Origin of the sequence: Microbacterium sp. SLBN-111 (genome assembly GCF_049739645.1) — a bacterium.
In the GTDB taxonomy this organism is placed as follows: Bacteria; Actinomycetota; Actinomycetes; order Actinomycetales; family Microbacteriaceae; genus Microbacterium.
In genome coordinates this window covers 2901138-3014789 of sequence record NZ_JBMGQH010000001.1, presented here as the reverse complement: position 1 = coordinate 3014789, position 113652 = coordinate 2901138, and the positions used below count along the sequence as shown (strand labels likewise).

The 113652-nt window shown below is 70.9% G+C and carries 106 protein-coding genes, 3 tRNA genes, 1 other RNA gene and 3 pseudogenes (1 of these 113 cut by a window edge); 49 read left to right on the top strand and 64 right to left on the bottom strand.

The annotated features are described in order from the left end of the window. Nucleotides 1-357: the start of an MFS transporter gene (locus RKD05_RS14000; protein ID WP_424710881.1), read on the bottom strand. 1200 nt of this gene lie to the left of the window's left edge; only the first 357 of its 1557 coding nucleotides appear in the window; the start codon lies at nt 355-357; the stop codon falls past the left edge of the window. Between the two features lie 80 nt (nt 358-437). Between RKD05_RS14000 and RKD05_RS13995 the strand changes: the two genes are divergently transcribed. Further along, entirely contained in the window at nt 438-980 is a 543-nt protein-coding gene (locus RKD05_RS13995) for a TetR/AcrR family transcriptional regulator (protein ID WP_424710879.1), read from the top strand. A 2-nt stretch (nt 981-982) separates the two neighbouring features. Here RKD05_RS13995 and RKD05_RS13990 read toward each other — a convergent pair whose 3' ends face one another. The 10 genes and pseudogenes from RKD05_RS13990 to otsA form a co-directional block, all read right to left on the bottom strand. Then, nucleotides 983-1174 carry a hypothetical protein gene (locus RKD05_RS13990; RefSeq protein ID WP_424710878.1) on the bottom strand — a complete coding sequence of 64 codons (192 nt, stop codon included), beginning with the start codon at nt 1172-1174 and terminating at the stop codon, nt 983-985. A 146-nt stretch (nt 1175-1320) separates the two neighbouring features. Beyond that, nucleotides 1321-2925, bottom strand: coding sequence for a phosphoglycerate dehydrogenase (gene serA, locus RKD05_RS13985; protein WP_063257732.1), 1605 nt, complete (start codon nt 2923-2925; stop codon nt 1321-1323). Between the two features lie 159 nt (nt 2926-3084). After that, nucleotides 3085-3423, bottom strand: a complete 339-nt coding sequence (locus tag RKD05_RS13980; RefSeq protein WP_022878380.1) for a hypothetical protein — start codon at nt 3421-3423, stop codon at nt 3085-3087. Next, the gene (locus RKD05_RS13975; protein WP_424710876.1) at nt 3420-3962 is read right to left on the bottom strand and encodes a DNA polymerase III subunit gamma/tau; all 543 of its coding nucleotides are present in this window, start codon (nt 3960-3962) and stop codon (nt 3420-3422) included. Before RKD05_RS13975 ends, RKD05_RS13980 begins: the two co-directional genes overlap by 4 nt. Before the next feature lie 99 nt (nt 3963-4061). Then, the gene (gene ilvC, locus RKD05_RS13970; protein ID WP_022878382.1) at nt 4062-5087 is read right to left on the bottom strand and encodes a ketol-acid reductoisomerase; all 1026 of its coding nucleotides are present in this window, start codon (nt 5085-5087) and stop codon (nt 4062-4064) included. 68 nt (nt 5088-5155) lie between these two features. Next, nucleotides 5156-5667: pseudogene (gene ilvN, locus RKD05_RS13965) on the bottom strand (acetolactate synthase small subunit). Nucleotide 5668: 1 nt separating this feature from the next. Beyond that, the gene (locus RKD05_RS13960; protein WP_424710875.1) at nt 5669-7474 is read right to left on the bottom strand and encodes an acetolactate synthase large subunit; all 1806 of its coding nucleotides are present in this window, start codon (nt 7472-7474) and stop codon (nt 5669-5671) included. A 43-nt stretch (nt 7475-7517) separates the two neighbouring features. Next, on the bottom strand, nt 7518-9236 hold the full coding sequence (ilvD, locus tag RKD05_RS13955) for a dihydroxy-acid dehydratase (RefSeq protein ID WP_424710873.1): 1719 nt from the start codon (nt 9234-9236) through the stop codon (nt 7518-7520). Between the two features lie 9 nt (nt 9237-9245). Next, nucleotides 9246-10025: a trehalose-phosphatase gene (gene otsB, locus RKD05_RS13950; protein ID WP_424710871.1), complete on the bottom strand. Its 780-nt coding sequence runs from the start codon at nt 10023-10025 to the stop codon at nt 9246-9248. After that, nucleotides 10022-11513: pseudogene (otsA, locus tag RKD05_RS13945) on the bottom strand (alpha,alpha-trehalose-phosphate synthase (UDP-forming)). Before otsA ends, otsB begins: the two are co-directional and overlap by 4 nt. Nucleotides 11514-11753: 240 nt before the next feature. Here otsA and RKD05_RS13940 point away from each other — a divergent pair. Beyond that, entirely contained in the window at nt 11754-12008 is a 255-nt protein-coding gene (locus RKD05_RS13940) for a hypothetical protein (RefSeq protein ID WP_424710869.1), read from the top strand. A 56-nt stretch (nt 12009-12064) separates the two neighbouring features. Here the strand turns inward: RKD05_RS13940 and RKD05_RS13935 are convergent, their stop codons facing one another. From RKD05_RS13935 to RKD05_RS13925, 3 genes are read right to left on the bottom strand one after another with little or no spacing between them, the layout of a single operon-like run. Continuing rightward, entirely contained in the window at nt 12065-13252 is a 1188-nt protein-coding gene (locus tag RKD05_RS13935; RefSeq protein WP_424710867.1) for an acetyl-CoA C-acetyltransferase, read from the bottom strand. Beyond that, nucleotides 13249-13902, bottom strand: a complete 654-nt coding sequence (locus RKD05_RS13930) for a 3-oxoacid CoA-transferase subunit B (RefSeq protein WP_022878391.1) — start codon at nt 13900-13902, stop codon at nt 13249-13251. Before RKD05_RS13930 ends, RKD05_RS13935 begins: the two co-directional genes overlap by 4 nt. A gap of 1 nt (nt 13903) precedes the next feature. Then, nucleotides 13904-14677 (bottom strand): CoA transferase subunit A, encoded by a 774-nt coding sequence (locus RKD05_RS13925; RefSeq protein ID WP_424710866.1) that lies wholly within the window; start codon nt 14675-14677, stop codon nt 13904-13906. Nucleotides 14678-14783: 106 nt separating this feature from the next. Between RKD05_RS13925 and RKD05_RS13920 the strand changes: the two genes are divergently transcribed. The 3 genes from RKD05_RS13920 to RKD05_RS13910 are packed head-to-tail and all read left to right on the top strand — an operon-like array spanning nt 14784 to nt 17272. After that, nucleotides 14784-15581, top strand: coding sequence for an IclR family transcriptional regulator (locus tag RKD05_RS13920; protein WP_424710865.1), 798 nt, complete (start codon nt 14784-14786; stop codon nt 15579-15581). A gap of 39 nt (nt 15582-15620) precedes the next feature. Continuing rightward, nucleotides 15621-16055: a MarR family winged helix-turn-helix transcriptional regulator gene (locus RKD05_RS13915; RefSeq protein WP_424710863.1), complete on the top strand. Its 435-nt coding sequence runs from the start codon at nt 15621-15623 to the stop codon at nt 16053-16055. Beyond that, a complete protein-coding gene (locus RKD05_RS13910; protein WP_424710862.1) occupies nt 16052-17272 on the top strand; it encodes an MFS transporter in 1221 nt (406 codons plus the stop codon). Before RKD05_RS13915 ends, RKD05_RS13910 begins: the two co-directional genes overlap by 4 nt. A 76-nt stretch (nt 17273-17348) precedes the next feature. On the opposite strand, the gene RKD05_RS13905 is transcribed toward RKD05_RS13910, so the two are convergent. The 9 genes from RKD05_RS13905 to RKD05_RS13865 all read right to left on the bottom strand — a co-directional run bounded on the left by RKD05_RS13905 (nt 17349) and on the right by RKD05_RS13865 (nt 25560). After that, nucleotides 17349-17927, bottom strand: coding sequence for a TIGR00725 family protein (locus RKD05_RS13905; protein WP_424710860.1), 579 nt, complete (start codon nt 17925-17927; stop codon nt 17349-17351). Then, entirely contained in the window at nt 17924-18892 is a 969-nt protein-coding gene (locus tag RKD05_RS13900) for a carbohydrate kinase family protein (RefSeq protein ID WP_424710858.1), read from the bottom strand. Before RKD05_RS13900 ends, RKD05_RS13905 begins: the two co-directional genes overlap by 4 nt. Then, nucleotides 18889-19860 (bottom strand): nucleoside hydrolase, encoded by a 972-nt coding sequence (locus RKD05_RS13895; RefSeq protein ID WP_424710856.1) that lies wholly within the window; start codon nt 19858-19860, stop codon nt 18889-18891. Before RKD05_RS13895 ends, RKD05_RS13900 begins: the two co-directional genes overlap by 4 nt. An 85-nt stretch (nt 19861-19945) precedes the next feature. Further along, nucleotides 19946-21130: a hypothetical protein gene (locus tag RKD05_RS13890; RefSeq protein WP_424710854.1), complete on the bottom strand. Its 1185-nt coding sequence runs from the start codon at nt 21128-21130 to the stop codon at nt 19946-19948. A 183-nt stretch (nt 21131-21313) separates the two neighbouring features. After that, complete coding sequence (locus RKD05_RS13885; RefSeq protein WP_424710852.1) at nt 21314-22066, bottom strand: GntR family transcriptional regulator; 753 nt, start codon at nt 22064-22066, stop codon at nt 21314-21316. A 181-nt stretch (nt 22067-22247) separates the two neighbouring features. Then, nucleotides 22248-23888, bottom strand: a complete 1641-nt coding sequence (locus RKD05_RS13880; protein WP_424710851.1) for an SGNH/GDSL hydrolase family protein — start codon at nt 23886-23888, stop codon at nt 22248-22250. 62 nt (nt 23889-23950) lie between these two features. Continuing rightward, nucleotides 23951-24877 (bottom strand): alpha/beta hydrolase, encoded by a 927-nt coding sequence (locus tag RKD05_RS13875; protein WP_424710849.1) that lies wholly within the window; start codon nt 24875-24877, stop codon nt 23951-23953. After that, nucleotides 24874-25395 (bottom strand): NUDIX hydrolase, encoded by a 522-nt coding sequence (locus tag RKD05_RS13870; RefSeq protein WP_424710847.1) that lies wholly within the window; start codon nt 25393-25395, stop codon nt 24874-24876. Before RKD05_RS13870 ends, RKD05_RS13875 begins: the two co-directional genes overlap by 4 nt. Before the next feature lie 89 nt (nt 25396-25484). Continuing rightward, nucleotides 25485-25560 (bottom strand) — tRNA-Lys (locus RKD05_RS13865). Between the two features lie 112 nt (nt 25561-25672). Between RKD05_RS13865 and RKD05_RS13860 the strand changes: the two genes are divergently transcribed. After that, entirely contained in the window at nt 25673-26497 is an 825-nt protein-coding gene (locus tag RKD05_RS13860) for an inositol monophosphatase family protein (RefSeq protein ID WP_424711862.1), read from the top strand. A gap of 292 nt (nt 26498-26789) precedes the next feature. Beyond that, complete coding sequence (locus RKD05_RS13855) at nt 26790-27074, top strand: hypothetical protein (RefSeq protein WP_424710845.1); 285 nt, start codon at nt 26790-26792, stop codon at nt 27072-27074. Here RKD05_RS13855 and RKD05_RS13850 read toward each other — a convergent pair. Then, nucleotides 27065-27319 (bottom strand): hypothetical protein, encoded by a 255-nt coding sequence (locus tag RKD05_RS13850; protein WP_424710843.1) that lies wholly within the window; start codon nt 27317-27319, stop codon nt 27065-27067. The genes RKD05_RS13855 and RKD05_RS13850 overlap by 10 nt on opposite strands. A 60-nt stretch (nt 27320-27379) precedes the next feature. On the opposite strand from RKD05_RS13850, the gene RKD05_RS13845 reads away from it, so the two are divergent. Continuing rightward, on the top strand, nt 27380-27919 hold the full coding sequence (locus tag RKD05_RS13845; protein ID WP_424710842.1) for a YaeQ family protein: 540 nt from the start codon (nt 27380-27382) through the stop codon (nt 27917-27919). A 51-nt stretch (nt 27920-27970) separates the two neighbouring features. Here the strand turns inward: RKD05_RS13845 and ssrA are convergent. Then, nucleotides 27971-28340, bottom strand: a transfer-messenger RNA (tmRNA) gene (ssrA, locus tag RKD05_RS13840). Between the two features lie 133 nt (nt 28341-28473). Here ssrA and RKD05_RS13835 point away from each other — a divergent pair. Beyond that, nucleotides 28474-29121, top strand: coding sequence for an SIMPL domain-containing protein (locus tag RKD05_RS13835; protein ID WP_424710839.1), 648 nt, complete (start codon nt 28474-28476; stop codon nt 29119-29121). A gap of 3 nt (nt 29122-29124) precedes the next feature. Here the strand turns inward: RKD05_RS13835 and smpB are convergent, their stop codons facing one another. From smpB to prfB, 4 genes are all read right to left on the bottom strand, one after another. Then, complete coding sequence (gene smpB, locus RKD05_RS13830) at nt 29125-29601, bottom strand: SsrA-binding protein SmpB (RefSeq protein ID WP_063257366.1); 477 nt, start codon at nt 29599-29601, stop codon at nt 29125-29127. A 51-nt stretch (nt 29602-29652) separates the two neighbouring features. Further along, nucleotides 29653-30570 carry a permease-like cell division protein FtsX gene (ftsX, locus tag RKD05_RS13825; RefSeq protein ID WP_063257365.1) on the bottom strand — a complete coding sequence of 306 codons (918 nt, stop codon included), beginning with the start codon at nt 30568-30570 and terminating at the stop codon, nt 29653-29655. After that, nucleotides 30567-31559, bottom strand: a complete 993-nt coding sequence (gene ftsE, locus RKD05_RS13820; RefSeq protein ID WP_424710837.1) for a cell division ATP-binding protein FtsE — start codon at nt 31557-31559, stop codon at nt 30567-30569. Before ftsE ends, ftsX begins: the two co-directional genes overlap by 4 nt. Nucleotides 31560-31661: 102 nt before the next feature. Then, nucleotides 31662-32774, bottom strand: a complete 1113-nt coding sequence (gene prfB, locus RKD05_RS13815) for a peptide chain release factor 2 (RefSeq protein WP_022878413.1) — start codon at nt 32772-32774, stop codon at nt 31662-31664. On the opposite strand from prfB, the gene RKD05_RS13810 reads away from it, so the two are divergent. Together RKD05_RS13810 and RKD05_RS13805 are read left to right on the top strand one after the other, a co-directional pair. Beyond that, on the top strand, nt 32773-34089 hold the full coding sequence (locus RKD05_RS13810) for an MFS transporter (protein ID WP_424710835.1): 1317 nt from the start codon (nt 32773-32775) through the stop codon (nt 34087-34089). The two genes, prfB and RKD05_RS13810, sit on opposite strands and share 2 nt — an antisense overlap. 63 nt (nt 34090-34152) lie before the next feature. Next, nucleotides 34153-34797 carry a YoaK family protein gene (locus RKD05_RS13805; RefSeq protein ID WP_424710833.1) on the top strand — a complete coding sequence of 215 codons (645 nt, stop codon included), beginning with the start codon at nt 34153-34155 and terminating at the stop codon, nt 34795-34797. Between the two features lie 4 nt (nt 34798-34801). Here the strand turns inward: RKD05_RS13805 and RKD05_RS13800 are convergent, their stop codons facing one another. Next, nucleotides 34802-35821: an NADPH:quinone reductase gene (locus tag RKD05_RS13800; protein WP_424710831.1), complete on the bottom strand. Its 1020-nt coding sequence runs from the start codon at nt 35819-35821 to the stop codon at nt 34802-34804. 126 nt (nt 35822-35947) lie between these two features. On the opposite strand from RKD05_RS13800, the gene RKD05_RS13795 reads away from it, so the two are divergent. Together RKD05_RS13795 and RKD05_RS13790 are read left to right on the top strand one after the other, a co-directional pair. Further along, nucleotides 35948-36029, top strand: a tRNA-Leu gene (locus tag RKD05_RS13795). A gap of 56 nt (nt 36030-36085) precedes the next feature. Further along, nucleotides 36086-36835: a DedA family protein gene (locus tag RKD05_RS13790; RefSeq protein ID WP_424710829.1), complete on the top strand. Its 750-nt coding sequence runs from the start codon at nt 36086-36088 to the stop codon at nt 36833-36835. A 9-nt stretch (nt 36836-36844) separates the two neighbouring features. Here the strand turns inward: RKD05_RS13790 and RKD05_RS13785 are convergent, their stop codons facing one another. Continuing rightward, nucleotides 36845-37708 carry a Ku protein gene (locus tag RKD05_RS13785; protein ID WP_424710828.1) on the bottom strand — a complete coding sequence of 288 codons (864 nt, stop codon included), beginning with the start codon at nt 37706-37708 and terminating at the stop codon, nt 36845-36847. Nucleotides 37709-37883: 175 nt separating this feature from the next. Here RKD05_RS13785 and RKD05_RS13780 point away from each other — a divergent pair, with 175 nt between their 5' ends. Continuing rightward, a complete protein-coding gene (locus RKD05_RS13780) occupies nt 37884-40277 on the top strand; it encodes an ATP-dependent DNA ligase (protein ID WP_424710826.1) in 2394 nt (797 codons plus the stop codon). Between the two features lie 3 nt (nt 40278-40280). Here the strand turns inward: RKD05_RS13780 and RKD05_RS13775 are convergent, their stop codons facing one another. From RKD05_RS13775 to murI, 5 genes are all read right to left on the bottom strand, one after another. After that, nucleotides 40281-41198 carry a cation diffusion facilitator family transporter gene (locus RKD05_RS13775; RefSeq protein ID WP_424710824.1) on the bottom strand — a complete coding sequence of 306 codons (918 nt, stop codon included), beginning with the start codon at nt 41196-41198 and terminating at the stop codon, nt 40281-40283. 259 nt (nt 41199-41457) lie between these two features. Further along, complete coding sequence (locus RKD05_RS13770; protein WP_424710823.1) at nt 41458-42381, bottom strand: TIR domain-containing protein; 924 nt, start codon at nt 42379-42381, stop codon at nt 41458-41460. Between the two features lie 226 nt (nt 42382-42607). Next, the gene (gene rdgB / locus RKD05_RS13765) at nt 42608-43204 is read right to left on the bottom strand and encodes an RdgB/HAM1 family non-canonical purine NTP pyrophosphatase (protein WP_424710821.1); all 597 of its coding nucleotides are present in this window, start codon (nt 43202-43204) and stop codon (nt 42608-42610) included. Between the two features lies 1 nt (nt 43205). Further along, the gene (rph, locus tag RKD05_RS13760; RefSeq protein WP_022879262.1) at nt 43206-43931 is read right to left on the bottom strand and encodes a ribonuclease PH; all 726 of its coding nucleotides are present in this window, start codon (nt 43929-43931) and stop codon (nt 43206-43208) included. Between the two features lie 35 nt (nt 43932-43966). Further along, nucleotides 43967-44785, bottom strand: coding sequence for a glutamate racemase (gene murI, locus RKD05_RS13755; protein ID WP_424710820.1), 819 nt, complete (start codon nt 44783-44785; stop codon nt 43967-43969). Between the two features lie 206 nt (nt 44786-44991). On the opposite strand from murI, the gene RKD05_RS13750 reads away from it, so the two are divergent. Beyond that, on the top strand, nt 44992-46314 hold the full coding sequence (locus RKD05_RS13750; RefSeq protein ID WP_424710818.1) for a nicotinate phosphoribosyltransferase: 1323 nt from the start codon (nt 44992-44994) through the stop codon (nt 46312-46314). Between the two features lie 964 nt (nt 46315-47278). Then, entirely contained in the window at nt 47279-47521 is a 243-nt protein-coding gene (locus RKD05_RS13745; protein ID WP_424710817.1) for a hypothetical protein, read from the top strand. A 4-nt stretch (nt 47522-47525) separates the two neighbouring features. Here the strand turns inward: RKD05_RS13745 and RKD05_RS13740 are convergent, their stop codons facing one another. The 3 genes from RKD05_RS13740 to RKD05_RS13730 form a co-directional block, all read right to left on the bottom strand. Beyond that, nucleotides 47526-47792 carry a DUF3039 domain-containing protein gene (locus RKD05_RS13740; protein ID WP_026095843.1) on the bottom strand — a complete coding sequence of 89 codons (267 nt, stop codon included), beginning with the start codon at nt 47790-47792 and terminating at the stop codon, nt 47526-47528. Nucleotides 47793-47858: 66 nt separating this feature from the next. Then, nucleotides 47859-49421 (bottom strand): hypothetical protein, encoded by a 1563-nt coding sequence (locus RKD05_RS13735; RefSeq protein WP_424710815.1) that lies wholly within the window; start codon nt 49419-49421, stop codon nt 47859-47861. After that, entirely contained in the window at nt 49397-51307 is a 1911-nt protein-coding gene (locus RKD05_RS13730; RefSeq protein WP_424710813.1) for an ATP-binding cassette domain-containing protein, read from the bottom strand. The genes RKD05_RS13735 and RKD05_RS13730 overlap by 25 nt, the downstream gene beginning before the upstream one ends. Nucleotides 51308-51421: 114 nt before the next feature. Here RKD05_RS13730 and RKD05_RS13725 point away from each other — a divergent pair, with 114 nt between their 5' ends. Further along, on the top strand, nt 51422-52351 hold the full coding sequence (locus RKD05_RS13725; protein ID WP_424710812.1) for a hypothetical protein: 930 nt from the start codon (nt 51422-51424) through the stop codon (nt 52349-52351). Nucleotides 52352-52433: 82 nt separating this feature from the next. Further along, complete coding sequence (locus tag RKD05_RS13720; RefSeq protein WP_424710810.1) at nt 52434-53768, top strand: maltokinase N-terminal cap-like domain-containing protein; 1335 nt, start codon at nt 52434-52436, stop codon at nt 53766-53768. 64 nt (nt 53769-53832) lie between these two features. Here the strand turns inward: RKD05_RS13720 and RKD05_RS13715 are convergent, their stop codons facing one another. After that, nucleotides 53833-55521 carry a S1C family serine protease gene (locus RKD05_RS13715; RefSeq protein WP_424710808.1) on the bottom strand — a complete coding sequence of 563 codons (1689 nt, stop codon included), beginning with the start codon at nt 55519-55521 and terminating at the stop codon, nt 53833-53835. A gap of 197 nt (nt 55522-55718) precedes the next feature. Between RKD05_RS13715 and RKD05_RS13710 the strand changes: the two genes are divergently transcribed. Next, nucleotides 55719-56924: an aminotransferase class I/II-fold pyridoxal phosphate-dependent enzyme gene (locus tag RKD05_RS13710; protein WP_424710806.1), complete on the top strand. Its 1206-nt coding sequence runs from the start codon at nt 55719-55721 to the stop codon at nt 56922-56924. Nucleotides 56925-56932: 8 nt separating this feature from the next. Here RKD05_RS13710 and RKD05_RS13705 read toward each other — a convergent pair whose 3' ends face one another. Continuing rightward, entirely contained in the window at nt 56933-57739 is an 807-nt protein-coding gene (locus tag RKD05_RS13705) for a carbon-nitrogen hydrolase family protein (protein WP_424710805.1), read from the bottom strand. Then, on the bottom strand, nt 57736-58263 hold the full coding sequence (locus RKD05_RS13700; RefSeq protein ID WP_424710803.1) for a DUF6328 family protein: 528 nt from the start codon (nt 58261-58263) through the stop codon (nt 57736-57738). Before RKD05_RS13700 ends, RKD05_RS13705 begins: the two co-directional genes overlap by 4 nt. 84 nt (nt 58264-58347) lie before the next feature. Here RKD05_RS13700 and RKD05_RS13695 point away from each other — a divergent pair. The 6 genes from RKD05_RS13695 to RKD05_RS13670 all read left to right on the top strand — a co-directional run bounded on the left by RKD05_RS13695 (nt 58348) and on the right by RKD05_RS13670 (nt 61765). Next, nucleotides 58348-58421 (top strand) — tRNA-Met (locus tag RKD05_RS13695). Nucleotides 58422-58583: 162 nt separating this feature from the next. After that, nucleotides 58584-59114, top strand: a complete 531-nt coding sequence (locus RKD05_RS13690) for a hypothetical protein (RefSeq protein WP_424710802.1) — start codon at nt 58584-58586, stop codon at nt 59112-59114. After that, nucleotides 59111-59668 carry a CbrC family protein gene (locus tag RKD05_RS13685; protein ID WP_424710800.1) on the top strand — a complete coding sequence of 186 codons (558 nt, stop codon included), beginning with the start codon at nt 59111-59113 and terminating at the stop codon, nt 59666-59668. The genes RKD05_RS13690 and RKD05_RS13685 overlap by 4 nt, the downstream gene beginning before the upstream one ends. A 157-nt stretch (nt 59669-59825) precedes the next feature. After that, the gene (locus tag RKD05_RS13680) at nt 59826-60089 is read left to right on the top strand and encodes a hypothetical protein (RefSeq protein WP_424710798.1); all 264 of its coding nucleotides are present in this window, start codon (nt 59826-59828) and stop codon (nt 60087-60089) included. A gap of 99 nt (nt 60090-60188) precedes the next feature. After that, nucleotides 60189-61112 carry an SMP-30/gluconolactonase/LRE family protein gene (locus RKD05_RS13675; RefSeq protein WP_424710796.1) on the top strand — a complete coding sequence of 308 codons (924 nt, stop codon included), beginning with the start codon at nt 60189-60191 and terminating at the stop codon, nt 61110-61112. Next, a complete protein-coding gene (locus RKD05_RS13670; protein ID WP_424710795.1) occupies nt 61109-61765 on the top strand; it encodes a formylglycine-generating enzyme family protein in 657 nt (218 codons plus the stop codon). Before RKD05_RS13675 ends, RKD05_RS13670 begins: the two co-directional genes overlap by 4 nt. Here the strand turns inward: RKD05_RS13670 and RKD05_RS13665 are convergent. After that, on the bottom strand, nt 61749-62219 hold the full coding sequence (locus RKD05_RS13665) for a MarR family winged helix-turn-helix transcriptional regulator (protein ID WP_424710794.1): 471 nt from the start codon (nt 62217-62219) through the stop codon (nt 61749-61751). The two genes, RKD05_RS13670 and RKD05_RS13665, sit on opposite strands and share 17 nt — an antisense overlap. Before the next feature lie 72 nt (nt 62220-62291). Here RKD05_RS13665 and idi point away from each other — a divergent pair, with 72 nt between their 5' ends. The 8 genes from idi to RKD05_RS13625 all read left to right on the top strand — a co-directional run bounded on the left by idi (nt 62292) and on the right by RKD05_RS13625 (nt 69369). After that, the gene (gene idi / locus RKD05_RS13660; RefSeq protein WP_424710793.1) at nt 62292-62843 is read left to right on the top strand and encodes an isopentenyl-diphosphate Delta-isomerase; all 552 of its coding nucleotides are present in this window, start codon (nt 62292-62294) and stop codon (nt 62841-62843) included. Further along, nucleotides 62840-63907, top strand: coding sequence for a polyprenyl synthetase family protein (locus tag RKD05_RS13655; protein ID WP_424710791.1), 1068 nt, complete (start codon nt 62840-62842; stop codon nt 63905-63907). Before idi ends, RKD05_RS13655 begins: the two co-directional genes overlap by 4 nt. Continuing rightward, complete coding sequence (locus tag RKD05_RS13650; protein WP_424710790.1) at nt 63904-64761, top strand: phytoene/squalene synthase family protein; 858 nt, start codon at nt 63904-63906, stop codon at nt 64759-64761. The genes RKD05_RS13655 and RKD05_RS13650 overlap by 4 nt, the downstream gene beginning before the upstream one ends. Then, the gene (gene crtI / locus RKD05_RS13645) at nt 64758-66314 is read left to right on the top strand and encodes a phytoene desaturase family protein (RefSeq protein ID WP_424710788.1); all 1557 of its coding nucleotides are present in this window, start codon (nt 64758-64760) and stop codon (nt 66312-66314) included. Before RKD05_RS13650 ends, crtI begins: the two co-directional genes overlap by 4 nt. Nucleotide 66315: 1 nt before the next feature. Then, nucleotides 66316-66675 carry a lycopene cyclase domain-containing protein gene (locus RKD05_RS13640; protein WP_424710786.1) on the top strand — a complete coding sequence of 120 codons (360 nt, stop codon included), beginning with the start codon at nt 66316-66318 and terminating at the stop codon, nt 66673-66675. Further along, nucleotides 66672-66980 carry a lycopene cyclase domain-containing protein gene (locus RKD05_RS13635; RefSeq protein WP_424710785.1) on the top strand — a complete coding sequence of 103 codons (309 nt, stop codon included), beginning with the start codon at nt 66672-66674 and terminating at the stop codon, nt 66978-66980. The genes RKD05_RS13640 and RKD05_RS13635 overlap by 4 nt, the downstream gene beginning before the upstream one ends. Further along, complete coding sequence (locus tag RKD05_RS13630) at nt 66977-67867, top strand: prenyltransferase (RefSeq protein WP_424710783.1); 891 nt, start codon at nt 66977-66979, stop codon at nt 67865-67867. Before RKD05_RS13635 ends, RKD05_RS13630 begins: the two co-directional genes overlap by 4 nt. Before the next feature lie 272 nt (nt 67868-68139). After that, nucleotides 68140-69369: an IS30 family transposase gene (locus RKD05_RS13625; protein ID WP_424711803.1), complete on the top strand. Its 1230-nt coding sequence runs from the start codon at nt 68140-68142 to the stop codon at nt 69367-69369. A gap of 126 nt (nt 69370-69495) precedes the next feature. Here RKD05_RS13625 and RKD05_RS13620 read toward each other — a convergent pair whose 3' ends face one another. Both RKD05_RS13620 and RKD05_RS13615 read right to left on the bottom strand, forming a co-directional pair. Next, nucleotides 69496-72432, bottom strand: coding sequence for a UPF0182 family protein (locus tag RKD05_RS13620; RefSeq protein WP_424710781.1), 2937 nt, complete (start codon nt 72430-72432; stop codon nt 69496-69498). Between the two features lie 54 nt (nt 72433-72486). Continuing rightward, nucleotides 72487-73626, bottom strand: a complete 1140-nt coding sequence (locus tag RKD05_RS13615; protein ID WP_424710779.1) for a YlbL family protein — start codon at nt 73624-73626, stop codon at nt 72487-72489. A gap of 125 nt (nt 73627-73751) precedes the next feature. Between RKD05_RS13615 and RKD05_RS13610 the strand changes: the two genes are divergently transcribed. Continuing rightward, entirely contained in the window at nt 73752-75176 is a 1425-nt protein-coding gene (locus RKD05_RS13610; protein WP_424710778.1) for a zinc-dependent metalloprotease, read from the top strand. Between the two features lie 740 nt (nt 75177-75916). On the opposite strand, the gene RKD05_RS13605 is transcribed toward RKD05_RS13610, so the two are convergent. Together RKD05_RS13605 and nudC are read right to left on the bottom strand one after the other, a co-directional pair. Continuing rightward, complete coding sequence (locus RKD05_RS13605) at nt 75917-77671, bottom strand: ATP-dependent helicase (protein WP_424710777.1); 1755 nt, start codon at nt 77669-77671, stop codon at nt 75917-75919. Beyond that, the gene (gene nudC / locus RKD05_RS13600) at nt 77668-78579 is read right to left on the bottom strand and encodes an NAD(+) diphosphatase (RefSeq protein WP_424710775.1); all 912 of its coding nucleotides are present in this window, start codon (nt 78577-78579) and stop codon (nt 77668-77670) included. The genes RKD05_RS13605 and nudC overlap by 4 nt, the downstream gene beginning before the upstream one ends. 64 nt (nt 78580-78643) lie before the next feature. Here nudC and RKD05_RS13595 point away from each other — a divergent pair, with 64 nt between their 5' ends. Further along, entirely contained in the window at nt 78644-80038 is a 1395-nt protein-coding gene (locus RKD05_RS13595) for a phosphotransferase (protein WP_424710774.1), read from the top strand. A 181-nt stretch (nt 80039-80219) separates the two neighbouring features. Here the strand turns inward: RKD05_RS13595 and RKD05_RS13590 are convergent, their stop codons facing one another. Both RKD05_RS13590 and RKD05_RS13585 read right to left on the bottom strand, forming a co-directional pair. Beyond that, complete coding sequence (locus RKD05_RS13590) at nt 80220-83498, bottom strand: UvrD-helicase domain-containing protein (RefSeq protein ID WP_424711860.1); 3279 nt, start codon at nt 83496-83498, stop codon at nt 80220-80222. Nucleotides 83499-83503: 5 nt separating this feature from the next. Continuing rightward, on the bottom strand, nt 83504-86695 hold the full coding sequence (locus tag RKD05_RS13585) for an ATP-dependent helicase (RefSeq protein ID WP_424710772.1): 3192 nt from the start codon (nt 86693-86695) through the stop codon (nt 83504-83506). A gap of 160 nt (nt 86696-86855) precedes the next feature. Between RKD05_RS13585 and RKD05_RS13580 the strand changes: the two genes are divergently transcribed. Then, nucleotides 86856-87080 carry a DUF3107 domain-containing protein gene (locus RKD05_RS13580; protein ID WP_424710770.1) on the top strand — a complete coding sequence of 75 codons (225 nt, stop codon included), beginning with the start codon at nt 86856-86858 and terminating at the stop codon, nt 87078-87080. Between the two features lie 10 nt (nt 87081-87090). After that, the gene (locus RKD05_RS13575) at nt 87091-87378 is read left to right on the top strand and encodes a hypothetical protein (protein WP_424710768.1); all 288 of its coding nucleotides are present in this window, start codon (nt 87091-87093) and stop codon (nt 87376-87378) included. A gap of 75 nt (nt 87379-87453) precedes the next feature. Here RKD05_RS13575 and RKD05_RS13570 read toward each other — a convergent pair whose 3' ends face one another. After that, nucleotides 87454-88167 (bottom strand): ferritin-like fold-containing protein, encoded by a 714-nt coding sequence (locus RKD05_RS13570; RefSeq protein WP_424710766.1) that lies wholly within the window; start codon nt 88165-88167, stop codon nt 87454-87456. Nucleotides 88168-88327: 160 nt separating this feature from the next. Between RKD05_RS13570 and RKD05_RS13565 the strand changes: the two genes are divergently transcribed. After that, nucleotides 88328-89785: a DEAD/DEAH box helicase gene (locus RKD05_RS13565; RefSeq protein WP_424710765.1), complete on the top strand. Its 1458-nt coding sequence runs from the start codon at nt 88328-88330 to the stop codon at nt 89783-89785. Between the two features lie 161 nt (nt 89786-89946). On the opposite strand, the gene RKD05_RS13560 is transcribed toward RKD05_RS13565, so the two are convergent. Next, nucleotides 89947-90807 (bottom strand): PHP domain-containing protein, encoded by an 861-nt coding sequence (locus tag RKD05_RS13560; RefSeq protein WP_424710763.1) that lies wholly within the window; start codon nt 90805-90807, stop codon nt 89947-89949. A 103-nt stretch (nt 90808-90910) separates the two neighbouring features. Between RKD05_RS13560 and RKD05_RS13555 the strand changes: the two genes are divergently transcribed. The 5 genes from RKD05_RS13555 to RKD05_RS13535 are packed head-to-tail and all read left to right on the top strand — an operon-like array spanning nt 90911 to nt 97303. Continuing rightward, complete coding sequence (locus RKD05_RS13555) at nt 90911-91933, top strand: endonuclease/exonuclease/phosphatase family protein (protein ID WP_424710762.1); 1023 nt, start codon at nt 90911-90913, stop codon at nt 91931-91933. A gap of 37 nt (nt 91934-91970) precedes the next feature. Continuing rightward, nucleotides 91971-93389, top strand: a complete 1419-nt coding sequence (locus RKD05_RS13550) for an aminopeptidase P family protein (RefSeq protein WP_424710760.1) — start codon at nt 91971-91973, stop codon at nt 93387-93389. Beyond that, a complete protein-coding gene (locus tag RKD05_RS13545) occupies nt 93386-95167 on the top strand; it encodes a gamma-glutamyltransferase family protein (protein WP_424710759.1) in 1782 nt (593 codons plus the stop codon). Before RKD05_RS13550 ends, RKD05_RS13545 begins: the two co-directional genes overlap by 4 nt. Before the next feature lie 55 nt (nt 95168-95222). Beyond that, the gene (locus RKD05_RS13540) at nt 95223-95582 is read left to right on the top strand and encodes a DUF6507 family protein (protein ID WP_424710757.1); all 360 of its coding nucleotides are present in this window, start codon (nt 95223-95225) and stop codon (nt 95580-95582) included. Continuing rightward, entirely contained in the window at nt 95579-97303 is a 1725-nt protein-coding gene (locus RKD05_RS13535) for a hypothetical protein (RefSeq protein WP_424710755.1), read from the top strand. The genes RKD05_RS13540 and RKD05_RS13535 overlap by 4 nt, the downstream gene beginning before the upstream one ends. 505 nt (nt 97304-97808) lie before the next feature. Here the strand turns inward: RKD05_RS13535 and RKD05_RS13530 are convergent. Further along, entirely contained in the window at nt 97809-98477 is a 669-nt protein-coding gene (locus RKD05_RS13530) for an alpha/beta family hydrolase (RefSeq protein WP_424710753.1), read from the bottom strand. Continuing rightward, the gene (locus RKD05_RS13525) at nt 98474-99238 is read right to left on the bottom strand and encodes a general stress protein (protein ID WP_424710752.1); all 765 of its coding nucleotides are present in this window, start codon (nt 99236-99238) and stop codon (nt 98474-98476) included. The genes RKD05_RS13530 and RKD05_RS13525 overlap by 4 nt, the downstream gene beginning before the upstream one ends. 71 nt (nt 99239-99309) lie before the next feature. Here RKD05_RS13525 and RKD05_RS13520 point away from each other — a divergent pair, with 71 nt between their 5' ends. Genes RKD05_RS13520 through RKD05_RS13510 form a run of 3 tightly spaced genes read left to right on the top strand, consistent with a single transcriptional unit; the run spans nt 99310 to nt 102322 of the window. Further along, the gene (locus RKD05_RS13520) at nt 99310-100641 is read left to right on the top strand and encodes a magnesium transporter (RefSeq protein WP_424710750.1); all 1332 of its coding nucleotides are present in this window, start codon (nt 99310-99312) and stop codon (nt 100639-100641) included. Further along, nucleotides 100641-101174 (top strand): DUF1003 domain-containing protein, encoded by a 534-nt coding sequence (locus RKD05_RS13515; protein ID WP_424710748.1) that lies wholly within the window; start codon nt 100641-100643, stop codon nt 101172-101174. Before RKD05_RS13520 ends, RKD05_RS13515 begins: the two co-directional genes overlap by 1 nt. Then, nucleotides 101171-102322 (top strand): Mrp/NBP35 family ATP-binding protein, encoded by a 1152-nt coding sequence (locus tag RKD05_RS13510; protein ID WP_424710747.1) that lies wholly within the window; start codon nt 101171-101173, stop codon nt 102320-102322. The genes RKD05_RS13515 and RKD05_RS13510 overlap by 4 nt, the downstream gene beginning before the upstream one ends. A gap of 2 nt (nt 102323-102324) precedes the next feature. Here RKD05_RS13510 and RKD05_RS13505 read toward each other — a convergent pair whose 3' ends face one another. Then, nucleotides 102325-102696 (bottom strand): Sec-independent protein translocase TatB, encoded by a 372-nt coding sequence (locus RKD05_RS13505; protein WP_424710746.1) that lies wholly within the window; start codon nt 102694-102696, stop codon nt 102325-102327. Nucleotides 102697-102767: 71 nt separating this feature from the next. On the opposite strand from RKD05_RS13505, the gene RKD05_RS13500 reads away from it, so the two are divergent. Further along, entirely contained in the window at nt 102768-103406 is a 639-nt protein-coding gene (locus RKD05_RS13500) for an O-methyltransferase (RefSeq protein ID WP_063257313.1), read from the top strand. Between the two features lie 74 nt (nt 103407-103480). Here the strand turns inward: RKD05_RS13500 and RKD05_RS13495 are convergent, their stop codons facing one another. The 3 genes from RKD05_RS13495 to dapE form a co-directional block, all read right to left on the bottom strand. Beyond that, nucleotides 103481-103654 (bottom strand): DUF3117 domain-containing protein, encoded by a 174-nt coding sequence (locus RKD05_RS13495; RefSeq protein ID WP_076490128.1) that lies wholly within the window; start codon nt 103652-103654, stop codon nt 103481-103483. Nucleotides 103655-103749: 95 nt separating this feature from the next. Next, on the bottom strand, nt 103750-104973 hold the full coding sequence (locus RKD05_RS13490) for a hypothetical protein (RefSeq protein WP_424710744.1): 1224 nt from the start codon (nt 104971-104973) through the stop codon (nt 103750-103752). Further along, nucleotides 104970-106046 carry a succinyl-diaminopimelate desuccinylase gene (gene dapE, locus RKD05_RS13485; protein WP_424710743.1) on the bottom strand — a complete coding sequence of 359 codons (1077 nt, stop codon included), beginning with the start codon at nt 106044-106046 and terminating at the stop codon, nt 104970-104972. Before dapE ends, RKD05_RS13490 begins: the two co-directional genes overlap by 4 nt. Nucleotides 106047-106086: 40 nt before the next feature. On the opposite strand from dapE, the gene dapD reads away from it, so the two are divergent. After that, entirely contained in the window at nt 106087-107001 is a 915-nt protein-coding gene (gene dapD / locus RKD05_RS13480; protein ID WP_424710741.1) for a 2,3,4,5-tetrahydropyridine-2,6-dicarboxylate N-succinyltransferase, read from the top strand. 12 nt (nt 107002-107013) lie between these two features. Here dapD and ddaH read toward each other — a convergent pair whose 3' ends face one another. The 7 genes and pseudogenes from ddaH to RKD05_RS13445 form a co-directional block, all read right to left on the bottom strand. After that, complete coding sequence (ddaH, locus tag RKD05_RS13475) at nt 107014-107775, bottom strand: dimethylargininase (RefSeq protein WP_424710739.1); 762 nt, start codon at nt 107773-107775, stop codon at nt 107014-107016. Between the two features lie 314 nt (nt 107776-108089). Continuing rightward, nucleotides 108090-109385: a citrate synthase gene (locus tag RKD05_RS13470; RefSeq protein WP_082822856.1), complete on the bottom strand. Its 1296-nt coding sequence runs from the start codon at nt 109383-109385 to the stop codon at nt 108090-108092. Nucleotides 109386-109587: 202 nt separating this feature from the next. Continuing rightward, entirely contained in the window at nt 109588-110691 is a 1104-nt protein-coding gene (gene dapC, locus RKD05_RS13465) for a succinyldiaminopimelate transaminase (RefSeq protein WP_424710737.1), read from the bottom strand. A 3-nt stretch (nt 110692-110694) separates the two neighbouring features. Next, a pseudogene (gene fdxA, locus RKD05_RS13460) lies at nt 110695-111016 on the bottom strand (ferredoxin). Nucleotides 111017-111067: 51 nt separating this feature from the next. Continuing rightward, nucleotides 111068-111463, bottom strand: coding sequence for a histidinol dehydrogenase (locus RKD05_RS13455; protein WP_424710735.1), 396 nt, complete (start codon nt 111461-111463; stop codon nt 111068-111070). Between the two features lie 21 nt (nt 111464-111484). After that, nucleotides 111485-111799, bottom strand: coding sequence for an AzlD domain-containing protein (locus tag RKD05_RS13450; RefSeq protein WP_424710734.1), 315 nt, complete (start codon nt 111797-111799; stop codon nt 111485-111487). Further along, nucleotides 111796-112512: an AzlC family ABC transporter permease gene (locus RKD05_RS13445; RefSeq protein ID WP_424710733.1), complete on the bottom strand. Its 717-nt coding sequence runs from the start codon at nt 112510-112512 to the stop codon at nt 111796-111798. The genes RKD05_RS13450 and RKD05_RS13445 overlap by 4 nt, the downstream gene beginning before the upstream one ends. 65 nt (nt 112513-112577) lie before the next feature. Between RKD05_RS13445 and RKD05_RS13440 the strand changes: the two genes are divergently transcribed. After that, nucleotides 112578-113132, top strand: a complete 555-nt coding sequence (locus tag RKD05_RS13440) for a helix-turn-helix domain-containing protein (RefSeq protein ID WP_424710732.1) — start codon at nt 112578-112580, stop codon at nt 113130-113132. Nucleotides 113133-113652: the final 520 nt, after the last annotated feature.

Here is a 113652-nt window from a genome sequence, read left to right as displayed (position 1 = left end):
CAGGGCGCGACCGGCGATGAGCAGCGCGGCGGTGGGGGCGAACGCCGAGAGCGCGGAGACCGCGGCGAATCCGGTGGCGCCGATCAGCAGCAGGCGCCGACGCCCGAACCGGTCGCCGAGTGTGCCCATCGTCACGAGGAGACCGGCGAGGACCAGCGGGTAGACGTCGATGATCCACAGCTGCTCGATGCTCGAGGGCTGCAGCGACAGGGCGATCTCGGGCAGCGCGAAGCTCAGCACCGTGTTGTCGACCGAGACGAGCAGCACCGGCAGCATGAGCACGGCCAGCGCGAACCACCCGCGCCAACCGGCGCGAGGGGCGTTGATCTCTTGAGTGGGCAACGACGAGGTGAGCATTCTTCCGATTCCGTTTCTTGACCGTCCAGCCGGTATAGTAACAGAATCGACACGCCACCCGCCAGTACGATCGAGAGGCCATGAGCAGACCACCCCTCGCCCGCGAAGCCGTCCTCGACGCCTTCACGCGCATCCTCGTGGACGACGGCGAGCGTGCCGCCACCATGGATGCCACGGCTCGCGCCGCGGGTGTGAGCAAGGGCGGTCTGCTCTACCACTTCAACTCGAAGAGCGCTCTCGAAGAGGCCCTCGTCGCTCGGCTCGAGACACTCGCGCAACGGGATGTCGACGAGATCGAGAACTCGAGCGAAGGCGTCGTGGCCGCGCATCTGCGGTCCTCGCAGAACACCGGCTCCCCGCTCGATGTCACGATCCTCGCCGTGTCGAGGCTGGCCCAGAACGGGAACGACGCGGCATCCGCGAGTCTGCGTCGCGTGCGCGAACTCTGGGAAGACAGCCTCCGCCCGCACACGCGCGACGAGACGGCCCTGCAGATGGTGCTGCTCGTGAGCGACGGCCTGTACTTCAACGCGGTGCTGGACCTGAACGCGCTGCCCGGGCCCACCCTCGAGGGATCAGAGCTCGACGCACTCATCGCGGCGGTCGTCGCCGCGACGACCTGAGGTCAGCGCGCGGAGCGACGGCCGATCCGGACGATTCCGGATGCCTCCGCGGCGACGCCCACCAGGAGCACGCCCGCACCCATCACCTCGGGGAGCGCCCACCCCTGACCGCGCGCGGCATCGGCGATGCCGACGATGAGCAGGGAGGATCCCGACGCGACCAGCGCCAAGCGCGCGACGAGCGATGAGGTCATGCGTCGATGATGGAAAGCCACCCCCCTCCATCGGGGCGTATCGCGCCCGATTCCACCATTCGCCGCACGTTCTTCACCCGAGCGCGCGGACCAACGGAAGGAGGGGGCCGCTTTCGCGACCCCCTCCCCGCACGCAGCCGGACTTGTCAGCTCTCGACGATCTCGATCTGGCGGAACAGGTCGGCGTTCACGGCCTGACGCATGGCATCCAGGATTCCATCGGGCACGGGCGAATCGACCGTGAGGACCGAGAGCGCGCGGCCCGTGGCATCCGGCCGGGCGACCTGGAGACCGGCGATGTTGATCCCCGCGTCGCCGAGCTTCTGACCGTAGATCGCGACGATACCGGGGCGGTCGGCGTAGCGCATGACGATGTGGTGGCTCTCGATCGGGACCTCGATCTCGTAGCCGTTGATCCCGACGACCTTGGGCACCATGCGGGTGCCGGCGAGGGTTCCGGCGACCTCGAGCGTCGAACCGTCCGCGAGGGTACCGCGCAGGATCGTGATGTTCCGGTACAGCGGGCTGTCGGACTCGACGATGAGGCGCGTCTCGACGCCGCGCTGCTCGGCGAACAGCGGCGCGTTGACGTACGACACCGTCTCGCTGACGATGCGGCTGAAAATGCCCTTGAGCGCGGCGAGGCGGTAGACGCTCACGTCGTACTCGGCGAGCTCGCCGCGGACCTCGATGTCGAGGCTCGACAGCGCGCTGTCGGCGAGACCGCTGAAGAACTGGCCGAGCATCTCGACGAGCGCGATGCCGGGGCGGACGAACGGGTCGATCGCGCCGCCGGCGACGTTCACGGCATCCGGGACGAGGTCGCCCTCGAGCGCGAGCTTGACCGAGCGGGCGACCGAGACGCCGGCCTTCTCCTGCGCCTCGTCGGTGCTCGCACCGAGGTGCGGCGTGACGACGACGTTCGGGAGGTCGAGGAGCTTGCGGGCCGGGCCGTCCTCGGCGGGCGGCTCGGTCGAGAAGACGTCGAGGCCCGCGCCGGCGATCTCGCCCGACGTGAGCGCCTCGTACAGTGCGTCCTCGTTGATCAGGCCGCCGCGCGCGACGTTGATCACGAACGCGGACTTCTTCATGCGGCGGAGCTGCTCCGTGCCGATCATGCCGGTGGTCTCGGGCGTCTTCGGCATGTGGATCGTGACGAAGTCGCTCTGCTCGAGCAGTTCGTCCAGCGACACCAGCTGCACGCCGAGCTGCTGCGCACGCGTGGCCGTGACATAGGGGTCGTAGGCGATGACGCGCATGTCGAACGCCTGCAGGCGGGCGGCGATCAGCGCGCCGATGCGGCCGAGGCCGATGATGCCGATGGTCTTCTCGAAGAGCTCGGTGCCCGTGAACGAGCTGCGCTTCCACAGGCCCTGCGCGAGCGACGCGTGCGCCGCGGGGATGTGGCGCGCGAGGCTCAGAACGTGCCCGACCGTGAGTTCGGCCGCCGAGATGATGTTCGACGTCGGCGCGTTGACGACCATGACGCCGGCCGCGGTCGCCGACTTGATGTCGACGTTGTCGAGGCCGACACCCGCACGCGCCACGACCTTCAGGACCGGCGCCGCCGAGATGGCCTCGGCGTCGATCTTGGTGGCCGATCGCACGAGGACCGCGTGCGCGTCGGCCAGAGCCGAGAGCAGCGCGGGGCGGTCGGTTCCGTCGACGTGGCGCACGTCGAAGTCGGGACCGAGCGCGTCGATGGTGGCGGGTGAGAGTTCTTCGGCGATGAGCACGACGGGCTTCGTCACGGATGCGTCCTTCGAAACGGTGCTGGGGAGCAGCACGCACCGCCGCGCATCGCCGGCGCGAACCGGGCGCGCGACCCGTGCGGGCCGTCTGCCAGCCTAGCGCTGCACGTCGCGCGCGCCGGACCGTGTGACGGTGCGGCAGCGGCTCGCGCGGAGCGCTCAGCCGCCGTAGAGCCCGTACGACGTCGCGCCGTAACCGACGATCGCGAGCCAGAACGCCGCCGAGAGCGTGAGTCCGGCCAACAGCGCGAGGGCGAACTCCCCCGCGCGACGGCGGGCGCCGATCGCGAACGCGATCCCGAACGCCACGAGCGGGAACACGATCGGCAGGATGTACACGAACCAGCCGAGGCCGTTGAGCCCGAGGGCCCCGTTCGCCTGCTGGATCAGCAGCGCGACCGAGCTCCACACGACGAAGGCGTAGAACAGGCCGAAGATTCCGGCGATCGTGACGACCAGCCACGTCGGCAGGGCACGGGTGCGCGCGACGGTGCTCATGCGGAGACCCCCAGCGACAGGAACGGCCACGGGACGAGCAACAGGATGCCGAGGACCAGCAGCAGGAACCTCTGCCACGTACGCCAGCCGCGGGTCAGGGCGAGCACGGCGACGAACCAGACCAGGGGCGCCAGCGCCGCACCGATCGTGAGCGCGAGCACCGTGACATCGGGGATGGGAAGGCCGAGCCCGCGCAGGCGGAATCCGGCGATCAACCAGCCGACCGCGAAGAGCACGAACGTCGCCGCCACCATGCCGATGCCCACGAGACCGACGTTGCCGAGCGGCGCCGAGTGGATGGCATCCTCGTCCTTATCCGAAGCGACCGGGCGCGCCTCGACCTTCGGCGCGGGCGTTCGCGACGTACCCGCCTCGCGGGTCGGAGCGTCGGCCTTCGGCGCGGGTGCACGAACCGAACCGGCCTCGCGGGGAGGCATCTCCGAAGGCTCGCGCTCGACAGAGCGCTTGTCACCGACGTCGAGCGTCGGATCGTCGTCACCGCCCCAGGAGAGGGCGTCGTCGTCGCGCGGTGTGCTCACGCGTCCACGGTAGCGCCGGCCGCCGACACCGCGGCGACGCCCCGCCGGAACGGCGAACGCCCCGGGACCGAGACGGTTCCGGGGCGTTCGTGACGGGGATCAGCGCGCGGCGGAACCCTCGACGTAATCGGCATCCTGCTGCTTCCAGGCGAACAGGCCGCGGAGCTCCTTGCCGGTGGCCTCGATCGGGTGACCCTGCTCCTTCTCGCGGAGCGCGAGGAACTCGGGGGCGCCGTTGTCCTGGTCGGCGATGAAGCGCTGCGCGAATGCGCCCGACTGGATGTCGGCGAGAACGGCCTTCATGTTCTCCTTGACCTCGGGCGAGATCACGCGGGGGCCGGAGACGTAGTCGCCGTACTCGGCGGTGTCGGAGATCGACCAGCGCTGCTTGGCGATGCCGCCCTCCCACATGAGGTCGACGATGAGCTTGAGCTCGTGCAGCACCTCGAAGTACGCGATCTCGGGCTGGTAGCCGGCCTCGGTCAGCGTCTCGAAGCCGTACTGGACGAGGTGGCTCATGCCACCGCACAGCACGGACTGCTCGCCGAAGAGGTCGGTCTCGGTCTCTTCGGTGAAGGTCGTCTTGATGACGCCGGCGCGGGTGCCGCCGATGGCCTTGGCGTACGACAGGGCGGTGTCCCAGGCCGAGCCCGAGGCGTCGCGCTCGACGGCGATGATGTCCGGGATGCCACGGCCGGCGACGTACTCGCGACGGACGGTGTGGCCCGGCGCCTTGGGGGCGACGAGGATCACGTCGACACCCTCGGGGGCGTCGATGTAGCCGAAGCGGATGTTGAAGCCGTGCGCGAACGCGAGCGTCTTGCCCTCGGTGAGCTTGTCCTTGATGGAGTCGGCGTAGATCGAGCGCTGGTGCTGGTCGGGCGCCAGGATCATGATCAGGTCGGCCCACTCGGTCGCGTCGGCGACGTTCTTGACCTCGAAGCCGTCTTCCTGCGCCTTGGCCGTGGACTTGGAGCCGTCCTTGAGGGCGATGACGACCTCGACGCCCGAGTCGCGGAGGTTCTGCGCGTGCGCGTGACCCTGCGAGCCGTAGCCGACGATCGCGACCTTCTTGCCCTGGATGATCGAGAGGTCGGCGTCGTCGTCGTAGAAGATCTCTGCCATGGGGATGCTTTCTCCTTGAATACAGGTCCCGCGACGGGACCGGGGGTGTGTGGAAGAGGTGGGAAGTTTCAGCCGCGCAGGACGCGCTCGGTGATGCTCTTGCCGCCGCGGCCGACGGCGAGGAGCCCCGACTGCGCGAGCTCCTTCACCCCGAACGGCTCGATGGCCTTGAGGAAGGCGCCGACCTTGCCCGAGTCACCGGTGATCTCGATGACGAGGGCGTCGGGCGCGTAGTCGACCACCGACGCGCGCGGAAGAGGTTCACGACCTCGAGCACGTGCGAACGGCTGGCGTTGTCGGCGCGGACCTTCACGAGCACGTGCTCGCGCTGCACCGAGCTGGCCGGGTCGAGCTCGACGATCTTGATGACGTTGATGAGCTTGTTCAGTTGCTTCGTCACCTGCTCGAGGGGCAGACCCTCGACGTCGACGACCACCGTGATGCGGGACAGGCCCGGCACCTCGGTGACGCCCACGGCGAGCGATTCGATGTTGAACCCGCGACGGGCGAACAGGCCCGCAACGCGGGTGAGCAGACCGGGCTTGTCCTCGACGAGGAGACTCAGAACGTGACGAGACATCTCAGTCCTCCTGTTCGGCGAAGGCGGGCGAGTGGTCGCGGGCGTACTGGACGTAGCTGTTGCTGACGCCCTGCGGGACCATCGGCCACACCATGGCATCCGCGCTCACGACGAAGTCGATCACCACGGGACGGTCGTTGGTGTCGAGCGCGAGCTGGATCGCCGCGTCGATCTCGTCCTCCTTCTCGACCCGAATCGCGAGGCATCCGTACGCCTCGGCGAGCTTGACGAAGTCCGGGATGCGACGCGTCCCGTGCCCCGTGTTCAGGTCGGTGTTGGAGTGGCGACCGTCGAAGAACAGCGTCTGCCACTGGCGCACCATGCCCAGCGACGAGTTGTTGATGATCGCGACCTTGATCGGGATGTCGTTGATGACGCAAGTGGCGAGCTCTTGGTTGGTCATCTGGAAGCAGCCGTCACCGTCGATCGCCCACACCACGCGGTCTGGTTCGGCGACCTTGGCCCCCATCGCGGCGGGAACCGAGTAGCCCATGGTGCCGGCACCGCCGGAGTTCAGCCACGCGTTGGGGCGCTCGTACTTGATGAACTGCGCCGCCCACATCTGGTGCTGGCCGACGCCCGCGGCGTAGATCGCCTCGGGTCCGGTCATCTCGCCGATGCGCTGGATCACGTGCTGCGGCGACAGCAGGCCGTCGGTGGTGGGCGTGTACCCCAGGGGGAACTCCTCGCGGAGGCCGTTGAGGAACGTCCACCACTCCGAGTAGTCGACCTCGGTCTCGGATGCCGCCTGGCGGAATGCGGTATCCAGGTCGACGAGCACCTCTTTGAGGTCGCCCACGATCGGAACGTCGGCGGTCCGGATCTTGGAGATCTCGGCCGGGTCGATGTCGACGTGCACGACCTGCGCGTTCGGGGCGAAGAGCGACGCCTTGCCCGTCACGCGGTCGTCGAAGCGCGCGCCCAGCGACACGATGAGGTCGCTGTCCTGGAGCGCCAGGACAGCCGGCACCGTGCCGTGCATGCCGGGCATGCCGAGGTGCTGGTCGTGCGAGTCGGGGAACGCCCCACGCGCCATGAGCGTCGTCACCAGCGGAGCGCCGGTCGCCTCGGCGAACGTCTTGAGCTCGGCCGACGCCTGCGCGCGGATGACACCGCCGCCGACGTACAGCACCGGCTTCTTCGCGTGGGCGATGAGCTGCGCCGCGGCCTGGATCTGCTTGCCGTGGGCCTTCGTCACGGGACGGTAGCCGGGCAGGTCGATCTTCGGCGGCCAGACGAACGGCGCCGAGTTCTGCTGCGCGTCCTTGGTGATGTCCACGAGCACGGGGCCGGGACGACCGGTGGACGCGATCTCGAACGCCGCGGCGATCGCGCCGGGGATCTCCTCCGCGGTCTTCACCAGGAAGGAGTGCTTCGTGATCGGCATCGTGATGCCGACGATGTCGGCCTCCTGGAAGGCATCCGTTCCCATGAGGGTCGAGAAGACCTGACCGGTGATGCACACGAGCGGCACCGAGTCCATGTAGGCGTCGGCGATCGCGGTGACGAGGTTCGTGGCGCCGGGGCCGGAGGTCGCGATCGCGACGCCGACACGACCCGACGCCGCGGCGTAGCCCTCGGCGGCGTGGCCGGCGCCCTGCTCGTGGCGCACGAGGATGTGGCGGACGTTCTCGTCGTCCATGAGCGGGTCGTAGACGGGCATGATCGCGCCGCCCGGCAGACCGAACACGTCGGTGACGCCGAGCAGGTCGAGCGAACGGACGACCGCCTGGGCGCCCGTGAGCACGGGCGCCGGAGCGGTGCGAGCGGGGGGCCGGGGAACGGCCGTGGCGGATTCGGCGGACATGGTGGTACCTCGGAACCAGGTGGGGGTGAAAGGGGGACGGCCGTCAGCCCGTAACCGCGCCCTCCGCAGCGGAGTGCACGAGCTTCGAGTACTTGGCCAGAACGCCACGGGTATAGCGCGGGGGAAGCGGTTCCCAGCCTTCGCGGCGGGAACTCAGCTCGGCGTCATCGACGATCAAGTCGAGAGTGCGAGCGGCGATATCGACCCGTATCAGATCACCATCGCGCACGAAGGCGATAGGACCAGCGTCCACCGCTTCGGGAGCTATGTGGCCGATGCAGAGGCCGGTTGTGCCGCCGGAGAATCGACCGTCCGTCAAGAGTAGTACATCTTTTCCGAGCCCCGCGCCCTTGATGGCGGCGGTGATCGCCAGCATCTCGCGCATGCCGGGGCCGCCCTTGGGGCCCTCGTAGCGGATGACGATCACGTCGCCGGCGTTGATGTCGCCGGCCTCGAGGGCGTCCATGGCCGCGCGCTCGCGCTCGAACACGCGGGCCGGGCCCTCGAACACGTCGGCGTCGAAGCCGGCCGACTTCACGACCGCACCCTCGGGGGCGAGCGAGCCGTGCAGGATCGTGATGCCGCCGGTGGCGTGGATCGGGTCGTCGAAACGGTGGATGACGTTGCCGTCCACCGGGTCGGGGTTCAGGTCGGCGAGGTTCTCGGCCAGCGTCTTGCCCGTGACGGTGAGCGCGTCGCCGTGCAGGAGGCCCTCGTCGAGCATCGCCTTCATGATGACCGGGATGCCGCCGTGACGGTCGACGTCGTTCATGACGTACTTGCCGAAGGGCTTCATGTCGGCGACGTGAGGAACCTTGTCGCCGATCCGGTTGAAGTCGTGCAGCGACAGCTCGACCTCGGCCTCGTTCGCGATCGCGAGAAGGTGCAGGACGACATTCGTCGAGCCGCCCAGCGCCATGGCCAGGGCGATGGCGTTCTCGAAGGCCTCCTTGGTGAGGATGTCGCGCGTCGTGATGCCCTGACGCAGCAGGTTCACCACGGCCTCGCCCGAGCGGTGGGCGAAGTAGTCACGGCGGCGGTCGGCCGACGGCGGGGCGGCGGAGCCGGGGAGGCTGAGGCCCAGGGCCTCGGCGACCGAGGCCATCGTGTTGGCGGTGTACATGCCACCGCACGCGCCCTCGCCCGGGGCGATCGCGCACTCGATGCGCTTGAGGTCGGCCTCGCTCATCTTGCCCGCGAGGCACGCGCCCACGGCCTCGAACGAGTCGATGATCGTGACGTCCTTCTCGGTGCCGTCGCTGAGCTTGACCCAGCCCGGCGCGATCGAGCCGGCGTAGAGGAAGACGCTCGAGAGGTCGAGACGAGCGGATGCCATGAGCATGCCGGGGATCGACTTGTCGCAGCCGGCGAGGAGCACGGATCCGTCGAGGCGCTCGGCCATCATGACGGTCTCGACCGAGTCGGCGATGACCTCGCGCGAGACGAGCGAGAAGTGCATGCCCTCGTGGCCCATCGAGATGCCGTCCGAGACGGAGATGGTGCCGAACTGCAGCGGGTAGCCGCCGCCGGCGTGCACGCCCTCCTTCGCGCCCTGCGCGAGGCGGTCCAGGCTCAGGTTGCAGGGCGTGATCTCGTTCCAGCTCGACGCGATGCCGATCTGGGGCTTGTCCCAGTCCTCATCGCCCATGCCGACGGCACGGAGCATTCCTCGGGACGTGGTGGCTTCGATGCCATCCGTGACGACGCGGCTGCGGGGCTTGATATCGAACTCACCGGTGTTCGGATTCTGCGGTGCGGGCATTCTCGCAGTCTATTGCGCGTGGGCGACACGCTGACGCGCCACGGCCTCCAGCACGTCGACCAACCCGTCGATATCGGCGACCTTGAGGACCGCGGCCGTGTCGCCGGTCCCGACATGGATGCCGAGATCCCCCGGCCCCAGGGTGCGGAGAGCGTCCTCGTCGGTGACGTCGTCGCCCGCGAAGATCACGGCCGTGGCTCCCGTGCGTTCCCGCAGGTGCTGCACGGCGGAGTCCTTGCCCTCGTGCCGGTAGGCGAACTCGAGGATGTCGTGGCCCGTGCGACGCCGCCATTCCGGCGCGTGTTCGGCGACCAGACGATCGGCGAACTCCCGCGCCTCGCGGGCGGTGTCGGCATCCGCTCTCCGGGTGTGCACCCCGACGCCGAACTCCTTCGGCTCGATCCAGACGCCGTCGAGGTGGGCGAGACCGTCCGTGATCTCGTCGTGCAGGCGGTCGCGGAGCGCGAGGTCGTCGGCGTCGTCGGGAGCGGCCTCCTCCCCCGCGCCCGGCATCCAGAACTGCGCGCCGTGCGAGGCGGCGAGCCACACAGGCGACGCGTCGTCGTGCTCGGCGATCTCGCGCAGGTGACCGAGCGACCGGCCGGAGACGAGGGCCACAACCGTGTCCGGCAGCACGGCGAGCGCATCGACGATCTCGCGGGCCCGCGGGGTCATACGGGCCGTCATCGGGTCGTCGACGAGCGGGGACAGCGTGCCGTCGAAATCGAGCGCGACGAGGAGGACCGGGCTCGTCGAGACGGCTTCGACGGCGGCGTCGGCGGCGGTCACGCGGCATCCCCCGGCTCGTCCACGGCCGCGTCCACCTCGGCGGCAGCCGCAGCGCTGGTGGCGCGGTCGTGGAACGCCGACAGCGCGTCGAGGAACTCGCGCGACCAGTCCTCGACATCGTGGTCGCGCACGCGCTTGCGGAGCGCACGCATGCGGCGACCCTGCTCCGCCGCGGGCATGTCGAGCGCCCGGACGATCGTGTCCTTGAGGCCGTCGATGTCGTGCGGGTTGATGAGCAGCGCGCTGCCCATCTCGTCGGCCGCGCCGGCGAACTCGCTGAGCACCAGCACGCCGCGGTTGTCGATGCGGCTTGCGACGTACTCCTTCGCGACGAGGTTCATGCCGTCGCGGAGGGCCGTGACGAGCATCACGTCGGCGGCGAGGAACAGCGCCACCATCTCCTCACGCGGGTACGACTGGTGCAGGTAGCGGATCGCCGTATGGGTCGTGGTGTCGTGGTCGCCGTTGATGCGCCCGACCGTCATCTCGATCTCGTCGCGCAGCTGCACGTACGCGTCGACGCGCTCGCGACTCGGACTCGCGACCTGGACCAGGGTGGCATCCTCCACCGTCGCCCGACCGTCCTCGAGGAGCTCGCCCCACGCCTTCAGCCGGTGACGGATGCCCTTGGTGTAGTCGAGGCGGTCGACGCCGAGCAGGATCTTGCGCGGGTTGCCCAGCCCCTCGCGGATCTCCCGCGCGCGCTGCTGGATCTCGGGGCGCTGCGCGAGCTCGATGTACGAGTCGGCGTCGATCGAGATCGGGAACGCCTTCGCGAGGGCCACGCGCGTCCCGCCCTGGCCGTCGGGCACCGAGATGCCGCTCGCCTTCGTCTCGTAGCGCAGCTGGCGACGGACGGCCCGCGCGAAGTTGCCGGCATCCGCCACTCTCTGGAACCCGATGACGTCGGCGCCGAGGAGCCCCTCGAGTACCTGCTTGCGCCACGGGAGCTGCGAGTAGAGGCCGTACGCGGGGAACGGGATGTGGTGGAAGTACCCGATCGTGAGGTCGGGGCGCACCTCCCGCAGCATCTTCGGCACGAGCTGCAGCTGATAGTCCTGTACCCACACGATGGCCTTGTCCGCGGCGACCTCGGCGGCCGCCTCCGCGAACCGGCGGTTCACGCGGACGTACGCGTCCCACCACGCGCGCTTGTACGTGGGCTCCGCGATCACGTCGTGGTACAGCGGCCAGATCGTGTCGTTCGAGAACCCCTCGTAGTAGTGCTGGACGTCGGCCGCCGACAGCTCCACCGGCACGAGGTGCGTGCCCTCGAAGTCGAACGGGTCGACACGCACGTCGGGCTGCCCGGCCCCAGCCCACCCACGCGCCCTCCGCGCGACGCATCACGGGTTCGAGGGCGGTGACGAGACCGCCGGGCGAACGACGCCACCCCTCCCCGTCGGGGGTGCGATCCACCGGTAGACGATTGGCGACGACGACGAAATCGGCCTGGGACACAGGTCCTCCTCGGTAGCTTCCTCCCAGGCTAACAGCGGGGTGAAGGCGTTCCGCGGGGCGGCCGGAATGCGCTATCCACGCCGGTGCCGCCCCACGGGCCCCGCGATAAACGGCATCCACGGGTGGAAACGGCGCGGCGGCGCGTTTCTTGCCGTGGATGCCGTTTATCGCGATGGAGGGGCGCGGGCGGGACGCGGCGGGGGCGGCGGTTGCCGCGTCTGTCAAGGCGGCGCGACGGTCGAGGCGCGGGTCGCTAGGTTGGGGGGCATGCGCCAGTACATCTTCGGAACCGGACTCCTCAGCGCCATCACCGGCGGCGTGACGCTGCTGCGCGGACTGCGCAACCACGAGCCGTTCACGTGGCGCACCGCCCTCGCCTGGCTCAGCTGGGGCATCACGCTCGCGCTCGCCGTCGGCGCGGTCGTCGACACCCGCCGCGCACGCCGCGGTCACACGATCGCCGGCGACTCCCCGGTCGCGAAGAAGCAGCAGAAGCTCCTCAAGAAGCGCCTGTCCCGCTGAGCCCGAACGACGGATGCCGCGCCCCGGGGCCCCGGCATCCGTCGTTTTCGTGGGGCTCAGCGCGTGAGGATCAGCGCGTCGCCCTGACCACCCCCGCCGCACAGCGCGACGGCGGCTGTGCCGCTCCCCCGGCGGACGAGTTCGTGCACCGCGTGCACGACGAGCCGATTGCCGGACGCCCCGATGGGGTGCCCGATCGCGATACCGCCGCCGTGCGGATTGACGACGTCGTCGGACAGCCCGAGTTCGGCCTGAGACCGCGCCACGACGGCCCCGAACGCCTCGTTGATCTCGACGTGATCGAGGTCGGATGCCACGATCCCCTGCTTCTCCAGGGCACGGGCGATCGCGTGGGCGGGCTGGGCGTGCAGCGAGTTGTCGGGGCCGGCGACCTGACCGGACGCGCCGACGGTCGCGAGCACGTCCCACCCGCGCTCCTCGGCGACGGCCCGCGTCGTGAGGACGACCGCCGACGCGCCGTCGGAGATCGGCGAGGCGTTCCCCGCCGTGATCGAGCCGCCCTCGGCGAAGGCCGGGCGCAGCTTCCCCAGGATCTCGACCGTCGTCTCCGGGCGGATGCCCTCGTCGGCGGTGACGACGACCGGCTCGCCCTTGCGCTGCGGAATCGACACGGGCACGATCTCCGCGTCGAACAGCCCGGCCTCTTGCGCCGCGGCGGCGCGCTGGTGCGACCGCGCGGCCACGGCATCCTGAGCCTCCCGCGTCACCTCGTACCGCGCGTTCGCGCGCTCGGTCGACGCGCCCATGCTCTCGCGGTCGTAGGCGTCGGTGAGGCCGTCGTACGCCATGTGGTCGAGCACCTCGACCGAGCCGTAGGCGTAACCGTCGCGGGAGTTCATGAGCAGGTGTGGGGCGCGGGTCATCGACTCCATGCCGGCGGCCACGACGACGGTCGCGTCGCCGAGGCGCAGCAGGCGGGACGCGTCGATGATCGCGGTGAGCCCCGAGAGGCACACCTTGTTGACTGTCGCCGCGTGGACGTCCCAGCCGATCCCCGCGGCGATCGCCGCCTGGCGCGCGGCGTTCTGCCCGGCACCGGCCTGCAGGACCTGCCCGACGAGCACCGCGTCGACGGCGTCGGCGGGGATGCCCCCGCGCTCGAGGGCGCCGGAGATCGCGGCGGCGCCGAGCTGCACCGCGGTGAGCGGCGCGAGCTGTCCCTTGAGGCGGCCCTGGGGCGTGCGGGCTGCGGCGACGATGACGACGTCGGTGGGGGCGGTCATGCGATCTGCTCCTCGGGGATGCGGACGGTGAGCGGCGGTTCGGTCGCGGCGACCACGTCGTCGACGGAGACGCCCGGGGCCACCTCGACGAGCACGAGGCCGTCGGGCGTGACATCGATCACGGCGAGGTCGGTGATGATGCGGTCGACGACGCCGCGGCCGGTGAGCGGCAGCGAGCACGCGTCGACGATCTTCGGCGAGCCGTCGCGCGCGACGTGCTCCATCAGGACGATGACGCGGGCGGCGCCGTGGACCAGGTCCATCGCCCCGCCGGGGCCCTTCACCATCTTCCCCGGGATCATCCAGTTCGCCAGGTCGCCCGTGGCCGACACCTGCATCGCGCCGAGGATCGCGGCGTCGATCTTGCCGCCCCGGATCATGCCGAAGCTCGTGGCGGAGTCGAAGAAGGCCGCACCCGGCAGGGTCGTCACCGTCTCCTTGCCGGCGTTGATGAGGTCGGCATCCACCGCGTCCTCCGTCGGGTAGGGACCGACGCCCAGGATGCCGTTCTCGGACTGCAGCACGACGGTGACGCCGTCGGGCACGTGGTTGGGCACGAGGGTCGGCAGGCCGATGCCGAGGTTGACGTACGAACCGTCGGCGAGCTCGCGGGCCGCGCGCGCGGCCATCTCGATGCGGGTGAGGGCCATGTCAGTGGGCTCCTTCGGTGACGGTGCGCTTCTCGATGCGCTTCTCGATGTCGGGACCGACCTCGACGAGACGGTGGACGAAGACGCCGGGCAGGTGCACGTCGTCGGGATCGATCTCGCCGGGCTCGACGAGGTGCTCGACCTGCGCGATGCACACACGACCGGCCATCGCGGCGAGCGGGTTGAAGCTGCGCGCCGCCTTGCGGAACACGAGGTTGCCGTGGCGGTCGCCCTTCCACGCGTGCACGAGCGAGAAGTCGGTGGTGATCGCCTCCTCGAGCACGAACTCGCGCGGCTGCCCGTCGACGTCGAAGGTGCGGACATCCTTCGCGGGGGATGCCACGGCGACACCTCCCGAGCCGTCGTACCGCTGCGGTAGACCGCCCTCGGCGACCTGCGTCCCGACGCCGGTCTGCGTGTAGAACGCGGCGATGCCCGAGCCGCCGGCGCGGAGCTTCTCGGCGAGCGTGCCCTGAGGCGTCAGCTCGAGCTCGAGTTCGCCGGACAGGAACTGCCGCTCGAACTCCTTGTTCTCGCCGACGTACGACGACGTCATCTTGCGGATGCGGCCGGCCCCGAGCAGGATGCCGAGCCCCCAGTCGTCCACGCCGCAGTTGTTCGACACGACGGAGAGGTCGCGCGTGCCCTGCGCGAGGAGCGCCTCGATGAGGGCGATGGGGTTTCCGGAGAGGCCGAACCCGCCGACCGCGAGCGATGCTCCGTCGGGGATGTCGGCGACGGCGTCACTCGCCGACGGCCAGGTCTTATCGATCACGCGGACTCCTTCGTGCTGGATCGGTGGTCTCATCCTGCGCTCGCCGCCGCGCCCGCGCGGTGCCGCTTCTTGCGATGTGGATGCCAGCCCGCGTAGCGTCCACATCGTGGACACGCCCCCGCTCCCCTCCGCCCGCACGAGCGTGCCCGGCACGCAGGCGATCGCCCGGGCCGCGCATCTTCTTCGCTTGGTCACGGCCGCGGGCGCCGACGGCGCGGCGGTGGGCGAGCTGGCCGCGCGCGCGGACCTCACCCGCCCCACGGCCCACCGCCTGCTGTCCGCCCTGCGGCAGGAGGGACTGGTCGACCGCGACGAGGCCACCGGACGGTGGCTGCCCGGGCCGGAGCTTTACCTCATGGGCACGGTCGCGGCATCCCGGTTCGACATCACGGCCCTCGCGCGCGACATCGTGCGCTCCCTCGCCGTGCGGACCGAGGAGAGCGCGTTCCTGTCGGTGCGACGCGGCGACGAGACGGTCTGCCTCGTACGCGAGGACGGGAGCTTCCCGATCCGGTCGTTCGTGCTGTCGGAGGGCGTGCGGTTCCCCCTCGGCGTGGCATCCGCGGGTCTGGCCATCCTCGCGTTCCTCCCCCCGGACGAGGTGGATGCCTACCTCGAGCGACACGACGAGCTCACCGAGCGATGGGGAACGGCACACTCGCCCGCACGACTGCGAACGAGGGTCGCCGATACGAAGGCCCGCGGATACGCCGTTAATCCCGGTCTCATCGTGGAGGGCAGCTGGGGCCTGGGCGCGGCGGTGTTCACGCGGACCGGAGAGCCGCAGTGGGCGCTGAGTCTGACCGGGGTCGAATTCCGCTTCGCCGGCGACCGCCTGGCGGAGCTCGGCCGCATCCTCCTGGCGCACGCGCATCAGCTCTCGACGCGCATCGCTGGGCGATGATGCATACCCACGTTATATAACAGGGGTATACTCAGGGGAATGACCCGCGACGATGATCTCCAGAGACTGATCCTCGCGGTGCACGCCCTCACGCGCACCGCCGCCATCGACACCAAGAACGACACCCCCAGTGCGCAGTGGCGCACGCTCACGCTGCTGCGCGACCACGGCCCGCAGCGCCTCGGCGACCTCGCGACCCTCAGCCGCATCTCGCAGCCCGGCATGACTCGACTCGTGCACCAGCTGGAGGATGCCGGCCTCGTGGCCCGTGGCATCCACCCGGACGACTCGCGCGTGAGCGTCGTGTCCGTCACGGACGAGGGGCTGCAGGAGCTCGACCGCTGGTTCGACGTGCTGAGCGCCGCGCTCACCCCGCACGTCGCCCACCTCACGGATGCCGAATGGGATGCCGTCCGGGTGACGGCCGACGCCCTCGGCTCCCGCGTCCGCCCCGAGCCGGAGCTCGCCCGATGAGCGCCGCCCCGAGTGTCTGGAAGCAGCCCGCCCAGGTGTGGGCCGTCGCGTTCGCCTGCGTGGTGGCGTTCATGGGCATCGGCCTGGTCGACCCGATCCTCCCCGCGATCGCCGAGTCGCTGAAGGCGACCCCCGTCGAGACCGAGCTGCTGTTCACCAGCTACCTCGTCGTCACCGGCCTCGCGATGCTCGTGACGAGCTGGATCTCGAGCCGCATCGGCGCCAAGGCGACGCTCCTCGTCGGCCTCGGCCTCATCGTCGTGTTCGCCCTCTTCTGCGCGCTGAGCGGCAGCGTCGACGCCGTCATCGGCTTCCGCGCCGGCTGGGGCCTCGGCAACGCGCTGTTCATCTCCACCGCGCTCGCGACGATCGTCGGCGCGGCGTCCGGGGGCAGCTCCGCGGCGATCGTCCTGTACGAAGCCGCGCTCGGCCTCGGCATCGCGGTGGGACCGCTGCTCGGCGGCATCCTGGGCGAGGCCAGCTGGCGCGGGCCGTTCTTCGGCGTCGTCGCGCTCATGGCGATCGCGTTCGTGGCCGTCGCGGTGCTGCTGCGCGGACCGTCGCCCGCTCGTACGCCGATCCCCTTCAGCGCCCCGTTCCGCGCCCTCGGGCGCCCGGCGCTCGCGATCCTCGCGGCGACCGCGCTGTTCTACAACATCGGGTTCTTCACGCTGCTGGCGTTCTCGCCGTTCCCGCTCGGCTTCGGCGCGATGGGCATCGGCCTGACGTTCTTCGGCTGGGGCGTCGCCCTCGCCATCACAAGCGTGTGGGTCGCTCCGCTCCTGCTGCGACGGATGCGTCTGACCAGTGTCCTGCTGCTGGCGCTGCCGCTGCTGGCCGTCGTGTTGCTCGTCGCGGCCTTCGTCGTCGACTCGCCGGCCGGCCTGGTCGCGTGCATCATCGTCGGTGGACTCGTCCTCGGCGTGATCAACACCGCGCTGACCGAAGCCGTCATGGAGGCGACCGACCTCCCGCGCTCGGTCGCGTCGTCGGCGTACTCCGCGGTCCGGTTCCTCGGCGGCGCCGTCGCCCCGCCGCTCGCCGCGTTCCTGTGGCACGCCGCGACCGCGGGCACGCCGTACATCATGGCCACCGTCTCGGTCGTGATCGCCACCGGCTTCGTGCTGTTCGGCCGTCGCGCGCTCGCTCACATCGACGCCGCGCACCCGACCGTGGCCGACGAGGGCGCCGCCGTCCTGGTGGGCGACGCCGCGTAACCCGGGAAAGCGCCCGGCCGCCGACACTCCGTCGGTCGCCGGGCGCTTTCGCGTGAGGTGAGTGGGTGACCGCGCGTCAGCCCGCGGCGGAGCCGGAGTGCACGGGAAGGCTCGTGAAGCGCCGCGGCTCGCTCGCACGCCGCACGCTTTGGGCAACGGCATCCTCCGGGGTCTTCGCGAAGCTCAGCGCGACCGTGCGCCGCTCGTCCAGCCACCGCCCCTCGTGCAGGACTGAGCGGATGCGATCGGCCCAGCCACCGGTTCCCTCGACCGCGACGACCGGGGTGCCGAAGTCGTAGGCGATGGTGAGCTCGTTGAGCGTGCCCGCTCCCCCGCCGATCATCACGACCGCATCGCAGACCCGCGGCGTCAGCAGATTGCGGATCGTCCCCATGCCGGTGGGGAACGCGACGTCGACGAATTCACTGGCGCGGGAGCGGTCGGCGTCCGGCAGGAAGCCGATGGTCAACCCGCCCGCCTCTCGAGCACCCCGCGACGCCGCGGCCATGACCCCCGTGGTGCCGCCGCTGACGAGCACCGCCCCAGCGGTCGCCACGGCCGCGCCGACGCGCTCCGCGACGTCGAGGATGTCGACCACGCTGCCCGGTGCGGTGTCCCCCGCGCTCCCGATGACACCGATCACGAGTCTGGTCACACGTCCTCCACTCCGGCCGCGATGAGGCCGCGGCGCAGGTCATAGTCCTCGCGCACGACGCGGGCGAGATCGAGCGGACTGCGTGCGGCGGTGGCGAAGGATGCCGCCGCGGCACCCGCCACCACGGCTCGGAGCAGATCGCCGGTGTCGGCCATCACCGCCGCACACGCGCCGCCGAACACGTCCCCGGCGCCCGTGGGGTCGCACGCATCGGGGTCGCGGAACACCGGCACCCGCCACCGACGGGTGCCCTGGGAGAGCACGGCCCCGCGCGACCCGCACTTCACCACGACAGCGCCCGCACCCCAGTCGTGGAACAGCGCCGGCAGGTCGCGCTCGGCGACATCCGGCAGGAAGACCGCGGCATCCGAGGTGCTCGGCAGGAATACGTCGACGTCCGGCAGCGCGTCCCTCAGCGCGCCGTTGCCGCTCTGCGCGAGCTCTCGCCGGTCGGGGCAGTCCAACAGCGTCCACCCGTCACCTTGGACCGCGTCGACCGTCTCCCGCAACCGGGAAGCCGGCAGCAAACCCAGGTACCACGCGTCCGCCGATGCGTCCGCGAGGTCGGTGCCCGCGGGCAGGGTCGCGTGCAGCAGGTCCGCCCGGTCGGTGGTGTCGAGGAACCGCGCGCGGTCCGCGAGCGGCACGTGCGCGATCGCGGCCGGGTCGGCCGGGTGGGCGCGGGACTCATCCCGGGCGTACGAGAAGCTCACGCGGAGATTCGGAATGTCGGACCGCCGATGGATGCCATCGACCCCGACGCCGAACTCACCCAGCCGGTCGAGTGCGGCGAGGGGGAAGTCCGCCCCGACGACGCCGTGGACGGCGGCGGCAACCCCGGTCAGCGCGGCGCCCATCGCGGCCCAGAACCCGTTCCCGCCCGGGCGGTCGACGTCGTACGAGCCGTCGGCGAACGCGACGGCATCCACGGTGAATCCGCCGACGATCCGCGTGAGGCCGGTCATCCGCGGGTTCGGGTCGGGCGCTCGAACGCCACCTGGACGAACTCCTCGACCACGGACCGCCGGGCGCGCACCGCGATCCGCGCCGCGGGGCGCTCGGAGGCCTCCGGCGCGGGCCGGAGATCCACGCTGGTCATCCCGCGGGTGAGCGTTCCGTCCAGCTCGACGCGGACCGGCGCCTCGAGGTAGTCGGCGACGAGCGGATCGAGGGCGATGACCGCCGCCGTCGGGTCGTGCAGCGGGAATCCGGGGATGCCGAGGTCGGCGAGGTTGAAGTCGAGGTAGTGCGGGAGCATGGCGCGCACGAGGTCGACCGCCGGCGAGGACGGCGCGGCGTCGATCCGCCGCATCTCGGCGGGGGTGATCCGACACGTCATCGTGATGTCCAGCGGCACCAGGAGGAGGTTCCGGGCGGACGCGAACACGCGATCCGCGGCCTCCGGGTCGTGGCGGATGTTCGCCTCCGCATGCGGGGACATGTTCCCGGGCACCGACACCGCGCCTCCCATGACGACGATCGCCCGGAGGAGCGCGTCGAGACCGGGTTCGACCTCGAAGGCCCGACCGATGTTGGTCAGCGGACCGGTGGCCAGCAGCACGAGCTCGCCGGGGCGCTCACGTGCGAGCCGCACGATCTGCTCCGCCGCGGTCTCGTCGACGATCACGCCGGGCGGCTCGTCGGTGGATGCCATCCCGCCGAAGCCGTCCTCCCCGTGGACGGTGGCGGCGTAGTGGACCTCCTGGTTCCAGGGCTTTGCCTCTCCCCGCGCCACGGGCACACCCTCCAGCCCGAGCACGCCGAGCAGCTGGCGCGCGTTCCGCGCGGCCTGCGCGGCGGAGGTGTTGCCGTGGACCGTGCCGACCGCGACGATCTCGGCGCGGCCCGACGCCGCGAGGAAGAGGGTCGCCATCGAATCGTCGATGCCGAAGTCCATGTCGAGGATCAGGGGCACGGGTGGCGGGGTCGGCATGGGTCGGTCTGCTCTCTCGAAGGCGCGGATGACGGATCGCGGAAGCGGCGGCGAGGGACCGGGGCCGCCTCACCGCCGCTTCACCTCACTTGCTGGTGATCGAGGGGTCGATGAACTGGTCGTCGAAGATGTCGTCCGGCGTGAGGGCCGGGTCGATCTTCACGCCCGTGGCGCCGAGGAGCGACGTCACCTGATCGAAGCTGTTCTTCGCACGGGCCGGGGCGAAGTCGCCGATCGGGACGGAGGGGTCGGTTCCGGCCATCAGGTGGAGGTTCTTCAGGATGCCCGCGCCCGCTTCGGCCACGCCGGGCGAGTAGACCCATCCCGTGTCGTACTCCTCGACCAGCTTGACGATGAGCGCGTTCGTCGGCGCCGGGTCGGCGAGATACGCCAGGGCGGAACGCTGGAGGATCGGCACGAGCTTGGTGAGGCAGGGCGAGAGCTTCTCGAGATCCGCCGACCGGATCGAGAGCGCGTCCGGGTAGACGTCGTATCCGGCGTCCTTCACCAGCTGGTACTTCACGGGCTTGTCCCACTGCGAGATCTCGTGCTCGTAGATGTACGGCTCGGAGGTCGCGAAGCCGTTCTGAGCGATGCTCGGGTCACTGACGAACCGCGCCGGGCTGCCGTCGTACGAGTCGGAGAGCTGCGACTGCTTCAGCACGCCCTTGGCGACGAGCGCCTGTGCGTACAGACCGCCCTTCGGCACGACGACCGTGGCATCCGTCTTCCCGATGTCCGCGATCGACGTCCAGTCCGGGTGCGTCTGCGGGTCCCACATGATCATCTGGGGGCTCTGCTGGCGCGTCGCGAAGACGCCGATGGTCGGCTGCGACTCGGCACCCGCGACGCGATCCTCGGTGGGCACGCTGCCGAGGGTGATCGAGGTGTCCGTGTACATCTGCGAGGCCACGGGCTGGTAGCCGATCGCGGAGCCGCCCGAGCGGACCTCGATCTGCACGCCGGTGCTCTTGCCCTGGTCGACGAGTGTTCCGGTGACGCTCTTCTTGTCGGCGTCGATGACGGCGTCGGGTCCCACGAGTCCGTAGAACGGGCCGTGGTCGACCTCCGGTTCCCACGTGGCCTGGACGACGACCGTCGCCGGACACACGTCGGTGAGGATGCTCGCGTCGTCGGCGAGAGGAATGGTGGATGCCGGTCCGGCAGGCGCCGCGGCCGTGGCACAGCCGGAGAGCGCGGCGCCGGCCACGGCGAGGACGGCGATGGCGAGGAGCGGTCGGGAGGGGCGGTGCGCGGAACCTGGAATCACGGGAGAGCCTTTCGGGTAGGCGCCGAGGGTCGATGTCGCGTTCGGCTGTGAAGCCGCGAAGTGCGGCCCGGGGCGAGTCTCCCACTTGTCGGACAACTTCACCCGACTTATCAGACAAGTTTACGAAGCCGGAACGCGCGCGAAATGCTCGACCGCGAACCGGACGGATTCGCGCTGGCTGCGTCAGCCGCGCGTGACCCGCCGCACGAGCACGTTGCGCAGCTGCGCCGGCGCGGGGGTCTGCACCTCGCGGCACCAGTAAGCGACCTCGCGCGCCGGCCCGAGGCCGCAGTACGTGAGCTGCAGGGCGGATGCCGTCACGTCGAGCCCCAGTGCGCGCTGCTCGTCCTCGACGAGCATCGAGGACCCGAACCACACCGTCTCCCACGCGACCGCGACCCCGTTAAGGCGTTCGGCGAGGTCGAAGACCGGCAGCGACGGGTCGATATCCGCCTCGAGCGTGGCCGCCGAGCGGGTGTCGGTGACGGGGATGACGTCGTCGGCCATGACGTACGGTCGCCCGTCGGCGCTCCACACCTTCCGCGTGCGCAGGACACGGGTGCCGATCGGCAGGTCGTGGAACTGCTCGGGAGCGTCCGGAGACCTCTCCACCACGCCGAACGACGCCGAGATGACCGTGACACTCGGCTCGTACCCCGCGCGCGCGATGGCGTCGAGATGATCGCGCTGCTGGTCGACGCGAGTGCCGAGCTGGTCCAGGTGCGAGTGGATGACGGTACGCGCACCGTGCGACCGGTGGATGTACCCGCGCTCCTCGAGCCGGATCAAGGCTTCGCGAACCGACGTGCGGCTGGCCCCGGTCAGTGCCGCGAGCTGTGGCTCGGACGGCATCGGGCGGCGCTCTCGATCGACGTTCTTCCAGATGCCGATGAGGACGTCGACCAGATGCTCCGCATCGGAACGCCCTCTCGCCATCCACGCATCCTCACTGCTCGGGACCCCGACCCGCACAGCCTACTCGCACGCCTCCGCGACTCCCCCGGCCGACCGGCTGCTCGCGCGGGAGAGCGCGCGCGCCCCGGGGCCAATGGCGAGAGCACTCTGCCGCCGGCGTGATATCGAAGGCAGAGCGCTCATCGCGGATCGGGTACCGCACTCAGTCGCGAGCCCGGCGGCGGCGCAGGACCACCGCGGTCACGATGCCGCCGACCAGAAGGACGACGCCCATCCCGATCGCCCGGGCCACGGGCGGGGCACCGGTGCGAGCGAGGCCGGATCCGGATGCCGTCGACCCCGTCGCGGACGCGGTCGGCGCGGGGGTCGCCGACGCGGACGCGGTCGGATCGGGAGTCGGCTCCGGCGACATCGTGGGCGTCGGTGATGCCGTGGGAGTCGGGTCGGGTGTCGGCGTCGGCGATGCCGTGGGGGTCGGGTCGGGTGTCGGCGTCGGGTCAGGCGTCGGAGTGGGTTCGGGCGTGGACGAGTTCGTCGGAGTCGGGTCCGGCGTCGGCGTGACCGTCGGCATCGGGGTCGGGTCGGGCGTCGGCGTGGGAGTCGGGGTCGCCGTGGGAGTCGGAGTCGGGTCCGGCGTAGGGGTGGGGGTCGGCGTGACCGTCGGCGTCGGGCTGGCGGTGGGCGTCGGGTCCGGCGTCGGCGTGGGAGTGGGCGTAGGCGTCGGGTCCGGCGTGGGTGTGACCGTCGGGGTCGGGTCCGACGTCGGCGTCGGCGTCGGGGTGGGGGTGGGCGTCGGCGTAGGCGTCGGCGTCGGATCCGGCACCGCGAACAGCGTCCGCACCGCGTCGGCCGCCGCGTCCCGCGCGAAGGCCATACCCGCGGCGTTCGGGTGAATCGCCCCCCGCTGGATGCCACCGAAGGGCAGCCCACTGACCGGGATGCTGTCCGGCGAGAGCGTGAGCGTGATGCCGTTCACATACGCGTCGGACGGATTGCACGGGCTGTGGGCCACGGATCCCGGCAGCAACGACACGTACGTCGCCCCCGCCGCGGTGGTGGCTGCGGCCATCGCCTGGTCCATGTACGCCTGCGTGTCGGTCAGAAGCGCGACATCGGTGTCCAAATATGGGAAGGCGTTCGTGCGGAAGCCGAAGAAGCCCTGGAACAACGACGTGTAGCAGCCGGAACTCGGCGTGTGCGCGGCATCCGGAGCCAGGGCGGGGTAGCCGAGGACGATGATGTTCGCGTTCGGCGCCTTCGCGTGGATCGTCTGGAGCGCGGCGGTCAGCGCGGGTGCCACGGTCTGGTCGATCTTCGTCTCGAGCGTGTTCACGGGCCCCGCGGGAGTGTTCACGACGAACTGCTCGCGACACGTCTGGTGGGTCTGCCCGTCGATGCTCCCGAGGACGGGACCGGTGGGCGCGAGGGCGACGCACATCTGTCCGATGTTCCAGAACCCGAGGTCGTTGCCGCCGATCGTCAGGGTGACGAGGTCGGTCGTGGCATCCAGCGAATCGATCTGGACCGGGGCCGTGCCGCTGACGGTCTGCGGGGTGTCGACGACGTTGGCGATCACGGCACCGCCGCACGTGCGGTCGGTCAGCGCGAATCCGAACTGCGCGGCGAGGAGGTGCGGGTAGTTCTGGTCGGACTGATCGCAGCCCTGCGCGGGCTGAGTGGATGCCAGCGGCAGACCCCATCCGGCCGCGTAGGAATCGCCGAGCGCGACGTAGTGACGGCCGGTGAGATCGGGGACGGCGGCAGAGGCGGCGGACCCCGCGACCGCGAAGACCGCGGCGGCGAGAACGGCCAGTGCGGCCCCGGAGGCAAACAGACGTCGCATCCGGCGAGGTTAGGGTCCTCGGGCCGGGCCGATCCGCGAAACGGCGCGAGAGCCGCCCGAATTCACCCTCGGGTCGGCTGCGGCCCCGAACTCGAATCGCCCCCGCTACCGGTCGCACCGGCGGCGAGAGCCCGCGCCGATGCGACGACCTCCCGCGCCCCTTCCACGGACATCACGATCGAGTAGTGGTCGGTGCCCGCGACTCGCTGAGCGTCCGCGAGACGCGGCACCTCGCCGCGGACCCGCGCGAGGTCGGGATACAGCGGGGGCACCTCTCCGCGCAGCCCGCGCTCCGCGGCCAGGAGCACGGTCGGTCGCGGCATCCGGTCGAGCGCTCGGCCGATGTCCGCGCCGGTGTTCTGGTCGATCGAGTCGGCCTCCACCGTCGCGAGCGTCGTCGCGGGACGCAGCTCCGGCTCAGAACCGACGAGGTCGTAGGCGAAGTAGTCGTCGAGCAGCGGATCCTCACGATCGACGAACGCGGGGTGGGCGCGCCAGAAGTCGCGGTAGGCCGCGGCATCCGGGAATCGCATCTCCAGACGCGCGGCCGTCGGCCCCAAGACGTGCCTCACCGCCTCGACGGGCGGCATCCCCGGGGGAAGGTCGAGCGGAAGCCCGCCATCGACGAGAATCACGGCAGCTGCCCGATCGGGGTGCCGGTCCGCGAACACGGCCGACACGAACGCTCCCATCGAATGCCCCACGATCAGCGCCCGCTCGACGCCCGCGGCATCCAGGACCGCCGCGAGATCGTCGGCGTGGGCCGCCATCCCGAACGGGCCCGACAGGTCGGCGCTGCGTCCGCGACCGCGCAGGTCCGGCGCCAGCAGCCGCACGTCCGCCGTCTCGCGAGCCACCCACGACCACGCGAGATGCGAGGCCGTGACCCCGTGCACGAGCAGCCACGGCGAGCCCTCGGCATCCGGATGCCACTCCCCCACGTGCAGCGAGCCGCCGGCGACCGTGACGGCGTGCGTGCGATCGCTCACCGCTCGCCCCGCACCGCGACCTCGAGTTCGTCCCACAGCTGCTCGAAGCGCGCGTTCCACGGCGTGGCGAACATGCCCGCCTCCCACCTCCGACGCACCTCGTCGAGGTCGACCCATTCCGCCTCGAGGACCTCTTCGGGGTCGACGACCACCGCGGGCTCGCCCCTGACGTGAACGGACCACAGATCGAAGAGCGCGCGTTCCTCGACGACCCGCCTCACGAGCACGAGATCATCCGGAAGGACGGAAATCCCCACTTCTTCGTCGAGCTCGCGGATCGCCCCGCGCCGACTCGACTCCCCGCGCAGCGCGCTGCCGGCCGGGAACTCCCACGCCAGCGGGTAGTCCTTGCCCTCGGCCCTGCGGCTCACGAGGACCCGACCCGTGGATGCCACCACGCATACGGATGCCACGATGTGGAACGACCCGGCGGGCACCGGCCCGTCGCCCCTCCGGTGAAGAGTGCCGGTCGGGGTTCCCTGGACGTCGGTGACGTCCCACATCTCGTCGTCGGCCATGCCGCCATCCTCGCGCGGCAGCGACCGCAGCGCGAGGGCCGACACCCCGGCGAGAACGGAAAAGGCCCGGTTTCCCGGGCCTTTTCGTTTGGTGCACCCCCTGGGACTCGAACCCAGAACCCACTGATTAAGAGTCAGTTGCTCTGCCGATTGAGCTAGAGGTGCGTTCCGTTCGGCCCGGAAAACGTGTTCCGAACCGAGGGATTACGTTACCAGGCGTGACCAGGCCGCGCCAAATCGGCCCAGCATCGCCGTCTATCCTGGACGCGTGTCCCCCATCGATGAGACCCTCGCGACCGCGCACTCCGGACCGTCCCTGAGCGACGACCTGGCGCTGGCACTGCGCCTGGCCGACGCGGCCGACGCGGTTGCGATGGCCCGTTTCGACGCCGCCGACCTGCGCATCGACACCAAGCCCGACCGCACCCACGTCACCGAAGCAGACCTGGCGACCGAGCGCGCGATTCGGGAGATCCTGGATGCCGAGCGCCCCGACGACGCTATCCTGGGTGAGGAATTCGGCACCACGGGCGACACCGCACGCCGATGGGTCATCGACCCGATCGACGGCACGCACAACTACATGCGCGGCATCCCGGTCTGGGCGACGCTCATCGCGCTCACCGTCGACGGTGTGCCGCAGGTCGGCGTCGTGAGCCAGCCGGCGCTCGGCCGGCGCTGGTGGGCCGCCACCGGGCACGGCGCGTGGACCAATGGCCGCGACGGCGAGGCCCGTGGCATCCATGTGTCCGGCGTCGATGAGATCGCGCACGCGAGCATCAGCTTCCAGAGCATCGAGCAGTGGGACGACGTCGACCTCGTCCCGACCCTCGAGCGCCTCGCGCGCGCCGTCTGGCGCGACCGCGGCTACGGCGATGCCCTCCCGTACATGTGGCTGGCCGAGGGGCGCCTCGAACTCGTCGCGGAGTTCGGCGTGAAGGAGTACGACATCGCGGCGATCGCCCCCATCGTGCGGGAGGCCGGCGGCCGGTTCTCGGCGTTCGACGGATCCGACCGCCTCGACGCGGAGTCGTCCCTCGCGACGAACGGCGTGCTGCACGACGCGTTCCTCGCCTTCCTGCACGCGGAGGACACTCCGTGATGCGGCGCACCCTCGCGGCGGGATCGGCTGCGCTCCTGACCGCGCTGGTGTTGACCGCGTGCACCCCGACCGCCGCGGCTCCGACGACTCCCTCATCGGCGCCGACGGACGACTCCGCCGCGACTCCCGCCGCAACGCCCACGGATACCCCCGATGGCGAAGCCGCCGACCCGACGTGCGAGACGATCATCCTCTCTTCGACCGCCGCCGACTTCCGCAGCATCGGGTGGAAGGCGCAGAGCGAGCCGTTCCGCGTCGGCGCGACCGAGGTTCCCGACGGCATCCTGTGCAAGTGGAGCGACGGCTCGGCGACCGCCGCCGGGGTGCAGATGTTCGGGTGGAGGCGCCGATCGACGCCACCGCCGCCGACAAGGCGGAGCGCGACCTCGTGGCATCCGGGTGGAAGCGCGAGGATGCCACCAACGGCGACGTCTACGTGACGGAGAACCCCGACTGGCTCGGTGGCCGCGGCGTCGATGGCTACGGCATCACCTACCTGTTCGGCGACGGCTTCGTGAAGGTCGCCGACACGAAGCAGAGCCTGGTCCTGATCGACTGGCCGCCGAGTCAGCGATAGGGGTTCACGGCATCCACGGATCCGGATGCCGCGTGCCCTTGGTCCCACGCGTCGCCCCGCGCTTCGCGCTCGCGCCAGATCGCGTCGAGCTGCAGCACGCGCTGGGCCAGCGCCACCCAGTCGCTCCACGCTCCCGCGGGCAGCGAGGCACCGTCCGACGCGACAGCACGCCATGCCTGAAGGTCGGCATCCGGATGCAGCTGAAAGGGGCCGACGTCGATGCGCTGCGTGCGGGGATCGGGCATGCTCCGACGCTAGGTCGCGAGCGAGGTGCCCGGCAAGCCGGTCGCGTAGGCTCGATCGTCGTGGCTATCGGCGCGACCATTCACACGTTCACGGTGCAGCTCTCGGACGTCGATCGCGGCGTGTACGACGAACTGCAGCTCCGGGTGGCTCGGCATCCGTCCGAGACCGACCCGTACATGCTGACGCGCGTGCTCGCCTACTGCCTCGAGTACGAGGAGGGCATCGCGTTCAGCGAGGGCGTATCGGCGACGGACGAACCCGCCGTCATGGTGCGCGACCTCACCGGGGCACTCGTGGCCTGGATCGAAGTGGGAGCCCCGGATGCCGCCCGCCTCCACACCGGCAGCATGAAGGCCGAACGGGTCGCCGTCTACACCCACCGCGATCCCGACAAGGTCGCCGCACCGTGGGCCGGCAAGCGCATTCACCACGCGGAGGACGTGCTGCTGCATTCGTTCGACGCGGGCTTCGTCGAGCGGATGGCCGGCGCGATCGAGCGCCGCAACACCGCGACCCTGACCCGCACCGAGGGCCGCGTGTACCTCGAGCTGAACGACCTGTCCGGCGAGAGCGACGTGCACACGCGGTCTGCGGCATAGAAAAACCCCCGTCCGCGAAAGGCGGGCGAGGGTTTTTCCGGTGACGATGGTTCGTGGAGCTGGGGGGAATCGAACCCCCGTCCAACGCTGGGTCTCCGCGTTTTCTCCGGGCGCAGTCTGTGCAGACGTTCTGCTCGGCCCCGACCTTTGTCACAGACACCTAAGTCGACAGGCCCAGTCCGGGAAGAGTCCCGCGTGACGTCCGGACGCCGTCACACAGCAAGACCCCTAAATGACGCCAGGATCCGTGGCGGGGTCACACACGGTCTGACGGACTATCGGGCTCGCTTAGGCAGCGAGGGCGAAGTCAGTGCGCTTAGCATTGGCACTTATTGTTTTGCAGGGAGCGTTTACGAGATAACCCCACATCCTCGGCCCGCTTCTCGCGGATTCGCAGGCGCTGTCGAAACCGATCAGCCCCGGGAACTCCGTGCAGGAGCGACCATTGTCACACTGTTGAGTTGCCACCCTCGGATGCCGAAACACCCGAGCATCACAGTCTACAACGGATGCGCACCCTGGGCCATTCCCGGCCTCTCCCCTAGGCTCGCCGCATGAGTCAGGTCACCATCACCGTCCGGGGCGAGAGCGAGACGCGCGTGCGCGCCGAGGAGGCCGCGGTGCGGGTCACCGTGTCCACCGACGGTCCGGCGCGCGGCCCCGTGGTCGAACGCGCGCAGGAGCGGGCGGCATCCGTTCAGGACGGTCTGGTGGCGCACCTGCGCTCGGGCGAGGTGTCCGAGTGGTCGAGCGCGCGGGTCTCGGTGTGGTCGGATCGGCCGTGGAACAACGAGGGCGCACAGCTGCCCCTGGTGCACCACGCCAGCGTCGAGCTGTCGGCCACGTTCACCGACGCCGGGGCGCTGTCGTGGTGGCTCGGCGACGTCGCCGAGTCCGACGACGTGCAGGTCACGGCGGTGGACTGGCGCCTCGCGCGCGACACCCGTGTGGGTGTCGAGCGGAAGGTGGCCGCCGCGGCCGTGCAGGTCGCCGTGGAGCGCGCCGCCGCCTACGCCGAGGCGCTGGGGCTGGCATCCGTCACCGCCGTTGAGATCGCGGATGCCGGACTGCTCGAGTCGCGACCGGATGCCGCGTCTCCGCGCATGATGTTCGCGAAGGCCGACGCCGGACCGTCGTTCAGCCTGCAGCCGCCCGAGCTCGTCGTGAGCGCCACCGTCGAGGGGCGCTTCGTCGCGGAGTGAGGGTCACTCCCCCAGGCGGTTGCGCGTGCGCATGGCGCGCTCGGCTTCGCGCTTGTCCTCGCGCTCGCGGATCGTCTGACGCTTCTCGAACTCGCGCTTGCCCTTCGCCACCGCGATCTCGACCTTGGCGCGGCCGTCGAGGAAGTACAGACGCAACGGGACGAGTGTGTACCCGCCGGCGGCGACCGCGTGCGACAGCTTCACGATCTCGTCCTTGTGCAGCAGCAGCTTGCGGGTGCGCTTCGCCGAGTGGTTCGTCCAGTGCCCCTGCGAGTACTCGGGGATGTGAACGGCATCCAGGTACGCCTGACCGCCGTCGATGTAGGCGTAGCCGTCCGTGAGGTTCGCACGCCCCTGGCGGAGCGACTTCACCTCGGTGCCCGTGAGCACCAAACCGGCTTCGTACGTCTTCTCGATCGCGTAGTCGTGACGCGCCTTCTTGTTCGACGCGATGAGCTTCTCACCCTGCTCACGAGGCATGGTGCCACCTCCTCATGATTCCGGGCACACAGAGCCCCTCAGTCTACGCGATCAGGCGCGCAACCAGCGGCGGATCGCGAAGCTGGCGCTGAGGGCGGCCAACAGCACGCCGATCACGATGATCACCGGCACCACGATGGCGAGGTCGCTGACGCCGACCCACGACGTGATGAAGTTGATCCGGTCGCGGAGATATTGGTTCACCCCGACCCCGACGATCGCCCAGACGGCGACGCTCGCGAGGGCCGAGCCGATCAGCGCGGCGAGCACGCCCTCCAGCACGAACGGCGTCTGGATGAAACGGTTCGAGGCGCCGACGAGTCGCATGATGCCGAGTTCCCGTCGTCGCGCGAACGCGGAGAGGCGGATGGTCGTGGCGATCAGCAGCACCGCCGCGATGAGCATGAGGGCAGCGATGCCGACGGCGACGTAGGTCGCGACGGTGAGTGTCTGGAACAGCGGCTCCAGGTACTGCATCTGGTCGGTGACACCCTCGACACCGGCTTGACCGGTGAAGGCCTCGGCGATCACGTCCGACTGGCTCTGGTCGACGAGGTTGATGTTGAAGGTCGCGTTGAACTGGTCGGCCGAGACGACCCCGATGATGTCTTCGGGCAGCTGCGACTTGGCATCCTCGAAGACCTGCTCGCTCGTCGAGTACGTGTAGTTGCGGATCAGCGGAGCGAGCGCCGGGCCGTCGAGAGTCGCCGTGACCTTGTCGATCTCGTCCTGCGACGCGGCTTGACCGGCGACGCACGGATCCTTGTCGGACACCGTCGAGCACATGAAGACGGCGACCTGGGCGCGGTCGGCCCAGTACGACTGCATCTTGCCGATCTGCATCTGCATGAGCATCGCGGCACCGACAAAGGTCAGCGAGACGAACGTCACGAGGATCACCGAGATGACCATCGAGGCGTTGCGGCGGAGGCCGGTGAAGGCCTCCGAGAGGATGAGCCCGAACCTCATGACGTAGGTCCCACTTCGTCGTCGCGGTCGTTCTTGTCGGCGAGGCCGAGACGGTCGGCGAGGCCCAGGGCGTCGACGTCGGGCGTCGTCACGGGCACGGAGCGCGTGTGGGTGCTCGGCTCCTCGACGGGCGCCGGGGCCGCGGCAGCCCGCTCGGCCTCCGCGCGCTTCGCGTCCTCGAGGTTCAGGGGCTCCACGGACCCGGTGATGTGCGCGACCTCGCGCTGCACCTCGAGCACCGCGGTGAGGGCGGCGACCGCGGCCGCGCCCTTCTCGACCTCGGGGGCGAGACGCGGCAGGCCGGACGTGTCGCCGTAACCGCCGCGGCGCTCGTCGCGCACCATCTCGCCGTTGCGGAGCTCGATCACGCGGCGCTGCATCTGGTCGACGAAGCCGGCCTCGTGCGTGGCCATGACCACCGTCGTCCCGCCGGCGTTGATGCGGGCGAGCAACTGCATGATGTCGATCGAGGTGCCGGGGTCGAGGTTTCCGGTCGGCTCATCGGCCAGGAGCACCTGAGGACGGTTCACGAGGGCGCGCGCGATCGCGACGCGCTGCTGCTCGCCACCGGAGAGCTCGTGCGGCAGACGCTTCTCCTTACCGTCGAGACCGACGAGCGCGAGCACCTCGGGCACCGCCTGCTGGATGAACCCGCGCGAGGCGCCCGTGACCTGCAGAGTGAACGCGACGTTCTGGTGCACGGTCTTGTTCGGGAGCAGCCGGAAGTCCTGGAAGACCGACCCGATGTGGCGCCGGAAGTACGGCACTTTCCGGTTCGACAGCGTGCGCAGGTCGCGTCCGAGGACGACGACCCTCCCCTCGCTCGGCGTCTCCGCCCGCAGGATGAGCTGCAGGCACGACGACTTGCCGGAGCCCGAAGCTCCGACGAGGAAGACGAACTCTCCGCGCTGCACCTCGAAGTCGACGGCGTTCAGAGCCGGTCTCGTGGTGCCGCGATACCGCTTGGTGACGTTCTCGAACCGGATCATGGCTCGACGAGCCTAAGCGCGCGACTCCCCCAGCCCGACAGGACGCGCCGGTTCACGAAACCGGGAGAGTCCTATGGATGCCACACCCGTGGCATCCATCGATCAGTCGTCGTCGTCCTTGCGCTTGCGCCACCGGATGCCGGCCGCGATGAGGCCGTCCAGGTCGCCGTCGAAGACGACCGCGGGGTTTCCGACCTCGTATCCGGTGCGGAGGTCCTTGACGAGCTGCTGACCGTAGAGGAAGTACGACCGCATCTGGTCGCCCCAGCTCGCGGTGATCGTGCCGGCGAGCTCCTTCTTCTTGGCCGCTTCCTCTTCGCGCTTGAGCAGCAGGAGGCGCGTCTGCAGCACGCGCATGGCGGCCGCACGGTTCTGGATCTGCGACTTCTCGTTCTGCATCGAGACGACGAGGCCGGTCGGGATGTGCGTGATGCGCACGGCGGAGTCCGTGGTGTTGACGGACTGTCCACCGGGGCCCGAGGACCGGAACACGTCGACGCGGATGTCGCCTTCCGGCACCTCGACCTCGACGGCCTCCTCCATCACGGGGATGACCTCGACCGCGGCGAAGCTCGTCTGGCGCTTGTCGGCGCCCCCGAAGGGGCTGATGCGCGCGAGGCGGTGGGTGCCGGCCTCGACGGACAGCGTGCCGTACGCGTAGGGGACGTCGACCTCGAAGGTCGCGGACTTGATGCCCGCGCCTTCGGCGTAGGACGTGTCCATGACCTTCACGGGGTACTTGTGGCGCTCGGCCCAGCGCAGGTACATGCGCAGGAGCATCTCGGCGAAGTCGGTGGCGTCGTCGCCGCCGGCGCCGGAGCGGATCGTCACGACGGCCGAGCGGGCGTCGTACTCCCCGTCGAGGAGCGTCTGCACCTCGAGCTGGTTGATGACCTCGCGCAGCGACGCGAGCTCTTTGCGCGCCTCGTCGGCGGAGTCCTCGTCCTCCATCTCGTTCGCCAGTTCGACGAGCACCTCGAGGTCGTCGAGGCGCTGGCCGATCTCGGTGATGCGCTTGAGTTCGGCCTGGCGGTGGCTGAGACGGCTGGTGACCTTCTGGGCGTTGTCGACGTCGTCCCAGAGGTCGGGCGCGCCCGCCTCTTCGTTCAGGCGTTCGATGTCGGCGGTGAGTGCGTCGACGTCGACCACGGCCTGAATATCGGCGAAGGTCGAGCGCAGCGCCTGGATGTCGGCGGCAAGGTCCAGTTCGAGCATGACACTCCAGCCTATCGTGGAGACGATGACGAGCGACTCCCCCCGCGATGTGCTCTTCCGCTTCGCACCCATGATCTACGGCCCGACGCTGCTGTTCGCGCTCGGCGAGGGGGCCGTGATCCCGCTCATCCCGGTGATCGCGAACCGGCTCGGCGCCGACGTCGCATTGGCGGCCCTCATCGCCTCGGCGCTGGTCGTCGGGACCCTGTGCGGCAACATCCCGGCGGGATGGGCGGTCGCCCGGTTCGGGGAGCGCCTCACGATGGGCGTCGCGGGCATCGTCATCCTGGGCGGGCTCGTGGGCGTCGTGTTCGCGAATTCGCTCGCGGTGTTCGCGGCGGCGGTGTTCCTGATCGGGTTCTGCGCGGCATCCTTCGCCCTCGCCCGGCACTCGTTCATGACCACGCGCGTGCCGCTGCACTTCCGGGCGCGGGCGCTGTCGCTGCTCGGCGGGACGTTCCGGCTCGGCATGTTCGTCGGCCCGTTCATCTCGGCCGCGCTCCTCGGGATCTTCGGCGACGAGTCCGCGTCGATCGCCTTCTTCGCGGTCTGCCAGATCGCGACGATCCTGCTCGTGTTCCTGGGTCCCGACCCGGAGCGCCTGGTGCCCGCGGCCACCGCCTCGAGCGTCGAGGAGACCGCGGCCACCGCCTTGGCCCTGGACGAGGAGGACACCGGCGAGCCGGTGACGGGCGCGATCCCCACCGCGGAGCGGGCCGGGGTCTTCCGCACGATGTGGCGGTACCGCGGTGTGCTGTCACGGCTCGGGCTCGCGGCCGCGTCGCTCTCGGCGGTCCGGTCGGCGCGCCAGGTCGTGCTGCCGCTGTGGGGAGTCTCGCTCGGGCTGGATGCCTCGACGATCGCGGTGGTCGTGGGCGTCTCGGGCGCGATCGACTTCGCGTTGTTCTACGCGAGCGGCCAGGTGATGGACCGGTTCGGGCGCCTGTGGGCCGCGCTCCCCGCCATGGTCCTGATGGGCGCGGGCTTCTTCGCGCTCTCCGTGACGCACGAGTCGGGCAGCGCGACGCTCTGGTACGGGATGTTCGCGGCGGTCCTCGGCGTCGGGAACGGCCTCTCCAGCGGCATCCTGCTCACCCTCGGCGCCGATCTCGCCCCACCGGAGGAGCCGGCCGCCTTCCTCGGCTCATGGCGCACGCTCACCGACGGCGGCGGGGCGATCGCCCCTGTCCTCGTCTCGGCGCTGACCGCGGCGATCTCGCTCCCCGTCGCCGTCGCGGCGATGGGACTGGTGGCGGTCGCCGGGGCCGTGGGGTTCGTGCGCTGGGTCCCGCGTTACGTGCCGCGCGCCCGGTGATTTGCCGCGCCTCTCTGCGACGACCACGATGAGATCGGAGGACGAGCGAAAGAGGGCTGCCGCATGAAGGACGTCGACCGCGGCTCCCTTGCCGTCTCCGCGGTGCTCGCCTCCGTCGCCGGGTTCGTCGACGCGATCGGTTTCCTCGACACCGGCGGGCTGTTCGTCTCCTTCATGAGCGGGAACTCGACCCAGGCCGCCGTGGACCTGTTCGGTCCCGGGACGCTCGTGGCCGCGGCATCCGCGGGCATCATCGCCGCCTTCGTGCTGGGCGTGGCCGTCGGCGGCGTCGTCAATGCGCGCCTCGCGGGGCACCGCCCGTGGATCGTCGGCGGAGCCGCGGCCCTCGTCGGCGCCGCCGCGGCCCTGGCCCTCGCGGGCGACGCGACGCTCTGGAGAGCCGGACTCCTCGCGGCCGCGATGGGCGCGCTGAACACCCTGTTCCTCGCCGACGGACGAGCACGCGTCGCGATCACCTACTCGACCGGGACGCTCGTGAGTCTCGGCCTGGCATTGGCCACGCTCGTCACCGGCGGCTCACGCACCGCGTGGCAACGCCCCCTGCTGCTGTGGGCGTCACTGGTCGGGGGCGCTGTCGTCGGTGCGCTCGCGCACCGCGCGGGGTCGCCGCTGGCGCTGACCCTCGCCACGGCCGTGCTCGCGATCTGCGCTGCGGTGCTCGGTCGGCGACCCCGGCCGGCGGCGTAGCGGCTCAGTCGCCCACCCGGATCAGCACCTTCCCCGTCGCACCCGCCTCGACCGCGTCGTGCGCCGCCGCGGTCTCCTCGAGCGGGAACCACGTCAGCCCGAGTCCGGCCTCCTCGCCGACCGGCAGGGCGCCGTCCGCCACCGCGGCCGACACGTCCTCGGCGGCAGCCTCGAGAGCCTCCTCGCCGACCGTGTAGAGCAGCAGACCCTGCCAGCGCACGTTCTTCGCGAAGCTCGCACGGACCGCGGCCGTGAATTCGTCCCCGCCATTGTCGGCGTAGTACCCGATCGAGCCGTGGTTGGCGATCACGTCGACGTCGAGCCCGGCGTTCTCCGCGATCGCGACCTCGACGATGTGGTCGACGCCGTCCGGAGCGATCTCGCGGATGCCATCGGCCAGCCCCGCATCGGGATACCGCAGCACGTGGTGGGCGCCGGCCGCACGCGCGAGCGTCTCCTTCTCGCGACTGCTCACGGTCGCGATGACGGTCGCTCCGGCCCAGACGGCCAGCTGGATCGCGGCGTGTCCGACGGCGCCGGCGCCGCCCTGGACGAGTACGGTCCGCCCGTCCAGCGCACCGGGCGACAGGCGCGACGGACCGAACTCGTGCACGGTGAGCGCGCGGTGCGCCGTCATCGCCGGGACGCCGAGGCTCGCGCCGAGCGCGAACGACGCGTCATCCGCCAGCGGCACGGCGCGGGCGGCGGGCACGACGGAGTACTCCGCCGCGGTGCCGCTGGCGCGCTGATGCGCCGCGAGGTAGATCCACACCCGGTCTCCGACGGCGAGGTCGTCGACCCCAGGGCCCACGGCATCCACCGTTCCGGCCCCGTCCTGGTTCGGCGTTACCTCGTCGGCCACGAGTTCGCGCCCGACGGACGCTCTGGCCTTCCAGTCGGTCGGATTGACGCCCGAGACGGCGATGCGCACGCGCACCTCGCCTGGGCCGGGTTCGGGGAGCTCGCGCTCGACGAGCGAGAGGACGGAGGAATCACCGGGAGTCGCGTAGACGATGGCCTTCATACGGATGCCAAGACCCGGCGCCGCGCGAGCATTCCCGCAACACGCCCGTCACCCTCGATCGCGGCCACGGGTTGACGGCCTCTTCACATGGAGCGCGCTCCGCTCGGCCCTACAATGAGGTCACTCGCGGGAGTGGTGAAACCGGCAGACACGCAGGATTTAGGTTCCTGTGCCTTCGGGCGTGGGGGTTCAAGTCCCCCCTTCCGCACGGATGTCCCTTCCGCGACACCGATTCTCTTACCCGACCGACCCGACGGGACCGATGTGATCCACTCCGCAGGCCTGCTCCCCTGGCTGGACCCGGCCGCCATCATCACGAATTCGCAGCCGTGGGCCCTCCTCGTGGTGTGCTTCATCATCTTTGCCGAGACGGGTCTGCTCATCGGCTTCCTGCTGCCCGGCGACACGCTGCTGATCATGGCGGGGCTGCTGTCGCACTCGACCCCCGCGGCTCCGAACGGCGTGTTCGGCATCAACGCCTGGTGGGTCGCCCTGGCGATCGGCGTCGCGGCCTTCATCGGTGGCGAGGTCGGATACTTCATCGGCCACAAGGCCGGGCCGTCGATTTTCGAACGCAAGGATTCCGGCATCTTCAGCCGGAAGAACGTCGAACGCACGAACGCGTTCTTCGAGCGCTTCGGCGGCATCACGGTGATCCTCGCCCGCTTCGTCCCGGTCGTGCGCACGTTCGCCCCGATCGCGGCCGGCGTCGGCCACATGCCGTGGCGCAAGTACTCGCTCTACAACCTCATCGGCGCGATCCTGTGGGGCGTCGGCCTGACCATGCTGGGCTACGCCGTGGGCTACATCCCGTTCGTGCGCGACATCGTGACCGAGTACATCGACGTCATCCTGCTCGCCGCCGTCGCCGGCACCGGGATCTTCATCGCCGTGCACTACTTCCGCGAGCGCGCGGCAGCGAAGCGCGAAGCCGCGGCCGGTACGACCACCGACTCGGCCTCCCTCGTGCTGGACCCCAAGACGCTCGAGGACGGCGACCACCGCGCGCACTGAGCACGGTCGTTAGGACGCCTTCGACGTCTTCTTCTTCGGCTCCGCCTTCTTCTTCGGCGCGGTCTCCTCGGTCTTCCCCGAGCGCGCGGCACGGCTGCGCTCGACGCTCGCGCGGAGCGCCTCCATCAGATCGATGACCTCGCCGCCGTCGTCATCGGCATCCTGTTCTCCGAAGGTGGCGGCCGTGTCGATGGCGTCGCCCTGCTCGAGCTTGGCGTCGATGAGCGTGCGCAGCTCGCGCTGGTACTCGTCGCCGAACTCGTCGGGGTCGAAGTCCTTCGAGAAGCTCTCGACCAGGGAGGCCGACATCTCCAGCTCTTTCGCCGAGATGCGGACGTCCTCGTCGAGCGAGGGGAACTCCGCCGCGCGCACCTCGTCGGCCCACAGCAGCGTCTGGAGCACGAGCACGTCACCGCGGGTGCGGAGCGCCGCGAGCCGCGTCTTCTGCCGCAGCGAGAACCGGACGATCGCCGTGCGGTCGGTCTGCTCGAGCGTCTTCCGCAGCAGCACGTAGGCCTTCGGCGACGTCGAGTCGGGTTCGAGGTAGTACGCCTTGTCGAGCGTGAGCAGGTCGACCTGGTCGCTCGGGACGAACTCGACCACCTCGATCTCGCGGCTGCGCTCGCTCGGGAGCGACGCGAGGTCGTCCTTGGTCAGCACGACCGTCTGCTCTCCGTCGTCGTAGGCGCGGTCGATGTCCTGATACGGGACGACCTCGCCGTCGACCTCGCAGATGCGCTGGTAGCGGATGCGCCCGCCGTCCTTGTTGTGCACCTGGTGCAGCGGGACGTCGTGGTCCTCGGTCGCCGAGTACACCTTGACGGGCACGTTGACCAGACCGAAGGTCAGTGCGCCTTTCCAGATCGATCGCATGCGTCCAGTGAACACCCCCGGCACCTCGGATGCCGAGACCCTTGCGCTCGTGGAGGCGCACAACTCCTGCACGGATGGGCTCATCGGACGGAGACAGGCCGACCGGCGGAGTTGTGCAGGAGTCGTGCGCGCAACCCCGCGGCATCCGTCGGCTCCGCCGCTCTACGCTGGGGCGATGGCGGAGCAGACGGTGCGGATCGACGGCCGTCGGCTGCGCCTGTCCAACCTCGAGAAGGTGCTGTACCCCGAGACGGGGACCACCAAGGGCGAGGTCATCGACTACTACAGCCGCATCGCTCCGCGGCTGCTCCCCCACGTCCGCGGGCGTCCCGTGACGCGGAAGCGCTGGCCCGACGGGGTGGGGACCGCGGCCGAGCCGGGCGAACCCTTCTTCGCGAAAGCGCTCGAGCCCGGAGCTCCGGCCTGGATGCCACGGCATCCGATCGACCATTCGTCGGGCGCCAAGGACTACCCGCTCGTCGAGGACGTCCCGGCGCTGGTGTACCTCGCGCAGGTCGCGAGCCTCGAACTGCACGTGCCGCAGTGGAGGTTCGACGCCGCGGGGACGCGGCTGAACCCCGACCGGATCGTCATGGACCTCGACCCGGGGCCGGGCGTCGGGCTCGCGGAGTGCGCCGAGGTCGCCCGGTGGGCGCGGGCGATCCTGCTCGACATCGGCCTGGATCCTCTACCGGTCACCAGCGGCAGCAAAGGCATCCATCTCTACGCGCACCTCGACGGACGGCAGACGAGCGATGCGGTCAGTGCCGTCGCGAAGGAACTGGCCCGCGCGATCGAGGCCGACCACCCCGACCTCGTGGTCAGCCAGATGTCGAAGGCCGCGCGCCCCGGCAAGGTGTTCATCGACTGGAGTCAGAACAACGGCTCGAAGACGACGATCGCGCCGTACTCGCTGCGCGGCCGCGCCGAGCCGACGGTCGCCGCCCCGCGCACGTGGGAGGAGCTCGACGACCCGGGGCTGCGGCATCTGCTGTTCCACGAGGTCCTCGAACGCGCGGGCGACCCCCTGGCCGCGATCGACCCCGTCGACGGCCCCCTCCGCGCGTACATCGCGAAGCGCACCGCAGGGCGCACGCCCGAACCGGTGCCCGACGCCCCGCACGCCGAGGCTGCGGGCGACGGGCTTCCCCGCTTCGTGATCCAGGAGCATCACGCCTCGCGTCTGCACTGGGATCTGCGACTCGAACGTGACGGCGTGCTGGTCAGCTGGGCAGTCCCGAGAGGGGTTCCGCCGACGACCGGCAAGAACAGCCTCGCGGTGATGACCGAGGACCACCCGATGCAGTACCTCGACTTCGCGGGCGAAATCCCGCGCGGACAGTACGGCGCGGGCACCATGACCGTCTGGGACACCGGTACCTACGAGCTCGAGAAGTGGCGCGACGACGAGGTCATCGCGACCCTCACCGGTCGCCCCGACGGCCCGCTCGGCCGGGTTCGGCTCGCGCTCATCCGCACCGGGGGCTCCGGCGAGAAGTCGCAGTGGCTGCTCCACCGGATGAAGACGGATGCCGACGGCCGACCGCAGGGCGAAGGGTCGGTCGTCGCGCCCCGCGCAGATCCGGCCCCGGCGGCGACCGCCGACCTGCGCCCCATGCTCGCCACCTCGTCGACACCGGGACTGGCACGCGCCTCCGCCGAGCGCTGGGGCCGGGAGTGGGTGGAGATGAAGTGGGACGGCATCCGCGGGATCGGGATGTGGGACGGGAAGCGCCTTCGGTTGCGGTCCCGCAACGGCAACGACCTCACCGCCACCTACCCCGAGCTGACGTCCGTCGACCTCGGTCTGGGGGCGGCTCCCGCGGTGATCGACGGGGAGATCGTGGCCCTTGACGCGCAGGGGCGGCCGAGCTTCCCCCTGCTGCAGAAGCGCATGAATCTCGCCCAGGCGCGCGAGATCGCGAACGAGACCTCCCGCACCCCTGTGCATCTTTACCTGTTCGACGTCCTGGAGGCGGACGGTCGCGACGTCACGGAGTTGACGCTGGTGGAACGTCGCGAGATCCTCGAGCGCCTGGCGGCCGACGCGGCGGCCGTCGTCGTGGTGCCGCCGGTGTTCGACGACGTCGAGGCGGCGCTCGCGGCGAGCGGGCGGTTCGGGCTCGAGGGTATCGTCGTGAAGGACCCCGGCGCGCCGTACCGGCGCGGTCAGCGCTCCGACCGCTGGCTCAAGGTCAAGCACTCCCGCACGCAGGAGGTCGTCATCGGCGGCATCCGTCCCGGGAAGGGGAACCGCTCGGGCACGATCGGATCGCTGCTGGTCGGCGTGCCCACGGCCGAGGGCCTGCAGTACGCCGGACGCGTCGGTTCGGGATTCGGCGAACAGACGCTCGCGCGCCTGTCCGCGCTGCTGGAGCCCCTCCGGACGGATGCCGATCCCTTCGTCGGCGTCCCCGCGGCCGACGCGCGCGACGCGCTCTGGGTGCGCCCCGACCTCGTGGGCGAGGTGGAGTTCGCCGAGTTCACCCCCGGTGGCATCCTGCGCCAGGCGCGCTGGCGAGGGCTGCGGCCCGACAAGGATCCGGCCGAGGTCGTCCGCGAGGACTGAGCGTCAGGCGTGCTGCGCGTCGTGTTCGACGTGTCCGGCGGGTTCGAGCTGGAACGTCGAGTGCTCGACGTCGAAGTGGTCGGCGAGGCACGTCTGGAGGGATGCCAGGATCCGAGCGGCCCGGCCATCGGTCAAGGCCGCTTCCTCCACGACGACGTGCGCACTGAACACCGGCGCTCCGCGCGTGAGCTGCCACACGTGGACGTCGTGCACGTCGACGACACCGTCGGCCCCGCGCAGGTGCTCGCGGATCTCGGACACGCGCACCCCGGTCGGCGCGGACTCGGTGAGCACCGCCATGACCTCGCGCAGCAGACCGATGGCCCGCGGGACGATCATCACCGCGATGAACAGGGAGGCGATGGCATCCGCCTGCACGAATCCGGTCATGACGATCACGATCGCCGCGACGATCACCGCCGCGGACCCGATGAGGTCGCCCAGCACCTCGAGGTACGCGCCGCGCACGTTGATGCTGCGCTTCTGGGCGCGCCCGAGCAACCACATCGACACGGCGTTCGCGAGGAGGCCCACGACGGCGACGACGAGCATCAGGCCGCCCTGCACCTCGGCATCGGCCGGCCTGAGCAGCCGCTGCACGGCCTCGAACGCGACCCACAGGCTCAGCACGATGAGCACGATGCCGTTGACGAGCGCCCCGAGCACCTCGGCGCGCTGATACCCGAAGGTGCGGCGGTCATCGGCGGGCCGTGCCGCGATCGCCGTCGCGATGAGCGCGACGACGAGAGCCGCCGCGTCGGTGAACATGTGCGCCGCATCGGCGAGCAGCGCGAGTGATCCGGTGAGGATGGCGCCCACGACCTGCACCACCATCACGGTGGCCGTGAGGTTCAGCGCGATCGCGAGCAGGCGTCGGTTCCCGGCATCGCGGATGCCACCGGCGGGCGCGTGATCGTGCATGGATCCAGGCTAGAGCCGGGCCGTCGGGTGCGGAGGCGTTTGCACGTAGTCGGGAATGAGAGCGGTTCTCGCTCTCCCGCAGCTAAGCATCACGATTAGAACGTCAGACTGCGTGGGGTCGTGCCCACGCTCATGTCAAGCGCCTCCGACGGCGGAGGACTGTTCCGGCCAATCAGACCTCGCCCACTGCAGAAGGTGCCGGCGCTGAGTTATTCGTGATGTCGACGGCAAGATCGTGGATAGCGTTCCGCGCCCCATCTCACGCCAGGGACCGGAGCCGGGAAAGCAAGGCAATCACTCGGTCCTTCGTCGTGTGAATTTCACCCTTCTCAAATTGAATGTAAGTGAGACCAGCCACGTTTGTCGGAAGCGTCACGCCGGCCTCGCGCAGTATCACCGTGTTGCGGCGACCGATGGCACCTTGAGCGAACCCGGTCTCGTGGACAACGTTCTGGCGCGCGTAAATGGATCCGTCTTCCATCTTGTCCGCGCCAGTCATGACGATTACGGCCACGCTCGCGGATCGGATCATCCCCTCGACCACGTCTAGCGTCAGTTCGCCCGCACGTTCCTGTTCGGTGAAGGCATCCACCTCAAAGCCCGCAGCCACGAGATAGTCACGAACGACCTCCCACGCACGCCCACCGCCGTATGCGATGAAAATCCGGAACGGCCGCGCCGACTGCGCCGCAGCTGCGGAGTTGGGCGGGACGGTCGCGAGAAGCGCCTCGTGCGCGACATCGAACATCGCCACGACGAGGCGTTCATCGGCTTCAATAGACAAGTGGACTGATTCATCCCGAAGCGTGAGCTGAACCGACATCCCAGAGCCCATGGCAGCGTATGGCACGAGGGTCAAGTCCATCGCCAGTGCTTCATCGACGAACGACAGATCGAGGTCTTCCGAGCTGCCCCTCGATGTCTCGACACCGCGCACGTCGGTGAGCTGGAGGCTCTTCATGACCCACCGGCCGCCATCGCGGATCACCTCTTCCAAATGCTTTGCAAACGTCCCGTCGGACGGCTCTCGGCCCTGGCTAGTCGCAAAATCGTCCATCTCCCGCGAATACTGCAGGGACTGCTCGAGGCTCGCAACCGTGTAGCCGCGCAGGGACTCCAGAATCTGTGCGACGGTCCGCTGCGTCAGCACTGCGCCACGGACGTTCGACCTCTTGATAGCCACGCGTTCAGGCTACATATGTGGAACCGCTGCGGACGGTCGTACACCGCTCGCGGGGTGACCGGTTTGCACCCGGCGTCGTCGACCTGCGCCTGTCGGTCGCCGCACAGCGACGTGCCGTCGGTCGATAAACCTATCGGGTCTCAGACGTCCCAGAGGACCCAACGCCACCCAACGAACCTCGACGTGGGACCAGAGTTGCGGCGGTTCTTCCTCTGAGAGCTCTGGGTCAGAGCGTCTGCAGCAGCGGCACGAGGCTCTGGAAGGCGCGGGCCCGGTGCGAGTGCGCGTTCTTCTCCTCCGCGGACCACTCCCCGACCGTGCGCTCGGACGCGGCATCCTGCCCATCCGGGATGAAGATCGGGTCGTAGCCGAAGCCGCCCGGGCCGGCCGGCGCCGTCGCGAGGCGGCCGGGCCAGCGGCCCTCGACCGTGTCCTCGGTGCCGTCGGGACGCACGAGGGCGATGACGGAAACGAACTGCGCGGTGCGGTGCGGGTCGGCGACGTCGGAGAGCTGGTCGAGAAGCAGCTCGAGGTTGGCCGTGGCATCCTTCTTGTGCCCGGCCCAGTAGGCCGAGAACACGCCAGGCGATCCGCCCAGGACGTCCACCGCGACACCCGAGTCGTCGGCCAGCGCCGGCAGTCCCGTGTGCGCGGCGGCAGCACGCGCCTTGATCAGCGCATTGGCGGCGAAGGTCACGCCGTCCTCGACCGGCTCGGGGCCGTCGTACCCGACGACCTCGAGGTCGGGACGGGTCGCGGCGACGATCGCCTGGAACTCCTCGACCTTGTGCGGGTTGTGCGTGGCGAGAACGACGCGGGCCATGTCAGGCGTTCAGGGCCGCGGTCTGCAGGTCGCGCAGCTGCGCGCACCCGTTGACGCCCAGCTCGAGCAGCTGGTCGAGCTCGCGCTTGTCGAACGGCGCGCCCTCGGCCGTGCCCTGCACCTCGACGAACAGTCCGCGACCGGTGACGACGACGTTCATGTCGGTCTCGGCGCGCACGTCCTCGACGTACGCGAGGTCCAGCATCGGGGTGCCGTCGATGATCCCGACCGACACGGCCGACACCGAGTCGACGAGCACCTCGGAGCGCTGCGCGATGAACTTCTTCTCGCGGCCCCAGGCGATGGCATCCGCGAGGGCGACGTACGCACCCGTGATCGCCGCGGTGCGCGTCCCGCCGTCGGCCTGCAGCACGTCGCAGTCGATCACGATCGTGTTCTCGCCGAGCGCCTTGGTGTCGACGACGGCGCGCAGCGCGCGGCCGATCAGGCGTGAGATCTCGTGGGTGCGACCGCCGACCTTGCCCTTGATGCTCTCGCGGTCGTTGCGGCTGTTCGTCGCGCGCGGCAGCATCGCGTACTCGGCCGTGACCCAGCCCTTGCCCTTCCCGGTGAGCCAGCGCGGCACGCCGTTCGTGAACGACGCGGTGCACAGCACCTTCGTGCCGCCGAAGGTGATGAGCGCCGAGCCCTCGGCGTGCGCCGACCAGCCCCGCTCGATCGTCACGGGGCGCAGCTGGTCGTCGGTCCGGCCGTCTTTACGGGTCATGGGAGTCCTCCAGGGAACGGGATGGATGCCACGCCTCAGCGCGGCAGGTCGATGGCGCCGGTCTGCACCAGCTGCACGTCGCGGATCTCGCGACCCATCAGGCGATGCGCGAGGCGCACGAATTCGTCGGCGGATGCACCCGTGGCTTCGTAGCGGTGGGTGGGGATGGCATCCGGTCCCGCAAGCAGGTCGCCGGACACGAGCTGCCGGTACACGTCCTTCGCGGTCTCGCTGTCGCTCGAGACGAGGCTCACCTCGGGCCCCATCACGTAACTGATGGCGCCCTCGAGGAACGGGTAGTGGGTGCAGCCGAGAACGAGCGTGTCGACACCGGCACGGCGGAGCGGCGCGAGGTACTTCTCCGCGACCGCGAGCACCTCGGGCGAGTCGGTGACCCCCGCCTCCACGAACTCCACGAACCGCGGCGCCGCCTCGGCGAAGACCGTGAGGCGCTCGTTGACCTCGAGCATGTCCTGGTAGGCGCGCGAGCCGATCGTGCCGACGGTGCCGATCACGCCGATGCGGCCGTTACGGGTCGTCGACATCGCGGTGCGGACGGCGGGGCCGATCACCTCCACGACCGGGACGTCGTAGCGCTCGCGCGCGTCGCGGAGCATGGCGGCGGATGCCGTGTTGCACGCGATCACGAGCATCTTCACGCCCTGCTCGACGAGTGTGTCCAGCACCTCGAGCGCGTACCGCCGGACGTCGGCGATCGGCTTCGGCCCGTAGGGCGAGCGCGCGGTGTCGCCGATGTAGAGGATCGACTCCCGCGGCAGCTGCGCCGAGACCGCGCGGGCGACGGTGAGACCACCGACTCCCGAGTCGAAGATGCCGATCGGCGCGTCGTTCATAGGCATCCAGCCTACCCGGCGGTCGCCGCGCTGCCGGGTGGGACGGCTCGGCGTACCGGACTCCGGAGGATCTCGGCGATCCGCGGATCAGCCTCGGCAATGGCATCCGTTTCGAGCGAAAGGTCCGGAGTCCGGCACGGCGGCCGTCCGTGTCAAGCGGGATGCCGGGCCCAGGAAAGGCGGCGCGGCCGGAATAGGCTGACGGGATGACCCGCAGTACGGCCCTGCACACCGATCGCTACGAACTCACGATGCTCGACGCGGGCCTCCGCGACGGCACGGCGCAGCGGCGGTGCGTCTTCGAGGTCTTCGGCCGACGCCTGTCGGGTGGGCGGCGCTTCGGCGTCGTCGCGGGCACCGGACGTCTGCTCGACGCGATCCGCGACTTCCGCTTCGGCGACGACGAACTGCGCTATCTCCGCGACAACCGGATCGTGGATGCCACGACCCTCGACTTCCTCGAGGGGTACCGCTTCACGGGGTCGATCACGGGCTACCGCGAGGGCGAGATCTACTTCCCCGGCTCTCCGCTGCTGACCATCGAGGGGACGTTCGCCGAGGCCGTCATCCTCGAGACGCTCGCCCTGAGCGTGCTGAACTTCGACTCCGCGGTGGCGACCGCGGCCGCGCGCATGAGCGTCGCGGCGGGCGACCGGCCGCTCGCCGAGATGGGCTCGCGCCGGGCCGGCGAGGAGTCGGCCGTCGCGGCCGCCCGCGCCGCCTACATCGCCGGGTTCTCCGCGACGAGCAACCTCGAGGCCGGCCGCCGCTGGGGCGTGCCGACCATGGGGACCGCCGCGCACGCCTGGACCCTGCTGCACGACAGCGAGGAGGACGCGTTCCGCTCACAGATCGCTGCCGTCGGTTCCGACACGACGCTGCTGATCGACACGTACGACATCCCCGAGGGCGTGCGCACCGCGGTGCGCGTCGCGGGCACCGAGCTGGGCGGAGTGCGCATCGACTCGGGCGACCTCCCGATCGTCGCCGGCGAGGTGCGCGCGCTCCTCGACGAACTCGGCGCCACCGGCACGCGGATCACCGTGACGAGCGACCTCGACGAGTATGCGATCGCCGCCCTCGCCGCCTCCCCCGTCGACAGCTACGGCGTCGGCACCTCGGTCGTCACCGGATCGGGTGCGCCCACCGCCGGTCTGGTGTTCAAGCTCGTGGCGCGCGCCGCCGCGGACGGATCCTGGGTCGCCGTCGCCAAGGCCTCCGCGCAGAAGGCCTCGCACGGCGGCCGCAAGGCCGCGTTCCGCACGCTCGACGACGGCACGGCGACCTCGGAGCTCATCGTCGTGAGCGACGGGTTCGAGGAGCTCGCGACCGCCGCGGAGCACCCCGACGCCCGCGCGCTCCAGGTTCCGCTGGTCGTCGACGGGGAACCGGACGCCGCAGCCCTCGGCCCGCAGGGCGTCGCCGCCGCGCGAGCCCATCACGCGCGCGTGCGCGAGGAACTGCCGGTGCGCGCGCTCGCGCTGAGCCGGTCGGAGCCGGCTCTGCCGACGGAGTACGTCGAAGCCTGAGCCCCGGCCGCCCCGCGCGTGCCCCGGGGCCGCACCGCGCGAGCCCCGGACCCGCACCGCGCGAGCCCCGGGGCCGCACCGCCTGAGTCCCGGGGCCGCACTGCGCGTCTGCCTCCTGGCATCCATAAACGCCATCCACGGGGAGAAACGCGACGACAGCGCGTTTCCGCCCGTGGATCGCGTTTATCAGCGGAGGTGGGAGGGACACCGACGGGCCGCGGGGCGGGGGCGCGCCGCGGGGCGGGAGCGGGCCGCAAGGCGGGGGCGCGCCGCGGGGCGGGAGCGGGCCGCAAGGCGGGAGCGGGCCGCGGGGCCGCACCGTCTGAGCCACGGGGCCACGCCGCGCGAGCCCCGGGGCCGCACCGCGCGTCTGCCCCCTGGCATCCATAAACGCCATCCACGGGGAGAAACGGGACGACAGCGCGTTTACGCCCGTGGATCGCGTTTATCGGCGGAGGTGGGCGGAGCACCGACGGGCAGCGGGGCGGGAGCGGGCCGCGGGGCGGGACGCCGGGACGCGCGCGGCGACGCAGTGCGCCCGGGAGGCGGGGGCTCCGCCGCGGGTGAAGCCGCGCTCGGTTCGGGCGAGGTCGGGCGCCGAGCGGCCCGCACGTGCGCCTGCGTTGCCTAGCGTGAAATCCTCGCGGCCGGATCAGGTCTCCCGGATCCGTCCGCGGGGCGTGCACCGAACGGAGAGCGCCATGACCGCCGATGCCCGGCACGACCGACCCGCCGATCCCGCCCGCCGCGCGATCATCTCGACAGCGGCCTGGGTCGCGCCAGCGATCGCCTCGACCTTCGTCCCGGCAGCGGCGCAATCCGGCGGGAGCGTGCCGATCTCGAAGCTCCGCATCGGCCCCGACTTCGCGGCGGAGAACCGGCACCAATACGACCCCGCGACGAATTCCAACCGCGGCCCGCTCGTCGTGTACGTCACCGCCCTGTACGACCAGAACATCGTCTGGTGGCCGACCCCGGATCCGAGCGCCGCCGTTCTCCCCTACGTCGTCTCGGTGTCCGGTCCGCGCTCGGCTCGAGCACCCTGTCGGGCACGCTGAGCATCGCGATCGGCGGCTACGCGCAGGACGTCCGCTGGTACCCGAGCGAGACCGGCTACCCGATCCCCGTCGGCACCTACACCTTCACGATGACGCTGTACGGCAGCGACGGATCAGCGTCGGCGACGACGACGATCGACGTCACCTGAGACCTCAGCTGTTGAGCGATTCGTAGATCTCTTTGCACTGCGGGCACACGGGGAACTTCTCGGGGTCGCGACCCGGCGTCCACTTCTTGCCGCAGAGCGCGCGGACCGGCTTTCCCGTCAGCGCGGACTCGAGGATCTTGTCCTTCTTGACGTAGTGCGAGAACCGCTCGTGGTCGCCCGGCTCGATGTTCTCCTCGCGGATGAGCTCTTCGAGCTCGCGATCGAGGGTCGCGAGACCCCCGCTGTCCGGTCGGTCGAGAGGCGTGCTCATGGTCTGCCAGTGTAGCCGGGGAGCGCAGGGCGGGGACGGTTCCGCGGGAACCGCTTCGCCCGCGGGTCAGGTCGCCTCGGCGAACTCCATGAGACGCGTGCTGCGACGCTCGAACACCGCGGAACCGATGGCGATCCCGATCGCGAACACCGCGACGCCCACGCCGATCCCCACCCACAGGGCCGGGAGCGCGTCGACGGTGTCGGATGCCACGGCCTGCAGGGCGAGCCAGATCGCGGGTGCCGCGGCGAGAAGGGCGCCGAGCATGACCAGGCCCTGAGCCATGACGCCGCCCGAACCCGTGCGCTGCGGCTGTTGGAACGGGCTGTCTCCGGGGCGGGAGACGGCGTACGGCGCGGCGACCGAGGCGATGCTCGACAGTCCCAGCCCCGAGAGGAAAAGCGCGGCGCACACACCGACGAGCGCGGGGGCGAAGGCCCATCGGCCGTGCACGGCGATCGCGAGCGGGATCGCGATCGCGAGCAGCGGCAGCGCGATCAGCACGACGGGGACGAGCCGGCCCAGGCGGTCGGGAAGGCCGCGCACACCGCTCGCGATGTGCATCCACAGGGCCGTCGAGTCGTAGGCCAGGTCGTTGTGCGGCATCCAGCCGAGGAAGAGAGCGATGATCGGTGCCGACAGAAGCACCGCCAGTTCGATCGGGACGCCGGCGACCACGAGCGGCAGCGTCGAGAGCACCGCCGCGATCGGCACCACCACGACGTTCACGATGTAGCGGCGGTCGCGGAGCCAGTACGACAGGCTGCGCGCCGCGACCGCACCACCCGGCGTGCCCGGGAGCAGGGCGAACCATCCGAGTCCCGCGCGTTCGCGGACGGTCACGGGTCGCGGCGTCGTCGTCAGCAGCACCCGGACGAGGACGAACCACGCGGCCACGAGGAGCGCGACCGTCGCCAGCGCGACGACGACGCTTCCGATCGCTGCGCCCGCGGAGGGGGCGAGGGCGATGCTCCAGGCGGCACCGGTGGGCGTCCACGCGAGCACCTCCGCCGCGGCCTCGAGCTGCGACGGAACCGCCCCGCGCCATTCCAGGGAACCCAGGAAGATGCCGACCGGAACGACGACGACGAGCACCGCGACGATGTACACGCCGAAGAGCTCGCGCGACTGCCGTGGACGGCGTACGAGCGCGCCGAGGGCCATGCTCACCCTCGCCAGGAGCACGCACGTGACCACCGCCAGAACGATGGACAGGACGCTCGCCGCCGGCGCAGCGCCGTGCGCCGACCACGCCGTGGCGAGGCTGATCGCGAGCACGATGACCACGAGCACCGGCACGCTCACCAGACCCGCGAGCAGCAGCATCGCCGCGAGCGGCCGCGGTTCGGGGCCGACGACCGCGAAGCGACGCGGGTCGAGAGGATCGACGGATGCCGTGAGGGGCGGCGCGATCGCGAAGCCGAGCGTCACCGCGGACCCGGCGAGCACCGTCACCACCGCGGTCGTCAGGCGGTCGGAATCGGCGAGGGCCGCGACGTTGATCGCGGCGAAGACCGTACCCGCGACGAGGACGAACAGGCCGACGGCCCGGCGGAGCACGTGATCCCGGTCACCCCGCAGGGCGCCGAGCATCATCGCGAGCCTCAGGCGGAGAACGTGTGCAACCACTCGAGCCCCTCCACGTCGCCCAGGCCACCGGACAGTTCGAGGAACCGCTCCTCCAGGGTCGATTCCCCGCGCACCTCGTCGACGGTGCCTTCGGCCAGCACCTGGCCGGACACGATCACGGCGACACGCGAACACACGCGCTCCACGAGTTCCATGCCGTGGCTCGACAGGATCACGGTCCCGCCGTGGTCGACGTAGGCGCGGAGGATGTCGAGGATGACGCCGCTGGAGACCGGATCGACCGCCTCGAACGGCTCGTCGAGCACGAGGAGGCGCGGCGAGTGGATCATGGCGCCCGCCAGCATCACCTTCTTCGTCATGCCCGCGGAGTAATCGGAGACCGGGCGGCCGAGAGCCTCGACGAGGTCGAAGGCCCGCGCGAGGTCGGCGGCACGGCTCTCGACCACGGGGGACGGCAGCCCGCGCAGCGCGCCGTAGTAGTGCAGCAGCTGCCGACCGGTGAGCCGGTCGAAGGTCCGCAAACGGTCGGGCAGCACACCGATGAGTTTCTTCGCCGCGCGCGCCTGCCGTTTCGCGTCGACACCGTTGATCTCGACCGTGCCACCGTCGGACCGCAGCAACCCCGCGATGATCGAGAGGGTCGTCGTCTTGCCCGCGCCATTGGGTCCGACGAGACCGTAGAACGAACCGGCCGGGACCGTCAGGTCGACGCCGTCGACGGCGCGTACGTCACCGAAGGTCTTCGTGACGTTGCGCACCTTGAGCGCGGGCACGGCGGACGCGTCCGCCTCGACGGCGACGGACTCCTCCACCGCGACGTCCGCGGGCGTCGGGTCTTCGGTGATCGCCGGACGCTCGGCATCCGGATCCTCGGCCGAAGCCTCGTCCACCCCGAACAGGTCGGCGAGCGGCTCGTCGGTCGTCGTGTCGTCGTCGGCCGGCTCGAACGCCTCAGCCGATTCTGCCGGCCCGTCTCCGGTGGATTCGTCGAGCTCCTCGACGATGGGCTCGTCGACCGGCTGCTCCGCGACGACGATCTCCTCGGCGGCCGGATCCTGCAGCGGGGGTAGCTCAGCGCGAGCTTCGTCCCCCGAGGGCGGCTCGGCGGCCGGATCCTCTGCAGCAGGCGTCTCGAACTCAGGCTCCGGCTCCGGCTCCGGCTCGGGCTCAGGCTCCACCGTCTCAGCGACCACCGGTTCAGCGGCGATCTCCGCACCCGCGGGCTCCGCACTCAGCGTCTCCTCGGGATCAGCGGACGCGGCCTGCTCGTCGCGCGCTTCGTCCGCTCCTGCGTCGTCCGCGACCCGCGGTTCCTCGACCGCGACATCCGCCGGGGTCGGGTCACCGGCCGGAACGTCCGCTTCGACCGTTGAGGGAAGCGGCGGACGCGGGGGCACGATCAGGTCGGCGGGCAGCGGCGGGGGCGGACCCGGCTCGCCGACGGGCGCGCCGACGACGGGGACGTCCGTCGCATCAACACGACTCTCCGCCGCGGGCGTGCGCGGGGCCGCGGGCTTCTTCGCCGCGGGCGTCCGCGGAGTCGCGGGTTTCTTCGCCGCGGGCGTCCGCGGCGTCGCCGGCTTCTTGGCCGCGGGCGTGCGCGCAGTCGCCGCGGACGTCCGCGGAGTCGCGGGCTTCTTGGCCGCAGGCGTCCGCGGCGTCGCGGGTTTCTTGGCCGCGGGCGTGCGCGGGCTGCGCGGAGCGGGGGTCGCGGCCGCGTTGCGCGCCGACGCCGAACGTGGGGTCGGCTTCTCGACATCGGGCGTGTCGTCGGGCGCGGCAGCATCCGCCTTCGGGGCACGGGAAGCGGGACGCCGAGGCGCCTTCGGACGGGCCGGAGCCGAGGGGGAGGCGTAGACGCTCGACGCATCGTCCTCCGAGCCGGAGGAGGGGGAATCGGGGGGCTGCGGCAGCGACGCTGTCATCACTCAACGCTATCAAGACCCTCCGACAACGACCGGGGGTCGACACGGGGAGTCACCCCGTTGCAGCGCGTCAAGGCCCCGCGCTCGACGAAGACGCTTGGCAGGATGGGGATCATGGCCGAGAAGGTGCACCGCATCCACTCCCTGCCCGACGACGCGCCCTGGAAGGGCGGCCTGCCGCCGGCCGGGTCGGAGGAGCATCCGCGAACGATCCGCATGCTCGACCGTGTGCTGGCCGTGCAGCGGCCCGCGGTGCTCTCCCATCTGCGCAGCATCCGTCTCCGGCATCCGGATGCCACTCCGCAGGAGATCCTGCGGATCCTCGAGCGCCGATATCTGGCGGCCGTCACCACGGGAGGCGCCGCCGTCGGCGCGACCGCCGTCGTGCCGGGAATCGGCACCGGCGTCACGCTCGCCTTGAGCGGAGTCGAGACCGTCGGCTTCCTCGAGGCGACGGCGCTGTACGCGCAGTCGGTCGCCGAGGTCCACGGGGTCGCCGTCGACGACCCCGACCGCGCGCGAGCGCTCGTCCTGACGCTCATGCTCGGCAAGGAGGGCATCGACCTGGTGTCGCAGCTCGCGGCCCAGGCGTCGGGACGCGGCGCCAGCCGGTCGAGCTACTGGGGCGAACTCGTCACCAAGACGCTCCCCCGCGCCGCGGTCGGTCCCCTCGTCGACCGCCTCAAGACGACCTTCGTCCGCCAGTTCGCCACGCGCGGTGGAGCGTCCTGGATCGGGAAGGCGCTGCCGTTCGGCGTCGGAGCGGTCGTCGGCGGAGCCGGGAACAACATCCTCGGCCGCCGAGTGCTCGTGACCTCGCGGCGGGCCTTCGGTCCGCCGCCGCTCATCCTGCCGAAGGACGTCGAGCCGCGCGAAGGGGCATCGCGACTCGAGCATCGCGCCGCCGGTGGCGTCCAGCGCATCGGCGGCGCCATCGCCGGAGCCGTGGGCGCGGCCGGCCGCCGCACGGGGTCCGTCGCCCGCAAGGCTCTCCCCCGCCGCAAGGACCGCGACGACCCGGAACCGGAGTCAGAGGCATCCTGACGCCTTCTCATCGGCCTTCTCATCGACGGAGCGCCCGCGCAAGACCCGAGCGCTCTACGGGTGATCGCGTTAGCCTCACCGCATGGGTGACCTCCTCGATCTCCTGACCGTGTGGATGCCGCGACAGCGCTGGTACGGCACGAAGGGCCGCGACCCGCGTCTGACGCTCGTCGCCGAGTGGGAACTGCTCGCGCCCCGGACCCGAGTGCTGCTCGTGCGCGACGAAGCGGTCACCCCGGCCGCCCTGTACCAGGTACCGGTCTCACAACGGGAACCGGACGCCGTACTCCCCGGGAGTCTCATCGGCCCCGCGGGTGACGGTCTGGTGTGGTCGGATGCCGTCACCGACCCGACCTTCACCGACCTGCTGTTCCGCCTGGTGTCGGTCGGCGGGGCCGGCTCGGAGACGGAGAGCGGATTCGTCGGCCTCGCACTGTCGTCCGCGCCGGCGACGGCCCCGTCGGACATCCCCGCGCGGGTGCTCAGCGGTGAGCAGTCGAACACTTCGATCATCTTCCGCCCTGAGGGGGCGGAGCCGGTGATCTGCAAGCTCTTCCGTCAGGTCAACGCAGGGGTGAACCCCGATGTCGAGCTGCAGTCCGCCCTGGCGGCGGGCGGTGCGACGTTCGTGCCCGCGGCGATCGGCGAGGTGCGCGGCACCTGGACCGCGGCGTCGGGCGAGACGGTGACGGGATCGCTCGCGTTCGCGCAGGAGTTCTTCGAGGGCGTCGAGGACGCCTGGCGCGTCGCGCTGCAGGCCGCCACCGACGCCGACGACTTCTCCGAGCCCGCACGGGCCCTCGGCGAGAGCGTCGCCCGCATGCACGTCGCCCTCGCGCGGACGTTCCCGACCGTCGCCCCCGACGACGCCGTGCGCTCGGCCGTGGCCGCCGCGTGGGAGCGGCGCCTGGGGATCGCCGTCGCGGAGGTCCCGGCGCTCGCGCCGTACGTCGATCGCATCCATCAGGTCTACGCCGAGGCCGTCGCCGCGCCGTGGCCGCCGCTGCAGCGCGTCCACGGCGATCTTCACCTCGGTCAGGTGCTGTACACGCCCTCGAACGGCTGGGTGCTGCTGGACTTCGAGGGCGAACCGCTGCGCCCGATCTCCGAGCGCCGCAGCCCCGACCTCGCCGTGCGGGACGTCGCGGGCATGCTGCGGTCGTTCGACTACGTCTCCGGCGCCGTGGCGGACGACGACGGTGCGGCCGTCCGCGCGTGGGTCATCGCCGCGCAGCAGGCGTTCCTCGACGGCTACGCCGAGACCGTCGGCCCCGAGCACACGGCTCCCGACGCCCTGCTCGCGGCCTGCGAGCTCGACAAGGCCGTGTACGAGGCGATCTACGAGACGCGCAACCGGCCGGACTGGATCGGCATCCCGCTCGCCGCGATCGGCCGACTGGCCCCGCTCCCGGACTGACACGCACGACGAAACGACGCCGCCCCGCGAACATCTCGCGGGGCGGCGTCGTTTGGTGCGGTGGTCAGCTCTGGGGCATCGAGCCCAGCGTCACCTCGGCGGTGTTCTGCTTACCGCCGCGCAGATAGGTCACCTTCGCCTGCGAACCCGCGGCGAGCGCGCGCACCTGGGCGGTCAGGTCGACGGAGTTCGTGACGGGGATGCCGTTGAACTCGGTGATGACGTCGCCCTTCTGCAGTCCGCCGGCCTGCGCCGCTCCCCCGGAGATCACCTCGGCCACGTAGGCACCGGTCGTGGTCGAGCCCTGGACGGAGGCGGCATCCTGGACGCTCGCGCCCAGCAGGCCGTGCGACGCGGTTCCGTTGTCGATGATCTCCTTCGACACGCGCTGGGCGATGTCGGAGGGGATGGAGAAGCCGACGCCGATGTTGCCCGACTGGCCGCCCGACGAGGAGCCGCCGGCGCTGGCGATGGCGACGTTGATGCCGATGACCTTGCCCTCGTCGTCGACGAGCGCGCCACCGGAGTTGCCCGGGTTGATGGCGGCATCCGTCTGGATGACGGCGATCTTGATCGTCTGGCTCGCCTGCCCCGAGCCCTGCTGACCCTGACCGAAGTCGAAGAAGAACGGGCTCTCGCCGCCCTGCTGGCCGCCCTGGCCGCCTCGGCTGCCACCCTCGCTCGAGTCGGAGCCGTCGCTCGGCGCGGCCGACGAGGCGACCTCGATCGAGCGATTGAGCGCGCTGACGATGCCCGTGGTCACGGTGTTCGGGAGGCCGAGCGGCGCCCCGATCGCGACGGTGGGGTCGCCGACGTTGAGCTTCGACGAGTCCGCCCACTCGATGGGCGTGAGGTTGGAGGCGTTCTCGAGCTTGATGACCGCGAGGTCGTACGTCGGGTCGGTGCCGACGACCTTCGCCTTGTACACGCGGCCGTCGGAGGTGGTGACCGACAGTGACGCGTCGCCGGTCTGCCCGTCGAGGGTGACCACGTGCGTGTTGGTCAGCACGTAGCCGTCCGCGCTCAGGATGACGCCGGAGCCGGTGCCGCCGGAGGAACCGGCGCTCGCGCTGATGGTGACGACGCTCGGGACGACCTTCGCCGCCACGGCCGCGGTGGCGTTGACCTTGCCCGGGTCGTTCACGGTGATCGCCGTGGGACCCGACGCGGTCGCGCCGGTCGAGCCGCCCCACAGGGCGAGACCCGCGTAGGTTCCGCCGAGGCCGGCACCGCCGCCGACGAGCGCGGCCGCGACGAGCAGCGCGGCGATCTTCGTGCCGGAGCTCTTCTTCCGCGGCTTGGCGGCCTCGGACTCGGGGAGGGTCAGCGTCGGGTGGGTGCCGTACGTGCCGCCCGCCGCCGGGCCGAACGCCTGCCCCGTCGGGGCGGTGGCGCCGCTCGGGGCGGAGGCGTATCCGTGGGCGTGCGGCGCCGGGTGCTGCGGCGTGCCGTAGTGCGGCGCGGCGAGCTGCTGCGGCGCGGGCGCGGCTCCCTGCGCGGCGACGGGGGCCTGCGGGGCGGCACCGGTCTGCGCGGCGGCGGGCTGCTGCGGCGCGGCGGGCGGCGGCCAAGCCGCGGCGGCGTCGACGGGCGAACGGGTCGGCACCGGCGGCACCGCCGGCGTGGAGTCCGCGGCCGGCGCGGCGGCGGGCGTGGTGGTCTCGTGCGACGTGGGAACCGCGCCCTGCGCGGCCGCGTCGGAGGTGGGGCGGGGCTCGGTACCCTCGGGACGGTCGTCCGTGGTGTCGCTCATGGGATGCTCCTCTTTCCTGGCGAGATCAACCATGACCCCGGATGCTGTGGGCTTCCTATGACGCGCATGAGCCACCTCTATCAGTGTCGGAGGAACGTCCCGCGAGGTCATCGTCGGCCTCTCCGTGCCCCCGCTCCGCTACGGTGGGAGGGTTTCGGCCCGGCGCGTCGCGCCCCGTCTTCCCGAAGGCATCCCTCATGCACGACCTCCCCGGCGCGTGGCGCCGCACCGCCCTCGGCGCGGGACTCATCGCTCCCGACGGCACGTCGGTTCCCACGATCTTCGCCGAGATGACCGCGCTCGCCGCGTCCACGGGCGCGCTCAACCTCGGGCAGGGGTTCCCCGACGAGGACGGCCCCGAAGCCGTCCTGGAGGCCGCCCGCCGCGCCATCGCGGACGGCGTCAACCAGTACGCCCCGGGTCGCGGTTTCCCCGATCTGCTCCAGGCGATCGCCGAGCACCAGCGGCGGTTCTACGGGATCGAGCTCGATCCCGCCCGTGAGGTGCTCGTGACGGTCGGCGCCACCGAGGCGCTCGCCGCGACGCTCCTCGCCCTTATCGACGGCCCCGACGACGAGGTCGTGGTGTTCGAGCCGTACTACGACTCCTACGCCGCGTGCGTGGCGCTCGCGGGTTCGCGGCTCGTTCCGGTGCCCCTGCGCTGGCCCGACTTCCAGCCCGACCTCGAGGTGCTGGCATCCGCCGTCTCCGACCGGACGCGCGTGATCCTCGTCAACGATCCGCACAACCCGACCGGTTCGGTGTTCACGCGGGAGGTGCTCGACGAGGTCGTCCGGCTCGCCCACCGGCACGACGCGATCATCGTCACCGACGAGGTGTACGAACACCTCGTGTTCGACGGCCCGCACGTGCCGATCGCGACCCTCCCGGGCGCCGCCGAGCGCACGGTGTCGATCTCTTCGGCCGGGAAGACGTTCTCGCTCACCGGCTGGAAGACGGGGTGGGTGACCGGCCCGGCCGAACTGGTCTCGGCTGTCCTCGCCGTGAAGCAGTTCCTCACCTACGTCGGCGGCTCGCCGTTCCAGCCGGCGATCGCGACGGGCCTCCGGCTCCCCGACGGATTCTTCGCCTCCGTCGCCGCCGAGATGAAGGCCAAGGCCGAACTGCTCGGCACGGGCCTCCGTTCCGCCGGATTCGACGTCAGCACCCCGGGCGGGTCGTATTTCACGGTCGTGGATGCCGCCCCGCTCGGCGCCACCGACGCCGACGCGTTCTGTCGCGAGCTGCCGTCGCGCGCGGGGGTCGTCGGCATCCCGCTCACCGCCTTCGCCTCCCCCGCGCACCGGGGCGACTACGCCACGCTCGTGCGCTTCGCGGCGTGCAAGCGGGTCGAGGTGCTGACGGACGCCGTGGAGCGGCTTTCGGCCCTGTCGCGGGCCTGACCGCCAGGTCAGCGCGGGGTGACGCGGAAGCGCCGCAGCTCGAGCGCGGGGTTCACCCGCCGCACGCGCGCGATCGCGCCGGTGTCGATGTGCGCGACCGCGACATCCGTCGCCGTGCCGATCGTGGCGAGCGCGACGCCCTGCGGGTCGACGACCATCGAGTGCCCGACGCCGAGGGGCGGCGGGTGATCGGCGCCCGCGACGAAGAACGTGTTCTCGATCGCCCGCGCCGTCAGCAGGGTCGTCCATTGATGTTCCTTGAGGGGTCCGCGCACCCACTCCGCGGGGACCAGGGCGACATCGACAGCGGCGTCGGCGAGGGTGCGCGACACCTCGGGGAAGCGCAGGTCGTAACAGGTCATGAGACCGAACCGCAGGCCGTCGACCTCGAACGTCTCGGGCGGGGCGATCTCGCCGGGCGCCACCCAGTCCGATTCCCGCTGCCCGAACGCGTCGTACAGGTGCAGTTTGCGATAAACGGCCGGGATGCCGGCTCCCCCGACGGCCGCAACGGTGTTGCGGACGCGCCGCCCGTCGTCGGCCCGCTCGAGCAGGCCCGCGACCAGGACGACGTCGAGTTCGGCCGCCAGCGCCTGGAGCGCGGTCGTGAAGGGGCCGTCGAGGTCCTCGGCGTTCTCGGCGAGGGACGTGTCGAAAGGGTCGACGAAGTAGCTGGAGTACTCCGGGAACACGACGACGCGAGCACCACGAGCGGCAGCCGTCCGGGCGAGGTCGGTGATGGCATCCACGTTCGCCGGCTTCGAGGCCGCCGGGGCGAACTGCGCCACCGCCACACCCACGCTGTCGTGTGTCATCCGCGTCCCTTCTCGCCGGTCCGGCCGTCGCCGCTGGCTCGGCGGAGAACGGCCGGGCCCACCACCCACAGTACGAGGATGACGACCGCGAGGACGACCACGGCGACCACGGCGGCTTCGAGGCCGATCACGACGTCGAAGACGAACGCCACGACGCCGGTGAGCAGCACCGCCACCGCGGTGAGCGCGGCGATCAACGCGCCGTGACCGAACCGGACGACGACGGGCTTCACTCCGCGGTGGAAGACGGCGCGGTGGAGCGCGACGGGTGCGAGCGCCAAGATCGCCGTGAGCGCCGACAATCCGACCAGCACGAGGTAGCCGGTGCGCTGGGGTCCGCTGAGGTCGGCGAACGCGGGCTGGAACGCCAGAGCCAGCAGGAATCCGGTGAGGATCTGGGTGCCGGTCTGCAGTACCCGCAGCTCCTGCAGCACGTCGGCCCAGTTGCGGTCCGCACGCTGCGCGGCGCTCTCGGGACGCCCGTCCCGGAGGTCGTCCTGGGGGTCGTCGGTGGGGGTCAGCATCCCCGCATCCTGTCGCGTCGCGGGGGTCGGAAGCAACGCCGATTCGACACACGTCAAAACCCGTGCTAGGTTTATCTCTTGTGCCGCGGGGTGGAGCAGCTCGGTAGCTCGCTGGGCTCATAACCCAGAGGTCGCAGGTTCAAATCCTGTCCCCGCAACAAATGAAGGCCCCGAATCTCCGGATTCGGGGCCTTCGCCTTTCCCTTCGCGATACCTCATGGCGTCGGACACGGATGCAGAACGCGTCGTCGACTCAAGGCATCCGAGTGTTCACCCGCGACGGGTTGAACCGTTGCGTCCGCGACCACCAGGGTGGGGCCATGTCCATCGAGGAGCCCCGCGATCCCGCCCTCCCGACGGTGGGATCCGTCGTCATGACGCAGACCCTGATCGACGACATGACCCGCGAGATGAGCGGAGTGCGGGGTTCCGCCCGAGCAGCCGACAAGTGGATCGGACTGCTGATCCCGGCCTGCCTCGCCGTGGCGACGGTGGAGACGGCCATCGCAGGACTGTGGATCGCGTTCGCCGCTCTCGTGGGCCTCGTGATCATCAGCGTCGCGGCAGCAGGGGCCGCACGTCGCGGCCGCCGTGCACACCTGACCGCACTCCACGCGCCCGGCATGCGCGTCTCGGTCGTCGTGTCCGACGACCAGCTGGAGCTGGAGACGCCGACTGTCTACGCCGCCTATTCGCGCGAGGTGCTCGCGCCGGCCCAGGTGCGTGAGCATGGGGTCTACGTGCCCCTGGGTTCGGGGGTCATCGCCCTGCCCCGCGCTGCACTGCGGCTGGAGGACATCGCTCGGCTGTTGGAACGAGCGCCCGGCAACGGGTCGGTGAGTTCGAGATGAGCGATTCGATACCTCCGACGTTTCGGTTCCACCCCAACGCGTACGCCTTCGGGATGTTCGAGAGCAAAGTCGGCGTTTGCGACGCGTGCGGCGAGGTCCGCCCGATGCGCTTCACGAGCACCATCTATTCGGTTCACGATCCCGACTACATCTGCCCGTGGTGCATAGCGGACGGAACAGCCGCGAGCACCTTCGATGGTCAGTTCAACGCCTTGGACGGCATCGACGGCGTTCCTCGAGACTTGAGCCTCCCCTTCGGCGTCGATCAGAACGAGGCGCGCGAGGTCAGCGAGCGGACACCGTCGTATCCCTCGTGGCAGCAGGAAGAATGGAGATCGCATTGCGGTCGTCCGTGCGCCTTCATCGGAGACATCGGCTCGGCCGGGCTGGGAGCCTACCTGGACGAACCCGACTTCGCCGCAGACGTCCACGGCGGCCAGGGATGGGAACCGGCGGTCCTGAGAAGGTACCTTCGCGAGGGAGGAGACCTCGCCGGCTATCTCTTCCAATGCCTCACGTGCGGCGCTCACCGCCTTCACGTCGACGCGAGCTGAGACTTCGCGCGGCTCGGCCGCAAACTTGCGTGCGGACGATAGGTGTCGCGGCGTGGGGTAGGCGCAGGCGTCCACCAACCATCCACAGGCCACGCAAGCCCCCGCGGCGGAATCCGGCACACGATGTGGCGGCGATCGGGACTATCAGTGGACAGGAATGACCCGCGTCGCACTCTCCGCCGACGCCAGCTACGACGGTGAGGCAGTTACCGACGACATCGCACGTGAGTATCGCGACTCTCCGGAGTATCAGGTACGGCTCGACGAGACGTCGGATGGCGAACCGCGCGTGCAAATATTCAACGGAACGGGTGAGGATCACCTCATTGCGCGGTCCGTCGACAAGAGGACCGTCGAAATCGTCTCGTTCTCACCCTGCTTCATCCTCCCTGAGGGCATGTCCCCTAGTCAGAAGTATTAGTGCGCGCACGACGGTGACCGACGCGGGAGCGTTCTGTCGCTCCGGCCTATCCCCGTCAACCCGGCTGCGGGGATCCGCCTCGAACGATTCACTGAACCCATGCCCCCACTCCCCCTGCCCGACGGACGCGTGCTCCAGCACCCGCGCGATCCCTCCCTCGTCGAGGTCGCACCGCCGCGCCTGTACGACGACCGGCTGCGCACCGTCATCGCCCCCGAGGCGAGGCTCCTGTCGCACTACGACGGGGCGACCTGGGCGGAGGGACCGGTGTGGTGGGAGCAGCACCGCATGCTCGTGTTCAGCGACGTCGTCGGCCGCCGGACGCTCGGCTGGCGCGAGGACGGGAGCGTCGTGACGGTGGTCGATCCCTCCGCGTTCGCGAACGGAAACGCGGTGGATGCCGAGGGCCGACTGCTGCACGCCGAACAGGGCCGCCGCGCGCTGAGCCGCACCGACGACACGGGCACGCACGTCCTCGCCGACACGTTCGCGGGTCAGCCCCTCAACTCGCCGAACGACCTCGTGGTCGACGCCACGGGAGCGGTCTGGTTCACCGACCCCCTGTACGGCATCACCGATCCCGCCGAGGGCTACCCCGCGGCATCCGCTCTCGGGCACCAGAGCGTGTACCGCTGGCGGGACGGGCAGCCGCTCGAGCGCATGGTCGACCTCGACGCCCCCAACGGCATCGGCTTCAGTCCCGACGAGACCACGCTCTACGTCGCCGAGTCGAACCCCGAGGGGCTCCCTCGCGTCGCCGCGTGCGCGTGGGACGGCGAGTCGCTCGGCGCCCCGTCGACCTTCGCGACGGTGGATGCCGGCATCCCGGACGGATTCGCCGTCGACCGCCGCGGATGGCTGTGGATCAGCAGCGACGCCGGAGTGGTCGTCCTCGACGAGACCGGAACCCGCCTCGGTGTGATTCCCACGCCCCACGTCGTGAGCAACTGCGCCTTCGACGCCGAGGAGCGACGCCTGTTCCTCACCGGCGAGGCGGACCTGTGGATCCTGGAGCTGCGATGAGCGACGTGGAGATGACGCGGATCCCCGCCGGGACCGTGCTGCGCGGCGACCAGCGCGGGGCGGACCGCCGCGAGATCACGGTGGAGGCGTTCGACCTCGGCGTTTACCCCGTCACCGAGGAGCAGATGGCGGAGATCCTCGGGATCACCGCACAGAACCCGCGGCGTCCGGCGGTTCAGGTGAGCTGGCTGCGGGCCGTGCGGTTCTGCAATGCGCTCAGCGAGTGGGAGGGGCGCGACCCCGTGTACTCGTACGACGGCGAGGTCGTGGGCTGGGACACCGAGGCCGACGGATTCCGGTTGCCGACCGAGGACGAGTGGGAGTACGCCTGCCGCGCCGGAGCGACCGGCTCGACGTACGGGCCGGTCGCCGAGATCGCGTGGACGGCCGAGGACGGGCTGCGCGGCCCCGCGGAGGTCGGCGGGAGGCTGCCCAACCTGCACGGGCTGTTCGACATGCTCGGCAACGTCTCGGAGTGGTGTTGGGACCTTTTCGCGCCCGACACGAGCGACGCCCGCGCATTTCGGGGCGGGAGCTGGAGCGACGCGCGGGCGATCGTACGCGCATCGGCCCGGCGCGGCGCGAATCCGCGCTCGGCCTTCGACGACGTGGGGTTCCGCGTCGCGCGCGGTGCTCTCAATCGGACGCGCTGATCGCGTCGCTCACGCCGTCGACGAACGCGGTGATCGTCTTCAGCTGCTGGTCGGAGAAGGTATCGGCCACCGCGACCATGGCACTGAGATGGTCGCCGAAGTGACGGAAGAACTCCGTGCGCGATTTCGGAGTCAGTACGACCACACGCGCCCGCCCGTCCGAGGGGTGCGGTCGGCGCACCAGGTGTCCGGAGGCCTCCAGACGGTCGAGCAGCTTGGTCGTCGAGGCGGTCGAAATCCGCAGGTGAGAGGCGACATCGTGGGGGCTCACCATGATCCCGCGCTGCTCACGGATGATGAGCATGCGCAGCGTCGCGAGGTCGCTGGCGTTCATGTCCATGTCGCCCTTCATCTCGCTGTTCATGCGATCGAGGGCGTCGCTGAGCGCGCGGACCGACTCCAGCGCCCGCACCACGCCGGGCCGATTAGCACGAAACTCGTCGACGATGGACACGGTGGACACCTCCGTTGCGCTCTGGGTATAGTCGGCTCACATCGCTAGCTAAACTAGCAAACTGGAGGCACGATGAGCGAGACCGAGTACGTCGTGCTCCTGGACGACTGGGGCAACGAGATCGGCACGGCGCCGAAGGCGAGCGTGCACGGCACCGATACGGCGCTCCACCTGGCATTCTCCTGCCACGTGGTGAACGCGGACGGGCAGGTGCTCGTGACGCGCCGCGCACTGGACAAAAAGACGTGGCCCGGGGTGTGGACGAATTCGTTTTGCGGCCACCCCGCACCGGCCGAACCTGTCCTGCAGGCCGTCCACCGCCGGGCGGCGTTCGAGGTCGGCCTCACCATCCGCAACGTCGAACTCGCCCTCCCGCTCTTCCGGTATCGGGCGGTGGATGCCAGCGGCATCGTCGAGCACGAGATCTGCCCCGTCTACGTGGCGCGCACCGATGAGGAACCGCGCCTGAACCCGGCCGAGGTCGCCGAGGCGCGCTGGGTCGATCCCGCGGAGCTCGCCGCCTCCCTCGAGGCGACGCCGTGGGCCTTCAGCCCGTGGCTCGTCCTCCAGGCGCAGCAGCTCCACCTCTTCTCGCCACCCCCGGCCATCCGGGCGGCCTCATGATCGCTCTCTCCACCACCCCCACCGCCCGCGCCGAGATCGACGCCGCCATCGACGCGGTCGTCACACGCCTCCGTCGGCGTCTGCGCGAGCACGGCGACGGCGCCCAGGCCCTGGCATCCGCCATCGCCCGATCCGCCGAGGGCGGGAAGCGGTTCCGCCCGCTGCTCGTGGTGGCCGCGTTCGACACGCTGCGCGGCGATGACGCCCAGCGACCGGCGCTCTACCAGGTGGCGGCGGCGTTCGAACTCCTCCACACGGCGTTCGTGGTGCACGACGACGTCATCGATCACGACCTCGAACGTCGAGGTGTCGCCAACGTCGCCGGAGAATTCCGCGCCCGCGGTCTCGAACAGGGCGCGGATGCCACGGGCGCGGCGCTCCTCGGGGACGCGGCCGGGATCCTCGCCGGCGACCTGCTGCTGCACGAGGCGAGCCGACTCGTCGCCCTCGCCGACCTCCCGACCGGCGTGCGGAGCGACCTGCTGCGCCTGGTCGAGGACGCCGTGCTCATCTCCGCGGCGGGAGAGCTCGCCGACGTGGAGAACGCCGTGTCCGCCGGAGAGGTCGACGCGGAGACGATCCTCCGCACGACCCATGACAAGACCGCGGTCTACTCCTTCTCCGCCCCGCTCGAGGCCGGAGCGGTCCTCGCCGGTGCGGACGGTCCCGTGCGCGCCGCACTGGAGCGCTTCGGACAGCGCCTCGGCCTCGCGTATCAACTCGTCGACGACCTCATCGGTGCGTTCGGCTCCGCCGAGCAGTCGGGGAAGGGCGAGGGCAGCGACCTCCGCGAGGCGAAGAAGACCCACCTCATCGTGTTGGCCCGCGAAACCGAGTCGTGGCCCGAGGTCAGTGAAGCGCTCGCGCTCGCGCACACGGGTCCGGTCGCGATCCGAGCCGCGCAGAGCGCGCTGAGCGAGTCCGGAGCCCGGGCGCGCCTGGAAGCCCTGGTGTGCGACACCCTCGACGAGGCGCGCGCGATCGTCTCGGCATCCACTCTCCCCGACGACTGCAAGACGATGCTGTACGACCTCGTCGACGCCGTGCAGGGACGCGTGCCGTGACCGGTCTGGAGCTCTACTCGCGCACGGCCGACGACGCCGCTGCCGCGGTGATCCACCGGTACTCGACGTCGTTCGGACTCGCGGCGCGTCTGCTCGGTCCCCGGCCGCGGCCGCACGTGCGCAACATCTACGCGCTCGTGCGGGTGGCCGACGAGATCGTCGACGGACCCGCGCACGACGCCGGACTCTCCCCCGCTCAGGAACGTGCGACACTCGACGCGCTCGAGAACGAGGTTCGGGATGCCATCGCCTCGGGCTTCAGCGCGAACCTCGTCGTCCACGCGTTCGCACGCACCGCGCGGGAGTGCGGCATCGGCGACGACCTCATCGCCCCGTTCTTCGCGTCCATGCGGACCGACCTCGAGACCACCGCGCACGACGACGCGTCGCACGACGCCTACGTGTACGGCTCGGCCGAGGTCGTCGGGCTCATGTGCCTCCAGGTGTTCCTGAACGCGGGGATGTCGGCACCGGCCCGCCCCGCCCCCGACCTCATCGACGGCGCACGACGCCTCGGCGCCGCTTTCCAGGACGTGAACTTCCTCCGCGACCTCGACGACGACGCCGCGCGCCTCGGCCGCGACTACCTCGACGGCGCCGCCGACGACGAGCGCCGCACCGCGGTCCTCGATCGCATCGACGCCGACCTCGCCGCCGCCGCCGCGACCGTGCCGTTCCTACCGCCGGATTGCCGCCGCGCCGTCACCGCCGCGCACGACCTCTTCGCCGAGCTGTCGCGACGCCTCCGCCGCACTCCCGCGGGCGCGCCGCGCGTCCGCGTCCCCGACGGCGTCAAGGCCACCCTCGCCGCTCGCGCTTTCCTCGGACGCCCACCGAAAGGGGCTCACGCATGACCTCCCACCGCATCGTCGTCGTCGGAGGGGGCATCGCCGGGCTCGGTACGGCCGCGCTCCTGGCCGACCAGGGACACGACGTGCAGCTGTTCGAGGGGCGTGACCAGCTCGGTGGTCGCGCGGGGTCGTGGGAGAGCGACGGGTTCCGGTTCGACACCGGCCCGAGCTGGTACCTCATGCCCGAGGTGTTCGACCACTTCTTCCGCCTGCTCGGCACCAGCGCCGCCGAGCAGCTCGACCTCGTGCGCCTTGACCCCGCGTACCGCGTGTACGGTCCTCCCGGGAAGGGCGCGCCCATCGACGTGGTCTCGGGTCGAGACGCCGTGCGGGCTCTGTTCGAGCAGCACGAACCGGGCTCGGGCGACAAGGTCGAGGCGTACCTCGACTCCGCGAAAGACGCCTACGAGCTGTCCACGTCGAAGTTCCTGTACGACACGTACTCCTCGACGCAGGGCTTGCGCGACCCCGCTCTCGTGAAGCGGCTTCCCACGCTCATCCCGCTCCTCACGCAGACGCTGTGGAAGCGGGTCACCCGCAACTTCTCGAACCCGCGGCTGCAGCAGATCCTCGCGTACCCGTCGGTGTTCCTCGGCGGCTCCCCGTTCGAGGTGCCGAGCCTGTACCACCTCATGAGCCACCTCGACCTCGGGGACGGCGTGCTGTACCCGCGCGGCGGATTCACCGAGATCATCGCGGCGATCGAGCGGCTGGCCCGCGACCGCGGTGTCCGGATCGAAACCGGCGTCCCCGTCGAGGCCATCATCACCGACGACGGGATCGCCCGCGGCGTTCGGCTGGCCGACGGCCGGATCGTGCCGGCGGATGCCGTGGTCTCGGGCGCCGACCTCCACCACACGGAGACGCAGCTCCTCGAAGAGGGCGACCGGCAGTACCCCGAGAAGTGGTGGAAGGACCGCGTGCCGAGCCCCGGCGCGCTGTTGCTGCTGCTCGGTGTGAAGGGAGAGCTGCCGCAGCTCACCCACCACACCCTGCTGTTCACCGACGACTGGCACACGAACTTCGACGCGATCTTCGGGGAGAACAAGCGCATCCCGGACCCGGCGTCGATCTACGTCTGCCGCCCGAGCGCGTCGGACGACTCGGTCGCCCCCGCGGGATACGAGAACCTCTTCGTCCTCGTCCCCGTCCCCGCAGACCCGGTCAGCGGCCGCGGCGGCGTGGACGGCGCCGGCGATGCGCGCATCGAGGCCGCGGCCGACCGTGTGATCGCGCAGATCGGCGAGTGGGCCGGCATCCCGGACTTCGCCGAGCGCATCGTCGTTCGCAAGACCATCGCCCCGGAGGACTTCGCGACCGACCTGCACGCGTGGCACGGCAACTCCCTCGGGCTCGCGCACACGCTCGGACAGAGCGCGATCTTCCGTCCGAAGAACCGGTCGCGGAAGGTCTCGAACCTCTACTACGCCGGCACGTCCGTGCTCCCCGGCATCGGGCTGCCGATGTGCCTGATCTCGGCCGAGCTCGTCGTCAAGCGCATGACGGGCGATCGCACGGCCGGGCCCCTGAACGAGCCGGCTCGCGCGGCGGTCTGACGTGCCCGGGATCTACCTGGGTGCGATCCTGTTCTCCCTCGCCGGCATGATCGCGATCGACCTCAAGGTCGGACTCGCCTTACGGACCGCGCCCGGGCGGACGGCGCTCGCGGTGGTGCTCGGCACGCTGTTCTTCCTCGCGTGGGATGCCGTCGGCATCCTGTCCGGGATCTTCGTGAAGGGCGACAGTCCGCTGTTCGTCGGGATCGACGTCGCACCCCATCTCCCGCTCGAAGAGGTCTTCTTCCTCCTCTTCCTCAGCTACCTCGCGATGGTGTTCTGGACGATCTTCGAGCGGATCCGGACGAAGCGGGATGCCGGGACCCGGGCGCCCGCGCAGGTCGAGGAGTCCGCCTCGTGACGTACCCGATGATCGTGGTGCCGTTCGTGCTGATCACCGCCGTCGTGACGCTCCTGAGCGTCCGCCGCCCGGGGTTCGGCCGCCGGATGCGCGCCTCGGCGCTCGCGGCGCTCGTCCTCGTCGTCCTCACCGCGGTGTTCGACAACGTCATGATCGCGGTCGGCCTCTTCTCGTACCCGCCGCAGCACCTCAGTGGCATCCTTATTGGCCTCGCTCCTCTCGAAGACTTCGCCTACCCGGTCTGCGCGGCCTTCCTCGTGCCCGCGCTCTTCACGCTCGTCTCCGCCCGGAGGGAACCCGCATGACCACCCCCGCCCTGACCCCGGGCCGCGTGCTGCGCGAGCTGTTCGTCTCGTCGCGCCCCGTGAGCTGGATCAACACGGCGTTCCCGTTCGCGGCCGCCTACCTCCTGACAACGCGTCAGATCGATGTCGTGTGGATCGTCGGCATCCTGTTCTTCCTCGTCCCGTACAACCTCACGATGTACGGCGTGAACGACGTGTTCGACTACGAGTCCGACCTGCGGAACCCCCGCAAGGGCGGCACGCACGGAGCGGTGCTCGCGAAGCGCATGCACCCGATCACGCTGTGGGCGTCGGCGCTGTCGTGCCTGCCGTTCGTCGTGTTCCTCGTGATCGTCGGATCTCCGCTGTCGTGGCTCGTGCTGGCCCTCAGCCTGTTCTTCGTGGTGTTCTACTCCGCTCCCCCGCTGCGGCTGAAGGAGCGGCCGTTCGCCGACTCGGTCACGAGCAGCATCCACTTCTTCTCGCCCGCGATCTACGGACTCGTGCTGGCGGGCGCGACCTGGACGTGGCAGCTCGTCGCCGTGCTCGTCGCCTTCGCGCTGTGGGGCATCGCGTCTCACGCCTTCGGCGCCGTGCAGGACGTCGAAGCAGACCGCGCCGCCGACATCTCGTCGATCGCCACCGCCCGCGGAGCCCGGTGGACCGTGCGCTTCGCGCTCGTCGCGTACGCCCTCGCCGGCGTCGTGATGCTCTTCACCGCGTGGCCCGGGCCCCTCGCCGCGCTCCTCGTGATCCCGTACCTCGTGGTGTGCTCGCCGTACCGGAACGTGACGGATGCCACCTCCGACACCGCCACGGCCGGTTGGAACCGTTTCCTGTGGCTGAACCAGATCGCCGGCTTCGGCACGACGCTGCTGCTGATCTGGTGGTGGTTCCTGAGCGCGTGAGCCGCGGGGTTGGGCGGCTGCGGACGCGGGTGCGCGCGGTGGGTGGCGCCACCGTGTGTGCGGGTCGGTCCGTGGTGGATCCCCGGCATCGGCTGCTCGATTGAGTGTCCAAGACAGGCGGATGTCAGCTGGCACCGTCCGCGTGTTGTGGACACTGAAACCTGTGCCCCCGCACAGCCTGGGCCGCACGGCATCCTGAGTGTCCAAGACACGCGGATGCCAACACGGCGGTTTCTAGCGTCTAGTGCAACGCCTTCGTGGTGGAGGTTGTGGTGTCGGGGAAGTTTTCGTGGGAGTTGCGTGCGGCGGTTTTGCGGGCGTTGGTTCGTGGGCAGTCGTTGTTGCAGGTCGCGGGCTGGTGTGGTGCGGACCGGGTCACGGTCGGGCGTTGGGCGAGGCTTGCGGGTATGCAGGTGCGGGACGGGCGTCGGGGCGGGGTGGTGCGCGCTGATGTGGATCGCGAAGTGTCGCCCGAGGTGGGGCGGTCGTATCGGCGTTTGACGTTGGCGGACCGCTCGTTCATTCAGGCAGCGTTAGCGTTTCCGGAGCCGTGGGGAGTGCGCAGGATCGCGGGACAGCTCGGGGTGTCTGCCTCGACGGTGTCGAGAGAGATCCACGCCCACCGGGTCCGGCATGGGGACGGGTTCGGTTACGACGCGGAGGTCGCGCATTACCGGGCGGTGCGTTCTCGTGATCGGTATCGTCCGGGGAAACTCGCCGACCCGACGCTGCGGCGCGAGGTCGTGACACGCTTGAACGCGAGGTACTCCCCGCAGCAGATCGCGGGGGAGTTGAAGCGGGCGTTCCCGGATCAGGCGGAGATGCAGGTGTCCCACGAAACGATCTACCAAGCGTTGTATGTCCAGGGACGCGGTGCGTTACGACACGAACTCACCGTCGAAAAGGCACTGCGATCAGGACGGACCGGCCGAGTCCCGCAATCGAAGCTTCCCCCGCGATCGACCCGCCCCTGGTTGGAAGGGGCTCGATTGGTCAACCGTCCCGCGGAAGCGACTGATCGCGCTGTTCCCGGCCATTGGGAGGGCGATCTCGTCGTCGGACCCGAAAACTCCGGCATCGTGACCCTCGTCGAACGCACCACCCGCTACGTCCTCCTCGGACGCCTCCCCGGGACCCGGGACAGCGCCACCGTCACCGACGTTCTCGCGTCCATGATTCACGCGCTTCCCGCCGAGTTGAAGCGGACCATCACCTGGGATCAAGGCACGGAGATGGCATCCCACAAAGCCTTCACCCTGCGGACCGGATGCCCCGTGTTCTTCTGCGACCCGCACTCGCCCTGGCAACGCGGCACGAACGAGAACACCAACGGGCTGATCCGCGATTTCTACCCCAAAGGCACCAACTTCAACACCGTCACCGACGACGGCCTCGCCGAAACCCAACGCCTCCTCAACATCCGCCCCCGCCAAACCCTCGACTTCCGCAGCCCCCATGTCATGCTGACCGAACTGATCAACGGTGTTGCACTAGCCACCTGAACCCGCCCACGCGCCGTCCGCGTGTCTTGGACACCGAAACGTGACCCGGGGCGCTCCGCGACGAGAGCGCAGGCCAAAGAGAGACGCCGGCACCCCGAAGGGCACCGGCGTCTCTTTCGCTGAGGATCAGCCCGACGGGCTCGGGGTCGGCGCGGGGGTCGCGGTCGACCCGCCGCCGGCACCGTGGGCCTCCAGGTCGAGTAGGCGCTGCACCGCGGCGTTCAGGCGGGCGTCCTGCGTCGCGAACTCGGCGAGGTTCCCCGCCGTGAGGGCGGCCTGCTTGGCCGCGAGGGCCGACTGGGCTTCGGCCAAGGCCGCGGCATAGTCACCCGACGGAGCGGTCGGTGTCGTCGAGGTGCCCCCGCCGGTCTGGTCGGTGGGCGTCACCGTCTCGTCGCCCGTGGCGGCTCCCGAGTCACCACCGAAGAGGCTGTCGAGCGCCTCGCTCAGGGTGTTCTCGAACGCGATCTTGTTGCCGAACGCGACGAGCACGCGTCGCAGCTGCGGCAACTGCGTTCCACCGGCCGACTGCACGAAGACCGGCTGCACATAGAGCAGACCGCCACCGACGGGAAGGGTCAGCAGGTTGCCGTTCAGCACCTGCGACTGGCCCTGCCGCAGCAGGTTGATCTGCGACGAGACGTTCGTGTCCGAGTCGAACGTGTTCTGCACCTGGCCCGGTCCGGGCACGGTCGTGGCCGCGTCGATCACGAGCATCCGCAATCGTCCGTAGTCCGGACTCTTCGTGCCCTTCTGATCGCCCGCGTTGGAGTCGACCGCCAGATAACCGGTGAGCACGTTGCGTGCCTGCCCACCCTGGGATGCCGGGATGAAGCTCGTGAACATCGAGTAAGTCGGAGAATCCTGCCCGGGCATCTTCATCGTCAGGTAGTACGGCGGCTGCAGCTCCGCGGGGTTCTGCGGATCGTTCGGCGTCGTCCACCGGTTGTCCTGCTGGAAGAACGAGCGCGCGTCGTCGACGTGGTAGACGCCGAGCATCGAACGCTGCACCTTCATGAGATCGGTCGGGTAGCGCACGTGGCTCATGAGGTCGGCCGACATGTCGCTCCACGGGCGGAGGCTCGACGGGTAGATCTTCTGCCATGCCTGCAGGATCGGGTCCTGGTCGTCCCAGGCGTAGAGGGTGACGCTGCCGTCGTAGGCATCCACCGTCGCCTTCACCGAGTTGCGGATGTAGTTGATGTTGTCGATCGTGTAGTTGGGCGACGGGGTGTTCGAGTCGTTGATCGCCCGCGACAGCGAGACGCTCGACGAGTACGGGTAGTTCGCGCTGGTCGTGTACCCGTCGATGACCCACTTGATGCGCCCGTCGACCACGGTCGGGTACGGGTCGCTGTCGAGCGTCAAGTACGGGGCGACCTTCTGGACGCGCTCCTTGGGGTTGCGGTCGTACAGGATCTGCGAGTCCTCGTTGACGTAGTCGGAGAAGAGGATCTGCTCGGACTGGAACTTCAGCGCGTAGATCAGACGGTTGAAGACATTGCCCACGCTCGGGCCGCCGTTGCCGCGGAAGGTCGTCCGCGTCTCGGTGCCGCCGTCGGCACCGATCGGGTAGTCGAGTTCGATGGGGTCGCGGCCCTCGGGGCCTCCCACGATCGAGTACGGCGGCGACTGCTCGCCGAAGTAGACGCGCGGCTCGTACTTGAGGTCGGTGAGGAAGCCGGTGCCGGGAATCGACTGCTCGAGGAAGACCGGGTCACCGTCGTCCGTGCGCTCGTTACCGGCCGCGGCCACCATGCCGTACCCGTGCGTGTACACGAGGGTGGAGTTCTGCCAGGTCGCGGCATCCCCCAGCTGACCGATGTTCAGTTCGCGCAGGGCGACGACCGTGTCCTGGCTCTGCCCGTTGATCTCGTAGCGGTCGACGTCGAGCGGGTTACCGAACTGGTAGTACGCGCGGTACTGCTCGAGCTGGCGGACGGTGGGGCTGATGATCGCCGGGTCCATGATGCGGAGCTGAGCGGTGGATGCCGCATCGTTCCGCAGCTGGCCGGCCTGCGCCGTCGTCGTGGCCTCGAAGTTCTCCTTCTCGACGTTGTCGATGCCGTACGCGGCCTTCGTGCTGTCGATGTTGCGCTGGTAGAACTGGCTCTCGAGGGCGAGCTGGTTCGGACGCACCTGGAAGGTGTTGACCGCCCACGGAATGGCCGCTCCCACGACGATCGCCGAGACGACGAGCAGCGCCGTCGCGATCAGGGGGTAGCGCCAGCGGCCGATGAACGCCGTGACGAAGAAGGCGAGCGCGACGATGACCGCCGCGATCGCGAGGATCGTCTGACCGGGGATGACCGCGTTGACTCCGACGTACCCGGGACCGGTGATCCGGTCCTCCTGGTTGATGAGCGTCGTGAAGCGGTCGAGCCAGAGGCTCGCGCCCTGCAGGAGCAGGTAGAGACCGGCGAGGATGGCGAGCTGGATGCGCGCGGCCTTGGAGATGCGCAGCTCGCGCTGGCCCACGCGCACCGACCCGTAGAGGTAGGACACGACGGCGGTGAGCAGGAGGCAGACGAGCACGACCGCGGAGGCGAACCCGAGGACGCTCGTGTAGAACGGCAGGCCGAACAGGTAGAAGCCGGTGTCGAGGCCGAACTGCGGGTCGGTCGTCGAGGTGGGCACGCCGTTGAACCACAACCACGTCGTCTCCCACTGCGCCGAGGCCGCGAAGCCGGCGAAGAAGCCGAAGAAGACGGGGATGCCCCACATCGCCAGACGCCGCAGCGGTTCGACGACCTCCTGGTAGCGGTCGAGCTGCGAGCTCAACCGTGCGTAGACGGGACGCAGGCGGTACGCGAGCTGAATGACGCCCCACACCGGCACCGCCATGGCGAGGAAGCCCACGACGAACATCACCGTGCGCGCGATCCACTGGGTGGTCAACACCTCGGTGAATCCCAGCTGCGAGAACCACATCCAGTCGGCGTAGAGGTTCGCGAAGACGAAGAACGCGACGACCAGGGCGGCGATTACCGCCAGCGTGATCGAGATGATCCGTCGTGAACGGTTCGGGGGCGTGGCCTGGTTCGGCGCTGAGGTCGTGGTCACGCGTCCATCCTAGGTGTCGGCCTCTGAGGGTAAGCCGTGGATACGACGATCCCCTCAGGATGTGGCGGCGGGCGTCCCGTCGCACGACGGGAGGGCGTCGAGGTCGCCTCCGTCGCGGATCGTCTGCAGCACGGTCAGCGAATCCTGGAGCTTGGACACGGCGAACACCCGGATGCCGCTGGGCACGTGCCCGACCACCTCGTTGCAGTTCGACTGCGGGGCGAGGAACCAGGTCGCGCCGGCGTTTCGCGCCCCGTAGAGCTTCTGACGGATGCCGCCGATCCCGCCGACGTTGCCGTCGGCGTCGATGGTGCCGGTACCTGCGATGTGCTGGCCACCGGTCAGGTCGCCGGGCGACATCTTGTCGATGATCCCGAGGGCGAACATCATTCCCGCGCTCGGGCCGCCGACGTTGTTGATCTGGATCTTCACATCCACGGGCAGGTCGAAGCTGAGGGTCAGTCCGACGCCCAGGAGCCACTGCTGCTGTCCGTTCACGTCGGTGAGACGCGGGGTCACCGACACCGAGCTGGCCGTGCCGTCGCGCTCGACGCCCAGGGTCAGCGCGGATCCCGAGGCCGCCTGGACGGCGGAACGCACGTCGTCGACGCTCGCGACGGCGGAGCCGTTCACGGACGTGATGACGTCGCCCACCCGGAGCAGGCCGGTGGACGCTCCGTCGTCGGCGACCGTGCCGACCACGATGTCCTGCGGCACCGTGTACCCGAGCTGACGCAGCGCGGCGGCGGACGCCTCGAGCTGCGAGTCGGTCATCATCGCGGCGTTCTCGTTGTTGCGCTGCTCGGTGGACTGGCCCGCGGGGAAGATGCGATCCAGCGGCACCACCGCCCGCGACGGGTCGAACCACGCCTGCGCCAGCTCGATCCAGCTGGGCGTGCGCTCACGGTTCCCGTTGATCTGGACGGTCAGCAGATCCAGCTGACCCTGCGATGTCGAGTCCTGTTCGTCCGGCACGGTGATCAGCGGAACCTCGTTGCCGTCGGCATCCGGAGACGTCCCCAGGGTGTTGAGGACCGGACCCGGCTGCTGGATGACGTACGACGACGGGAGGAACGTGAAGACGAAGAGAATGAGCGCGGCCACCGCCAGCGACCACGCACCGAGAACCGTGGAGCGGCTCCAGCGGCGCCGGGGGGCGGGCACGACGGAGGTGTTCTCGTCGAACAGGGTCACGGGTCCTACCTTTGCCGGGTCGTTCGCGCGCGGCGTAAGCGGCGAAGGGCCGAGCCGAGGAGAGCGAGGAAACGTGCGACTAGCGTAGATCCCGTTCCCCCAGACCCGGCTGAAAGGCGGCTGAAGTGGCAGACGACGACCGGAGCCCCGAGGAGGAGTTCCAGGAGCTCATGCGGCGCCTGATGTCCGGCGACACGTCCGGCCTCGATCCCGAACAGCTGTCGCGCCTGTCGGGCATGCAGATCGACCCGGCGATGATGCAGGCCGTGATGAATCAGCTGCAGGGCGCCTTCTCCGCGGCGCAGGACGGTATCGACTGGAGCCTTGCCGAGCGGCAGGCGCTGCACATCGCGAACCAGGACGGCCTCGGCGTGTCCACGGGTCAGCGGACCGACCTCGACCAAGCCTTCGCGCTGGCCGCGCTGTGGCTGGGCGAGTCGACCACGATCTCCGACCTCCCCCGCCCACCCAAGGCCGTGACGCGCGGAGCCTGGGTCAGCGCGACGCTGCCCGTGTGGCAGGAGCTCGCCGAACCCGTCGCCACGAGCATCGCGGACGCCCTCACCGAAGCCCTCGGCCAGCAGGCTCCCGACGACATGCAGGACCTCATCGCCGGTGCCGGCCGCCTGATGCGGACCGTCGGCGGCTCCCTGTTCGCCACGCAGCTCGGCCACGTCGTCGGACGCCTCTCCACCGAGGTGGTGGGAGGCGGGGATGTCGGCATCCCGGTCATGCCCGACGGCGACGCCGCGATCCTGCCGCAGAACTTCGCGGACTTCGGTCGCGACCTGGAGATCCCCGAAGACCAGTTGGCGCTGTACCTCGCGACCCGCGAGCTTGCGCACGCGCGCCTGTTCCGCCACGCCAAGTGGCTGCGGCTGCACGTGATCTCGCAGGTGCGGGAGTTCGCGCACGGCATCCGTGTCGACACCGACGCGCTCGAGGAGCTGGCGTCGCGCTTCGACCCGTCGCAGCCCGACGAACTCCGCGGCGCGCTGGAGAGCGGTGCCCTGCTGCCGCAGCGGTCGGAAGAGCAGACGGCGGCGCTGACCCGCCTCGAGAACCTCCTCGCCACGATCGAGGGCTGGGTCGACGTGGTCACGGAGGACGCGACCTCGCGGCTCCCCTCGGCGGCTCGTATCGCGGAGGCCGTGCGCCGCCGCCGGGCCGTCGGCGGACCCGCGGAGCAGGCGCTGGGGTCGCTCGTCGGTCTCGAGCTGCGCCCCCGGCGCATGCGCGAAGCGGCGGCGATGTGGCGCGCGGTCACGGAGGCCGTCGGCGTAACCGGACGCGACGCGCTCTGGGACTACCCCGATCTCATGCCGTCCGCGGAGGACATCGACGACCCCGCCGGACTGATCGCTCGCCTGACGGCCGCCTCGCGCGGCGAAGCGACTCCCGCGGATGCCATGGACGACGCGCTCGCTCAGCTCATCGCCGAGGAGACCGCGGGGCTCGTCGACGGTTTCGGCGGCGGCGACGACGAGCCCGGGGATGCCGGCAGCGACGGCGACGACGACCCCACGCCGGGCGACCAGCGGCCGGTGTGAGCCCTCCTCCCCAGGGCACTTTCTTTCGGAGTGCCCTGGGGACAACCGCGGAGAGGCCCTCGCGGACCGCCATCATCGGGGCATGCTCCGACTCGATCCCTCCGCTCCCCCGCTCTGGCGCCACGACGGCACCGTGCAGTTCGGCGCCCCCGCCCGCGGCCGCCTGGTCCACCGATTCCCGTGGACGGATGCCGCGCTGACGGCGCTCGAGGCCGGAACGTCGCGCCTCGCGCTGCGTGCCGTGGTGCGCCTGCACGGCGGCACCGATCGCGACGCCGAGGACCTGCTCGCGGCCGTCTCCCCCGCGCTCGCCCGGCGACGACGAACGGCTCCGCTTGTGGTGCAGGTCGCCGACGACCTCCCGGCCCGGACCGTACGGGCGGTCCTCGCGGCCTTTCCCGCCCGAACACCCCGCATCGATTGGGCGGGACCGGCGACCCACCCGGTGCCCGACGGCGCGAGGGTCGTGGTGTTAGCCGGGCATCGAGTGGATCCACGTCGCACCGTGGAGCTCTCGCGGCGCGACGTCATGCACCTCCCGCTCGTGTTGAGCGCGACGACGGCGACCGTCGGCCCCGTGATCGCGCCCGGGCTCACTGCGTGTCTGAGCTGCCTGGATGCCACGCGCCGACGCGAGGACGCCTCGTGGCCGCTGATCGCCGCGCAACTGCTCGCGCGAGCCCGGCCGGACACCGACGTGACCCTCGCGGCGGAAGCGGCGAGGGCGGCCCGGCACCTGGTCAGCGGTCGGATCGACTCCGTGACGCGCTCGCTGGAGCTGCGCGCCGACTCGCTCCAGCGGGTCTGGCGAACCCATCGGCCGAGCGAAGACTGCCGCTGCCGATCTCTCGAAGGAACCGAGATGGCGTCCGCTCCGAACGCCCTCGACCACGAGACCAGCTCACCGACAGCGTTCGCGCGGCCCGCGTGACGCCGACGTACGCCAGACGTCGTTCCTCGTCGACGGCCTCGAACGTCTGCGCGTACGAGATCGGCAACAGGCCCTCACTGACCCCGATGAGGTAGACGTGATCCCATTCCAAACCCTTGGCCGCGTGCAGCGTCGCCAGCGTCACCGTGCGCGTCGCGGGTTCGTGCTGGTCCTTCGCGCGAGCCTGGAGATCGTCGGTGAACGCACGCAGATCGGTACCCTCGGGCGCTTCTTCCGCCAATCGCAGGAGGGCGGCACGGGCCTCCCACGCGTCGCGGAGTGCGCCGCCTGCCGCGGGCGGTTCGTCGGTGAGGCCGATACTGCGCAGAACGTCGCGAACGGTGGCGAGGAACCCCGTCTCGAGCGGCGCGACCGACGCGGCCCGCAACGCCATGAGCGCCTGGCGCACCTCGGGGAGATCAAAGAACTTCCGGCCGCCGAGCACCGTGGCCGCGATCGACTGCTTCGCCAGCGCGTTCAGGAGGACCGCCGACTGCGCGTGCGACCGGTAGAGCACGGCGATGCTCCGCGGATCCGCTCCGCCGCGGACGGCGGCGGCGATCGCCGTGGCGACACCCTCGGCCTCGGCCTCTTCGTCGTCGAACGCGCGGACGGTGGGCACGGGTGCGTCCTCGGTGTCCGCGGCGACGAGTTCGAGGGCGCCGGCGCGACCGCGCATGAGGTCGTTCGCGACGGCGAGCACGGCGGCCGTCGATCGGTAGTTGCGTTCCAGGCGCACGACGCGCGCGTCTTCGTGGACGCGCGCGAAATCGAGCAGGTACCGCGAGTCGGCGCCCGTGAACGAGTAGATCGTCTGGCTCGCGTCGCCGACCACGCACAGGTCCCGACGGTCGCCCAACCAGAGTTCGAGCAGCCGGTTCTGCAACGGCGAGACGTCCTGGTACTCGTCCACCGTGAAGTGCCGGTACTGCTCGCGGACCGCGGCGGCCACGCGGGGCTCGGCCTCGATCATTCCCGCGCAGGTCAGCAGGACGTCCTCGAAGTCCATCTGGCGGCGCTCGTCCTTGAGCTTCTCGTACGAGCGCTGCAGCGCCACGACCTGATCGACGTTGAGCCGACCGATTCCGCCGGGACGCTCGACCGCGTACTGCTCGATCGAGCGCATCGTGACCTTGCGCCATTCGATCTCGCCGGCCACGTCGCGCAGCGTCGCGGTGTCGGGTGCCAGTCCGACGCCGTCGGCGGCGTGCGCGAGCACGCGGACCTTGTTGTCGATGATCGTCGGCGCCTGATCGCCCGCCAGCGTCGGCCAGAAGAAGTTGACCTGCGCCAGGGCGGCCGCGTGGAACGTGCGTGCCGACACACCCGTCACCCCGAGCTCGCGCAGACGGCCGCGCATCTCGCCCGCGGCTTTCGCCGTGAATGTCACGGCCATCACCCGCTGCGGCGAATACGCGCCGGTGTCGACGCCGTGCGCGATCCGTCGCGTGATCACCCGGGTCTTTCCGGTACCCGCGCCGGCGAGGACGCACACCGGACCGCGGAGGGCGCGCGCCGCTTCGAGCTGGTGCTCGTCGAGACCGCTGAGGGGGTCCACGCTCACGGGAGTTCCCGGTACCAGTCGTCGATCAGACGGTGGGCGATGGATGCCGCGCCCGGAAGCTGCACCTCGGCTTCGCCCCGCAGCGCCGCACCGACCTCGGACCGGTCGAACCACCGCACGTCGGCGATCTCGGCGCCGTCGGCGCGCGCTTCGTCGTCGCGGATCGTCCGCGCGCGGAACCCGAGCATGAGCGAGCGCGGGTACGGCCACACCTGCGAACCCCGGTACTCGATGTCGGTGAGACGCACGCCCGCCTCTTCGAAGACCTCGCGCGTGACCGTGTCCTCGAGCGACTCACCCGCCTCCGCGAATCCCGCGAAGCACGAGTACCGGCTCCCGCCCCAGGCCGCGTTGGCCCCGAGGAGCACACGGTTCGGGTCGTCGGCCGACGACACGAGCACGATCACGGCGGGGTCCGTCCGCGGGAAGTGTTCGCGGCCGCAGTTCGGGCAGTGTCGGGACCACCCCGCCTGCCGGAGGACCGTCCGCGTTCCGCACGCCGGGCAGAACGCGGCATCGCGCAGCCAGCCCGCCAGGGCGACCGCCGTGCCCAGGATCTCGGCCTCGTCCGCGGGCAGGTCGCCCCCGATCGCGCGCAGGGGCTGCCAGAGTGCGTCCGCGGGGACCACGGCATCCGACGGCTCCTCCACGACCGCGAGGAGGAGGGCCGCGCCGTCGGAGGAGCGTCCGAGGAACGCCCACTCGATCGCGTCCGTGATCGCCGAGACCGGCACCAGCGACAGACGCACCTCGGTCACCGGCGCGGCATCGCGATGCACCGCCAGCACGCGCGTGTCCGACGCCTCGCGTACGTCGAGGAGCAGGCCGTCGACGTCGCGTTCGGCTCCCGCGCGGTCGAGGGCCCCTCCGGGCCAGTGACCGGGGACCGCGGGAACAGGCAGCGGCATCGAACACCTCTCTCAAGGGCGTGGCGAGGGGGGATCGGGTGAGCGACCGACCTACCCTGGGGGCATGGCCCGCTCGCCCTTCACTCTAGCCGCGTCCGCGACGGCGGCCCTTCCCGGAATCGGAGTGACGGGCACGGCCCCGCTCACCGAGAACGCAGCCGGCCGGTTCGACTCCGCGCTGCTCGCGCTCGAGGACGGACGCACGGTCGTCGTGCGGATGCCGGCGGACGAGGACGCCGCGGCCGACCTCGCCGCAGAATCGCGGGCGTTGCATGCCCTGACCTCCGGCGTGCGGGCTCTCCTGCCCTTCCGGGCGCCCGAGGTGGTGGGCGAGAGTGGATCCGGTGTGAACCGCGTTCTCGTGGTCGATGTCATCGACGGGTACCGCATCGACCCCACCGAACTGCCCAAGGGTCCCGGGTACGCCCCCGCGATCGGCGCCGCGTTGGCCGCCGTGCACGCGCTCCCCGTCTCGATCGTGCGCACGGATGGACTGCCGGTCCGCGCTCCCGAGCAGGTCCGCGACGACGTCGCTCGCCTCCTGGATCGGGCGGATGCCACGGGCCGCGTCCCCGACGGGTTGATGATGCGCTGGCGCCGCGCGCTCCGCGAGTCCGACCTCTGGCGCTTCGAGTCGGCCGTCATCCTGGGCGGAGCGACGAGCGCGTCGATCCTGCTCGTCGACGACGCCGACGGGATTCCGCACGTGAGTGGCATCCTCGACTGGTCGGGCCTCAGCGTCGGCGACCCCGCGGTCGACCTGCGGTGGCTCGCGTCCGCGCCCACCGCGACCGACGACGTGTACGACGGCTACGCGGCGTCCGGCGTACGCTCGCCCGACCCGCTGCTGCGCGAGCGCGCCCGTCTGTACGCCGAGCTCGAGTTCGCCAAGTGGCTCGTGCACGGGCACGACGCGGGCGAGGCCGACGTCGTCGCCGACGCGGTCGCTCTGCTGGAAGCCCTCGCCGACGGTGTGCGGGGCGACCACATCGTCGCGTCGACCCGGTCGGACATCGACGACGCCCTGGCTCTGGTCGAACGCGTCCCGCCGGCCGCGGCCTCCGCCGTCGACACCTCCATGCAGACCGACACCTACGACCCGGAGGCCCTCGCGCTCTACCTCGAAGCCGAACGCGAGCGGGACGCGGCTGCCCCCGCAGGCGCCGCTACCGGAACCGAATTCGGTGTGGGCGACGCCGAGGACGACGAGCCCGGCCCCACCGCGCCGATCGACCTCGAGGGCTGGACCCCTGCTCCGGTCGGTGTTTCAGCAGAGACCGACGGCGCGACGTCGCGGGACGACGTGGAGGGCGATGCCGATACTCCCGCGGGACCTCAGCCGACCGGCGAGGTCATCGACGCCGCACAGCTGCACGAAGCCATCGACGACGAGGAAGATGCCGCGCGCGCCAGCCGTGCCGCCCTCCGCCGGTGGGGCGTGGCGCGCGACGACGCCTGAGCGCCTGGTCTCCGCCGTCCACCGGCGCGGCATGAGGACCACACGCGCGACGCCGCGCATCGCGGCATCCGGCGCCGACGCCCGGCGATCTCACGCGGCGCACACACGCGGCGAAACGAAGCACCGACGTTCGGCGACCTCACCCCCGCGCGCGACGGAACGCAGCGCACGCCCGGCGATGTCACCCCCGCAGCACGACCTCATCCCCGACGTAGAACAGCGTCACGTCGATGAGGTCGAACGGCACTCCGTGCTTGGCGTGGTACGCCTCGCGGTAGAGCTCGAGTTGCAGCATCCGTGAGCGGCGTTCCGCGTCGGTGGTCGGCGGCCGGCCCGTCTTCCAGTCGACGATCTCGTACCGGTCGCCGTGCCGGTAGACGGCATCCAACTTGCAGATGACGACATGGGGCCGACCGTCGAGCCGGGTCGTCACGAAGTCGATCTCGGTCTCGACCTCGAGCGGCTGGAGGCCCGCCCACTCGGACCGTTCGAAGATCTCCCGCAGGCGCTGGAGCTCAGCGGCGTCAGCGGTCGACTCACCGTCGTCCTCGTCGTCCCACAGGCCGGCGTCGTCGAGGCCCGTACCCGAACCGACGATTCCGGACCGCTTCTCGACCCAGGCGTGGAACAGCGTGCCGAGGCGGGTCTGCCGATACGGCCGCTCCGGGAGCGGGCGGCGCAACTCTTCGACCGCTCCGCCGTAGTCGGCGACGAAGTCCTTGAACTTCGACGCCGGGATCCGGGTCGGTGCCGGCGTGTGCGACGGGCGCAAGCGGTCGGCCCGCTCGGCCAGGAGCAGTTCGAGGTCGGCATCCGGCTCGTCCGCGGGGCGCGCTCGTGCCGCCGCGACCTCTTCGACGGCCGCGGACACCGCGACGCGCCGGGACCCGAGCGGGTCGAGCGGCCAGTGCAGGAGCCGCCGTTCGCCGTCGTACGGATCCTCGCCCGGATCGCCGACGCCTACTTCGAGTCCGAGCGCCGCGGTCGCCTCATCGAGGAAGACGCTGGGGGTGCGGGGGCGCTTGGTGCCCGACCAGCTCGACCCCGACAGCAGCAGATGGTCGCGCGCCCGCGTGAACGCGACGTACGCCAGCCGCCGATCCTCGTCGAGCTGCCGCGCCCGGTTGGCCTCGACGAACGCGTCGATGGCGGCCTTCAGCTCCTGCTGGGTCTCGGCGCCCCGCCAGCCGAGGACCGGCAGCCACGCCGAGTCCCCGCGGAACTCGGACGGGAGGATGCCGAATCCCAGCCACCCCTTGGTGTCACGCGCGAGCGAGGGGAGCTCATCGGTCACGAGACGCACGACCGCGACGGCATCCCATTCCAGCCCCTTCGACCCGTGGATGGTGAGCAGCTGCACCACGTCGTCTTCGGGAGGCTCGGTGCGCGGGGCGAACTCGTCGGCCTGCTCGGCGTGGTCGAGCCACGCGAGCAGGCTTGTGACCGACCCCGACTCGTCCGCGGCGAGAAACCCGCGGATCTCGTCGACGAACGCGCGCAGCTGGGCCGAGGCGATACGCGCCGGACCGCGCGATTCGTTCGCGGCCAGCTCGACATCGAGCCGCAGCTCCGTTTCGATCAGTCGGATGAGTTCGGGGATCGGCGCGCCGATGTTGCGGCGCAGGCCGGCGAACACCGCGCCCGCTTCGCGCAGCCGCGCCCGCCCCTCAGCCGTGATATCGGCGAGCCACCCGTGCCCGTCGGTCTGCCGGGCGACGAAATCCAGGGCGTCGACGAGCGACGCCCGGTCAGCGCCCGGGGTCGAGCGCAGGCGGTCGACCACCTCCGGGGCGAGCGGCTGGAGGGCCACGTCGTGCGTTGCGAGACGGCGCGCCAGCTGCGCGAGCGCTCGCAGGTCCGCGAGGCCGATCGACCAGCGCGGTCCGGACAGCAGACGGATGAGCGCCGACCCGGCCTCGGGGTCGCTGATCACCCGCAGCGCCGAAACGACATCGACGACCTCGGGGGTCGTCAGCAGTCCACCGAGACCGAGGATCCGGTGCGGGATGCCACGCCGCCCGAGCGCATCCCCGAACCTCACCATGTGCTTCTTGCTGCGGAAGAGCAGGGCTCCGGTCGTCGCACGCCCGTCGGCGGCACGGGCCGCCCGCACACCCGCGAACCACTCCGCGACACGATCCGCCTCGGAGTCGAGGTCGCGCTCGAAGATCACCTCGACGATCCCCTCCGGTGCGCCGGGTCGTGACCGCAATTCCTCCACCGCAACCGGTGACCGGTCCGCCAGCGGCGCCAGCACGGCGTTGGCCGCGGTGAGCACGCGCGCGCTGTTGCGCCAACTCGTCAGCAGCGAGAAGGTCTGGGATCCCCCGTCCGGCGCGAACGCGGCGGGGAATCCGCCGAGGTTGCCCGCGCTCGCTCCGCGCCACGCGTAGATCGCCTGATGCGGGTCGCCGACCGCCATGACACCGGTCGCCGCGAAGAGCGTCGAGAGCAGGTCGGTCTGCACGACCGAGGTGTCCTGGTACTCGTCCAGTAGCACGACCCGGTAGCGCGACCGCAGCTCGTCGACCACGGCGGGGTGCTCCCGCACGATCCGCAGCGCGCCCGCCACCTGGTCGGCGAAGTCCATGACACCCAACCGCGCCTTCTCGCGGTCGTACGCGGCGGCGAGGTCGGCGAGCATTCCCAGCGCGGACACCCGGGATGCCGCGTCCGCGACGTCCTTGTAGACGCTCACGCGCGCCGAGGTCGAGGGACGCTCGACGATCCGTCCGAACTCGTCCGGAAAGGATGCCAGCCGGTCGAGGTCGATGAGGTTGTCGACGCTGTCGCGGGCGATCCGCAGTGCCGCGTCGATGAGGATGCGCGGGGACTCCTGGCGCTCCTCCAAGCGAGGGTCGTCCGACGTGAACACGACCTTCCGCATGAGGAGCCACGCCGCGGATTCCGACAGCACCGCCGATTCGGAATCGCGGCCGATGCGCAGGCCGTGTTCGCGCACGATCGCATCGGCGAAACTGTTGTAGGTCGACACGGTCGGGCGGTGCAGGAGCTGGTCGTCCTCCCCCGCCGCCTCACGCGCGACGCCGCGTTCGAGCGCGAGCTCGTCGAGGACCCGTCGCCGTTCCGCATCTGCGCGCGCCCCGTCCAGCGCGGCGAGGTCGGCGAACACCGCGAGGCGTCCGGCGGCGTGGAGAGCGGGGAGCTCCGGCAACAGGCCGCGCGCTTCGAACTCCGACAGCCGGTGCAGTCGCCGGTGGATCCTCTCCGCCAGCTCGCCCGCGGCCTTGCGGGTGAACGTGAGCCCGAGCACCTCGTCGCGGCGGACGAGTCCGTTCGCGACCAGCCAGACGACACGCCCCGCCATGGTCTCGGTCTTCCCGCTGCCGGCGCCCGCCACGACGAGCGCGGGCGTCAGCGGCGCCTCGATGACCGCCGTCTGCTCCGCGGTGGGCGGGAACTGGCCGAGTGCGGCCGCGATCGTCGCGGCGGACAGCATCGCCGTCACGACGCGCTCACCGCGGACACGGTGTGGATGCGGCACAGGCCGAACGAGAACTCGTCGCGACAGTGCACCTCGTACGGCGCGGCGAAGCTGTGCCCGCGCATCACCCCGACCGCGCGCTGCACGCGCTCGACGAACTGCTCCCTCGCCGCGTCGTCGAAGGGTGGCTGGTGCGGCTCGGCGTAGTCCTTGGTCGCGGCGGTCGGTCGCAGCACGAGGAGCTTCGCGCCGCCCGGCGGCATCCCGGCGACCTGCTCGATCGCCCCCGACGAGAACGCGAGCTGGTAGGCCGCGAGCTGCGGGTTGTCGGCCACCTTCGCGTCGGTCTGCGGCTCGTTCTTGCCCGTCTTGAGGTCGACGATGACGACCTCACCCGACGGCGTGACCTCGACCCGGTCGATGTCGCCGCTCAGGATCGCGCCGTGCTCCCCCGCGTCCTCCACGGGGATGGCCACCTCGAAGTGCCGCTCGGTCCCGACGAGGCGCCCGCCGGCGTCGCCGAAACGCCGCACGTAGGTCGCCAGACGCCGCACGAGCTCGCGGGCGCGCACGCGTTCCGCGCGCTCGCGCCAGGCCGCGTCGAAGACGAGCTCGCCCCAGCGCTCCTCGACGACGCTCCACAGCTCGTCCTCGGTGCCCGCCGCCGCGGTTTCCAGCGCGGCATGGATGATCGTGCCGATGCCCGCGGTCGTTCCGCTGCGATCGCCGCCGAGGTCGCCGATGACCCAGTCGAGCTCGCACTGTTCGAGGGCGTGCAGCCGCGAGGGCGACACCCGCACGTCCTCTCGCTCGAGGTCGCGGAGCGGTGCCGTCGAACTCGGCGCCGCGACGCCGTACCACTGCTCGGGTGCCGCCCCCGCGACCTCGGCGGCCGCGAGCAGGGCGAGCTGACCCGCCGCGTGGCGGCGCTCGCGCGCCGGGGAGCGGGGCGAGGTGAGGGTGCGGCGGTGGCGCGCCACGAGGCCGCGCAGCGAGAGCGGATGCTCCGGGACGGCGGATGCCGGCTCGGGCGTCGGCAGCATCTCGAAGAGCACGCTGGGACCGGTGTCGTCGTCGTCGACCGCGGTCACGATGAGCCGCGAGTGCGCGCGCGACAGTGCGCGCACGAACAGCCGCAGTTCGTCGTGCATCGCGGCGCGGCGACGGTCGAGCATCCCCGCGGCCGGCAGGTCGGGGAACTGCACGGCGTCGGCGAGGCGCCACGTCTCGAGGAGTCCGCCGCGCAGCCGGGTGTTGGGCCACACGCCTTCCTGCACCCCGGCGACGACGACCGTGTCGAACGCCGTACCGGCCGCCGCGGCGGGCGTCAGGACCCGGACGGTGTCGACCACGGCGGGCTGCTCGATCCGGTCCTCCGCGACGTCGCTGTCGATCACCGACCGCAGGAACACCGCGGCCTCCCCGTCGGGCTCGCGCTCGGTGAACCGTTTGGCCGCCTGGAAGAGCGCGACGATCGCGTCGAGGTCGCGGTCGGCCTGCTCGGCGAGCGGGCCATGCCCGCGCGAAGCTTCGCGCCACGGGCGGGACAGACCGCTCCGCTCCCACGCGGTCCAGAGCAGTTCGTGCGCCGTGGCGTGCGCGTCGGCCTGGGACCGGAGGGCGGCGAGCGTCTCCCCGAGCCGCGTCGCCCGGCGGGCCTCGCGGGTGTCGATGGTCGCGAGGTCGAGCGGATGCCGCAGCCCCGACGTCAGCAGTTCCGCACCGGAGCGCGTCCCCCCGGCGGACAGTTCCTCCTGCCGCAGGGCGGAGCGCAAGCGGCGCAGCTCGATGGGGTCGAGCCCGCCGTAGGTGCCGAGGAGCGCGTCGAGGACGGCATCCGCGGTCCAGGCGTCGGGGTCGCGCATGCCGAGTTCGACGAGGGTGACGAGGTCGCGCACCGCGCGCTGCGCGCCGAGGGCCACGCCGGGTCCGCTGGCTCGCGCGGGCACTTCGCGCGCGGCCAATTCGGCCTCGAGCGCGGCGACCTGGCGCGAGTCGTGCGCGATCACGGCGCAGGAGCTCCACGGCACGCCGTCGAGGACGTGGCGCTCGCGCAGCAGGCGGGCGATCGCGTCGGCCTCTTCGGCCGGGGACCGCAGGAGAAAGGTGCGCACGGATCCCTCGGGCGCAGCCCCGATCGGCGCACGACGGTGGGCCACGACTCCGGCCGCCCCGATCCGCGCCGCGACCCCGCGGACGAGGTCGATCTGCTCGGTCGTGCCGCGGTGGGGGTCGCCGAGAGCGACGAGACCGCCCAGCTCGGCCGCGAGCCGCGCGAAGTTCTCCGGCGTCGCCCCGCGGAACGCCCCCGACCCGACATCGGGATCGCCGAACGCGACGACGCCGATCCCGCGCGCGCGGCACGCGCGCAGCAGGTCGATCCCGCCGGACGTGAGTTCTTGCGCGTCGTCGACGAGGATGCAGCGGATCGAGGCGAAACGCCCCAGCAGTTCGCGGTCGCCCGCGGCCTCGTCGAACACCGCGACGGCCTCGCGGGCGAGGTCGGCGGCGTCACGGTGGGCTCCGCGCATCTCGGCCCGGACGGCGCGGTACTCGGCAGCGAAGGACCCGACCGCCGCCCACACCGGGATGCCATGGCGCTCGGCCAGCGCGGGAAGGTCTTCGGGCGCGATACCGAGGTCGGTGCACTCGGCGAGGAACGCCCGCAGATCGCCGCGGAAGCCGCGTGTGGCGCGGATGGACGGCCCCAGCCAGTCGGGCCACCGACGACGCCCCTCGGCCTCGTCGAGCGCGTCGCCCTCGAGCAGTTCGCGGATGATCTGGTCTTCGTCTCCACCGGTGAGCAGCTGCGGGGGCTCGGCGCCGCGGCGGACCTCCGCTCCACGCACGATCTGGAAAGCGAAGGAGGCCAACGACCGCGCGAGCGCACCGGCCGTCGCGCGGCCCACCGCGAGAGCCAGCGGGTCGCGCAGGGCGGTCGCCGCCGGTCGGGTCGGCGTCAGGACCAGAACGTGGTCGGGGTCGACTCCCCGATCGACGAGAGACCGCACCCGGGACAGCAGCGTCGACGTCTTCCCCGACCCGGGCGCTCCGACGACGGCACCGCTCGCCTCCGGATCCCACGCGACGACGACCTGCTGCTCGGGATCGAGTTCGCCAGGATCCAGCGCCCGCGCCGACCACCGGTCACCCCCGGCGACAGGCACCTTCGCGTCCTCTCGGGCGAGGGTGGCGGCATCCGGATCCTGCATGCGTTCCACGCTAGCCGGGGCCTCCGACACGGGCCCCGCGACCCGCCCCGTTCGCCGTCCGCGAAGCGTGACCGCGAGCGCGGAACCCCCCTCCGCGGGTGTCGTAGAGTCGGATCATCGCGCCGGGTGGACCGACAAACCCGGGCGGAAAGGACGCATCGTGGAGATCCGCATCGGCATCACCAACACCGGGCGCGAACTGAACTTCGAGACCGCCGAATCGTCGGATGCCGTGAAGTCGTCGATCGCCGCCGCGCTCGACCAGTCCGCCACCCACGTCACCTTCACCGACGTCAAGGGCAACTCCTACATCGTCCCGACCGCGAACCTGGCCTTCGTCGAGCTCGGCACCGAAGAGGCCCGTCGCGTCGGCTTCGTCGCCTGACCCCACGGCCATGGAGATCCTGCTCGGGCTGATCTTCGGCGCGGTGGTCGGTCTCGCCGTCCACTACGCCCTGCCGCACCGCGACCAGCGCGGTGCGCTCCTCGCCCCGCTCGCCGGGGCAGCGGCATCCGGCGTGTCCTGGACCGTCCTCACCTGGGCGGGTCTGGGAGCCGCCACCCCCGTGCCGTGGATCGTGGCGATCGTCGCGCCCGCCGTGACGACGCTGATCCTGGTTCCGGTGCTGACCCGCGCGCGCCAGCGCAGCAACGCCGCCCTCCGCGGACGCCGCGCCGCCTGAACCGCCGGGCCGCGGCCCACCGAGGCTCCGCCGGCTCACCGACGCCGCGCCGCCTGACCGCGACGCCCGAACGCGTCAGGCCGCCAGGCCCATGGCATCCATTCGCCGGGCGTGGGCGCCCATGAGCTCCGTGAACACCGGCTCGACCTTCGCCTCTTCGGCGCTGTCCAGGCGCGAGTGCGTGAGCGCGGCCCGCGCCACGAGGAGCGTGTCGCCCACCAGCCGGCGCCCCCACAGCGCGAGCAGCCAGCGCCACTCCTCGTCGCTCGCGATCGTCGCGCCGAGAATCTCGACGATCGCCTGACGGTCGTCGTCGGCCTGCAGGATGCGCGCGACCCGGCGCCCGGTCTCGCCGTAGCTCGACGACAACGCCAGGTAGAAATCGTCGAGCATGCCCGCCGTGATGTGGACGGACAGCATCGTCTCCTGCGGCCGGACGCCGTGGGTGTTGCGGCGGAACGCGTCGAGGGACTCGCGGAACGGCAGCATGAGCTGCGTCGGATCGGCACCGCGCTCGCGGATGACCGCGACGATCTCCTGGTGCTTGATGAGCGCCGCGCCCGCGGCGCGCGACAACGATTCCTTCTCGGCGAGTTCGGGCGTCAACGCGATGAGCTCGCTCAGCGTCTCGAAGAATCCGAGCTGCAGATAGGCGGCCTGACCGAGGAAGGTGTCCAGGTCGGGGGCCAGCTCGGCGAAGTCGACGCGCATCGCGTCGCCCAGATCTCCACGGGAGCGCAACTGCAGCGTCCGACCGACCGGTCGACGACGACGGAACCACTCGAACACGCTCTACAGCCTAGGCGTACGGCATGGTCGGACCCCCGAAACACGCGCCGGGTAGAGTGGACACACCCCGGCGATGGATCGGGGCCCCGCGCCTGTGGACGAGTGGAGGGCGTGGATCCGACTCCCCAGGCGGTCTCTCACCGCCGGAACAGGCACGCTCATGACGACTTTCGCCGAGCTCGGCGTCGATCAGGACATCGTCGATGCCCTGGCATCCAAGGGCATCGTGGATGCCTTCCCGATCCAGGAACAGACCATCCCCCTCGGCCTTCCGGGCCAGGACATCATCGGTCAGGCCAAGACCGGAACGGGCAAGACCTTCGGCTTCGGCATCCCCGTGGTCCAGCGCCTCGGCGCGAACCCCGAGCCCGGCGTGAAGGCGCTGATCGTGGTTCCCACGCGCGAGCTCGCCGTCCAGGTCTACGAGGACATGGACATGCTGACCCAGAACCGCGCGACGAGCGTCGTCGCGATCTACGGCGGCAAGGCGTACGAGGGTCAGATCGACCAGCTCAAGGCCGGCGCGCAGATCGTCGTCGGCACGCCGGGTCGTCTGATCGACCTCAGCAACCAGCGCCTGCTCGACCTGTCCGGTGCCGTCGAGGTCGTGCTCGACGAAGCCGACAAAATGCTCGACCTCGGCTTCCTCGCCGACATCGAGAAGATCTTCCAGAAGGTCCCCGCGGTCCGCCACACGCAGCTGTTCTCGGCGACCATGCCCGGGCCGATCGTCGCGCTCGCGCGTCGCTTCATGTCGAACCCGATCCACATGCGAGCGAACGACCCCGACGAGGGCCTCACGCAGGCCAACATCAAGCACCTCGTCTACCGCGCGCACTCGCTCGACAAGGACGAGGTCATCGCCCGCATCCTGCAGGCCGAGGGTCGCGGCAAGACCGTCATCTTCACGCGCACGAAGCGCGCTGCCCAGAAGCTCGTCGACGAACTCAACGACCGCGGCTTCAACGCCGCAGCCGTCCACGGCGACATGAGCCAGGAGTCGCGCGAGCGCTCCATGGCGGCCTTCAAGGCCGGCAAGCGCGACGTGCTGATCGCGACCGACGTCGCCGCGCGCGGCATCGACGTGAACGACGTCACGCACGTCATCAACCACACGATCCCCGACGACGAGAAGACGTACCTGCACCGCGCCGGCCGCACCGGCCGCGCCGGCAAGACCGGTATCGCGGTGACGTTCGTCGACTGGGACGACCTGCACAAGTGGGCGCTCATCAACCGCGCCCTGGAGTTCGGCCAGCCCGAGCCCATCGAGACCTATTCGTCGAGCCCGCACCTCTACACCGACCTCGACATCCCCGAGGGCACGAAGGGCCGCCTCGTCACCGCCCCCAAGGCCGCGCCGGCTCCCAAGGCCGAGAAGCCCGAGAGCACGGACGGGACGGATGCCACGGCCGAGGGCGCTCCGCGTCGTCGCCGTCGTCGCCGCGGCGGGTCGGGCACGTCGGGCGAGCAGCGGGCTTCGTCGACGCCGCGCGCCGAGGGCGCCGGCACGCACGACGGCGGAGGCAGCGAGCACCACGACGGCAACGCGGCTCCGCGTCGTCGCCGTCGCCGCCGCAGCGGCGGGTCCGGCACCAACGCCGCCCCCGTGGCCTGAGCACTCACTCACCACGCGGCGCCGTCCCTTTCGAGTGGCGGCGCCGTCGTCATGTGTGCGGGTGGAGCTGCATAACTCCTGCACATCGGTCGCGGGAGCGCCCACGAACGCCGCCCCGCGCCGAAGCGCAGGAGTTGTGCGCCGTGAACGGGCCGCGGCCGTCAGGCGTAGACCGGCGCGGAGCCGGTACCCGCGGCGATGATCCGCGCGACCATCTCGTCGTCGGTCGTGTTCTCGCCGGGGACGTTGGGCTTGCCCAGGCCGTGGTAGTCGCTCGACCCGGTGACGATGAGGTCGCGTTCGGCCGCGAGTCGCGCGAGGGTGGCCGTGGCATCGGGGAGGTTCTCACGGTGACGCAGCTCGAAACCGGCGAGGCCCGCCGCGAGCATGCGCTCGAGGACCGGCCGCGGCAGCAGCGCCCGACCGGCGGGGTGGGCGATGATCGGCACGCCACCCGCCCCGACGACGAGCTCGACCGCGGTCACCGGGTCGGGCGCGAAGAGCGACACGTAGTACTCGTTGCGCGGGTGGAGGATGCCGGCGAACGCCTCGGTGCGGTCAGCGACGATCCCGCGGGCGACGAGCGCGTCCGCGATGTGGGGACGGCCGACCGTCGCCCCGTCGGTCGTCTGCGCGACGATGTCGTCCCAGTCGATGTCGAAATCGCGCGAGATGCGTTCCGCCATGATCTGCGCACGGTCGAGGCGTGAGGAGCGGATGCGATCGGTCATCGCCCGGAGCGCCTCGTCGTCCGGATCGACGAGGTAGGCCAGCAGGTGGACGCTGCGCCACTCGTGCTGCGCCGACAGCTCCATCCCGGGCAGGAACGTCATGCCGAGCGACGACGCGGCCTCGGCCGCTTCGGCCCACCCCGACGTCGTGTCGTGGTCGGTGAGAGCCGCGGTCCGCAGACCGTGGCGGTGCGCGGCTGCCATGACGAGGGCGGGTGATTCGGTCCCGTCGGAGTGTGTCGAGTGGAGGTGAAGGTCACTCGGTCCCTCGAATCGTCGATCGCGCTCCACCCGTCGAGCGTACCGTCCGCCCGCGCCGCGGCGTCGCTCACGTGGAGGCGCCGGAGAGGTGGCATCCGTCGATCTCTCAGGCGCCTCGCCTAGGGTCGGGTGCGTGCGTCGGCTGTTCGGGATCCTCTTCGCGCTCGCGTGCACGGCGCTGGCCGTGGCGGTGACCTGGCCGACCGTCTTCGGGATCGAGCGGACCTTCCCGCTAGCCCAGGTGATCTCGTTCCGTCTCCCCGTCGCGGGCGGTTTCGCCGCCGCCGCGGCGCTGGCGCTGCTGTTCGCGTTGTTCCGTCCGCTGCGCGCCGTGGCGCTCACGGTCGCCCTCGTCTTCATCGCGGCGGCGGGAGTGAACGGCGCGTCCGTGCTGCAGCGCGGGACGCAATCCGACGCGCTGCCCGAGAAGACCGCGACGAGCCTGCGCGTGATGACCTGGAACACCGCGGGCGAGGCGACGTCGGCCGAGGCGATCGCGGAACTCGCGGTCGCGATGAAGGCGGACGTCGTCACCCTTCCCGAGACCACGATCGACACCGGCGCGCGGGTCGCCGAACTCATGCGCGATCTGGGCCAGCCGATGTGGGCGCATCACGCCGAGTACGGGACGACCGGATGGGATGCCACGTCCACGACCGTCCTGATCCGGCCCGAGCTCGGCGACTACAGCGTCATCCAGTCCTCGCTCGACGGGTCGAGCAACACCTCGACCGTGCCGAGCGCGGTCGCCATGCCGGTGTCGGGGAACGGTCCGATCATCGTCGCGGCCCACGCGGTCGCCCCGCGGCAGGACTACATGGCGCAGTGGAACTCCGACCTGAAGTGGCTCGCGGATCAGTGCGCGACGGACAACGTCATCCTCGCCGGCGACTTCAACGCCACGCTCGACCACATGACCGGCCTGGGCGAGGACGGCGGCACGCTCGGCCGCTGCCGCGACGCGGCGTCCGAGAGCGGCAGCGGCGGGGTCGGCACGTGGCCGACGGACGTGCCGGCGCTGCTCGGCGCGCCGATCGACCACGTCATGGCGACGCCGGACTGGACCGTGACCGGTTCCGTCGTGCTCCGCACCCTCGACGGCTCCGGGAGCGACCACCGTCCGATGGTGGTGCAGTTGGAGCGCACCGGCGGCTGACCGTGCGCGGTGCGGCGTGCGGTGCGAGACTGGACGCATGGACTCCCCCGCCGACCGCGACACGATCGCCCCCGCAGAGCCGAAGCCCGTCGAGACGACGACGAACCGCAAGGCGCCGTTCCCACGCGGCTTCCTCGACACGATCTCGACCGGGTGGGCCGAGCGCCCCGAGTCGCTGCCGACCGCGCGCGAGCAGTCCGCGTGGGCCGCGCGCCGCCGCGCCCGCGTCTCCGAGGCGTTCCCGGGCGACCGGCTCGTGATCCCCGCGGGCTCGCTCAAGCAGCGCAGCAACGACACCGACTACCCGTTCCGCGCCCACTCGGCGTTCGCGCACCTCACCGGGTGGGCGGCGGACTCCGAGCCCGACTCGGTCCTGGTCTTCGAGCCGCGAGACGACGGGCACGAGGCGGTCCTCTACTTCCGTGAGCGTGCCGACCGCACGACTCCCGAGTTCTACGCGGATGCCTCGATCGGCGAGTTCTGGATCGGTCCGCGCCCCGCCCTGGCCGGTGTCGCCTCCGACCTGGGCCTCGCGACCGCCCACGTCGACAGCTTCGTCGCCGCGGACGACGACCGCGTCGTGGGCGTGGACGACGAGCTCACGCGGTTCGTCTCGGAGCTGCGTCTGGTGAAGGACGAGTACGAGCTGGCCCAGATGGCCCTGGCCGTCGAGGTCACGGCATCCGGATTCGACGACATCATCGCCGAGCTCCCCCACGTCATCGAGCACCCGCGGGGCGAGCGCGTCGTCGAGGGCGTCTTCCACCGCCGTGCGCGCGCGGACGGCAACGCCGTCGGGTACGACACGATCGCCGCCTCGGGTCCCCACGCGTGCTACCTGCACTGGACGCGCAACGACGGCGCCGTCGTCCCGGGCGACCTCATCCTCATCGACGCCGGCGTCGAGGTCGACAGCCTGTACACCGCCGACATCACCCGCACGCTGCCCGTGTCGGGGCGCTTCACCGAGGTGCAGCGGCGGGTCTACGAGGCGGTGCGCGAGGCCGCCGACGCCGCCTTCGCGGCCGCGCGCCCCGGCGTGCCCTTCCGCCGCATCCACGAGGCCGCCATGGAGGTCATCGCCGCCCGCGTGGCCGAGTGGGGTCTCCTGCCGGTGACGGCGGAGGAGGCTCTGGATGCCGATCGCGGCGGCCAGCACCGGCGGTACATGGTGCACGGCACGAGCCACCACCTCGGCATCGACGTGCACGACTGCGCGCAGGCGCGGCGCGACATGTACTACGACGGGCTGCTCGAACCCGGTATGGTCTTCACGATCGAGCCGGGCCTCTACTTCCAGATCGACGACCTCACGGTGCCCGAGGAGTACCGCGGCATCGGCGTGCGCATCGAGGACGACATCGTGATGACCTCCGACGGGCCGGTGAACCTGTCCGCCGGGATCCCCCGCACGGCCGACGAGGTCGAGGACTGGATCGCGCGGCTCGCCCGGTGACCTTCACCCCTCCCGCGTCGTTCACGACGCGGCCGACGTTGCGCGGATCGTTCGGCATGTCGGCATCCACGCACTGGACGGCCACCGCGACCGCGCAATCCGTCCTGGAACGGGGCGGCAACGCCTTCGACGCCGCGGTCGCGGCGGCCTTCGTGCTGCACGTCGTCGAGCCGCATCTGAACGGTCCGGGCGGCGACCTCGTCGCGATCGTCCGCCCGGCGGGGGCCGACGAGCCGCGCGTGCTGATGGGGCAGGGTCCCGCGCCGGCGGGGGCGTCGATCGCAGCGTTCCGCGCGCGTGGGCTCGACCTCGTGCCCGGCGCGGGAGGACTCGCCGCCGCGGTGCCCGGCGCGGTCGACGCCTGGCTGCTCCTTCTCCGCGACCACGGCACGTGGGAGCTCGCCGACGTCCTGGACTACGCGATCGGCTACGCGCGCGACGGACACCCGCTCGTCGCCGGTGCCGCCGTGACGATCGGCCGGGTGGCCGACCTCTTCCGCGACCACTGGACGACGTCGGCGGACCTGTGGATGCCGACGGGCGCGGTGCCCGCACCGAACACCGTCGTCCGCAACCCGGCGTATGCCGCGGTGCTGGAGGGTCTCGTCGCCGTGGGCGCGCGCGTCGACGACCGGGAATCCCGGATCGACGCGGCCCGTCGCGAGTGGATGACGGGGTTGCTGCCGCGCGCGGCGGCGTTCGTGCGCACGCCGCACCGCCACTCGGACGGCGGCGACCACCCCGGCGTGCTCGACGACGCCGATCTCGCGGGATGGAGCGCCTCCGTCGAACCGGCCGTGTCGGCGACGTTCCGCGGGTGGCGGGTGTTCAAGGCCGGCGTGTGGACGCAGGGTCCCGCCCTGCTGCAGACGCTGCGGATGCTCGACCCCCTCGAGGACGAGCTCCTCGATCCGTCGACGGCGGCCGGAGCCCACACCCTCCTCGAGGTGCAGAAGCTGGCCTACGCCGACCGGGACGCGTGGTTCGGCGACGCGGGTGCCGCGGTCGGCATCGACGCGCTCCTCGCGGACGACTACCTCGCGGGGCGGGCGTCGCTCGTCGACGACACCGCGAGCGCTGAGCTGCGCCCCGGCTCCCCCGACGGTCGCACGCCCGTCCTGCCGCCCCTGCGGACGGATGCCGGGGTCACGAGCGCGGGCACCGGCGAGCCGACGGTCGACCGACGCGGGCAGACGCGCGGCGACACGTGCCACCTCGATGTCATCGACCGCTGGGGCAATGTCGTGTCCGCGACACCCTCCGGCGGGTGGCTGCAGTCCTCCCCCGCGGTCCCCGACCTGGGCTTCTGCCTCGGGACGCGCCTGCAGGCGACGTGGTTGATCCCCGGGCACCCGGCATCCCTCGTCCCGGGTCGGAGGCCCCGCACCACGCTCACCCCGACGATGCTGACGCGCGGCGACGAGGTCATCGCCCTGGGATCGCCCGGCGGCGACCAGCAGGATGCGTGGCAGTTGCCGGTGCTGCTGCGCATGCTCGTGGGGGCATACGAGCCGCAGCAGGCCATCGACGCCCCGTCGCTGCACACGACCGCGGTCCTCGATTCGTTCTGGCCGCGGACGTGGACACCGTCGGGTGCCGTCGTCGAGGACCGGATCGGCGACGCCGTCGTCGAGGAACTCGAACGTCGCGGACACCGTGTGCGCCGCGCCGGTGACTGGGCCCTCGGCCGCGTGAGCGCCGTCGGGCGCGACGCCGACGGTCTGCTGTGGGCCGCGGCGAACCCGCGCGGGATGCAGGGGTACGCTGCCGGACGCTGAGCCGTTGTCCACAGGGTGAAATCACGGCCCCCGCGGGTTCCCTACGATCCCGCGCATGTCGTATTCGGTGGATCCCCCGCAGGTGCTCAGCGTGGCCGAACGTCTGCGCGGCTGCTTCGACGACCTCGACGAGGTGGCGACCTCCCTCCGGAGGGCGGTGGATGCCGTGGCCCAAGCACTCGCCCGGGCGACGTCCGCGCACGTCGGGTTCGTCGAGGTCGCCGACGCGCGCGTCGACCTGGCCCACCGGATCGTCGGACGCGGTCGCTCCGCCATCGCGGCCCTGCAGTCGGCGGTCCTCGCCTACGTAACGGCCGACACCGAGATGGCGGCGACGACGGGGATGCACAGCGCAGCGGTCGAGGGCCGTGGCAATCCCTTCGATCCCACGGTTTTCGGGAAGAGACGACTGTGACGGCTGAGACGCTGGTGCCGGAGCCGCCGGCGGACGCCGAACAGGTGCGCCAGGCGACCGAGGCGCTGCGGCACCGGGCGGACCAGGTCGAGCTGACCGTCCAGGAAGCACTCCTCACCTGGAATCTCGTCCCCCAGCTGTATCGCGCACCGGAGGCCGACGTCCTGCACCAGTCCCTGACGAGCACGCGACCGGTCGGGCGCGAGATCGCCGCCGGGCTCGAGGCCGCGTGCCGCGCACTCGAACACTACGCGGACGACCTCGACGATCTCGCGTACGAGCGCGCGCTGATCCTGAACGCACAGGCCTCCGGAGCTCCGGCCCCCGTCTGGGAGAGCGACGCCACAGACCGGGGCGCGGCGATGAACGATCTCGCCCACCGGAGGTGGCAGGCCGCCCTCCGACGCGATGCCGCCGCGCTCGCCGAGCGATACGACGAGGCGACGGACCGCTGTGCGCGCGCCCTGCGCGCCATCCCGGACGTGTCGTGGACATCACTCGTCGCCTGGGCCAGCCCCGAGGTCACCGATTCGCCCGCCTCACCGACGGACACGGTCGGTCGCGCGATCCTCGATCGGCTCGCCACAGCTCCGGATGCCGCCGACCTGCTGTCGCGGCATCCGGAATGGTCCGTCATCCTCGGTCGCACGGCGCCCGGCGAGATCGCGCGGTGGTGGGCGGGTCTCGACCCCCGGCTCGCCGGCGCCCTCGTCACGGCCGTGCCCGCCCTCGTCGGAAACCTCGACGGAGTGCCGATCGCCGAACGCGTGGCCGTCAACCGCGGGCGCGCGAGCGACCATCTGCGCCAGTTGCGCGCGGAACGGCGGGCCCTCGAGGCGCTGCGCGCCCCGCGCTCGCGGGCGAACGCCCTCGAGGTCCTCGACCGCCGCGCGGAGCGGGCACGCCTCGACCGCGAGATCGCGTACTTCGAGAACGTGGTGAGCGGGAGGAAGCAGCTGTACGCCTGGGACCCGGAGCACGGTTCGTTGATCGAGATGGCGGGCGAACCGTCCACGGCCACGGCGGCGCTCTTCGTCGTCCCGGGCACGAATGCGAACCCGGAGTCGTTCATGTCCGATCGCCCCGTCACGGATTTCGCGGAGTGGCAGGTCGGCTCCGGCGGCGGATTGGTGGTCGCCTTCACCGTCCTCACCGGGCCCATGCCGCAACTCGACGACCTCGTGACGGCGGGCCCGGAATGGAATCGGTTCGCCAAACAGCGCGGCGCGGAATACGCTCGCTTCGTTCAGGGAGTGGATGCTACCCACCCCGACCTCTGGACGATGAGCTACGAGCACTCCTACGGCGGCGGAGTCGGCAGCGAGGCCGAAAAACACGGCGGGACCGTGGACGCTCGATTCCTCGCCGCGAGCGTCGGTGCCATCGGCCCCTACGAACCCCATCCCGGGACGCAGTACTTCGCGACGCAGGCGATCGACGACATCAACCGCTACTACGCGGGCGTCGGGCTCGGCCCCCTCGGCTTCACCGTCGCGCCGGAGACGATCCCCGGCGTGCACATCGTCGATTCGGGGCTGCCCTGGCCGAACATCCCCCAGCTCGTCGACCTGGGCCTGACCCGGGATCCGGGTGTGCTCGTCGGCATCGTGCGCGACAGCGTGCAGCATCACACGGCGCTGATGAGCGGGGACGAATCCATCAACGGTCCGGTAATGCGGACAGTCCGCGACCTCCTCGCATCGAAAGGCGACCATCCGTGAATTCCCGTCATCTCGTCCTAATGGCGGTGATCCTCATTCCCTTGCTGGCAGGCTGCAGCGACTCGCGGCCAAAGTATGCCGACGTCCGCGCGGAGGCGATTGAGGCCCTCACAGAAGTCGAAGCGCTCATCCCGGGTGCGACGACACCTCGGCCGAGGCCCGAACAAGAACCGTTCGGTTGTGGGAACGATCCACTATCCGGGGCGGGGAGCGACACCGCTTTCTACACCGGATATTGGGAAGTTGAAGTCAGCGACGATCTCGATGTCCCGGGCTTCATCGAGGAGCTTCCGTCGAAGCTCGGTGACGGATGGACGATTGAAGACTTAGGAGTTGCCGTCCCGTTTGCTCAGGTGCACCTCCTGCAGAAATCCCCCAAGCTCAGCCTCACAGTCGAGGAGAGGAGCCGAAGCGGCAAGAAGGGCATCGATCTGCTGGTCATGTCACGCTGTGGAGTAGACGCGCCTGCTTCGGCATCGGTGTCTCAACAGCTACTGCCGACGGTTCACAGCCCCCGCACGAACTCCCCCACGACGCCGGCGAGCCCCGCGCCGATCTCCTCCGCCGGTCGTCGCTTCCCCTTCACGGCGAACGAATGATCGGCCCCTTCGATCCAGTGGACGCGCGCGTCGTGGCACGTCGCGACGACGTCGTCGAACTGCTCACGTGGGGCGATGAAGGGGTCGTTCTCCCCCTCGACGAAGAGCTGCGGGAGGGTGATCCGCGGCAGGTGCTCGGCGCGAGGCTTGTCCGGGCGGCCGGGCGCATGCAGCGGGTACCCGAGGTACGCGAGGGCTCGGGGCGTCACGGCTCCCTCGGCGGCGGCGACCGACGCCATGCGCCCGCCGTAGGACTTGCCGACGGCGACGAAGGCACCGACGCCCTCGGACGCGAGCCACCCCTGCACACCCGCCCATGTGGCGACGGCGTGGGTGGCGGGGCCTGGCATCCGTCGTCCGGCCTCCACGTAGGGGAAGACGAACCGGAGCACCGCGATGCCTGAGCCGGACAGCGCCGACGCGAGACCCTCGAGGAACGGGTGGGTCATCCCGGCACCCGCGCCGTGTGCGAGCGCGATCGTCGCGTCCGCGCCCGGGACGTCCGCCCACAGACCCGACACCTCGGTCTCCCCTGTCGGCAGCGCCACGGGGATGCGGACGGGACGGGGCGTCACCGGTCTTCGCGCGGTGTGCCGGACTCCGCGTCGGACTCCCGCGAAGCCGTCGTCTCCGGCTCGGCGTCCGAAGAGGACCCCGGTGCAGACGGGGTACCGGCACCGGGGGCCGCCGGCGGCGCAATGCGCTCGCCATACCGCGGCGGCTCGTCGTCCGCGGGGCGCGGAGGCACCGGCGGACGCGGAGGCACCGCGGGCGCCGCCGTGCCGGGAGTCGTCACGCGCTCGCCGTACTGCGGCGGCGCGGCGTTCGCGGGGGCCGGGGGTCGTACGACCTCGGTGCGGATCGCGCCCGACGTCCCGAGGATCCCGCGGGCCTTCGCCAGGCTCGACGCTGCGACGAACACGTCGTAGTGATCGGCAGCCACCTGCGTGACCGAGGCGAAATCGCGGCGGCGGCGCAGGAGCGAATACGTGCCGAGGCTCAGCAGCATGCCGAGCGCCATGCCGACCAGCAGCACACCCACGAAGGCCGAGATCTGCGCGTTCGGCGTGCCGAGCACGAAGATGAACGCGAACAGCAGGCCGAGCATCAGACCGTTCAGCGCCCCGGAGCGTGCCGCCGTGGCGTAGCCGAGACGGCCGGTGATCCGCTCCATCGAACGCAGCCCCGTGCCGACGATCGTGATGTCGCGAGCGGGAACCTCCCCCGCGATGAGGGCGGACACGGCCTTCTGCGCGTTCTCGTACTTCGGAAACGACGCGACCGCTTGCCCGAGATCGTCTGTTCCCGTGCCGGCGGGTCCCCCGAACATGCTCATTTCACCATCTTGTCACGCGGCCCTGTGGGCCCGATGGATGCCCCCGACAGAACGCGGACTACGCTGGGACGGTGAGCACGCAAAGGGTTTTCGTCGCCCGCTTGGCGGGCTGCACGGTGTTCGATCCCGCGGGAGACCGCCTGGGAAAGGTGCGCGACGTCGTGGTGATCTACCGCGCCTCCGCCGCACCGCGCGTCGTGGGCCTCGTCGTCGAGATCCCCGGACGCCGACATGTGTTCGTGTCCATCGGCCGCGTGACATCCATCCAGTCCGGGCAGGTCATCACGACCGGTCTCATCAACGTGCGCCGGTTCCAGCAGCGCGGCGGCGAAGTCCGTGTCATGGCCGAGATGCTCGGCCGCCGCGTGCACCTCGTGGACGGCTCCGGCGACGCCGTCATCGAAGACGTCGCGATCGAACGCAACCGCCTCGGCGAATGGGACGTGGGTCAGCTCTTCCTCCGCCGCCCGCGCACGAGCGCGTCGCCGTTCGCGAAGGGGGCGACGACGTTCGCGGCCTGGAACGACGTCCGCGAGCAGCAGACGCCCGGGCAGGCGCAGTCGGCCGAGCAGCTCGTCGCGACGTACTCCGACCTGAAGCCCGCCGACCTCGCGAACACGCTCCTCGACCTCCCCGAGGAGCGCCTCATCGAGGTCGCCGAAGAACTCAGCGACGACCGCCTGGCCGATGCCCTCGAGGAGATGCCCGAGGACGAGCAGGTCCACATCCTCGAGCAGCTGGGCGACGAGCGCGCCGCCGACATCCTGGATGCCATGGAGCCCGATGACGCGGCCGACCTCCTCGGCCAGCTGCCGGAGTCCCGCTCTGAGCAGCTCCTCGAGCTCATGGAGCCCGAGGAGGCCGACGACGTCCGCGCCCTGCTGCAGTACGGTCCCGACACCGCCGGTGGCCTCATGACCCCCGAGCCGATCGTGTTGTCCGCGGATGCCACCGTGGCCGAGGCCCTCGCGCTGATCCGCCGCCACGAGCTGCACCCCGCGCTCGCGGCATCCGTGTTCATCACGCTGCCCCCGTACGAGACGCCGACGGGCCGACTGCTCGGCACGGTGCACTTCCAGCGCATGCTCCGCTACCCGCCGCACGAGCGGCTCGGCGCGATCATCGACGACACCCTCGAGCCGGTGCCCGCCGACGCATCCGCGGCCGAAGTCGCGCGCCTGCTCGCGAGCTACAACCTCGTCTCCCTGCCGGTCGTGGATCAGGCGCATCGTCTCGTCGGCTGCGTCAGCATCGACGACGTGCTCGACTACCTGCTGCCCGACGACTGGCGCACGCACGACAGCGACGATCCGAAACCCAAGACGACGATCAGACCGCCCGCGACCGCGAGCATCCCCCAGATCCCGACCCAGACGCGAACGCAGACCCCGAGGAGGCGCTGATGGCACGTGCACAACGACAGACCGCCCTCGACGCCCCCCGCGGCCGCACGGGAATGCTGGCGCCGCGCGCGCCGCAGCCTTCGCGCGACCGGTTCGGCCGGTTCACCGAGTGGGTCGCCCGCGCCATGGGCACGCCGACGTTCCTCCTGTCGCTCACACTCTTCTGCGTCGTGTGGATGGGCTGGAACTCGCTCGCGCCGGACGCCTGGCGTTTCGACTCCGCCGACATCGGCTTCACCGCGCTGACCCTCGTCCTGTCGCTCCAGGCGTCGTACGCGGCCCCGCTCATCCTGCTCGCGCAGAACCGGCAGGACGACCGCGACCGCGTGCAGATCGAGCAGGACCGCCAGCGCGCCGAGCGCAACCTCGCCGACACGGAGTACCTCGCCCGCGAGATCGTCGCGCTGCGCATGGCCGTGCGCGACCTCACCGACGAAGTCATCACGAAGGAGAGCCTGCGCGCCGAGCTCAAGGCCGCGCTGGAACGCCTCGACGACCACGACAGCGCCGAACCGAAACCGGCCACGTCGTGAGCGCGACGGTCGCCGACCGCGTGCGCGCCGCGGTCGCGGCCGTCACCGATCCCGAACTGCGCCGTCCCCTCGGCGAACTCGACATGCTGCGCGATGTCACCGTGCGCGACGGCGTCGCGGAGGTCGGGATCGCCCTGACGATCGTCGGCTGTCCCGCCGCGGACCGCATCGAGAGGGACGTCCGCGCCGCCGCGGCATCCGTCGACGGGGTGTCCGGAGTCGAAGTCGCCGTCGGCGTGATGTCGCCGGACGAGCGCCGCGCACTCACCGAGCGCCTCCGCGGCGGCCGCGCGGCGCGCGAGATGCCCTTCGGCCCCGATTCCCTCACGCGCGTCATCGCGGTCACGAGCGGCAAGGGCGGTGTCGGCAAGTCGACGCTGACCGCGAACCTCGCGGTCGCGCTCGCGGCCCGGGGACTTCGCGTCGGACTCGTGGATGCCGATGTCCACGGGTTCTCGATCCCGGGTCTGCTCGGCCTGGTCGACGCGGACGGGTTGCCACCGGCTCCGACGCGCCTGGACGACCTGATCCTCCCGCCCGTCGCGTACGGGGTGAAGGTCATCTCGATCGGCATGTTCCTCCGCCGACCGGGCGAGGAGGCCGCGGGCGCCGTCGCATGGCGCGGGCCGATGCTGCACCGCACCGTGCAGCAGTTCCTCACCGACGTGTACTTCGGCGACCTCGACGTGCTGCTGCTCGACATGCCGCCGGGCACGGGCGACGTCGCGATCTCGGTGGGTCAGCTGCTCCCCCACGCCGACGTGCTCGTCGTCACCACGCCGCAGGCCGCGGCGGCGGACGTCGCGGTGCGGTCAGGACTCGTCGCTCGACAGACCGGCCAGACGCCCATCGGCGTGATCGAGAACATGGCGGCGATGGCCCTCCCCGACGGCACGCTGCTCGATCTGTTCGGCTCGGGTGGCGGCGAGACGGTGGCCCACGCGCTCTCGAGCGACGGTGTGGACGTGCCGCTGCTGGCATCCGTTCCGCTCAGCCCGGCCTTGCGGACCGGTGGTGACGACGGGCGCCCGGTCGTGATCGCACGGCCCGACGACCCGGCGTCGATCGCGATCGACAGGGCTGCCGCGGCCCTGGCGGTTCGCCCGCGGGGACTGCCCGGCCGGTCTCTGCCGCTGCGCGTGAACTGAGGTCAGGTCGCTTCGTCGTCGAACGGCGGCTTTTCACCGGCGACGAACGTCGGCTTGTCGGTCGCCGCCTGCGTGGCGAGAGCGGCGGCACCGGCGGCGCGCATCGTCGCCGTGGGCGTGTCGTCGAGCAGGGCCTCGCGGATGATGCGGCGCGGGTCGTACTGACGCGGGTCGAGCTTGCGCCAATCGACCTCGTCGAACTCCGGCCCCATCTCGTCGCGCATGCGCGTCTTCGCGCCCTGCATCGTCTCTCGCGCGCGCTTGGTCAGCCGCGCGAGGCTCTCGGCGTACTTCGGGAGACGTTCGGGGCCGATGATGAGGGCAGCGATCACTCCGATCAGCAGAAGCTTCTCGATGGTCAGCCCGAAGAACATGGATTCAGATTACCCGCCGCGCCTCGGCCATCGAGACGGACCACCCGTCTAGCCTGGGCGAGGAGGTCCACGTGAGCGGTTACGAGGCGAACGAGCGGTTCGTGCAGGAGTCGACGGTCGAACCCGAGCACATCGCCCGCGCTCGCGCGCACGCGCTGGAGCTGGGTGCGGCGCCGATCAGTCCCGCCGTCGGCGCGCAGATCGCGGTGCTCGCGGCCGCCTCGCGAGCCCTCAACGTGGTCGAGGTCGGCACGGGCGGCGGGGTCTCCGGACTCTGGCTGCTGCACGGCTCGCCGCGCGCGACCCTGACGACCATCGACAGCGAGCCCGAACACCTGGGCGCCGCGCGCCAGGCCTTCGCGGACGCGCGGATTCCCGCGGCTCGCGCGCGCTTCATCACCGGACGGGCCGCCGACGTGCTCCCCCGGATGAACGAAGCGTCCTACGACATCGTCCTCATCGACGCCGACGCCGAGGGCGTCATCGAGTACGTCGAGCACGGCCTGCGTCTCGTGCGCGCGGGCGGAACGGTTCTCGTCCCGCGCGTCCTCGCCGGGGGCGCCGTGGCCGACCCGGTGCGACGCGACGCCGTCACGACCGCGTACCGCTCGTTGATCCAGGAGGTGCAGAGTTCGCCGGCGGTGTTCGGCGCGCTGTCCACCACCGGCGAGGGTCTGCTGCAACTCACGACGGTCACCCCTCTCACCTGACCACCGCGGCCGCATCACCCGCCGCGTACGACGAAGGCCGGCCCCCGCGGGGACCGGCCTTCGTACAGGATTCGTCAGGCTGCGCCGACGACTCCGCCGAGCACGTCGTAGAGCTCTTTGGCCTCAGCGTCGTTGACCGACACCACCAGGCGTCCGCCGCCTTCGAGCGGCACACGCACGATGATCAGCCGGCCCTCCTTCACGGCCTCCATAGGTCCGTCACCGGTACGCGGCTTCATGGCTGCCATCGCGGCCCCCTTTTCGTCGTTGGTCTATGGACTAGTTTAGTCGGTCCCCGGAGCGGCCCGACGGCAGCGGTCGATGTGGCGCCCGTCACGCACCGTCACGGGATCTGCCAGAACGTGTTCCCGAGGGCGTACATGTTGTAGATCCACCACCACTGACCCAGCAGACACGCGGCCAGGACACCGATCCGCCACGCGCGCGACGGCGGCACCGCGAGGGCTCCCCACAGCGGCGAGAGCGGCACGAGCAGTCGGAAGATGCTCGACTGCGGGAAGAACACGAGCAGCAGATAGACGAGATAGCTCGCCGACCACAGGCGCAGCTCGATGCCGAGGCGCTTCACCTGCGGGGCGAACAGCAGCACCGCCGTCACTCCCAGCACGAGCAGCACCAGCGCCACGAAGCCGGCGACCGGGCCGAGACCCCACTGTGTGAACCAGAAACCCGCGCCCTGGATCCATCCCTCCACCGGCACGAACTGGTCGCTCGCCCCGGCGATCCAGTTCCGCCGCCAGGCCAGCTCGGTCGCGAGGTAGGCGCGGGGGTCGCCGGTCACGACGCCCGCGATGACCTGCCACGCGAAGCCCGCGACGACGGCCACCGCGCCGAGACCCACGAGGTGCGCCATCTCGCGCAGGGAGAACGCCTCGACGCGACGCCTCGCGAAGCGGTACACGCCGTACAGCCCCAGGAACAGCGCGAATGCCAGGATGCCGGGACGCGTGAAGCCGATCACCGGCACGAGGACGTAGAGCCAGCCCCACCGCCTCAGCTGCACGCAACGGAGCGCCAGGAACAGGAGGAACAGGAACATCGACTCGGCATAGCCGACCTGGAAGAGTGCAGCGAGCGGTCCGCAGGCGAAGAACGTCACCGCCCAGAGGGCGGCCGAGTCACCGATACGATCGCGCAGCAACCCGTGCAGGACGACGCTCGCGCCGAAACCCGACAGCAGAGAGATCACGACCGCACCCGCACCCCACGAGCCGAGCACCGTGCCGAGCCCGGCCGAGAGGTAGCTGTAGACGGGCAGGAAGGCCCACGCGTTCTCCGCGACGTCGCCGTGCGGGGTGAGCGGCAGGACGCTCGGGTAGCCCGACACCGCCGCGAACCAGTACCACTGCGCGTCCCACCCCAGCGCGAGCTGTCCGAGCGACGGATCCACGCCATGGCGCGAACCCGGCCCGGACAGCGCGGCAGCGATCAGGAAGAAGCCCGTGGTCACGAGCCGCGCGGCGACGTAGATGACCGCGATGCGCGCCGCGACGGGCCAGTCCTGCCAGGACCGTGCCCGCGGAGACGTCGCGGTCGCGGTGCTCACGACCCGGTCAGCCAGGAGCGGAGGCCGCGCTCGACGGTCTCGATCTGGGCGAGCGGAACACGCTCCTCGTCGTGGTGGGCGAGGTGGGGGTCGCCGGGCCCGTAGTTGACGGCCGGGATGCCGAGGGTCGAGAACCGCGCGACGTCGGTCCACCCGTACTTGGGCTTGGGCGTCGCGCCGACGGCGGCGACGAAATCCCGGGCGAGATCGGCATCCAATCCGGGTCGCGCACCCTCGGCGACGTCCACGATCTCGACGTCGAAACCGGTGAAGACGTCGCGCACGACCCGCTCGGCGGTCGCGGCGTCGCGGCTCGGGGCGAAGCGGTAGTTGACCTCGATCTCGCACGCGTCGGGGATGACGTTGCCCGCCACGCCCCCGCTGATGCGCACCGCGTTCAGACCCTCGCGGTAGACGAGGCCCTCGACCTCAATCTCGCGGGCCCGGTACTCCGCGAGGCGGGCGAGGACGGGGGCGGCCTTATGGATCGCGTTCTCGCCGATCCAGGAGCGGGCGCTGTGCGCGCGCACGCCGGTCGTGCGGACGATCGCGCGCAGGGTGCCGTTGCAGCCGCCCTCGACCTCGCCGTTGCTCGGCTCGCCGAGGATGGCGAAGTCGCCGACGAACAGGTCGGGGCGGTTCCGTGCGAGACGACCGAGGCCGTTGAGGGACGAGTCGACCTCTTCGTGGTCGTACCACATCCACGTGATGTCGACCGGGGGCTCGGTGAGCTCGACGGCCAGCTTGAGCTGTACGGCGACGCCGGCCTTCATGTCGACGGTCCCACGCCCCCACAGGAACGGCTCGCCGTGGATCTCGACGTCGCGCGTGGGCAGGTTGTCGTTGATCGGCACGGTGTCGATGTGCCCCGCGATGACCACGCGACGGGAACGTCCGAGGGACGTACGAGCGACGATCGTGTCGCCGTCGCGGATCACCTCGAGGTGGGGGTATCCCGACACGGCCGCTTCGATGGCATCCGCCAAGGGGGTCTCGTCGTCCGAGACGCTGGGGATGTCGCAGATCGCTCGCGTGATCTCGACGGAAGAGGCGGTCAGATCGAGCGTCGGCATGCGTCCGATCCTACCCAGGGCGCCCCGCTAGCCTGTCTGAGTGACCAACGAACGACAGATCACCGGTACCGGCCTCTCGACGATCGCCTCCGACGGCACCGTGCTCGACGCCTGGTTCCCCGCGCCCGCCCTCGGCTCCTCCGACACCGGCGCCGACCACGGCCTCGACACGCTCGCGGGCACCGACGAGCGCCGCGCGGTGCGGATCGAGGTCGTGAGCCTCACGATCGACGCGGATGCCGCGCCGGCCTCGACCGTGGACGCCTACCTGCGCCTGCACGCGCTGTCGCACCGGTTGGTCCGCCCCAACGAGCTCTCCCTCGACGGGATCTTCGCGCACCTGCCGAACGTCGCCTGGACGAACGCCGGTCCCATTCACCCGGATGACGCCACGCGGCTGCGCGCGACTCTCCAGCGCCATGGCATCCAGATCCAGGGGCTCGACAAGTTCCCGCGGCTGCTCGACTACGTGACCCCGCCGGGCGTGCGCATCGCCGACGCCTCCCGCGTGCGCCTGGGCGCGTACCTGTCCCCCGGAACGACCGTCATGCACGAGGGTTTCGTGAACTTCAACGCCGGCACGCTCGGCACGTCGATGATCGAGGGGCGCGTGTCGCAGGGCGTCGTGATCGGCGACGGCTCCGACATCGGCGGCGGCGCCTCGATCATGGGGACGCTGTCCGGCGGCGGGACGCACCGCGTCTCGATCGGGGCGCGCACGCTCCTCGGCGCCAACGCCGGCATCGGCATCTCGCTCGGCGACGACTGCGTCGTGGAGGCGGGCCTGTACGTGACCGCGGGCACGAAGGTGCGCGTCGGTGACGACACCGTAAAAGCGGGCGAGCTGTCGGGGCGGGATGGCATCCTGTTCCGTCGCAACTCGCTCACGGGTGCCGTCGAGGCCTCCGCGCGCGCGGGTGTCGGCGTGACCCTCAACGCGGCGCTGCACGCCTGACGCCGCGCGTCGTCAGTCGCGCACGCGCACCGAGAGGCACGTGACGCACCCCTCGAGCTTCTCGAACTCACTCACGTCGACCGTGACGACCTCGAGACCGCGGGCCCGGTGGGCGGCGGCGGTCTTGGGGGCGTCCGACGACATCAGCACCGTGGCCTCGTCGAGCACGACGACCGCTGTGCCGTGCTCCTCGGGCACGGGCGCGAAGACCGGGAAGTTCGCCGGGTCGTCGACGAGGGGCGCGTAGCCGACGACCGTGCCGTCGGGCAGTGCGGTCACCCCCGACTTCAGGTGCAGCACCTTGCTGACGGGGACGTCGACCACGTCCCAGCCGCGCGGCGCGAGCAGCGCGCGGAGCTGGGCGATCCCCTCGGCGTTGGTCCGCGAGGAGGCGCCGACGTACACCGTCCGGCCCACCTTGAGGACATCGCCGCCGTCGAGCGTGCCCGGCTCCGCGATCTCGGCGACTTGGAGTCCGGATGCCAAGACCGCCGCTGCCACCGTGGGCGCCTCGCCGCGGCGGGATTCGGCGCCCGCGCGGCAGAGCACGGCGAGGTCGCCGAACACGACGACGGCATCCTCGACGAAGACGCCGTCCGGCTGCGCGTCCGCCGGCTCGATCTCGATCACGTCCCACCCGCGGTTCCGGAAGACGTCGACGTAGCCGTGCCACTGCGCGAGCGCCAGGTCGGCGTCGACCGGGACACGGTCGAGGTGCGTGAGCTCGCCCTCGGCGAGCAGGGGCGACGGACGGCGGACGAGCAGACGCGACATGCACCGAACCTAGCGCGCGGGCGCCGGGGGCTCGGCATCCACCCTCCCGACCGGGCAGCGCAAGCTCAGCGATCCGCGCAGAATCAGCCGCATCGGCCCGGATCGGACTGACATAGCCCGAATCACTGAGGTTACGCGAGCGCCGCGGGCCCGGCATCCACCCTCCCAGCGCGCGGCGCAATGTCAGCGATCCGCGCAGGCTCAGCCGCATCCGCCCCGACCGCACTGACATAGCGCGAATCACCGACCGAGCGCGCCCGGCGCACAGCGAAACGCCCCGCCCCTCGCGAGAGGGACGGGGCGACGGCGTCGGATCAGACGCCGGGGTAGTCGCGCTGCGCGGCCCCCGTGTAGAGCTGCTGCGGGCGGCCGATCTTCGTCTGCGGGTCGGTGATCGCCTCGCGCCACTGCGCGAGCCAGCCGGGCAGGCGGCCGATGGCGAAGAGCACGGTGAACATGCGCGTCGGGAAGCCCATCGCCTTGTAGATGACGCCGGTGTAGAAGTCGACGTTCGGGTAGAGGCGACGCTCCTTGAAGTAGTCGTCTTCCAGCGCGATCTGCTCGAGTTCCTTGGCGAGGTCGAGCAGCGGGTCGCTCACGCCGAGCGCCTCGAGGACCTCGTCGGCAGCGCCCTTCACGAGCTTCGCGCGCGGGTCGTAGTTCTTGTAGACGCGGTGTCCGAAGCCCATGAGCTTCACGCCGTCTTCCTTGTTCTTCACGCGCTCGACGAACCGCTCGACGCTCTCGCCGGAGTCGCGGATGCGGCCGAGCATCTGCAGCACGGCCTCGTTCGCGCCGCCGTGCAGCGGGCCGGACAGGGCCTGGATGCCGGCGGAGATCGACGCGAACTGGTTCGCACCGGTCGAACCCACCAGGCGCACCGTCGAGGTCGAGGCGTTCTGCTCGTGGTCGGCGTGGAGCATGAGGAGCAGGTCGAGGGCCTTCGTCATGACCGGGTTGACCTGGTAGATCTCGCTGAGCACGCCGAAGTTCAGCTTGAGGAAGTTGTCGACGAAGCTCAGCGAGTTGTCGGGGTACAGGAAGGCCTGGCCGATGCTCTTCTTGTGCGCGTAGGCCGCGATCACGGGGAGCTTCGCGAGCATGCGGATCGTGTTGAGCTCGACGTGCTCGGGGTTGTGGGGGTCGGACTCCGCCTCGTAGTAGGTCGAGAGTGCCGCGGTGGCCGCCGACAGCACCGACATGGGGTGCGCGGTCGGGGGAAGCGAGGAGAAGAAGCGCTTGAGGTCTTCGTGCAGCAGCGTGTGACGGCGGATGCGCTCGTCGAAGGACGCCAGCTCGGATGCCGAGGGCAGTTCGCCGTAGATGAGGAGCCACGCCACCTCGAGATACGTGCTGTTCTGAGCGAGCTGCTCGATCGGGTAACCGCGGTAGCGCAGGATGCCCTGGTCACCGTCGATGAAGGTGATGTTCGACTTGGTCGATGCCGTGTTGACGAATCCGTAGTCGAGCGTGGTGTGACCGGTCTGCTTCGTCAGCGACGCGATGTCGATGCTCGGAACCCCGTCGGTGCCCCGCAGAACCGGGAATTCGGCGGTGGTGCCCCCCACCGTGAGGGTGGCCTTGTCGTGCTCCGTACCCGCGTCGCTCACCGCGCCTCCTTGCGATTTCTGGTCGCCCATGTGGTCAGGACCGTGGTCCTCGGCCGGGATCCTTCTGCGCGGTTCCCGACACGGCGCTCGGCGGAGGGTGACCCGCTCGGAGTGCCCCTACAGCCTATCGGGGCCGACGACGTACAGATGACACCGCCAAAGGATGCCCCCTTCCGATGGAGGGATCCCACTGTTCCTGGGCTCAGGGGGTCAGACGCTCCGCGGCCGCCGCGATCCGCTCGTCGGTCGCGGTCAGCGAGAAACGCACGTGCTGCGGGAAATGCGTGCCGTAGAAGTGCCCCGGACCGACCAGGATGCCGAGGTCCGCGAGGCGCCCCACGCTCTCCCAGGCGTCTCGACCCTCCGTCGCCCACAGGTACAGGCCGCCCTCGCTGCGGTCGACGCGGAAACCGGCGGCCTCGACCGCGGGCTTGAGGACGGCGCGACGGCGGGCGTAGCGCTCGCGCTGCTCGGCGACGTGCGCGTCGTCGCCCAGCGCGACGGTCATCGCGCGCTGCACAGGACCGGGCGGCATGAGACCGAGGTGCTTGCGGCCCGTCAGCAGGCGCGCCACGATCTCGGGGTCGCCCGCGAGGAACGCAGCGCGGTAGCCCGCCAGGTTCGACTGCTTGCTGAGCGAGTAGACCGACAGCACGCCGGTGAGGTCGTCGCCGACGACCGCCGGGTCGAGCACGCTCGGTACGCCCGCGGTGTCCCACGGCGCATCCCAGCCCAGTTCGGCGTAGCACTCGTCGGACGCGAGGACCGCACCCAGCGCGCGGGCCCGGGTCACGGCATCCACGAGCTCGTCGGTCGAGAGGACGCGACCGTCGGGATTGCCGGGCGAATTGATCCAGACCAGGCGGGTGTTCTCGGGCCATTCGGCCGGATCGTCGGATGCCACGGCCTCGGCGCCGACGAGACGGGCACCGACCTCGTACGTCGGGTACGCGGCGCGCGGGTGCACCACGGCGTCACCCGGACCGAGGCCCAGGAGCAGCGGCAGAAGGGCGACGAGCTCTTTCGAGCCGACGGTGGGGAGCACGTGCGCGGGGGTCAGCCCCGGAACTCCGCGGCGACGGGCGTACCAGTCGACGATGGCCTCGCGCAGCGCCGGGGTGCCCATGGTCTGGGGGTAGGCGTGCGCGTCGGTCGCCGCGGCGAGGGCCTCGGCGACGACGGCGGGCGTCGGATCGACGGGCGACCCGATCGACAGGTCGACGATGCCCGCGGGGTGGCGGCGGGCACGCTCGGCGTACGGCGCGACCGCGTCCCACGGGTAGTCGGCGAGGTCGGCGACGCCCACGGGTCAGTGACTCTGCGGAGGGAGCGCCGAGATGACCGGGTGATCCTTGGCGATCACACCGACCTTGGCGGCACCGCCGGGAGATCCGATGTCGTCGAAGAACTCGACGTTCGCCTTGTAGTAGTCCGACCACTCTTCGGGGAGGGTCGTCCTCGTAGTAGATGGCCTCGACGGGGCACACGGGCTCGCACGCACCGCAGTCGACGCACTCGTCGGGGTGGATGTAGAGCGAGCGTTCACCCTCGTAAATGCAGTCGACCGGGCATTCGTCGATGCAGGCGCGGTCTTTGACATCGACACACGGGAGGGCGATCACGTAAGTCACCCGCTCAGTCTACGCGGGACGGCGACGGGGACCGGTCCGAGCGGCCGTGTCCTATGATCCGTCGGCGGGCTGGACGCGCAGCTTCGACACGTCCGGGAAGAAGGCCACGAGCGCCAGAAGGATGGGGCCCACGAACGTCCAGGCGATCGCGATCCACTCGGTGTCGGGCGTCGCGGCGGCGACGATCGCCGAACCACCGGGACCGACCTGCGAGAACAGGTAGGTGGCGGCGATGATGCCGAGGCCGCCGGCAATCGCGTTGACCCGATCCTGCGTCAGCGTGCGGAGCGCGATGAGGAGCCCCGCGCAACCGATCGTCGCGAGGATCAATCCGACCGGCACGACGCCGAGGCGGAAGGCGTGCCCCACGGTTGCCGCCGTGCCGTAGACGGCGCCCACGAGGAAAGCGACGACCCAACCGATGACGCGCACGATGCCGGAAACCACGCGGTCAGTCTAGGTGCGGGTTCATGTGGCCCAGCCGAACGCCCGCAGGAGCGCGGCGGTCACGGCGCCGGCCGCGACGACGACGAGGAACGGCGCCCGCGCCCACAGCAGGAGGGCCGCGACGCAGACCGCGGGGAGCCGCGCGTCCACGACGATCGCCGGACCCGAGGCCAGCGCCTGCACCACGACGAGCGCGGAGAGCAACGCGACCGTCAACAGGTCGGCGATCCGCGCGGGGCGGGGAGCGTCGAGCCAGCTCTGCGGCAGGACGTATCCCACCGCCTTGAGCGCCAGACACAGGATGGATGCCGCGATCACGGCGGTCCACAAGGTCATGGCATCCGCCCCTCATCGTCCGCCGCGCGCGCCGGGCGGGGGTCGAACCAGCCGAGGGCCAGCGCGACGCCGGCCGCGGCGATCACCGGGATGCCAGGCAGGACCCAGGGCGTCAGCAGCGCGGCGACCGCCGCCGCGCCGATTGCCACGGCGAGGGGCTGACGGCCCCGAAGCCGCGGCCAGAGCAAGGCGAGGAAGGCCGCGGCGGCAGCGGCATCCAATCCCCACGTGCGGGGGTCACCGAGAACGTCGCCGAGGAGAGCGCCGGCGAGGGTCGTGACGTTCCAGCCGACCCAGATCCCGACGCCAGTGACCCAGAAGCCGACGCGCCGCGCGGCGGGATCGGACTGCGCGAGCGACACCGCGACCGACTCGTCGATCGTGAACGGGGTCGCGGCAGCGCGCCGGACGTGTCCCGGGCCGATCACCGGTGACATCCGCATCGCGTACGCGGCGTTGCGCACGCCGAGCAGTCCCGCGGAGGCGATCGCCGCGGGCGCCGCGCCCGCACCGCCCGCCGCCAGCACGCCGACGAACGCGAACTGCGACCCGCCGGTGAACATGAGGAGGCTCAGGACGCAGGTCTGCCAGACATCGAGTCCGGATGCAACGGACAGCGCGCCGAAGGAGATGCCGTACGCGCTGGTCGCGAGCGCGACGGCGAGGCCCTGCCGCGCCGCGATTCGCGACGGTGTTCGCTCTGATGAACGCATGATCAGAGTCTCGAACGCTCGTCCCGTGTTCGTCAAGTCGAACGATCGACGAGCATAATGAACGCATGAGCGACCTCGGTGACCGCATCGCCACGACCCTCCGCCGCGAACGCGAGCGGCGCGACCTCAGCGTGTCCGAGCTCGCGCGACGCGCCGGGGTGGCGAAGGCGACGGTGTCGCAACTCGAGAACGGCGGCGGGAACCCGAGCGTCGAGACGCTGTGGGCTCTGGCGACCGCGCTCGAGGTGCCGTTCGCGGTGCTCGTCGACGAGGGGGTGCACTCCCCCACGCTCATCCGCGCGGGCGACGCCCCGTCCGCCGCGGTGCCGGCGTCCGCCGCCGACTACCTAGCGGTGCTGCTGTCGGCGAGCCCGCCGCACGCCCGCCGCGACATCTACCTGCTCCGCGCCGAGCCCGGGAAGCCCCGCCTGTCCGAGCCGCACCAGCGCGGCACGGTCGAGCACGTCGTGCTGCTCGCCGGCCGCGGCCGCGTCGGTCCGGTGGACGCGCCGTACGAACTGAACCCGGGCGACTACCTCTCCTACGCCGGGGACGCGCCACACGTGTTCGAGGCGCTGGTCCCCGAGACGAGCGCGGTGCTGGTATCCGAGTCGCGCTGACCCGTGCGGCGCGCCGCGGCATCCAGTGTCCAAGACACGCCGTGCGCGGCACCCACCCAGCGGCGTGTCCTGGACACTCGACAGGGATGCCACCGACTCGCGGAGCGGCGGGGGCGGCGGCAGCCCGGTTCAGTGTCCAAGACACGCGGACGGCGCGCGGTGCGCTCCGCGTGTCCTGGACACCGAACCTCTGCGGCGTACCCGATGCCGCGCACGCCAGAGGGTGGGCGTGGGCAGGAACTCGGCGCTTGAGTGTCCAAGACACGCGGGCGGCGCGCACTCCGGTCCGCGTGTCCTGGACACCGAACCCCGAGGGGCGGTGCCCGCACGCCGCCTCTCCAAGGCCCGGCCCCCGCGACCACGGCATCCGGTGTCCAAGACACGCCGCTCGCGGCACGGGCCCAGCGGCGTGTCTTGGACACTCGATCGGGATGCCACGGACTCGCGGCACGGCGCTGGCGGCGGCAGCCCGGTTCGGTGTCCAAGACACGCGGACGGCGCGCGGTGCGCTCCGCGTGTT

What these genes read in the sequence shown, in the direction of transcription:
- RKD05_RS13995 (WP_424710879.1), top strand. Translation starts at nt 438, where the DNA reads ATGAGCAGACCACCCCTCGCCCGCGAAGCCGTCCTCGACGCCTTCACG.
- RKD05_RS13990 (WP_424710878.1), bottom strand. Translation starts at nt 1,174, where the DNA reads ATGACCTCATCGCTCGTCGCGCGCTTGGCGCTGGTCGCGTCGGGATCC.
- RKD05_RS13980 (WP_022878380.1), bottom strand. Translation starts at nt 3,423, where the DNA reads ATGAGCACCGTCGCGCGCACCCGTGCCCTGCCGACGTGGCTGGTCGTC.
- ilvC (WP_022878382.1), bottom strand. Translation starts at nt 5,087, where the DNA reads ATGGCAGAGATCTTCTACGACGACGACGCCGACCTCTCGATCATCCAG.
- RKD05_RS13960 (WP_424710875.1), bottom strand. Translation starts at nt 7,474, where the DNA reads ATGTCCGCCGAATCCGCCACGGCCGTTCCCCGGCCCCCCGCTCGCACC.
- ilvD (WP_424710873.1), bottom strand. Translation starts at nt 9,236, where the DNA reads ATGCCCGCACCGCAGAATCCGAACACCGGTGAGTTCGATATCAAGCCC.
- RKD05_RS13940 (WP_424710869.1), top strand. Translation starts at nt 11,754, where the DNA reads ATGCGCCAGTACATCTTCGGAACCGGACTCCTCAGCGCCATCACCGGC.
- RKD05_RS13935 (WP_424710867.1), bottom strand. Translation starts at nt 13,252, where the DNA reads ATGACCGCCCCCACCGACGTCGTCATCGTCGCCGCAGCCCGCACGCCC.
- RKD05_RS13930 (WP_022878391.1), bottom strand. Translation starts at nt 13,902, where the DNA reads ATGGCCCTCACCCGCATCGAGATGGCCGCGCGCGCGGCCCGCGAGCTC.
- RKD05_RS13915 (WP_424710863.1), top strand. Translation starts at nt 15,621, where the DNA reads ATGACCCGCGACGATGATCTCCAGAGACTGATCCTCGCGGTGCACGCC.
- RKD05_RS13910 (WP_424710862.1), top strand. Translation starts at nt 16,052, where the DNA reads ATGAGCGCCGCCCCGAGTGTCTGGAAGCAGCCCGCCCAGGTGTGGGCC.
- RKD05_RS13900 (WP_424710858.1), bottom strand. Translation starts at nt 18,892, where the DNA reads ATGACCGGCCTCACGCGGATCGTCGGCGGATTCACCGTGGATGCCGTC.
- RKD05_RS13895 (WP_424710856.1), bottom strand. Translation starts at nt 19,860, where the DNA reads ATGCCGACCCCGCCACCCGTGCCCCTGATCCTCGACATGGACTTCGGC.
- RKD05_RS13885 (WP_424710852.1), bottom strand. Translation starts at nt 22,066, where the DNA reads ATGGCGAGAGGGCGTTCCGATGCGGAGCATCTGGTCGACGTCCTCATC.
- RKD05_RS13880 (WP_424710851.1), bottom strand. Translation starts at nt 23,888, where the DNA reads ATGCGACGTCTGTTTGCCTCCGGGGCCGCACTGGCCGTTCTCGCCGCC.
- RKD05_RS13870 (WP_424710847.1), bottom strand. Translation starts at nt 25,395, where the DNA reads ATGGCCGACGACGAGATGTGGGACGTCACCGACGTCCAGGGAACCCCG.
- RKD05_RS13850 (WP_424710843.1), bottom strand. Translation starts at nt 27,319, where the DNA reads ATGCCCGATCCCCGCACGCAGCGCATCGACGTCGGCCCCTTTCAGCTG.
- RKD05_RS13835 (WP_424710839.1), top strand. Translation starts at nt 28,474, where the DNA reads ATGAGTCAGGTCACCATCACCGTCCGGGGCGAGAGCGAGACGCGCGTG.
- smpB (WP_063257366.1), bottom strand. Translation starts at nt 29,601, where the DNA reads ATGCCTCGTGAGCAGGGTGAGAAGCTCATCGCGTCGAACAAGAAGGCG.
- ftsX (WP_063257365.1), bottom strand. Translation starts at nt 30,570, where the DNA reads ATGAGGTTCGGGCTCATCCTCTCGGAGGCCTTCACCGGCCTCCGCCGC.
- ftsE (WP_424710837.1), bottom strand. Translation starts at nt 31,559, where the DNA reads ATGATCCGGTTCGAGAACGTCACCAAGCGGTATCGCGGCACCACGAGA.
- RKD05_RS13810 (WP_424710835.1), top strand. Translation starts at nt 32,773, where the DNA reads ATGACACTCCAGCCTATCGTGGAGACGATGACGAGCGACTCCCCCCGC.
- prfB (WP_022878413.1), bottom strand. Translation starts at nt 32,774, where the DNA reads ATGCTCGAACTGGACCTTGCCGCCGACATCCAGGCGCTGCGCTCGACC.
- RKD05_RS13805 (WP_424710833.1), top strand. Translation starts at nt 34,153, where the DNA reads ATGAAGGACGTCGACCGCGGCTCCCTTGCCGTCTCCGCGGTGCTCGCC.
- RKD05_RS13800 (WP_424710831.1), bottom strand. Translation starts at nt 35,821, where the DNA reads ATGAAGGCCATCGTCTACGCGACTCCCGGTGATTCCTCCGTCCTCTCG.
- RKD05_RS13785 (WP_424710828.1), bottom strand. Translation starts at nt 37,708, where the DNA reads ATGCGATCGATCTGGAAAGGCGCACTGACCTTCGGTCTGGTCAACGTG.
- RKD05_RS13780 (WP_424710826.1), top strand. Translation starts at nt 37,884, where the DNA reads ATGGCGGAGCAGACGGTGCGGATCGACGGCCGTCGGCTGCGCCTGTCC.
- RKD05_RS13775 (WP_424710824.1), bottom strand. Translation starts at nt 41,198, where the DNA reads ATGCACGATCACGCGCCCGCCGGTGGCATCCGCGATGCCGGGAACCGA.
- rdgB (WP_424710821.1), bottom strand. Translation starts at nt 43,204, where the DNA reads ATGGCCCGCGTCGTTCTCGCCACGCACAACCCGCACAAGGTCGAGGAG.
- rph (WP_022879262.1), bottom strand. Translation starts at nt 43,931, where the DNA reads ATGACCCGTAAAGACGGCCGGACCGACGACCAGCTGCGCCCCGTGACG.
- murI (WP_424710820.1), bottom strand. Translation starts at nt 44,785, where the DNA reads ATGAACGACGCGCCGATCGGCATCTTCGACTCGGGAGTCGGTGGTCTC.
- RKD05_RS13750 (WP_424710818.1), top strand. Translation starts at nt 44,992, where the DNA reads ATGACCCGCAGTACGGCCCTGCACACCGATCGCTACGAACTCACGATG.
- RKD05_RS13740 (WP_026095843.1), bottom strand. Translation starts at nt 47,792, where the DNA reads ATGAGCACGCCTCTCGACCGACCGGACAGCGGGGGTCTCGCGACCCTC.
- RKD05_RS13730 (WP_424710813.1), bottom strand. Translation starts at nt 51,307, where the DNA reads ATGACAGCGTCGCTGCCGCAGCCCCCCGATTCCCCCTCCTCCGGCTCG.
- RKD05_RS13725 (WP_424710812.1), top strand. Translation starts at nt 51,422, where the DNA reads ATGGCCGAGAAGGTGCACCGCATCCACTCCCTGCCCGACGACGCGCCC.
- RKD05_RS13720 (WP_424710810.1), top strand. Translation starts at nt 52,434, where the DNA reads ATGGGTGACCTCCTCGATCTCCTGACCGTGTGGATGCCGCGACAGCGC.
- RKD05_RS13715 (WP_424710808.1), bottom strand. Translation starts at nt 55,521, where the DNA reads ATGAGCGACACCACGGACGACCGTCCCGAGGGTACCGAGCCCCGCCCC.
- RKD05_RS13710 (WP_424710806.1), top strand. Translation starts at nt 55,719, where the DNA reads ATGCACGACCTCCCCGGCGCGTGGCGCCGCACCGCCCTCGGCGCGGGA.
- RKD05_RS13705 (WP_424710805.1), bottom strand. Translation starts at nt 57,739, where the DNA reads ATGACACACGACAGCGTGGGTGTGGCGGTGGCGCAGTTCGCCCCGGCG.
- RKD05_RS13700 (WP_424710803.1), bottom strand. Translation starts at nt 58,263, where the DNA reads ATGCTGACCCCCACCGACGACCCCCAGGACGACCTCCGGGACGGGCGT.
- RKD05_RS13690 (WP_424710802.1), top strand. Translation starts at nt 58,584, where the DNA reads ATGTCCATCGAGGAGCCCCGCGATCCCGCCCTCCCGACGGTGGGATCC.
- RKD05_RS13685 (WP_424710800.1), top strand. Translation starts at nt 59,111, where the DNA reads ATGAGCGATTCGATACCTCCGACGTTTCGGTTCCACCCCAACGCGTAC.
- RKD05_RS13680 (WP_424710798.1), top strand. Translation starts at nt 59,826, where the DNA reads ATGACCCGCGTCGCACTCTCCGCCGACGCCAGCTACGACGGTGAGGCA.
- RKD05_RS13675 (WP_424710796.1), top strand. Translation starts at nt 60,189, where the DNA reads ATGCCCCCACTCCCCCTGCCCGACGGACGCGTGCTCCAGCACCCGCGC.
- RKD05_RS13670 (WP_424710795.1), top strand. Translation starts at nt 61,109, where the DNA reads ATGAGCGACGTGGAGATGACGCGGATCCCCGCCGGGACCGTGCTGCGC.
- idi (WP_424710793.1), top strand. Translation starts at nt 62,292, where the DNA reads ATGAGCGAGACCGAGTACGTCGTGCTCCTGGACGACTGGGGCAACGAG.
- RKD05_RS13655 (WP_424710791.1), top strand. Translation starts at nt 62,840, where the DNA reads ATGATCGCTCTCTCCACCACCCCCACCGCCCGCGCCGAGATCGACGCC.
- crtI (WP_424710788.1), top strand. Translation starts at nt 64,758, where the DNA reads ATGACCTCCCACCGCATCGTCGTCGTCGGAGGGGGCATCGCCGGGCTC.
- RKD05_RS13630 (WP_424710783.1), top strand. Translation starts at nt 66,977, where the DNA reads ATGACCACCCCCGCCCTGACCCCGGGCCGCGTGCTGCGCGAGCTGTTC.
- nudC (WP_424710775.1), bottom strand. Translation starts at nt 78,579, where the DNA reads ATGCCGCTGCCTGTTCCCGCGGTCCCCGGTCACTGGCCCGGAGGGGCC.
- RKD05_RS13595 (WP_424710774.1), top strand. Translation starts at nt 78,644, where the DNA reads ATGGCCCGCTCGCCCTTCACTCTAGCCGCGTCCGCGACGGCGGCCCTT.
- RKD05_RS13590 (WP_424711860.1), bottom strand. Translation starts at nt 83,498, where the DNA reads ATGCTGTCCGCCGCGACGATCGCGGCCGCACTCGGCCAGTTCCCGCCC.
- RKD05_RS13585 (WP_424710772.1), bottom strand. Translation starts at nt 86,695, where the DNA reads ATGCAGGATCCGGATGCCGCCACCCTCGCCCGAGAGGACGCGAAGGTG.
- RKD05_RS13575 (WP_424710768.1), top strand. Translation starts at nt 87,091, where the DNA reads ATGGAGATCCTGCTCGGGCTGATCTTCGGCGCGGTGGTCGGTCTCGCC.
- RKD05_RS13565 (WP_424710765.1), top strand. Translation starts at nt 88,328, where the DNA reads ATGACGACTTTCGCCGAGCTCGGCGTCGATCAGGACATCGTCGATGCC.
- RKD05_RS13550 (WP_424710760.1), top strand. Translation starts at nt 91,971, where the DNA reads ATGGACTCCCCCGCCGACCGCGACACGATCGCCCCCGCAGAGCCGAAG.
- RKD05_RS13540 (WP_424710757.1), top strand. Translation starts at nt 95,223, where the DNA reads ATGTCGTATTCGGTGGATCCCCCGCAGGTGCTCAGCGTGGCCGAACGT.
- RKD05_RS13525 (WP_424710752.1), bottom strand. Translation starts at nt 99,238, where the DNA reads ATGAGCATGTTCGGGGGACCCGCCGGCACGGGAACAGACGATCTCGGG.
- RKD05_RS13515 (WP_424710748.1), top strand. Translation starts at nt 100,641, where the DNA reads ATGGCACGTGCACAACGACAGACCGCCCTCGACGCCCCCCGCGGCCGC.
- RKD05_RS13505 (WP_424710746.1), bottom strand. Translation starts at nt 102,696, where the DNA reads ATGTTCTTCGGGCTGACCATCGAGAAGCTTCTGCTGATCGGAGTGATC.
- RKD05_RS13495 (WP_076490128.1), bottom strand. Translation starts at nt 103,654, where the DNA reads ATGGCAGCCATGAAGCCGCGTACCGGTGACGGACCTATGGAGGCCGTG.
- dapE (WP_424710743.1), bottom strand. Translation starts at nt 106,046, where the DNA reads ATGCCGACGCTCGATCTGACCGCCTCTTCCGTCGAGATCACGCGAGCG.
- ddaH (WP_424710739.1), bottom strand. Translation starts at nt 107,775, where the DNA reads ATGTCGCGTCTGCTCGTCCGCCGTCCGTCGCCCCTGCTCGCCGAGGGC.
- RKD05_RS13450 (WP_424710734.1), bottom strand. Translation starts at nt 111,799, where the DNA reads ATGACCTTGTGGACCGCCGTGATCGCGGCATCCATCCTGTGTCTGGCG.
- RKD05_RS13445 (WP_424710733.1), bottom strand. Translation starts at nt 112,512, where the DNA reads ATGCGTTCATCAGAGCGAACACCGTCGCGAATCGCGGCGCGGCAGGGC.
- RKD05_RS13440 (WP_424710732.1), top strand. Translation starts at nt 112,578, where the DNA reads ATGAGCGACCTCGGTGACCGCATCGCCACGACCCTCCGCCGCGAACGC.